Below are 115,343 nucleotides of genomic sequence, written 5' to 3' on the forward strand. Positions count from 1 at the left end.
TCAGATGCAGATACCGAGTTCGATTCACTTGTACTTACTGAGTTAGATTCACTAGCACTTACCGAATTGGATTCAGAGGCGGATACTGAGTTGCTTTCTGATGCACTCACTGAGTTCGATTCAGATGCTGATACTGAATTGCTTTCTGATGCACTCACTGAGTTTGATTCACTAGCACTTACCGAATTCGATTCAGAAGCGCTGACGGAGTTTGATTCATAGGCAGATACCGAATTAGATTCACTAGCACTAACTGAATTGGATTCAGATGCAGATACCGAGTTCGATTCACTTGTACTTACTGAGTTAGATTCACTAGCACTTACCGAATTGGATTCAGAAGCTGATACCGAGTTGGATTCAGATGCACTGACCGAACTAGATTCGGAGGCCGATACTGAGTTGCTTTCTGAAGCACTCACTGAATTTGATTCGCTAGCACTAACTGAGTTCGATTCGGAGGCAGATACTGAATTACTTTCGGAAGCACTTACCGAATTGGATTCACTAGCACTTACAGAATTTGATTCAGATGCTGATACTGAATTGCTTTCAGAGGCACTTACCGAGTTACTTTCGGAAGCACTTACTGAGTTCGATTCACTAGCACTGACCGAATTGCTTTCAGAAGCGGATACCGAGTTTGATTCACTAGCACTGACTGAATTCGATTCAGATGCCGATACCGAATTCGATTCGCTGGCACTTACTGAGTTCGATTCAGAGGTAGATACTGAGTTGCTTTCAGAAGCAGATACCGAGTTAGATTCACTTGTACTTACTGAGTTAGATTCTGATGCGGATACCGAATTTGATTCACTAGCACTGACTGAATTCGATTCAGATGCTGATACTGAATTGCTTTCGGATGCGCTGATTGAGTTAGATTCGGAGGCACTCACTGAATTACTTTCTGATGCGCTGACTGAGTTCGATTCACTAGCACTAACTGAATTACTTTCAGAGGCACTTACCAAGTTTGATTCGAATGCTGATACTGAGTTGGATTCAGAGGTACTTACTGAATTCGATTCGGAAGCTGATACCGAATTGGATTCACTAGCACTAACTGAATTAGATTCGCTGGCACTGACTGAATTCGATTCAGAAGCAGATACCGAGTTCGATTCTGATGCACTTACCGAGTTACTTTCAGATGCGCTGACTGAGTTAGATTCACTAGCGCTTACTGAATTGCTTTCGGATACTGATACCGAATTAGATTCAGAAGCAGATACTGAGTTGCTTTCAGAGGCACTTACTGAATTCGATTCAGAGGCCGATACCGAGTTGCTTTCTGATGCGGATACCGAGTTAGATTCAGAAGCACTTACTGAATTAGATTCGGATGCAGATACAGATTCTGATGCAGAAACTGAGTTACTTTCGGACGCGCTGACCGAGTTCGATTCACTGGCACTGACTGAGTTCGATTCAGAAGCTGATACTGAGTTGCTTTCTGATGCACTTACTGAGTTAGATTCGGAGGCACTGACTGAATTGGATTCAGAAGCGCTTACGGAATTACTTTCAGATGCGGATACCGAGTTTGATTCAGAAGCACTTACGGAGTTCGATTCGGAGGCACTCACTGAGTTAGATTCGGAGACAGATACTGAGTTGCTTTCAGAGGCACTGACAGAATTCGATTCAGATGCGGATACCGAGTTAGATTCGGAAGCTGATACTGAATTGCTTTCGGATACTGATACCGAATTTGATTCAGAGGCTGATACTGAATTACTTTCAGAGGCACTTACGGAATTAGATTCGGATGCGGATACTGAATTGCTTCCTGAAGCACTTACTGAATTTGATTCACTAGCACTTACCGAATTGCTTTCAGAGGCGCTGACTGAGTTCGATTCAGATGCCGATACCGAATTCGATTCACTAGCACTCACTGAATTACTTTCAGAAGCACTTACCGAGTTTGATTCAGATGCGCTTACCGAGTTGGATTCGGAGACACTGACTGAATTGGATTCAGAAGTCGATACGGAATTCGATTCTGATGCTGAAACTGAGTTACTTTCGGACGCGCTGACCGAATTCGATTCTGATGCTGAAACAGAATTGCTTTCGGATGCGCTGACTGAGTTCGATTCCGATGCCGATACTGAATTGCTTTCGGAAGCACTTACTGAGTTAGATTCAGAGGCTGAAACTGAGTTGCTTTCTGATGCTGATACCGAGTTCGATTCGCTGGCACTCACTGAGTTAGATTCAGATGCGGATACCGAGTTACTTTCAGAAGCACTAGCTGAGTTTGATTCAGATGCGGATACCGAGTTAGATTCACTAGCACTGACGGAATTCGATTCACTGGCACTTACTGAATTAGATTCGGATGCGGATACCGAGTTACTTTCAGAGGCACTCACTGAGTTCGATTCGGAAGCACTTACCGAATTGGATTCAGAGGCGGATACCGAATTCGATTCGGAGGCACTTACTGAGTTTGATTCAGATGCAGATACCGAATTAGATTCACTAGCACTAACTGAATTGGATTCACTAGCACTCACTGAATTACTTTCAGACACACTTACCGAGTTGGATTCAGACGCAGATACTGAATTAGATTCAGAAGCACTTACGGAATTGGATTCGGAAGCAGATACTGAGTTAGATTCACTAGCGCTTACGGAATTGGATTCGGAGGCAGATACTGAATTGCTTTCTGAAGCACTCACTGAATTTGATTCAGAGGCGGATACCGAGTTACTTTCAGAGGCACTTACCGAGTTGGATTCGGAGACCGATACTGAGTTGCTTTCTGAAGCACTGACTGAGTTCGATTCAGAGGCCGATAATGAGTTGCTTTCAGAGGCACTTACTGAGTTCGATTCAGAGGCTGATACCGAGTTGCTTTCTGAAGCACTTACTGAGTTAGATTCGGAGGCGGATACCGAGTTTGATTCACTGGCACTGACTGAGTTCGATTCACTAGCACTTACGGAATTTGATTCAGATACGGATACCGAATTAGATTCACTGGCACTTACCGAGTTTGATTCAGATACGGATACTGAATTAGATTCACTGGCACTTACGGAATTGCTTTCGGAAGCAGATACTGAGTTAGATTCAGAAGCACTTACCGAGTTGGATTCGGAGGCAGATACTGAGTTGCTTTCAGAGGCACTTACGGAATTCGATTCGGATGTGCTTACTGAGTTTGATTCAGATGCGGATACCGAGTTCGATTCTGAAGCAGATACTGAGTTCGATTCACTAGCGCTTACAGAATTAGATTCAGATGCACTCACTGAGTTCGATTCTGATGCACTTACGGAATTTGATTCAGATGCAGATACTGAATTGCTTTCAGAGGCACTGACCGAGTTCGACTCAGAAGCACTTACTGAATTACTTTCAGAGGCACTGACCGAGTTCGACTCAGAAGCACTTACTGAATTACTTTCAGATGCGCTGACTGAGTTTGATTCAGATGCGGATACCGAATTGGATTCACTAGCACTGACGGAGTTCGATTCTGATGCACTTACCGAGTTGGATTCAGATGCGGATACTGAATTGCTTTCAGAGGCACTGACCGAGTTCGACTCAGAAGCACTTACTGAATTGGATTCGGATGCTGATACAGAATTCGATTCGCTTGCACTTACCGAATTGCTTTCAGAGACAGATACCGAATTAGATTCAGAGGCGGATACAGATTCTGATGCAGATACTGAATTGCTTTCAGAGGCACTTACCGAGTTGGATTCACTAGCACTCACTGAGTTAGATTCGGAGGCACTAACTGAATTACTTTCAGATGCGCTTACAGAATTAGATTCGGAAGCTGAAACTGAATTGGATTCAGATGCACTTACCGAGTTGGATTCTGAAGCACTCACTGAATTGGATTCGGAGGCAGATACTGAGTTGCTTTCAGATGCACTTACTGAATTAGATTCACTAGCACTCACTGAGTTGCTTTCAGATGCCGATACTGAGTTTGATTCGGATGCCGATACCGAGTTACTTTCAGAGGCACTCACTGAATTGGATTCAGATGCAGAAACGGAATTGCTTTCTGAAGCGCTGACCGAGTTAGATTCAGATGCGGATACCGAGTTCGATTCGCTGGCACTGACTGAGTTGCTTTCAGATGCACTTACGGAATTGCTTTCGGAAGCAGATACTGAGTTCGATTCAGAGGCACTTACCGAGTTTGATTCAGATGCTGATACTGAGTTCGATTCGGATGCGGATACCGAGTTGCTTTCAGAGGCACTCACTGAGTTCGATTCTGATGCAGATACCGAGTTGGATTCTGATGCCGAGACTGAATTACTTTCTGATGCGCTGACAGAATTCGATTCGCTTGCGCTTACCGAGTTTGATTCACTAGCGCTGACGGAATTTGATTCAGAAGCTGATACTGAATTGCTCTCTGAAGCACTGACCGAGTTAGATTCGGATGCACTCACTGAATTACTTTCAGAGGCACTTACCGAATTGGATTCACTGGCACTCACTGAGTTCGATTCACTAGCACTGACTGAATTCGATTCAGATGCGGATACTGAATTGCTTTCAGAGGCGCTGATTGAGTTAGATTCGGAGGCACTGACTGAATTTGATTCAGAAGCTGATACTGAATTGCTCTCTGAAGCACTTACCGAGTTGGATTCACTGGCACTTACTGAGTTGGATTCGGATGCGGATACCGAGTTACTTTCAGATGCACTCACTGAGTTCGATTCAGATGCGGATACTGAATTACTTTCGGATGCACTCACTGAATTTGATTCAGAAGCTGATACCGAGTTGCTTTCAGATGCACTTACCGAGTTAGATTCAGAAGCACTTACCGAATTCGATTCGGATGCACTCACTGAATTAGATTCAGATGCGGATACCGAGTTGGATTCGGAGGCACTCACTGAATTGGATTCTGAAGCACTTACCGAATTCGATTCAGATGCGGATACTGAATTGCTTTCTGATGCACTGACTGAATTCGATTCAGAGGCACTAACTGAATTACTTTCAGAGGCACTTACCGAGTTTGATTCGGAAGCACTGACTGAATTGGATTCAGAGGCGGATACCGAGTTACTTTCAGATGCGCTGACTGAGTTCGATTCGGAAGCACTCACTGAATTACTTTCAGATACGCTAACGGAGTTGGATTCACTTGCACTTACCGAATTGGATTCAGATGCTGATACTGAATTACTTTCAGAGGCACTGACGGAATTCGATTCGGAGGCGGATACTGAATTGCTTTCTGATGCGCTGACAGAATTCGATTCGCTTGCGCTTACCGAGTTGGATTCGGAGACACTGACTGAATTGGATTCAGAAGCCGATACGGAATTCGATTCGGATGCCGAGACTGAATTAGATTCACTAGCACTCACTGAGTTCGATTCTGAAGCTGATACCGAATTGGATTCAGAGGCACTTACCGAATTCGATTCACTAGCACTCACTGAATTACTTTCAGAGGCGCTGACTGAGTTCGATTCAGAGGCACTTACCGAGTTCGATTCGGATGCACTGACTGAATTTGATTCGCTTGCACTTACAGAATTCGATTCAGATGCGGATACCGAGTTAGATTCGGAAGCTGATACTGAGTTCGATTCACTAGCGCTTACTGAATTGCTTTCAGAGGCACTTACCGAATTAGATTCAGAGGCAGATACTGAGTTAGATTCACTGGCACTTACCGAGTTCGATTCAGATGCGGATACCGAGTTGCTTTCTGAAGCACTGACTGAGTTCGATTCAGAGGCACTTACCGAATTGCTTTCGGAAGCAGATACTGAGTTAGATTCACTAGCGCTTACGGAATTGGATTCGGAAGCTGATACTGAATTAGATTCACTAGCACTGACTGAATTACTTTCTGATGCACTTACCGAACTTGATTCAGATGCGGATACTGAATTACTTTCAGATGCACTGACTGAATTGCTCTCTGAAGCACTTACCGAGTTGGATTCGGAGGCAGATACCGAGTTACTTTCAGATGCACTCACTGAATTAGATTCACTAGCACTAACTGAATTGCTTTCAGATGCGGATACCGAGTTACTTTCTGAAGCACTGACCGAGTTAGATTCGGAGGTGCTTACTGAGTTTGATTCAGATGCAGATACAGAGTTCGATTCGCTTGCACTTACCGAATTCGATTCGCTGGCACTCACTGAGTTCGATTCGGAGGCGGATACCGAGTTTGATTCACTGGCACTTACCGAGTTTGATTCAGATGCAGATACTGAATTGCTTTCAGAGGCACTTACTGAATTCGATTCGGAAGCTGATACTGAATTACTTTCAGATGCAGATACTGAGTTAGATTCGGAGGCACTTACCGAGTTGCTTTCGGAAGCACTCACTGAATTGCTTTCGGATGCGGATACCGAGTTACTTTCGGATGCACTCACTGAGTTCGATTCAGATGCGGATACTGAATTACTTTCAGATGCACTGACTGAATTGCTCTCTGAAGCACTTACCGAGTTGGATTCGGAGGCAGATACTGAGTTGCTTTCAGAGGCACTTACTGAATTCGATTCGGAGGCACTGACGGAATTTGATTCAGAGGCGGATACCGAGTTACTTTCAGATGCACTCACTGAATTAGATTCACTAGCACTAACTGAATTGCTTTCAGATGCGGATACCGAGTTACTTTCTGAAGCACTGACTGAGTTAGATTCAGAGGCTGAAACTGAATTGCTTTCTGATGCACTCACTGAATTGGATTCAGAGGCAGAAACTGAGTTGCTTTCGGATACTGATACCGAATTTGATTCACTAGCGCTTACTGAATTGCTTTCTGATGCACTTACCGAGCTAGATTCGGAGGCGGATACCGAATTCGATTCAGAGGCTGATACTGAATTGCTTTCTGAAGCACTCACTGAATTAGATTCACTGGCACTTACTGAGTTTGATTCAGAGGCGGATACCGAGTTGCTTTCAGAAGTACTTACTGAGTTAGACTCGCTAGCACTAATGGAATTAGATCCCGATACCGATACAGAATTTGATTGTGAACCACTAACGGAATTAGATTCAGAGGCAGAAATGGAATTTGATCCACTAACACTAGCTGAATTAGATTGACTAATACTGATAGAACCCGATTGAGCTACCGAAGCTGAATTGCTTTGTGAACCTGAAATTGAGTTAAAGGCCGATGCAGATACAGACTGAGATGCTGACGTGGATTCAGAAACAACTGTTGACCCTTGATAAACTACAGTACTAGTTGAGCCACCATTTTGTTCAGAACGAAGTTGACTATTCAAACTTTCCTGATTATTCATTGATGTAGATTCACTGGAAAGTGTGCTTGCAATTTCACTCAAACTAATACTTTGGCTGATCCATGTAGTGTCATCGGAAGAATCCTTTGCAGCGTTCAGAGAACTCAATAATGTTTGATAATCACTTACAGCCTGGGCAAGCGATGTTGATGCACTAGTTGAGCCTGCCACTTCTGCGGCAGAATTGGAAGTTCCCGTCACCTCTGCAGTGTTACCCTCGAACGTATCATCTGCGTGAGTGAAGACTGAACTGGTCTGTCCATTGTTAACTTGAATATTTGTATTATCTAGACTAACGGTAATTGTAGAATCCGAGCTATTAGTTTGTGGATTATATGCAAATACCAGTCCATTGTCGCTGGTTTGGTGATTTAAAGTTACGATCTTAGGGTCGTTAATTTCAACTACCGTGCCCTGAACGTATGAACGAATGTTAGCAGCACCAGTTGAATTAGCATTCATGGTGACCGTAGCTCCAGGGTCAATGGTTACGGTCGCAGTATCACTTTTCCCGATTGTGTATGATGAATTTTTTTCTTGGTAATAACTACTATCTGCCCGCAAAAGGATGTTAGCATCGCTGGAATATGGGCTACTGCTCTCGATCGTTAAATTAACAACCGCATTTTTACCAATTTCAATGGTATTTAATTGGTTACTTGCAACATTACCTGTCGAACTTTTATCAGTGGAATTCAGAGCAATGTTAAAATGCCCCGCACTCATCGTCACTTGAGCACCTTCACCAATTGAGACAATGTTATCAGGATGATCTCCATCCCCTTGTTCAAGCAACACATTACCAACAGTGGCACCAGTCATCGTTACACTAGAATTATCTTGAACAGTAAAGGTATGCCCAGCAATATAACCGGAGTCACCCTTAGCGACATAGTTATAATGAGCGACCCCCCCACCATCAATGGTAACATTGGAACCAGATAAAATAGTCAAACCATGACTAACATAAAGTTGTATTTTGTTATTACCGTTAACACCGAACCATCCAGTCGTTACTTTACCACCAGTCTGATTGATATATGAGTCAACAGCAATTATGCTTGTGTTTCCACTAAGGGCAACCCGGTTAGTGGTACTATACGCGGTCCCTGTTTGAGAGAAAATTGCTGTTCCAGCATAAATGGTGGTATTATTCAGGACTAAATTATAATCAGGACTCTCTGAAGAACCGGTATTATACAGATTAAATGCACCTGTAGATGAGCTAGCATAAATTGTAAGATCATTTACATTTACCTGACCAGAGCCGGATTCATATACTTGGATCTGAAAGCCATTAAACCAGATAGTATGGCCATTACCATTAATAGTAAGGTTCCGCGTGACTTTAACACTACTGGTCATCGTAAAGTCAGATTCAATTTCAATAGTATCAATGCTAGAATCATTCAGTGCCTTAGTAAATTCAGCGGCCGTACTTACATAAGCAGTGGATGTTGAAGTTGAAGTCGTTGCTAATGTGGTTGACAATAACGCAGTCATCTGACTCGTTGTCAACTCGGTCGAAGTATTAGTAGCTGAATCAACAACACTTAATGAAGCTTGTGCGTTCGTCGAAATCATTGAAGTTCCATCAGTGCTGCTAGTGGTACTACTATCTGTGGATGATGAGTTGGAACCACTCATACTGCCTGAAATAGAACCACTAGTACTCTGTGAATCTGAACCACTGGTACTTTGAGATTGGCTACCGGAAGTTGAAGTCGATGAGGAAGAACTAGTGCTAGTCGAAGAGCTACTCGTGCTTTGACTATCGGAAGCATTGCTATCAGAAGTCGACGTACTAGTAGAAGTCGTGCTAGTACTTACTGAACCCACAGTGGCAGACCCTTGGTTATTTACGATAGTATCAGCTTTAACAACCGTCGATGGAGTCACTCCAGCAGTAAGTCCAACCCCTAGAACTGTCGCCAAGGCGGCCATCCCTTTTAGGTACGCCTCCGATGTTGTTTTCCCTTTATCAGACAATGCATCGGGATCTACAAATTGTTCAGGACGGACCTCTTCTTTACGGGCAAAAGAAAAAATCTTAAAGAAGCGCGTTAAACAGCTAACCCACCCCTGGTGAGTTTTATACATTTTGACTCTGCTTTGATCTTCTTCACGATTGAATTTTCTTCTACCTAGCATAAAATCAGCCTCCAATAATCGATTTAAGCAATCGTTGTTATCGGGATAAATTTTATCTAACGACCGCTTATTTTTCTACCTAGCATCAAATCGTCATCCCACAAGTGACATCAATATATTCAAGAACGTACACTGCTCATCATACATTTAATTAACGTTTTATTTTTTTGCCAGCGATGAGCACTAGCGTTTATAAAATGCTAATTATAGGAATGATGTGCAACGTCTAAATGACGTTGTTTTGTCAAAAAAACATAACTAAACATAACTAAAATCAATGCCGCTTCCATTTAATATTGATACTATGATCAACTATTACCAGGCTAATGTCAACGCTATTTAATAAAAAATATTAGATATAAAAAAAGCAATAGCAGAAAAACTGCTATTGCTCTGATACTTTACTAAAAAATTATATAATCTAAAAATTATATAATTGAGGACAACATGACTAATAAGACGACCAAAAAGATAAAAATCATGAAAATTCGTTGAAAACTAAATGTCTTTGGTTGCTTCACATACGGTTTTCGTTTTTCTTTTTCGACCTTATGAAGCCGGTCTACCGCATGCTGTTCGACCAGTGTTTTTTTATTTGAGTTCATCAGCAATCTCCCCAAATACTTTTTGATAATCTGCTGTCGTGACATCACTCGCTTCTTGCCGTTGCGTATCAACCAATTGCTTCATCAACTTTGGTTGAACCAGGGCACTGAGGATCTTTTGCGCCATTGCCTTGTAGTCGTTGGAATCATAGACGTTCGCCGTTGCCACCAAGTCTGGTTGGTGAATCGTATCCTTAAAGCCCAGAATCAGCATGTTGCGTTCAAAGGCTCCCCGGACAGCGTCAAAGATCTCATTGCCATGATTGATGTCGAGATAAACATCACAATTATCCACCAACTGTTGAGTTTGCTGCTTAGTGACCACTGGATAGAGGTCCACATTCTCATAGTCCTGGAAGGCCATAAGTTTACTCGACATCTCCGTAATAGCCGCAATATTAAAGTGCACATTTGGCAATAATTTAACTAGCTCTTCAAGGTGTTCTACCTGATCACTGTTGGTAAAGGTTAACGCGTTCGGCCGCATCTCGTTGCCCCGTGGGTGTGGATAGATAAAGCCCAAGTATTGGACATCCACATTCCCGGTATCCTCTGGCAAAAATTCACTCCGTCGTTGCCAGTCTAGGTAACGTTCAAACACGATATGCTTAACCCGTGAATCATTCTCCATGACAAACTTCATGTTGCCCGGCAATTCATTCCCCAGCTTTTCATGCCAAAAAATGGTGTCCGTGCCGCTCTTTGGCAACCGTAATGACACCGCAAGGGACCGGTTCAAGGTATTGATAAATAAATGATCAAGTTGGTAGTGTTGATCCTGGAGAAAATAACTCACAAAATCAACGTAACTACCAAAGTGCCGGGACTCATAGCCAGCATGAAGGAAGACATCGTCCGCGATCATATTCCACACAATCACGATCCGTCCCCGGTTGTCAAAAAATTGACGCAAAGCGGCCCGGCCGGATTCATAAATCGTCTTAGCGAACCGTTGCCCATGACGATCGTAGTGATCGACCCAGGCAATTTGACCAGCATCATTGAGCCAGTGAACCTCCTTCACTAACCGCGAATTGTCAGTAGCGCTGTAGACCATCGTTGCCCGGAGTTTATCGATGTCATAAACCTTTCCCTCGTTACCAGTAGATTCAACCCGCCAAAATTTTGGAAATTGGAGTTGGTCGAAGTACATTGGTTTCCGGTTACCACCAAGTTTGCAGTAATACTTAATCGGTGAATCGACTTCGTCAGGCAAATAGCCATCGTCATACATTACGACCGTCGGGATCTTAAACTTGGCAATCATTTCTGAACGCAATAAGTCCAATGATGGTCGATCTAGATTTTCAAATAAATTAAGCATTTGCCAAATCCCCCAATACTTTTTGCCAACGTTTTGCCACATTCTTCGTCAGGTACGGTTCTGCCAACTCGTAAGAGTGCTGACTAAATTGCTCCCAAGCTTGGTCATTTTGGAACAGCTTGATGATTGCTTTACCCAGTGCCTCATACTTCTTTTGATCCGTCCAGTTTTCATCATATGGCAATAAATAACCATTCCGGCCGTCATCAATAAAGGTTTGATTACCATATGGTACATCAAAGCCAATCATTGGCAAACCAGCGCCCACTGCTTCCAGCAGACTCAAGCCAAATCCTTCACTAGTCGACGCCGCAGCATAGGCAGCATACTTTGGATAGATCTCTTTAAGGTCATGCTGCCCTTTTAAATGGATGTAGTCTTCAGCATGGTGCTTTTTAATCAAATCCGCCAGCCGTTTACCTTCTGGACCCTGACCATAAATATCGAGTGAAACGTCGTCGACCTGATCATGGGCGTAAATGACCGCCTTCACCAGCCAGTCAATATGCTTTTCCGGTGCCAACCGTGAGGCCGTAATGATGGAGTGCGGCTGACGTGGCTGGTCAGACTTGGACAATTCCACGAGGCTCCCCACCGGGATGACATCAATCCGTGGGTTGGCGTGCCGATAATGCTTTTGCTGCTCCGCCAACACTTCCTTTTGCTTTTCCGTTGCCACGATAAAGGAAGCAATCTCGTCAGTATGGGTAAACTGGTATTCATAAAAGTTATTCCACAGAATATTTTGCTGGTTAGTAAAGTGACGGTCGTAATGGTCGGCATGGACCACAATCACCAATTTAGCAGGCCGGTGGTATTCAAAGACCAACTGACCGTTATTTAATTGTTTGTCTTCATCCGACCGATCCAGGATCACGACATCGCGCTCATTGAAATTCAACCGTTTCAGCATTTCCTCATACAATTCATTCTTAGAGTAAAAAATTCGTTGATCAGGAAATTCAAACATTTCCTTGCCGTGATCCAAGTATTGGCGGTAAGCGATGCTACCGTCCTCGTTATAAAATTCGCGATAAATCACATGGTTGTTCTTTTCCTCACCAGAGTAAAAGTCACTGGCGTACTTGACGTAAGAATAGAAATCACGCTTGACTAACCGGTTGTTTGACAAGAAAGTGACCTGATCAATCGTTTGCTGATCTTTATCATGAAGCCGTGCCGCAACCAGTAGTTGTTCATCAGGAATGGTGTACTGAATTTCCTTGCCATCACTCAGGACTTGCTCCTTGTGGTCACGGTTAGCCAAATTTAGACCCTTTTTCCATTGTTCCAGTGGGTAGGAGGATGGGGCGATTTTGACATCAGTAAAGAAATTGTAGAGCCAAATAATTTGATCGTCAGTGAAGCCGATATTTTTGGTCAAATCTTCGATATTATTGGCCAAAATCATATCGGAAAAAATAAACTTTGCGGGAATTCCCAATGAGCGTAGTAACTGAGACCGGTAAGCCTGAGCATACTCGACCCCACTGCTGGCCCAACCGATTCCTAGATTGATATTGTAAATCGTGATCAACAACCTCCATTCTAGTTAAAAGAAACAATCAATTGATTCTTATCATTGATCGAAATTGTGCTTAAAAGTAACTTATCGACGGCTTCCATCTTCGCCTTGCGCAGCATTGTTTGGTAAGCGTCAAAGGCCCGGACATTGTAGACATAGCCAGAGTCACGCCCGGCCATCCCCCAAGACCCAACGTAGGATCGCAAGGTCGTGAGAAAGTCGACCTGGTCAGTCCACATTACGTCTAAAGCAGCAAGCAGACTCGTCCGGTAAAATTGGTTCAACTGTTCGCTATTAATGAGCTGTTTAGCCTTTTGCTGCAGGATCTGCTTACTGAACTGTTGGAGATAACGATGGATGGCTTCCTTACCTTGCAGATCAGCAGGAATTTGCTGGACATCATATGAGAAATGATTATTAATTAGCAATTTCAGATCATGCGGTGTCCAGTTCGGCTTTTCGGCTAAGTAGTAGTCAATCCCCTGCATCAACCATTTCCCCACAAATTCCTCTAAGTGGGGTGTCTCGATGATCGAATTACGCATATCATAAAAGGCTTGCCGTTGTAGCCGCAAGGTCACTTCAAACTTATTCGTTTGCGAACGTTGCTGCTCGTCAGCACTCGCCACCCGATTCTTTAACATCCACATGCTGAATTTAATCCGGGGATTATGGATTTGGGTGATGTGGTGGCCACGACGTTTGCGGGCCACCTGGTGCCGATAATAATCACGCAACCGCTTCGTTGCGGACTTTGTCACAAAGTCATCTTCCAAGGAGACGTAAAATTTGCTGGTTCCGGGATCGCCTTGCCGACCAGCCCGGCCGGCTAATTGGAGTTTGACCCGCTCAGGCAGCATTTCGGTACCGATAACCGCCAGGCCGCCCTTTTCGCGCACCTCTTCAGCAATCTTGATGTCGGTTCCCCGACCAGCCATGTTCGTAGCCACCGTGACCGCCCCTTCTTGACCAGCATCCGCGACCATCGCCGCTTCACGACTTTCGTTAAAGGCATTTAAAACGTTGTGGACAATCCCTTGGTTCAGCAACAATTCAGAAATTATTTCTGAATTTTCTACCGAACCAGCAACTAAGAGCACCGGCCGCCCTTCGTTATGAAGGCGGACCGTCTCACCAATGGCGTCCATTAATTTATCCGATGTTGTGAGGTAGAGTTTATCTGGATAATCCTTCCGAATCACCGGCTTGTTGGTCGGAATCTGAATAACCCGCATGTTATAGGTATTGATAAACTCAGTTTCATCCACCTTCGCCGTCCCACTCATACCAGCGATCTTATTAAACATGCCAAACAAACTGGGGAACGTCACCGAGGCCGCCGTCTTCCGGACAAACGTCAGATCGACGTGTTCCTTCTCTTCCGTCGCTTGGTGGATCCCACTGCTGACTTGGACCCCTTTGAGGAGCCGTCCGTTAGTTTCGTCCAGGAGCACGACCTTCCCGTCTTGAACAACGTAATCGTGACCACGTTTCATAAAGTAGTGCGCCTGTAAAGCTAACATCATGTGCCGGTACAGTTCCCGGTATTGCAAATCAAACAGGTTGTCAATTCTGAAATACTTTTGGGTCTTTTGAATTCCGTGGTAGGTTAACCAAACTGCTCGCTCGCGCTGATTGACCCGGTAATCCAATTCTGGCACCAGCTGCATAATAAACTGATCCGTCAGGTGGTACAGGTTGGAACGGACTCGGGGAGCACTGGCCACGACAAATGGTGATTGGGCACTATCTAGCAGGACCGCATCCACTTCATCAATCAAGGCATAGTTAAATGGTCTCAAATATTGATCCTCTTTATTTCCCGCCAAGTTGTTAAACAGGTAGTCAAAGGCCAGACCACTGGAGGTCACGTAGGTGATGTCACATGCGTACCAGCCCCGTTTTTCCTTCGCTGAAACTGGTGTTTTTTGCTTGTCTGTCGACTTGCGAAAGGCAGTGCTGACCGTGAGCCCAAGCCATTCGTAGACTGGAGCTAAGTTGGTTTCATCCCGCTCGGCCAAATAATCGTTTGGGGTCACGAGGAGCGCCCCCTTACCAGAAAGTGCATTTAAGTATAGCGGCATGGTGGCGGTCAGGGTTTTTCCTTCCCCCGTCTTCATTTCCGCAATATTTCCGTCATTTAAGACGATGGCCCCCATGACTTGGACATCATACGGATACAGGCCGAGAATCCGGTAATCGGCCTCCCGGACAGTCGCGTAGGCCTGGGGTAAGATTTTTTCTAAGCTGGCCCCGGCCTTTAGTTGTGCCCGTAATTGTGCTGTTTGACCCTGCAATTCTTCATCACTCATCTTGCGCATCACTGGAGCAAGGCGGTTGACTTGGTGAAGAACGCGACGCAGCCGTTGTTTTTCGATTTGATCTTGAATTAACAAATCATCACTTCCTCCATTCGTGATTGATGGTTTTTCCAATTTGTGACCAATTTGGTGCCATTACATCTGGTGAATACCAGCTTGGCACCTCAAATGGCCAGGCCTCACATCCCTCTACCGGTGCCGCCTGAGCAGAACTGGCAATGAGTCCTTTACTCCCCGGATACTTCTGGAGGAGCGTAATTACTGTCTCATCAAGGCTCGGATCAGAGCTGACCAGGTGGAGTTGATCAGCCCCTTGTTGTTCAGCCAATTCACTCACCAGATCAACCACGTTTTGCCGGTTTTGCCAGCTAATACTGATGACCTGCATGGGCATTTTCGTCAGGTGCTGCACGGCTTCCGGATCATAACGCCGGGATTGTTTACCTTCTTTGACCAAAATGTAGTTACCTTGGGCAGGATAGTCTGCGTTTGCTTGTGGATAGACCACCACATCGTTATTAACATCCTTCGGTAAATTAGCTTCGCAAATGTCGATTCTGTCAAAATGTACGTCTGTAAAGCCTGCATTGATAATCTCAATTGAATATGACGCCGTTCCTGCCGGAAAAACGAAGTCACTGACCGGGGACCGAAAGTCCTTGCGTTTCAGTTCCGTCCCTTGTAAATCACGGAAAATGAGGCGGATTAAATAGGTCTGGTCAGGTACAGAAGTGATGCCCACGACAATCCGGTAATGGTAGTTCACCTTCAATAATGGGAGCTGCGGAACCATCTTTGACCCCTGGTAGTTGTAGACCGAATCCCAGACAATAATTGGTTTTCCGGGGGTCATTAACAAGTTGTGAAAGTCGACACTCTGGTCGCGATGCAACTTCAAGTGAGTCCCATTAGTCAAAATATTATTATCAATCCAGTAAATATGATTAATGGTGGTTGACTTTTTCATTGCTCATTAATACTCCCTTCCAAAATCATGTTGCATCACGTATGCGAGGCAGCCAGCAAACCAGTAGTTAATGCTGGGGTCATCGTTGTGGTGCCCTGGAAAGCCCTTAATGACAAATTCACGGGCCTTGGCAACCGCCGGACTCTTTTGAAAATGACTAATGGCCTGGTTGTCATAATCATCGTCGATCATGTAACCAACAAACAGCCGCGTCTTGGAAAGATCACATTGGTCAAATTCAGCCCAAAAATCTTCATCCAATTTATCCAGGTTTTCATAGTCCAACTGCGGAATAAGCTGGTTATCAACGTCATAAATCGTTTCAAAGCCGTATGGTCGCTCTAACCGGCCCCGCTTAGCAATCAATCCTAGGTTCGTCAGTGGCTTAGCCACCATGATGGCGTAGGCTCCCAACTGGGCACCTAACTTAATTGCTGGATAGGTCCCCATGGAAATCCCATTCATAATTAACTGTGACCGGTCAAAACCGAGTTGATCTAGATAATGGCAAATGGTTTCCTTGATTTTACTTTCAATGTAATCATTGGTATAGAATTGACCAACTTCAAGTCGCATATCAGTCACGAGGATCGCCGGTGATTTCATTCCCCGAAACATCGGGTACGCTTCAAAACCTTCCAGGCTCCGAGCTCCAGAGAAATAGACGTTCAATGGTGGCCGTAAATCACCTGGATTGAAGTAGATGGCGACATCTTCCCGCTTTTCGGGATCCACAATCCGCTGACCACCAGCGAGAAATTCGCCATTCCCCTCACGGCCCCACCGGGAGTGCAGGGTTCCAAGGCGAACCTCACCATGGCCCTTCACTTCTAGACAGACCGAGACGTACCGTGGATAGTCGACAAACTCAATCGGCAGTTGGACCTCATCTAATGAATCCAAATTAATCGTGAATGAATCGTTGGGATCACCATCACCACCAGTTGCTTGGATAAAGAGGCGCAAACGGACTTCAACGCCCTGAGCTTGGTACTCCAGCCAAAAGTTGATAAGCCGGTTCGGGTCCAAATAAATGTTGGACTTGTACGTCCCCACGTTCATCCAGCGGTCAGGAGTATCGATTTGCATATTGATATGACCAGCATCCGTCATTTCATAAGATTGGAGGCGGGACAAGATTGGCCGGAAATTAACCGGCGAAATCCGGAGTCCAGATTGTCCCCAAAAATACCGTCTTGGTAAATTGGCAATAATGGTGGTTGGATCATCCGTAGTGCGGAATGCTGCCTGCATTTCCAGAAAGGCTTCGGCGGCAGCCGTCAATTGATCATCAGTGGTCGTACAAATGACGTTGTAGGGATCAACTAGCCACTGCAGCTTTTGCCAATCCTGGTCACTCATGGAATTTTTGCCCGTCACAATGACTACGTTATAACCATGTTTTTTCTTCGGTGGAAAGGAATTAAATTCCCACTTCATATCCTTTGGCATTTCATATTGTTCAGCCCAATTTTGCGGACCAATTTGTAAAACATTCAAATTTTACACCTCATTTGTCAATATTCTTTCCCATTGTTCACGAATATTGTCTTCAGAATACTGATTCAAGACTTGAACGTTGTAAACGAGTGATTCGTTCCAATGCTTCAAAGTATCTAAGTAATAAGCGATCCCATCCCTAAGTTCATCAAAGTTCTGGCAAATAATTCCGTTTTGATGATCTTGGACTTCTTCACTAGTGAAGTTTTGCAAAATTGGAATCCCGACACTCACTGCGGCAATTGTCGTAAACGGATCTGGTTGGCCCCACATAATTAATAAACGAATTTTATCCAAAAACGTTAATACCTGCATGTTTGAAACTAACCGCGTCTGTTTAATCGTCAGTAACGGCGGAATGTCTGCCTCATCGATTTTGTTTTCTCCCGGGTCGATTTCATTCGGTGAAAGGATAAACTCTCCGTCATGGTCCTTGCGGAACTGTTGAAAGACCTCATTGACCATTCCGGCCTTGTCCGGCGAATATGTAAAGATATACATTCCTTCATCAGTCGGGTGATCTAGCAACCGTGGGTAAATTAATTCCATCGTTTGCCGTAAATCCGCCCGTTCCATGTGCTCTGCAAAAATGGCCACCCGCTGCTCCGAAACCCGTTGGCTGTGGCCCAGCTTAAATTGGGATTGGAAGAGCGGCAAGACTTGAATTCGACAGTCATCTGGAACTTGTTGTTGAACTGTCTGAGCGGTTCGTTTAGTGTCAGTCAAAATAATTCCGGTACGAACCTGTTGAATCGCATTAATGTATGGATGCCAGTTACTAGCGGAGTAAATTGGCTCCTGATCAGTAAAATCCGTTAATGAGTACTTGGCCTCATCATCTAAGGTCACGATCAGACGGTCATCCTGGTGGAGTGTCGTTAGAAAGTGTTGATTAATGACTTCATCAATTAGTGACTGAAGATTGGCGTATTGATTGTGCTGACAAAAATCATTGACCGCCGCGTTAATCGTCACCCTTCCGTCCTGCTTGCTTACTTTAAAGCGCCAGACACCAGCGGAACTAAAGTAGGTCATCTCATCAGGAGATTCTTGACGAGAAATAAAGCCGCGGCTATCAAAGAGCAATTGGGTATTCTGGTCCGGACCCGCCAAATAGTTAATGCTAAGCATTTTTCCTTGAACATCAAAGGTGACCTGCGCGTAAGGTTTGTCATCCACAATTACAAAAATTCTGAAGTTAGTGAAGTCAAAATACGCGTCCTCTGGCCAAGGGAAATCCATGTAATCGACCACCTGGCCGTCTAACCCTTCAATCCCTTGTAAGTAATCAAAAACCGCAAAATAGTCATCCGGCATCAGCGACATTTGACTGAGTTTGGTAGTAATCTGCGGTTGGTAATCCGTAATCAGGACACCCGTCTTTTCACCACCGTCTTGGAGGGTACGGACATGACTAGCCGCATCATCAAACCGTAAGTGTGGTGTACTGTAGGACCAATCAATTTGTAAATCGTGCCATGCTGGTACTAAATAATTCAATTATCTCGCGCCCTTTCCTGATTCATTACTTTCGTGTACTTCCGTGGGAATAGCATCGTAATTAAGCTATCACGAATTCCACCCATAATCATGACGATCATCACGATGTTCATCGGGATCACCGTCAGCATTGCAAATTTACCCAGGAACAAGCTTCCCATCATTCCAAAGACAACCTGCAGCGTGTTTAAAATGGCGCCGGGTAAACATACTAACCACATTATCTTAGTTAGCCAGCGCTGGGTTGGCTTTCCTGGACGAATTCCTGGAATGTAGGTATCACTGTTCCGGAACGCCCGCGCCTGTTGTTTCGGACTGAATTGAACAAATGAGAAGAAATAGAAGAGGGCAAAACAAATCACACCACTCAGGAAAGCATCAAAGCGTGTATTGGCAAAGATTGATTTCGGACCGAAGACTTGCGCCAAAAAGGTCGGCATGACCAATAGTGCCATCCCAACCATGTACATCATCATTGCCCCCATGTTGAGGCCAAGTGGAATGATGACCGGCTTTTCCTTGCTTGATAACCCAACTTGGATCGTTTCAATTGGATAATAAGCCCGACTAAAGGCAATCCAGAAGACCATCAACGCAAACGCCCCGATCAGCAAGAGGGCCAGCCAAAGGTAGACATTGGGTAATTTCATAATTTGCCGGACTGCCCGAGAAATCATCGGCACGGAACCAGCAACGATGTTGTAAAGAATCATCGCGACCGTTCCACCAATACCAAATTTCATATTCATAAAGCCCAGCCAGGTTACAAACATGGCTCCGGCAGTCAAAATAATGATCACGGAAATCATTTGAAAGAGTGTCTTAGTCAGATGCAAACCAAGCGTAAACGTTGTGGCTTGAATCACCGCTAAGACAAGGGTTAAAACTTGCTGCACAATGTTCATTTGTGACATTGAGAGGGCATCAAAACCAAAGAGACCCGTAAGCATTAGTAGCTGCATAAACAGCATCGCAATCATGAGGGGGTTCAAGCCGATCATAAATAGCGATGTATGCTGAAAGTTAGCCCCACTAAAGGCACTCAGTAAAGTAATTGAGCTATTTTGGAGGAGGTGCGCAAAGTGATGCGTAATTTTGGCATATGGTAACGGAACGTTGGAGCCCAGCGTATATACGAAGAGAATTAGCATCGTAAAGCGGGCGCGCTTTAATACATTCTTGAGTTGAGATGTCTTTCTCATGAATTTGAATGCTCCTTCATAATTTTTACCGTAAATTCCGGTTTACTCTATCGAATGATAACATATCTGTGATAATATAAAAACGTGTTATTAATAGTAATTTTTTATCATTTCCTGATTTTTCAATACTATCAGGTTTTTATACTAAATTTAATCACTTAAATTAGACAGTAGTATACTTATGGATAATAATACAGCAATTTATCATAAAGGGGAATTTATAATGTCCGACCAATTCGTTTTTGCACTCTCTGGTGATTATGGTTATATCAACCAAATCGAAACCACCGCTAAATCTATCTTTTACTACCATCACAATGCAAAAATTTACATTATTAATAAAGACATCCCACAAGAGTGGTTTGGTAATATCAATAACCGTATTCGGGCGATTGGGGGGCAATTAGTCAACGTCAAATTAGACGGAAATATGCTAAGTGACGAACATGTTTCCCAACCCCAAATCAATGAAATGTCTTACGGGCGGATCATGATTCCTGATTTGATCCCCGAAGACCGGGTCTTATACCTCGACAGTGACATCGTGGTTGATCATGAGCTTAGTGAATTATTCAACCTGGATCTAGGTGATGCACCGATTGCGGCAGTCCCAGATTTACTGTATGATGGCAATTTCAATTCAGGAGTTCTCCTATTTAACATGCCAAAATTAAAGGAAAATCCCCACATCGTTCAGGAAATGCTTGAAGCTGGGAATAATGACCAACTTGCCGAAGGTGATCAATCCGTTCTGAATGCATTTTTTGACGATACCTATTATCACCTACCGTTAAAGTACAATTACGCCATTGGTTACGATTTCCTCTGTCAATACTACCCGGCCTACGATCACGATTATTTTAAGAAGACTGCTGAAACGGTGGGACAAATTATCCACTTCACTAGTCCAACGAAACCATGGGAACAATTCTCCTTTGGTCGAGACCGTAATAAATGGTGGCAGTACCATGATCTAGAATGGAGTGAAATTTGTGCTTCAGCACCGTTACCAGCCATCTTTGATTACCAAGAAGTTGGTCAACTCCTCATCCACACCAATAGCGAAAACGTGGAAGCAATCGAACAATTAGTGACTGCCCTGCCAAATTGGACCTTTAACGTCGTGGCGTGGACTAATACTGGTGACCACCTCAACCGTTTAATCAAGTACCAAAACTTCCACCTTTACCCATCCGCTGTTCATCCCGTAACGGACAAATTAATTGAGCAGGCAGCCGCCTACCTCGATATTAACTATGGTGCCAAGGACAATGACTTCATTAAAAAGTTCCAGGCCACTGGCAAACCGATCTTGTCCTTTGACGACGTCAATTCGGATGTCAAAGAGGCGATTAACTACCAAAGTTTTCCAAGCAATGATGTCCAAACGATGATTATGACAATCCAGAATTTACGGGAGAACTAATTATGCGTGCATATATTACTAATATCAACGGAATCGGGGGAACTGCCCAGACAGCACAAAACATGATCGCTGATATCGCAGAAAAATATTTTGGCATCCGTCCGATGGGAATTTACCACTACGATTGGCCACAAGAGCCCGCTGAAGTGCGTGATGGTCGGATGGACGGGATCATTGCCCCCTTACAAGCCAATGACCTGGTTATCCTCCAGATGCCAACCTGGCAACCAAACGAATGGACCCAAGCCCTGCTAAATCATATGGCCCTTTATGGGGTACATGTGATCATCTTCATTCACGACATTATGTCCCAAATGGTACCTGAATGGGCCGACCAACTCGCCGGTGAAATTGGGGTCTACAACCGGGCCGAACTCATTATTACCCACTCCCAACAGATGCTGGATTTCTTACATGACCATGGTTTAACAGTTAAAAAGACGGCGATTCTTGGGATTATGGACCACCCAACCAAAATGGACCTAGGCCCACTCCCAACGTATCAGCCAGTGATGACATACGCTGGTCCCAATGACCCAAAGGCAGCGTTCATCCAAGCCTGGGATTCGAATGACGTTAAATTGCGTATTTACGACCAACCTCATGACTGGGGTAAGGACAAAAATATCGACTTTATTGGCTGGCACGAAGACGCCGAACTATTAATTGATTTGCGGCGAAATGCTGGGTTCGGTCTTGTCTGGTCAGACGTCCCGTATTGGAATAACTACATGAAGATGAACAGTTCCTTTAAGCTCAGCACATACTTGGCGGCGGGAATCCCCGTGATTGCTAAACCAACCTTGACCCAGGCCCAAATGATCAAGGATCATCATCTGGGAATCCTAGCCAACGATATGCACGATGCACAGCAACAGGTTCTTGCGATGAGTCCTGAAGAATACCATCAAATGGTTGTGGACATCGATCGATTTGCTACAAACATTCGGGAAGGCAATTACACGAAACGGGCCTTCACTAATGCCTTTTACAAGTTGTTTAACAACTAAGGTGACATAATTATGGAAACTTACATTACAAATTTACACGGTGTCGCAAACGACAACCAAGAAGCACAAAACATCGTTACGAATATCGCTTGTAACGACTTAAATTACCGGGAATTCGGTATTTATCGTTACAACTGGGATGGCGAACCTGACGACATTTTAGATAACCGGATTGATGGGATCATTGCTTCCTTAGCAAAGGATGATACGGTCATCATGCAATTCCCCGCATCTAATAATCAGCGCTGGGACAACCGGTTCATTGACCATCTGAATGCCTATCAAGCCAACATCATCATTTTAATTCAGGACCTTCCTTCACAACGGGGACGGCAAGATAAACAATTATTGCAGGAAGAAATTCAGCTTTTCAACCGTGCTGATGCCGTGATTGCCCCTAGTCAGCAAATGCTGGATTTTCTCATCCAAAATGGCCTGACGATTACCAACACCACCACGTTGGAACTCTTTGACTTTCCAGCCCAAATTAATTCCAACCGGAAACCGGCTTTTCAACAAACCGTGAATTACTGGGGACCTAACCCGCACCAAGATGATTTTCGCAAGTGGTCTTCTCAGGAAGTCAACTTGCAAATTTTTGCCAAGCCATCTGACTGGGGCGCTCACCAAAACGTTACCTTCACCAACCACTTTGTTGGCCAAGAGCTAGCCGACAACTTACATAATGCTGGTGGTTTTGGTCTCCTTTGGGAAACCCATCCTGCTTGGCAACGGGATTACACTTATAATCCCACTTTAGCGTTAAGTGTCTATTTATCAGCAGGGTTACCGGTGATCGTTCCGGCTAATCTCTCATGTGTAGAACTAATCAAGGCCAACCATCTCGGCGTAGTTGTAAATTCGTTCGCTGAAATCCCAAAAATCGTGCAAAAAATGAGTGATGACGACTACACCAGCTTACTCAATGCAGTGGATCAATATGCCGTATTGATTAGAAATGGCTGGTTAACTAAGCGGGCCCTGATTCGAACAGTTTTTAATTTGTTTGCTTAAAGCGAAAGGAATGCGTTATGGCCACAATTTCAGTTATTATTCCAGTCTATAATTGTGCTCCCTACCTTGAACGGTGTTTGGATAGCGTCGTCAATCAGAGTTTTCGGGATTTAGAAATTATCCTGGTGAATGATGGATCGACGGACAATTCTTTAGCAATTTGCCAACAATACCGGGCTCAGGACCAACGAATTAAAGTGATTGCCATAGCGAATCAAGGAGTATCGGCGGCCCGTAATACCGGTGTTAAAATCGCCAGTGCGGAACTGATTACTTTCATTGATTCCGATGACTGGTTTAGCAATTCTAATGCCATTCAAACCCTCTATGACACAATGACACAAACCGGCGCTGAGATTGTGGTTGGTAACTTTGATGAGTTTAATGAAGCTGACAATAGTTACCACCTCTTTACCCATTCGAACCAGGTCCAATGTCTAACACCTCATGAATGGTTTCAAAACGAATATGCGGGACAAAACAACCTCAGCCAGTGTTTTTCAACTCCCTGGGCCAAATTATATCCAAAAAAGGTTCTGACCAAGTGTCCTTACCCTGAAGGCATGGTTGATGAAGATGACTTAACAAATTGGAAATTATATTTACAAGCCAACCAGATCGCCTTTATTGATACTGCAGTCTATGTCTACCGGAATAACCGCAAGAGTAGTATCACCAGTTCGACAAATTGGGCGCGGCTCTTCTCCCTCCCGGCAATGGACCAGCGAATTACAATGGAACAAGCGATCGGCTTCCAAGATATCATCGAACAAAACCGAAACGCGGTCGCCTGGCGGATGGCCATTCACTACAATAACGCCCTCCAAATTGGAGAAACCGCCAATTATAAAAATGCCCGGCTCAAACAACAAATTATCGATAAGTATCACCACTAATTACTAATCCACGGTAAAGATAGGAGGAACCCCCGTGCCAAAAATATCAGTGATTATTCCAATCTATAATTGTCAGGATTTTCTTGATGAATGCCTGAATAGCATCCGTAAACAGGATTACCCTGATTTTGAAGTGATCCTAGTCAACGATGGCTCCACCGACGATTCACTAGATATCTGCCAACGTTTTGCACAAGGTGATGCGCGCTTTAAAATCATTTCCCAAGAAAACCAAGGAACTTCGGCAGCCAAGAATGCTGGCTTGGAGAAAGCAACGGGTGATTATATCACCTTTGTTGATGCCGACGACTGGTTCGCCCGTGACGACACCCTCTCGTTCCTTTACCAACTACTGACCACTAATGATGCTGACGTCGCGGTTGGTAATTTCAATGAATATGAAGCGCGGGAAGGTAAATACCTCATTCATATTTTGTCTGACGACCACCCGGTCATTAATTACACACCCCATGAATGGTTTCAAAATGAATACTCTGACGATGAATACATTAGTCAATGTTTTTCCACCCCGTGGGGGAAACTATTTAAGCGCCAATTGTTTGATCACCTCCGCTTCCCGGTCGGTAAGATTGACGAAGATGACCTGACAATGTGGAAAACGTATTTACGAGCTACCAAAATCAGCTATTGTAACCTGCCAATCTACGTTTATCGAAATAATCGAGCAGGAAGTATCACGGATGTTGCCAACAGTGCCCAACTGTTTTCGTTACCCGCGATTGAGCAACGGATGACGCTAGAAAATCTGATTGCCTTTCATGACATTATCGAACGGGGCAAAAATCCGTACATCTGGCGACTGCAAAAGCATCGTAACGAAGCCCTCAAAGTGGCCGAACGTGCCAACTTCAAAGATGCCCAGCAAAAAATCACGTTAATCAATAAATATAAGCACACATTTTACTAATGGAGGAATAATCCGATGGAAACCATTTCTGTTATCATCCCCTTTTATAATGCAGGGCAATCCCTTGCTAATTGCCTTGACAGCATTACTAATCAGGACTATCCAGATCTCGAAATCATCCTCGTTGATGACGGTTCAACAGATAATTCAGCTGAAATTGTGGAAAACTATCGTCAGAATAATGATAATCTCAAAGTGCTCTATCAAGCTCATGCGGGTGCTGCAGCGGCCTTTAATCTCGGCCTTGCTGCTAGTAATGGTGATGAAATCATGTTTGTCAGCGCCAGTGACTTTTTGGGCGACAAGACTAACCTTTCAGAATTACACAGGCTTTTAGAAACGACTGATGCTGACGTCGCGGTTGCCAATTACTTTGAATTTAATAACGACGACGCAACCACCTTTATTCACACCCTTAAAGACTATCAAAAGACATTCACGCCAGAAGAATGGTTCAAGGTGGAGTACCAACAACGGGATTACCTCAACCAGTGTTTCACAAGTATCTACGGGAAACTCTTTAAAAAGGAGCTCTTGAAGATGGTGGATTTTGACAACGAAGCCAAGAGTATTAGCGATGGCACCACGTGGAAAATCTACTTAATGGCTGACCATATTACCTACGTGAACCGGTCAATGTACGTGGTTCGTCAAAATGATCACTCTGCTACTTATCGTTATGAAACCGAAGATCATCATTCGTTAGCGGCACTGGAAGAACGTACCGCGATTCTGACACTGATCGACTTCAACGTGCAAGAAGAATTAGCCGAATACGTGAACCGTCTGAAGTACCATCGTGACCACGCACTGGATAATGGTGATTACGATGACTACCTAAATGCAGTTTTGAAGTTAGAGATTATCGATCAATATAATTAATTTAAGCCGCAAAAAAGGAGCTGAGAAAAATTTTCTCAGCTCCTTTTGTATTACTAAATTAATCTTGCTTCTTGCGCTTAGTTAAACCAAGCATCCCAATTAATGATGCAAAACCAAGAGCAACCAAGCCAGTATTATCACGGTTCCCAGTTTGTGGCAACTGTGCAGCCTTTGCCTTTTCTTGAACTGGCGTGGCTGTCGTTGGTGTTGCCACAGCGGGTTGGTCAGTGGTTACCGGTTGAGTTGGCACTACCGATTGATCCGGTTCAGTTGGTGTGGCTGGTTGATCAGGAGTCGTTGGTGTTTCCGGTTGCTCTGGGGTTGGCTGTTCCACTTGTCGGTAAGTAACGTGGTAAGTGAAATTCAGTGGTTGGTCAACCGACAATTGACTCGTCTCTACCGCTGGTACTTCAACAACCGCAATGCTTGCTTGATAATTATCAATCGTTGGTGAAGTAACCGCCTTGAAGGCCCCCTCAGCTTGCCATGCACCCCAAGTAGTCTGATTATTAACCAGGTCCTTAATTCCGGTCCGGGTATAAGTAATCGTTTGTTGGTTCGTTGGTGCCGCAGTTTGGCCATCGAGATACTTGTAATCAATCGTCTCAACAGCGCTGGCCTGTTGGCTAACCGTTGTCTTGGCGTGAGTCAAGTGAACCTCAAAGATCTGATCATCATCGGTAAACAGGTCGCCTGCAGTGAAGTTACTACTCTTCAATTGGTAATGCTGATTGAGATAATCCGTAATTTGGTCTGCTGGTGCGGTAGCAAAGCTAATTGCATCACCAACTTTTCCTTGAACGGTTTCGTTCTTCAATACCTCGCCATTATTGTCATCATCAATGTACTTGATCGTGGCGGAACTGGTCTTAACGGGTTCCACAGGTTGTTCATCATGAGCATAATGGACGGTGATTACCAAATCTGCTGAGTTAGCAGTTACCGACTGGGCCTTGACCTGTTGACTAGTTGAATCTAGCACATCAGTCCCATCGGCCAATTTAGCGGAAACAACGTGATAATTTTCTGGTGCAGCAACGTCGACTTCCCCAAATTCAGCGGTCGTTGGTGTCCAGTTACCCCAACTCTTAGTACCATCAGTTAAATCTTCAGTACCGGTACGCGTAAACTTCACTGTTGCTGTATAATCATCCCGCGCTGGAGTACCGTCATCATTGATAAAGTGGACGGCCTCTGTGATCGTCTTTTCATCGTTAACTGGTTGCGTTTGGTGAGTAAAGTAAACTTTGAAGTCGGCTGACGTTGATCCATACTGACCTAACAACGTTGACCAATCTAGATTCTTCAATTGATCACCGCTAAGTGTTCCGTCCGGTGTCGTGACCTTTGCTAGTACGTAATGTTGACTAATATAGTCAGCAATCTGCGTTGCTGGATCGGTAGTGAAGCTGATGGCATCACCAACTTTGCCTTCAGCTTGTTCGTGGGATAATTCCTGCCCATTATTGTCTTCATCGATGTATTCAATCGTAGCGATCTGGGTTTGTTGTTTAGGTTTTGCCATGTAGATAACAAAACTGTTATTCGTCTTGCTTGCGGCGCCAAAAGTGTCACTATCTAACTTCGTCAGGTCAGGATCAGTTAACGATGTCTCAGTGCCATTTTGTACGCTCACGGCTTTAACAAAAGTATATCCCTGGGCAACTAATGCATCATAAGCAGCCTGCAGGCCATCAAAGGTGATGGCGGTACCCGTGCTACCTTGATAAGTAAGGCCGTCCGGTGTTAAAGTCTCCCCGTTATCAGCATCTTTAATTGTGATCGTTGCGGCAACGAGGTCGGACACATTCCCGCCACCAGTCAAGTTACCGCCAGTATATTGAATACTTGCGTACCATGGCGAACCATACGTACCTGATGTGTCAACGACTTTACCATCCTTGATTGCCGTGACGTACGCAGTCATTGGGGTCGTATTCTGCAAAGCCTCCATGAGGGCGGTATTGCCAGTTGCAGCCGACTTTTCAGGAGTCGAACCGTAGTTGCCATTAATGACCTTGTTAGCTGCCGCAAGATCTTCATCATAACTGGTAACGTCACTTGGCAGGGTGAAGTTATTAGCACTAGCTGTCGCAACAATGACCGATCCCGTTAAGCGAATTGGTACTTGACTGTTCGTATCTTTATTCGTCAACTTCACGTGCCAGGTAACATTCTTCGTGTTGGGATCAGTATCACTCGTTTCTTCCGTCTTTGTGACTGTGACATCAACGTCTGGTTTCTCACCCTTGATCTTATCCAACTTAGTATAGATCCCGTCAGCATCCGTTACTTGATCAGACATGTTCTGCTGGTCCGGAGTAGCAATGTGATCGAGAATCTGTTGTTTCATTTCATCCGCGGACAATACTGAGTAATTAATGTGGCCAGTTGGGTCGACGTGATAAGTCAGGTGAAGTTCAAATTCATCTCCATGATCCTGGGTCGAGAAAGCGACACCGTAGTTGTTATGCCAAAGAGTATTAATTTGAACTTGATTATTTTGATCCCAAGTCCGGTTAACTGAATACGATGCCCCCGTTCCAAAATGAACATTCCCGGTTGCGATCGGTTCAGCCGTATAAATGTATTGGCCCTTCACTGTGAGACCACTCTTATAAGATTTACCATTGATGGTAACGTCATTTTGTGGCGTGAAGTCAAAGCTTGTGGTGTCCTTATTGGCATCATCAGTAGCTTGATAGACGTAGACCTTCCCGGCATTAACGGATGCCTGTTGAGTATCGGCACCCCACCTTAATTGCAGTGTCACTTCTACTTGGCCGAATTGGTTAACGTTATCGTTGAAAACCAAACGATAGTAGGTCCCCATGTTGTAAACCGTACCAATCGTCTTGCCTTGGTAAATAATGTCCCCATGATCCTTGACTAACGTATTGTCATACAGTTCTTCGTCCTGATTACCATCAGAGTCAGTGTATGGCAAGCCAAGATGGAAATCAATATAGTCACCATCGTTAACAGTACCAGTAATCTTAATTGTTGGGTCAAGTTCTTCATAGCCCAGATCTGCAGTCGTTGCTCCATCCGTGGCTTTTGCGCTAATGTTAGTTACTTGGAAGTCGCTCGTATCGAGTGCTTGTTTACCTGGGACAACCGTATATGAGATAGTACCGCTTTGCTGACCATTAAAAGCGATGCTAGACGTTACCGTTGTGTACTCTTGACCACCAAAGTTGTAGGTGTAAGTTGAGCCACCATAACCAGGGAAGTCAGGGAGTAAATTCCCGCTCACCCCTAATAATAATTGTTGATTACTCCATTGAGTGTATGTATGAGCACCCGCACCATTGCTGGTGGCAGTGATCTTAGCTTGGATCACCAGTGGCGATGTCCATGAAGGGGTTTGCGCTAAGGTAATTAAGAAGACCCGTTCTTCATCTGGTCCAACGTTTCCTAAGTCCTGAACATCGGAAATCGCAAACTGATAATCGGCGTTATTACCGCTGACAATTGACAAGTCACTCGTCGTGGCATCAAAGCCGGCCGGGATAATCAACAAGTATTGTGAGGAGCGATCATAGGTTACCGTCCGGACAGAATTGGAGCCATTCCCGGATTGAATAACATATTGGATGGTATCCGTATCACCAGCTTGGTAGGTTGATTGCGCCTGCCAGTTAACCGTGCCAGAGAAGACCGGCACAGTAGTATCATACTGGCTTGATTGATCCGCATTTACCTCTGCTTGCGCACTAATCATCGCTGTTTGATCAGTAGTTGCTGCCGTGGTCGTTGCGGTCGTGTCAGTGGCAATCCCAGTTTGGTTGGCTGAATCACTGGTGCTTTGTGTTTGCGAATTTGTTTGTCCATTAGTAAGCGTTACTTGCTGGCCCTGAGTAGCATCTCCTGAATTAGTCGTTGTTACATCAGTGGATTCGGCAACCTCCGAATTTGCATCGGCATGGGCTACTCCTCCCAAAAAGAAAGTGGTCCCCAAAAGAACAGAAGCCACGCCCACAGTTAACTTTCGTAAAGCAAACCGTTGTTTTTGTTGGCTCATCCGTGTTTGTTCTAATTTTTTATTATTAGTTGATAACATGTTTGTTAACCTTCCTTACTCCCTTTATAATCATCTTTTACTATAAATCTAATTATACAAATGTCAATTTGATAATCGTTTGATATGGACAATCTAAAAAGCCTCAATTAACGTGATCTATCAAATCCATTGATCTACCCACGTTTTGTGCTTTAGGTTAAATTCGTTCATGAATCAATTTATATGTGGATTCATGATCAATTGTTCATATATATTAGATGACAATATAAAAACAGTTCTCGCCAAAAGTGAACGAGAACTGTTCAATATTTTATAGAAGTTTAGTGGTGAATGTTTTTGATGGCTGCCACAACACCAGCAACATCATCGTTAGCAAACGTTTGGTAATTTGGCTGATCCTTAAACCGTTCGGTTGCAACCTCTTCAAACGAAATTACTGGAATCCCCTTTTGAACGTATTGTTCAATCATTCCTTCGTCCTTACTACCATAATTGATATCTAAGTAACCATCGGCAGAATTTAACATTTGTTGAGCAGTATAAGCCGTCATCGAAGGGTACAGATGAACATTGGGGTACTCTAAGGCCTTGATTAACTTGGAGCCCATTAACGTGTAGGCGGCCACATTGAATTCGTAATTGGGGAGGGCCTTTGCAAGCTCGTAAAGATCCTTAATATTTTCATCATTGGTGAAGGTAAAGAGCGTGGCCTGCTTATCTGGTACCGCCACACTCGGGAGCGCAGCATGCTGAGCAATTTCGTCATATTCGAGATTGCGATATTCCCACCACTTATCACGCAACCGTAGTGAATTCGTGGTCATCCAAGGCTTACTGTTGGTGGTGTAGTGAATAATGGTGTATGGTTCAGCCTTCTTAAGTTCATCTTCGTAGCGGTCCACGTCATCATGTTGCCAGAATGTCACCAGGTCACCACCAACTTGAACATTGTACGTCCCAGGCAACGTCAAATGGCTGTCTTTGAATTCATCATTCAACAACGTTTGATCGTTATCTGCTGGTGCGTTCTTGCCCCGTTCCAAAAGATCGTGAACAAAGTTGGTCTGCCGTAATTTGGCATTATCCATCAATAGCACGCCGGCATTAAAGAAGTCGCCAAAGTAATCATCAGCAGCCGCAACCGCATTCCCTTGTAAATCCATGTTAAAAAGGTCATCGAGGTTCCGGTCCACAATCACATCCGCATCTAGATACAATACCCGCTCTGCTGGGATTAAATCCGGGATCAAGATCCGGGCATATGTCATTTTGCTGAGGTAGTCAATCGTGACCTGCTCATCATTTAGCAATGCCGGATCAATCTTGGTATCAATCACTTTGACATTGACCGAGATCAACCGTTGATTCATGTTAATGAACCATTCCTGGGGAAGATCCTCATTAATCACATAGATGTTGACATCACGGTTGTTATACGCGATTGATTTGATTAGGGTTTCTACGGGCATCATATAATTTGGGTCGGTTGAAATAGCAATGGCTTTTTCCATAATAATCTCCTCAACTGTTCTTCTGAATGATCGCTGATAATAATTCAGCATTCTTGCTTAAATGAAAATTAGTTGTTTGCATGCTACCTTGTAAGTACGATCGGTAATCCGCAACCAAATCTTCGGGATCAAAACGAATCAATTGGAATAAACTGAACTGTTCCTCAGCAATCCGTTTCTGGTAAGGCGCGGGGTTCTGACTATCAACTGCCGAACCTTGTCGTCGACGGTAGATATAATCAGTTTGATTATTAAACACTAAGCGGCTCGCTTTCAAATACAGTTGCCAAATCATGGCGGCATCTTCCGCCATCGTTAGTTGATCAGCAAAATGAGCATGCTCAAATAACTTGCGCCGAAATAATTTCCCCCACATCACCACCGGGGTAAATACATCAAAGTAATCATGGCAAGCCGCTAACCAGGTTGCAGGATGGTAAATTCCATTCAAGGATTCATCTTCGGGATTAGGAGTTTGATTAACGTAATACTTATCGTTAATCAGCAACAGATAACTAGTCATCGCAATATCAGCGTTACCATCTTCAATTAAAGAAACCAAATGCTCGCAGTAGTTCTCAGACACTTTATCATCCCCGTCCACAAAGCATAGGTATTCACCAGTTGCATGACTAATACCGTTGTTACGGGCCACACTAACCCCTTGATTATCTTGATGGAACACTCGAATGCGTGAATCTTGATGGGCATATTCCACACAGATTTTTAATGAACCATCGGTTGAGCCATCATCAACTAGGATGATTTCTAAATTATGATATGTTTGTTTCAAAATACTGTCTAAGCAATCTTTCAGGTATTTTAAACAGTTATACACCGGGACAATCATTGAAACCTTCGGCGTTTCATCTACCATTTTATAATTCCCACCTATTTTTGATTTAAAAAGTTAACGTAATTCCAATATTCAAAATGGAGACTTCCACGTACGTTATGAGGAATCTTATTCCACCATTCTCCCAAACTACCATTAATATTGCAATCAGGAATCATTACCGAAGACTTGACCTCTGGAACATTGCGCCCTGTCAGCAAGACCTTATGACGATAAGGTAGTTTATCAAACGCTTTAAAATCATCATCACTATATGGCTCTCCGTATGCATCGCCACCGATAACATAGATATTATCATAATTAACTCGTTTGGCCCGTTCTACCCACTTGCGTTTGGCATCATCAAAGTCATGGTAGTGATTAAAATAAATTCGAATCTGACGTTCAGCATTTCCTAAAATTCCTACTGGAAACGGATGATTATCCTTAGTATCTTCAACCATTTCGGATTCAAGATAGAATCTAAGATGTTTTACAAAATCACAAAAATCAGCTGGAAAAAAGAAGAGATTGATTGTTGGTGATAAAAATTTCATGCCCATTTGGTGATAGATATATCCACCAACACAGTTTTGGCAAATAATTGTAAAATCATGATTTTTGAGCTGTTGACGACGAATTACTAATGGTTCGTCAACAAATGGAATTGTCGATTGCAACTTTACTCACTCCATCTATTATTTATTTCATCATATGAAATAGATATTCTAAATCTAATTTTACCATAGTCGGACTATAATTGATGAATCGATTTAATTTGTTAATTATTATCATTAATGATTGCTAAGTGATCACTTAATTTGCCCCAGCACATACTGGTCACAAAAGGTCACGACCCGACTTTGCCAGAACAGGCCAACAACCGTCCCGATATTCACCGCAAAGACCACTTGGTTATGCAAGCCGCACAACACGACGATAATGATTGGCAAAATCATATTGAAGTCCTGCATGAACCGCCCATTGAAATGGTGCTTTAAGGTCACCGACAAATCGTCATGTGGATGGCAAAATTGGCAACTCTGGTAGATCGCTAAACCGACAAAGGCGGTTGTTAACCCTAACAGGTCGAAACCAAGCCGCCACCAGATCATGAGGCGGTCAATGCCAAAGAAGCGCCACCAGCCAGCAAACCACTGCATCAAAATACTGTAAGGCAGCAAAAAGCCAAACTCTTTGAGGATCCCGCGCCAATCCCAACGCCGGGCAATCAGTGCATTCAGTAAAATGACCACCGTGCCTTCGGTAAAGATTGTCTCCGTCATGGTCCAGCCCATGGTATGCATGATATTAACAATTGAGGCCGGCCACGGCATGCTCCCCATGTTGGTCACGATGGTCATTGAATGCCCGATTGAATTTAAAATAATTGCCCCTGCGATTAAAAACCAGCGCCGCATGTTGTCACCTTCTATTAGGTTCATCTTACAACTAAACAGGATGTGATGACGGAAATTTATCATCACACCCTGTTTAGTTTATAAATTATCCAATGCTTGTTTTAATTCTGCAGTCGTATAAATCTTGCCATCTTCGAAGCCATGGAATGGGTGCAGGCTTTCAAGAGCCGCAGCCTGGTAACGTTTGGCCCGTTGCAAAGCATATGCTTCCAATGAACCGTCTTGGACATAGTTCAGCAGTTGCGCACTGGGGGGGCAAAGCGGGATTCAAGACCCGGTCCTCTAATTCATCCAGAATTTCCGTGTATTCTGGGCCGTGAAATTCATAATCGGAGGTCAGGATACCCTCCTTCACCCCTTCTTCAATCCGGTCCATTTCGATCTCGATCCCCATTGTGAAATCAGCCGTTTGGACCACAGCCTCGTTTTGAAAGATTAAGTTTCCGACCTTGCAAAACATGTGATCATCAGCTTTATTAGAGCTTTTCAATTTTTATCATCATACTCTAATTTTAGTGGAAGTCAATATGAAAAAAGCTCACTTTTCATCCTTTGAATCTGAAAGTAAATGAGTATCACGAGCCGCTTCCTCCAGGTTCTTTTCGTTCTGTTGAAGAATCTGCAACCGTTCTTTCAAGGTTTGCTCAGCATAATCGGCCACTAATAGCTCAAACTCGCTGAGGTCACCCGTATCTTGTGCGTGTGACAGCGCTTGCATATATTCACTTCTCGACCGTTGATCTGGTTGAATATTAATGACCGGATATCCAGCTTGGGTGAGCGCAAAATTCATTAACAAGCGCGCTGTTCTCCCATTACCATCAATAAAAGGATGGATAGTCACAAATCGGTAATGCAAATCTGCCGCATACTTAACCGGATGTTCATTCTCAACAGCATGATTGGCCCAATCAACTAACTCTTGCACCTGAAATGGGATTTCCAAAGGTGACGTATAATGCCGATCCTCCCGTCCGTTTGGCCAAACCTCAATTGCCCGGTATGCACCGGCTTCTTCCCGTTGGTCTGTATTTTTTAACATCACCAGCCGATTTAAATCACGAATCATGGTGATAGATAATTTTTGTTTGCGACTGACCAAGTCAAGCATGTAATCATAGGCCTGATTCAAATCTACTGCCGCCATGACGTCTTTTAAGGGAACTTCATGCACTGTCATTCCAGTATCGAGAATCGAAGCCGTTTCATAACGGTTCAGTGTACTACCTTCAATCGCATTTGACGACCAAACATGTTCAATTCTAATATTCTTTTCCAGTTGTTCAGCCTGCGTTTTACTCAATGGACGATACGAGTCCATTTTTGTTTTTAATTCGGATAAGGTTGTTAACTTACGGTTTAATTCACCATTTTTGGTCAACGTACTCATCTCCCATAGTTCTTTTCTTTTATCTTATCATGGTTAATTCTACTTGAAACTGTGTACTACGGACACAAAAAAGCTCACTTAATCCTTTTTAATTGCTCGTAAAAGCCTTCATGTGAACCGGCCAGAATAACAATAATCAGCAAGCTGTCCGCATTAATTTGGTAAGCAACCCGGTATGTCGTTTCCTGGTAATTGAATCCAGCTGTGTAAAATTCTCTCAAATCCCCCTTCTTTTCTCGACCGATGTAAGGATTCGCCGCTAATTCACCATAAATTAAATCAACAAATTTGCGCTTTAATTGCCGGTTTTTGATTTTCTTTAGGTACTTCAGGACCCGCTTAGTCTGTTTAACATCATAAACCAATTTCTTTTTCAAACTCCTCCCTGCTCATCGCGGGTTGGCTCCTTGTTTCTATTTCAGCTTCATCAATTAGTTTGTCCATGGATTGTGACAAATGATGCTTGGCATGTTTATATTGTTCAATCAGCTTCTCGCCTTCATAGCCCTCCCGAACTAAATCAGTCAAAATTTCCTCATCAAAATTAAAAAAGTCATCTTGATTGACGAATTCAAAAAAAATTCCCCGATTCGTCAATTGTGGTTTCAAAGCAGTTCCTGCTGTGACGTTGAATGACTTCGGAATAGTTACCATTACTGCATTCCCTTGCTTACGAGCTTTAACAATATCCATATCGCTATCACCTCATAATCATTTTACATTCAATTTCAGTAATTACAAGTAATTACTGAAATCAAACTAAAAAACGCCCTCCCCAGAGGACGTTGCACTGAACAGCAGCGGTGAAGTAGGATGAGCATTGGACCGCTGTCAATGATGTTTTTACAGGAGTTGAATACCAGCTGTGGCACACTTTTCACGCATGTCGGCTGGCCAAATGCTGGCTTGAACTTCACCAACATGGGCTTTGCCAAGCAACAGCATACATAAGCGGGATTGACCAATCCCACCACCGATCGTGTATGGCAATTTCCCTTCCAACAACATCTTGTGGAATGGCAGGCTTTCACGATCAGCAGCCCCAACTTGTTCTAGCTGGTACTTCATTGATTCAGGACTGACCCGGATACCCATGCTGGAGATTTCCAGTTTCTTTTGTAACGGTTCGTACCAGAAAATGATGTCACCGTTGAGGGCCCAGTCGTCGTAGTCGGGGGCCCGACCATCATGCGGCTTGCCAGAACGCTTCAATTTGTCACCAATCTTCATCACAAAGACACAGCCAAGCTCTTTAGCAATCTTGTCTTCCCGTTCCATCGGGGTCAGATCCGGCCAGCGGTCTTCCAATTCTTGGGTCGTTACGAAATGAATTTCGTCTGGTAAATGATAAACCGCTTGGGGGAACTTGTACCAAACTTCATGTTCCATGTGCTTGATGACTTTGAAAATCTTGCGCACGGTGTCTTTCAAAGTTTCCTCGTTCCGTTCATCCTTGGCGATGATCTTCTCCCAGTCCCATTGGTCGACGTAGATGGAGTGGAAGTTATCCAAATCTTCATCCTTACGAATGGCGTTCATGTTGGTGTACAGACCTTCGTGCATGCCGAAACCGTAACGTTTCAAAGCAAGCCGCTTCCATTTTGCCAATGAGTGAACGACTTCAATGGTTTCACCAGGCAGAGCCTTCATTTCAAAGGACACCGGTATTTCCACCCCGTTCAAGTTATCGTTCAAACCAGTACTCTTTTCAACAAACATTGGGGCTGACATCCGCTGCAAGTTCAGTTCCTTACCAATTTCATCCTGGAAGGTTTCCCGAATGTAGCGAATAGCGGCTTCGGTTTCGCGGATTGATAAACGTGGATCGTAGTCCTTAGGGATAATTAATTCTGTCATAACTATGCACTCCTTAATATTGCTGAATTGGGGCGCAAATAAAAAGCCTTCCGTCCCTGCAATCATGGGACGAAAGGCTTCTTTCCGCGGTGCCACCCAAGTTATCTAGTCGAAGACTAAATCACTCAATAAGAGTACTAACATACTCCGCCAGCGGTAACGTGCTGGAAACGACTAAGCCTACTTTGAAAACCATTTGGGTTAGCAACTTGGAAAGGGTTTTTCAATATCACAGGGTCGGCTAAGTTTCCACTATCCTTAGCTCACTTGACGAATGACAATACCTACTCGTCTTTCTCATCGTTTTTTAATCAATTTGTTAGATATTATAATAAACCTATTTTTCAAAAAGGCAAGGACTTTTTCTAATTTTTTTAGAACACTTTGCCATCGTATGGTTTAAAGATAACATCATGGAAGTCAAAAGTGGCCACTTCACTCATTTTGATGATTTGGGTGTTTCCACAGCCCACCATGAGGTTCAACGGAATGGTGACTTCATCATCCGGCACCACGACAACATTTGGTTTGTGAAGCGCATAAAGCACCCCCTGTTCATACGCCTGACCGACGTCCGGCTTGCTAGGCATGAAGAAACCAATCCCCATGTCATTGCCGTACATGGCATGCATATCCATCTGGTAAGTATTCTGCTGCCAAGTTAAATCATCCATGACCTCGGGATGTTCATTGACGTTGATGTCATGAAATTGGTGGCTGAGGGGGTGGTGACTGTACTTCAAAGAAACGGTCTTATTTTGTCCTAAAGCCGTCAGTCCTTCCTCCATGAACTTAATTTCTTCTGGGCTAAACCAGGAACATTGGATGTAGGCCCGGACTGGGGAAACCCCAGTATTTTCAGTAATGTCAACGTACTCTTTGCCAGCTAGCTTCACGGTTGTTTCCATGATCATTCCTCCAAAAATGTAAATTAGATTTCCATTTTAACACAAAAGGCGCTGACAAAATGGTCAGCGCCCGTTTGATTAATGCCGCATTCCTTCGTAGTTGCGGCTAACGACTGTAATTAAAATAATTGCTAAGACACCAAAAACTGCTCCGATATTGCCGACGTTACTCAATGATGAGAAGCGAACCGTTTCCGCTGCCGCCAGTGACCCCAGCGAAATCCCGATATTCGCAAAAATCGAGTTAAGTGATGAAGCAAGGTCCAGGGATTGTGGGTATTCCTTTTCCGCAATGTCTAAGAACATCAACTGGGTAGAGGCCCCATAACTAGCGAAGGTGATACAGAGAATCGCTACAATCGCAATGGCGAGCCACTTGAAGTGGAAAGCCGGAGCTAGGGCCACCAAGAGAACCGTCATCACCACGTAGACCCCCGGCAAACGATGCACCCCACCGTTGTCAGCAAGGAGGCCCCCAAACTTATTGCCGATGATGAAGAAAAGCCCCATCATAAATAGCAACCAGTTCAACCAGGTGTTATCAAAGCCCATCAAATTAGTAATGATTGGCCGCACGTAGGTATAGAAAGTATAGTCCGCGGCACAAACGGCAATCACAAAGATGGAACCGATCAAGACCCGCTTATCCTTAAACAGGGAGAACTGGTCACCCAAGTGGCCAGCCACTTGCGGCGTGTCGTGAGGAACTAACCACACTAGCAGACCAAAGACCACAATCGTAAGAACTGTGATCATCCAGAAACTGTCGTGCCAGGAAAAATGCTGGCTAATCACGGTTCCTAATGGGACCCCAATGACGGAGGCAATACTAAAACCGGCAAACACCCACGAGACCAGGCTGGCCCGCTTGTCCCGCGGGGCAACGTAGCTAGCTAAAACCAACACAATGGAAATAATGGCCCCGGCTACGGACGCCGTCAACATCCGTGACAACAGCAGCGACGGATAATTAGTGGCCAGTGCCGTCCAGGTATTCCCAACAAAAAAGACCACCATCAGCGTGAGTAAGACGTGGTGCCTCTTCCAGCGGTTGGCCACCGAAGTAATCACTGGCGTAAAAACCGCATAGATTAAAGCAAACATCGTCACGAGGTACCCTAAGGAAGAAAGGGAACTGTGATATTCCTTTGCAATATCGGGTAAGACCCCAACGATCATGTATTCATTACATCCAAGCATAAACGCAACGAACACGAATAAAATAGCTTGTAAACGATATTTCGACATCATTTTGCCCTCGCCTGTCGAAATTAATTCGACCCTGACGTCCTTTCATAAAAAATTCGCACATTCCATTGTACGAAAATTATGGTCGTAAATCTACTCACCATCCCGGAAAAATCAAAAGTGGTAAAATATTGGGCAAGAAGACGAGGAGGGTTGCAAAATGGAAATGACGATTACAGATGCCGCTGGCCAATGGTTGATCCAAGAGCTGCAATTAAAAGCTGGTGACGGTGTGAAATTCTTCGCCGCTTCGGATAAAATTCCGGCCGAGCATGGTCCCAAACAGGGCTATGCGAAGGATAACCACCCCGACCGCCCAATTTATGAAATTGAAAAGGACGGGATTAATTACCACGTCAACTTTGATGATGACTGGTTCTTTTCGAACCTCACCACCACGGTTGACTATAATGACCAGGATGGCCTGACCTTTACCTTTGCTGGTGGTCCCGATACGGTCGCGGGGGCTTCCATTAACTATGAAAAATATCTCATGTAATGCCCCCTTGACTTTCTCATTATCTTTTAATAATATAACGGTAATCTAATAATCTCACTGACGAGATGAGTATTTAAGTCACTGATTGTACAGAGAGCCATGATGATGAGAAACGGTCAATTACCCTTAAAGAAAATGGTCTCATAATTAAGGGTAAGTGGTGAATCATTAGCCACTTACGGGTCCGCCCGTTATCGCGCATGAGTCTCTGCAAGGGTACTCAAGAAGGGACTTGTTGTGAAGCAAGCCTAAAAACGGGTGGTAACACGTTATCAGTTCAACGTCCTGTGAATTGCCAAGGCAATTCGCGGGGCGTTTTTTCATTGAGGAGGAATAATCATGACAGAATCATTGAAAGAATACACATTCCAACACTGGCAAGACTTTAGCGACCTATTACGCTTTAAAACCATCGCGGCGCAAGGCATTGGCATCGAAGCCACCAGTAATTGGCTCGTTGAACAATTTAAACAATTAGGTGCCAACACGGTCGAAAAATGGAACGACCAGGGCGGTAATCCCGTCATTTTCGCCGAATTTTCTGGCAAGGGTGACCAAACCGTCCTGTTCTACAACCACTATGATACCCAACCTGCCGAGCCACTTGACCAATGGGACACGAAGCCGTTCGAACCTACCGTGATTGATGACACCCTCTTTGCTCGCGGAGCCAGTGATGATAAGGGCGAACTCATTTTTCGCCTCACCCTTCTGAAATATTATCAAGAACATGGCGGCCTGCCCGTGAACGTGAAGTTCTACGTTGAAGGAGAAGAAGAAATCGGCAGTAGCCATGTCATCAAATACACCCAGGCCCACGAAGACCAACTTCAGGCTGATGCAGTGGTTTGGGAAGGCGGTGCGAAAAACGCTGAAGGCCAACTCACAATCACCGGTGGTCTCCGCGGCATTTCCTGCCTGGAACTGTCAGTGACGACCGCCAATACCGATCTTCATTCTTCCAAAGCTTCATACGCAGAATCGGCTCCTTGGCGTTTAGCCAAGGCGTTGGCCTCACTACGGGATGACCATTCAAAAAAGATCCTCATTGATGGGATTTACGATGACGTGGATGAATTAACACCCGCCGAACAGGAACTGATCGAACAAATTAATTTCGATCCCGCTAAGGTCGCCGCCGCTGAAGGTCTGACCCAACCACTCCTGACCAAAACACCAAAGCGCGACCTTTCCAATGAACCCACAATTAACATTGAAGGGATTACCGCGGGCTACCAAGAAACAGGCGTCAAAACCGTCCTCCCACGTTTTGCCTCAGCTAAACTGGATTTCCGTTTGGCACCGAATCAAAATCCGACCCGAATTCCAGAATTGGTCCGTCAGCAACTCGCCAAGAATGGATTCGCTGATGTGAAAGTCAAATACTTGGTTGGTCAACCGGGATACCGCAGTGACGTAACCCACCCGTTTGTTAAATTAGTCCACCGCACTGCCCAGACTATCTATGGTCAAGATGGGGTGGAATACATTCCAAACAGTTTTGGGGCCGGACCCGCTTACGCGTTTGGGCGGCTGCTCAAGTTGCCAGTCTTGAGTTTCGGGCTTGGTAATGCTAATTCCCACGTCCACGGGGCCAATGAAAATATCCGCCTGAGTGACGCAGTCCAAACGGTTACGTTACTGGATCAAATTTTGCAATCATTATAAATGAAAACAAGTTCGACACGAATTGGTGTCGAGCTTGTTTTTTAATCAATTCCATTAATGCCGTTTTCATATGTCCAGTCTAACAATGGAATGACATTACCTGAATCGTAATAATCTGAGATTAATTGATTCCAAGTTCCCCACTTTGCCAACGGAACATTAATCAAACCAGCCCCATGATCAATCATGATCTTGTTAGCAACAAGTGTAGCAGTCCGTTTATTGCCGTCCCAGAAAATTTGCTGACGCATATTATGGTACATCAAGCGCATTGCTTTCTCGGTAGTACTTTTATTCGCTACTAATAATGATTGAAGGTAATTAGTTTCATCCTGTTGACTAACTGTCGGTGGTGTAAATTCACCATTTAAAGTATTGACTAACCCATTTCCAGTCCGTAAATGGCCTGGGTCAAGTGAATCGAATTTAGCGACAATTGCATTCACTTTTTCTTCAAATTCGAGTGAAAGCTTTTCATCATCATTAATAATAAATTGCCAACCACGTTTTAATTGGACAATTGTATTGATATCATCAATTGAAACACCATCCACTCCCAATCCATCAATGATCGTTTGGGTTTGTGGCATGGTAGTATTAATACCTTCGAATCGCGAATTAGTAAAAACTAAACGGGTGAGGTTCATTTTTGCTAACCGCCGATTTTGTTCTTGAGTTAATTCATATTTATCATCATACTTCACGGTATTAACGACCTCATCTTTGATTTATTATTCTCAATACACGCCTAAACTAACCTTGGCATAGTCACTCATCCGGTCGCGGGTCCAGCGTGGCGACGTAATAAATTCAACATCCACGTTGTTCACCTCTGACACCCGCAACACCGCATCCTTAACCATTTTGGCTAACACACCGGTGAGTGGGCAACCCAAAATTTCGAGGGTCAATTCAACTAAGCAGATCCCGTCATCATCCAGGTCAATGCTGTAAACAAAGCCCAGGTTTACAATGTCCATCCGCAATTCCGGGTCGATGACGGTGGCGAGTTCTGCAACAATCTCATTTTTTATGGTTTCTGGATCTCTCATGATCATCACCACTACGCATCATGACCAAAGATTTTCGCTTTGATTGCCTGACCAGTTGGGGTGCCGGCTAAACCACCAATTCCGGTTTCCCGCAGCGAAGTTGGCATTTGCTTGCCGACCTTATCCAGGGCCATGATACATTCATCCGCCGGGATTTTGCTGACGCAACCGGCTAACGCCAGGTCCGCCGCGACGAGCGCATTGGCAGTGCCAATCGCGTTCCGTTTGACACACGGAATTTCGACCAACCCGGCGATCGGGTCACACACCAGACCCAGCAGGTTGCTGATGGCAATTGAGAGGGCCTCGGCACTCTGTTGTGGGGTGCCACCCGCGGCTTCAACGGCAGCAGCCGCGCCCATGGCCGAAGCACTCCCCACTTCCGCTTGGCAACCACCAGTGGCCCCCGCAATACCGGCGTGGTTCGCAATGACCAGACCAAAGCCACCAGCGGTAAAAAGGAAACGAATCAGGCCGTCTTCGTCAAGATCCAAGCGTTCTTGGAGGGCCTCAATGACGCCTGGTAAGGTGCCGGCTGATCCCGCCGTCGGGGTCGCACATATCACCCCCAGGGCCGCATTAACTTCACTCGTAGCCATTGCGGCCTGGACAGCGCCCATCATGATGTCACCAGACAATGATTTGTGGTGTTTCCGGTACTCGCGGATTTTCACCGCTTCGCCACCGGTCAGGCCCGTGGGTGAGTGGACGCCTTCACCGGTCTCCCCCTTCGTAACGGCTTGCCGCATGGTATTCAAATTATGCTTCATCTTGTCCCAGATTTCTTCTCTGGGCATACCGGAGCTCTCAACTTCAGCGTTGATGATTAATTCTGATAACGGTTGACCAGTCTCTTCGGCCTTGGCCACCAGTTCTTTAATGCTATCAAACATGATTAACCCTCTACTTTAGGCAGACAATCCCTTTGAACTTTTCTTTGAGTTCCGTAATTTGTTGGGGCTTCAAATATTTAAACATATCAAATTCGTACAACTCGCCATCGTGGACCAGCTTGGTTTGCTGCTTTTTGAGCTTGGCGCTCTTATCCAGCATCTTGGCGAGGACCTTCACTAATGGCTTATTTTTATCATGATCAAGGTACAGCACGATTGGCAACGGACCAGCCGGGTGCAATTCCACCCCTTGGACCCGAATCGAACGGATCTCAATCGCTCCGCCCCCAACTGAGCAACCGCCCACTTGAGTTTGGTGGTGGCCACCGTCAGATAAGTCCAGGATCGCCGTGTTCGGATGGTCAATTGGACTTGGCCCATCCTCTTCGACAAAGCGAATGTCGATTCCCGCCTGCTTAGCTAACTCCGGCGCCATTGGCACCCGGGCATCATCCGGTGGAAAACCCATGATGCCGGCCGCAATTGCAAAATCAGTCCCGTGACCACGGTGCGTTTGGGCAAATGATTCATAATAATGGACCGTCACCTTTTTGGGCACTTCCTGAAAAATTGTCCGTGCCGCCCGGCCGATCTCAACCGCCCCCGCCGTATGCGAACTCGAAGGGCCAACCATGACGGGCCCAATAATATCAAAGACGCTTCGGTAGTTACCACTCATTACCGTACCCTCCCTTTGTGTAATTTGTAACTTAATTATAAAGCGTTTTAACTTGAAAATGGGCTGTGATCATCAAATTTAATGAGATCACAACCCATTTTTTAGTCATTTGTAATTTCGTCTAGAATTCTAAACATTACCTGCCGATTTTCAGCGGGTACTCCATGGCGAAGGATCTCCGCCGGGGTTTGGTGGAGGTCATTGCCGTCCAGGGCGTATTCACCATCATTGACGACCATTTCACGGACATTATCGACCAGCGGTTCAAAGTGGAACTGCAAGCCAACCATGTTATCCAGGATGAACCCCTGATTTTTGACAAGGTCACTGGAGAACAATAATTCGCCGCCGTCCGGAATCGTGAACATCTCCTGGTGCCAGTGCAGGGCCGTTAGTTGCTCCGGAATTCCGGCAATGCGGGTTGACTGCCGATAAACGGGCGCCCAACCAACTTCCTTATGTGGTGACGCCATCACTTGTCCGCCGAAGGTCATTGAGATCTGTTGGGCCCCAAAACAGGCGCCGAAGATCGGCTTGCCTTGCGCGTGGACTGCTCGAATCAACTCCCGTTCTTGGTGGATCCATTCATCGTTATCATGCGGACTCATTGGTCCACCTAAAATGACTAGCAACTCCGTTTCAGCCGCCGTGGGGAGCTTGCCAAACTGCGCTGGGTGGTACACGTACATCTCATGATGGTGGGCATGGGACCATTCTTGTATTGACCCCGGCCCCTCATTTGGCGTGTGCTGTAAGACATTGATCCGCATTTTATCACCCTCCGTTAGTTACTATTGGCAATCCGGGTAAAGTTGCTAGCCACATCGACGTTAGCAGTGGGTTTACAAGTCGGGTCACCATTGTTAGTTTGGTCGACCAGGGCGACCGGTTGACCGTGGTGGAAAGCAAAAAAGTAGGTAATCCGTCCTACTGGCCCTTCGCCAGCCTGATGGTCATAGTTGTAAATGGCGACCACATTATAATCATATGGTCCCTTTCCGGTGGGGGCCCAACCGATGGAGCCACCGTCCGGAGTAACTTCTTTGCTAAGGCCACTTGGGTAGTCCATGCCCACATTGGTATGGAGTTCGCCACTCCCACTATACTTAACATATGACTGGTGCATTGATGGTGCCCACGAATTAATAAATTCCTCTAATTGTCGATCCTTGGAACTGTTCCACAGGGCACTGCTGTGACTCTGACTAGTACTGCTGGTCGTCGAACCATCCTGACTCGTGGTGGCCTGACTGGACGACGTGGCCGAACTGCTTTGCGTTGCCGGATTCCGGTGGTTCGTTGGCGAGCTTTGCCCACAGCCTGCCACCAATAGGACCGAACCAGCAACCATTAAACCTGCGATGATTTTTTTCATTTTCAATTTTCCTCCCGTTTCATAACCATTATCCCCGATTGATGCCTATTTGTCACGGACAAAGGTCAATTCAGTCGGCGTTGATAATTCGGCAACGAAGTGGTAGCCAATGTTAAACTCTTGCACGGTCGCCAACGTGGTGGCCTCCCGACTAGCTAGGTAGCGGACCATATTGCCACGGGCCATCTTGGCCAAGGTCGCCTTTTGCTTGTACTTACCGGCCACCGCTTCTACAAATCGGCAGGTGACAAACCGGCGCTCGTCCGCCACGTAGGGTTGAATCGCCTTACTATACTCCTGCGAAGCTAAATTCAAAACGAGGTCATTCTCCTGATACAGTTGATCCGCAAGGCGCTGGCCCCAAAATTGATAAAGGTTCTTCGTTCCGGCAACCCGGGCACGGTCACCCATCCCCAACCGATATTGCACGATCCCGTCAAAGGGCCGCAGGAGACCGTAAAAGCCAGAGAGAATCCGTAAATGCTCCTTAACATACACCAACTCCTGGTCGGAAAAAACATCTGGTGCCATATACTGGTACTGGAGACCAGTAAAGGCAATCAGGGCTGGCGTCAAATCCCGTTGCAAATCCATCTGGTGGACCCACGCATAATTTGGCCGCGCAATTTTGTCACTGCAGTTCCACCAAAGCTGGTGAATTTCTGGGTAGGTCAACCCCCGCAAATACTGCAAAATTTGCCTGGTTTGGTCCAAAAATTGTGGTAACTGGGTGGTGGGAAACGAATCGGTATCAGTTTGCATCCGCCTGGCTGGTGAAATAATAATTTGCATTTTAACTCCTTTTCCGAACTCTCTAGCAACTATCAGTGATTAATGTTGGCAAATTTGTGATTTTCTTAAAAAGACTATTGCATAATGTTTGGAAGTACGATATATTAACGGGTGTTGGGGTAGGACCTCCTGGGTTACTGTCCACCGGAACGGAATGTGAACGGTGAAAGAAGGCATTGCCGCCTTGGTTGTCCGCATTCACCACTCGACGATCCGTCAATGTGTTCCCTAACAAAATAATTCTTTAGGGAGGTTGATTGACCATGTCAATTCTATCATTTTCCGGTCCCCGGTGGACCACCCGTTACCTGACCCTGGCCGCCATGTTGACGGCCGTCGAAGTTGTCCTCGGAAAAATTTCCGTGGGTGACCCGACCTTACTCAAGGTCAGCCTGAGTTTTATTGCGACCGCATTAGTCGGCTACTTCTTAGGCCCCTGGATGGGTGGGCTGGTGATGATCGTCAACGATCTGATCAGCAACACGATTTTTAACACCGGTGGTGGAATGTTCTTCCCAGGTTACACCTTCTCCGCCTTCATCAGCGGCGTGATTGCTGGTCTCTTCTTATATCAGCAACGGGTCACCTGGCAACGAATCTTTGTTTATGAATTTTTCCAAATCTTGATTTCCAACGTCTTCTTCAATACGTTGTGGATCTACGTGATGAGTTTGAGTAGCCATTCATCGAGTACGACCTTCATGGCCCTCCTCGCCATCCGGTTACCCAAAGAAGTCATTTCCTGGCCAATTGAATCCTTAGTGATTCTGGTCATTCTCAAAGCATTTAGTAAAATTAAATTACCATTACAACAATAAGCAAGAAGCCACGTTGCCGATCAGGCAGCGTGGCTTCTTTTACTTTTTCCAAAGGAAGTTATTGATTAATTTGAAAACTTTTTGATTTTCGTGCAGTTTACTGTGCTGCGCGTTTTTCCCGTGGAGAATGACAAAACGGTAAGATGCCGGCCGGTTGCCTAGCATCGTTTTGACATCTTTGGAGGCCTCATTGGGGATCCGGCCGTCCGAATCGGAGCCATCATCCAGATTCCCCGCAATGTTTAACACCTGGGCGTGCGGATAAACGTTCTTGAGGTTTGTCATGTGACTACCAATTTGCCGAAAGGCCTCGCCCTGGGTTGCGTCGGTCACCCCCGCCCCCGCCAGGACGACCTGCTTTTTCAGGGTTGGCATTCCCTTTTGGGTTCCATAATCATTAATGAAACTAAAGGCATCGGTGTTCCCCATCGAATGGGCAACGAGGTTATAAGATTTGATCCCATCGCGCTTCTGGAGGGTCGTAATCACGTTGCGAATGTAACGGGCGCCAACGGCCATGTTGGTTTGCCGGTTATTCGCCAGGTTGACCTTCACAATCGGGTTACGTTTTCCCTTGATCGTTGGCCCCACAATCGTCACGTGCCCATTAGTGGTGACGTTGGCATTGACCACCGTCTTGGTGATGCCAGCCTTCTCCGCCGCCTTAACCATCGAACTTTCCGCCCGGGAACTACTCCCGTAACCGTGGATAAAAATTGTCGGGGTGGTTGAGTTCACCCACTTGCTACTAGTCGTCCGTTGTTGGCCACAGCCACTTAGGCCAATCACCATCAGGACACTACTCAGCCCCAACCAAAACCATTTTTTCATTATGAACGCCTCTTTTTTAATGTTGAAATTCTTGCCGGTTCGTGTGGAAGAACTGGGCAATCACTAATGCTAAACAGAGAATCGCAAAACAGGTAATGAAGCCGACTTGGATTCCCCGCGCTGAAGTCCCAATGTGATAATGATTATCCGTCAGGTTAACCATTGCGACCACGAAGGCCATCCCAAAGCTGGCCGCAATCTGCCGAGTGGTGTTGAACATCGCTACCCCATCCGGCAACTGTTCGTTCGGCAAAATTCCCAGGGCCTGGGTCTGGAGCGGGATCAGCAGCATCACAATCCCCAATTGCCGGACCCACTGCCAAACTGCCGCAAACACGGCCCCGCTGTGAACCCCAATGAAGGCCTGCATGGCGGTTCCAAACAGGTCGACGATCAGGCCGTAAGTGACCATCCACCGAATTGGGTACCGGTCAAATAATTTTCCACTAATCGGTGACAATAACCCCGTCGAGAGGGCCCCTGGCAAGATTACTAAACCAGAAACGAAGGCGCTTTGGTGCATCACATTTTGGACCAGCAATGGTAACAAAATCGTGTTGCCATACATCGTGGAAATTAACAGGCAGTTGACCATCACCGCGATCGTAAATTGCGTGTGGCGGAAAATTCGCAGGTTCACAAAGGGGTGTTGGCTATGCCATTGGGTACCGACAAAGAGAATTAGGAAGAGGAACCCGAGAAAGAGGGCGCCAGCGACTCCGCAACTGACGAACGGTTCGGTCCCAAAGTTGGAAAAACCGTTTAAAAGGAACCACAGCATTAAGGAACAGGTCACTAACCCCGTCACATTAAATTGCGGATTTTCGGGCGTGCTGAGGTGGGGCATGACGAGCCAAGACAGCACCAGGGTAATTACGATGAACGGTAAGACTAAAATAAACAGGTAGCGCCAGTTAAAGAAATCTAGAATTAGCCCCGCTACCGACGGTCCAATAATGGGTGAAAAATTAAAGGCGAGGCCGACAATTCCCATCACAGAGCCCTGATGGCCATTAGCAGCATATTTCATCGCCATCACGTTGACAAGGGGCATCATAATTCCTGAGCCAACGGCCTGGATCATCCGCCCGGCCACGATAGTCGGAAAGGTTGGCGCACAGGCGCCGAGTAACGTGCCAAGGCCAAAAATGGCCGTGAAAATTAAAAACAGGTTCCGGTAAGAATACTTTTTTATCAAGTAGGCACTGACCGGGATCATGATGGCATTGACCATCATGTAACCGTTGCTAATCCATTGGACCCGTGCCGACGAAAGGCCATAAACCCGCATCAGGGTGGGCAACGCAATGTTCATCATCGTTGAACACATAATCCCGAAGAAGGTCCCCAGAATCATCACACCCAACACGAATTTTTGTTTGCGACTCACTACTTTTCTCCTTTATTGTCAACTGAACAAAACAGTTTTAAGGATACGCGAAATGAGCGCAAAAAACAAACATTTTTATAAAAAAAGTTGCTCCAACATCTCAAAGAATGGGGCAACTTTTATTAACTAGCTAATCACTAACCTTAATGTAAGACTTGATGACTTTTCGATCAGCCATTGCTTGGTAGGCGGCATCAATGTCGTCCAAGCTGAAGGTCTTCGTAAAGACCTTTCCAGGGTTGATCTTGCCATCCAAAACGGCCTTCAACAATTCTTGCTTGTCATAAGTCGTGACGGAAGCGGGACCACCGGCAATGGCGGTGTTCGTGTAGAACGGTGTTGTCATGTCCATCGCTGGCGTATGCGGTAAACCAACCCGACCAACGGTGGCACCCGGACGCGCCACCTTAAGGGCGGTATCCGTTGATTGTTCAGTTCCAACACATTCTAAGACAGCATCCGCACCACTGCCGTTCGTCAAGTCCATAATCGCCTTCACTGCATCGTCACCCCGTTCGGCAACGTTGTCAGTGGCACCGAATTCAACGGCCAATTGGTGACGATCTTCGTGCCGGCTCGTGGAAATGATCCGGCTGGCGCCACGTAGCTTGGCCGCAATAATTGCGGACAGGCCAACGGCCCCGTCACCCATAACCACAACGGTGTCACCGGGCTTGACGTTGGCTACCCGCGCAGCGTGGTAACCAGTGGCCATCACGTCGGCCAGGGTCAGCAGAGACTTCAACATCCCTTCGCTGTAGTCACTTGGCTTGCCGGGCACCTTGACTAATGCCCATTGGCCGTGTTGGAACCGCACGTATTCCGCTTGGGTTCCTTCTGAGAAGTTATCACTGTGGTCTTGACAAACCCCATCGTAGCCGGCTAAGCAGGCCGCACAATGACCACAGCCGTGGGTAAATGGTGCAATGACGAAGTCACCAGGCTTGACGGTGGTAATGTCATCACCGACTTCTTCCACGATCCCTAACGCTTCGTGACCGGAGTTTTCTGAATTAGGTTCGACATTATTAATGCCCCGGTAGTTCCAAAGGTCCGAACCACAAACACAGGCCCGGATTACCTTTAAAATCACGTCATCCGATTTTTGAATCGTTGGCTTTGGTGAATCGACGATCTTCATTTCGCCGGCTTTTGCTAAAATTGCGTTTTTCATCATTCAAAACTTCCTTTCCTTACTCGCCCCACAAGAAGTTAACCAGGAGACGGTCCACCTGCTTATTTTCGTGAAGCTTACTGTGTTGTGCCATTTTGCCGTTAATCTGCTTTTCTTGGTAGGACTTTGCCCGCCCCGCAACGAGGTATTTGTACGCCTTGGCTGCGTTAACCGGGACCTGCCCATCAGAATGGGTGCCGTCTTGCAAGTCACCATAAATATTCAAAACCCGTGCCGTCTGCGGATAGTTATTCCGGAGGCCCAGCAGGCCCTTGTATTCTGGCATCATCTTGCTTGGTTCGCCCGTTTTGGCGTTGACCGTAATTCCCTTCGTTCCGGGTTCAGCGGTTAAACCATTGAAGTGCCCGGCAATGGCAACTTGGTGCTTCAAAGTCGGCATGGCTGGATTATTAGCATTGTTGAGAATATAGTAGGCAATTTGCATGTTACCCATTGAGTGCCCAACCAGGTTCATCGACTTGAAGTGGTACCGCTTTTGCATGGCGTCCACGACATCCTTAACGTAGTCACTACTTTGACTATAGGCCTTAGCAGCATCGCTTTCCCGACCAGTGACGCTCTTGCTATTGAGCAAATTAACTTCAATAATCGGGTTCTTGGCGTCCTTCTTGATGGTGCCGTGCCAGGTCACCTTGCCTGACTTAGCCACATCGGCACGAACCACCGTGCTGGTTATACCTTGGTCCTTGGCATAATTGACCATTTGACGTTCGGCCCGGTAGCTACTCCCCCATCCATGAACAAAGAGGGTGGGCGTCGTCGAGTTAACGTATTTCTTGGCCGCTTGCGCGCGGTGCAACGACCGCCAACCAAAACCGCCCAGGACGAGAACAATGATGACAATCACTGTCCAGAAGAGTCCCCGCTTTCTCATCAATCCTCACTTCCTTAAATTCCCAAGTTTCACCAATATTATAAACACCCAACAATGGAATTTGAAATACTTATCTTTGATCATTTAGCATGCAAAAATCGCATAACAAAAAGGACGTCAACCACGGCCATCGCTGACTGCTGTTGCGCCCCTTCAGGGTTAATTCTTCTGTTGTGCTTGACCGTGGAAATTAATTAACGAAATCACGAACGTCAAAATGGCTAAGGCGAGCCCCATGTAGTAATCCAGCCGACCACCAACGAAGGTCCGCATGGCCATCGACCCGGTCCCGTTGTTTTGGAAAATCGCCATCAACGAAGCCAAAAAAACGACCCCGGTCGCTCCAGCAAATTGTTGGATCACATTGAAAATCGAACTAACGTCGGCCGCGTTTTCCGGTGCCACATTGACCGTGGCGTTGGAAATTGTGTTAGAGAAGGAGAAGTTAAACCCACTCCGCAAGATGACAAAGAAGATTAACATCAACCACGGCGTCAATACCCGTTGGCAAATCACAAAGCCCAGCGTTCCGCAGATCAGCAAAACATTACCGAGCAATACTGGTAAGCGGAACCCGTAGCGGTCCGCTAAATGACCGGCGACCGGGGAAATGATTGCCCCACAAATGGCCCCGGGAAGCAGGACAATTCCGGAAATAAAGGCGGACGCGTGCAATGTATATTGAGCATAAATTGGAATGACTAGTGAAATTCCAATGTTAATGAATTGCAGGTTGAAATAATTCCAACCATCTAAGGCCACGGCTGGATGACGGAAAATCCCCAAGTCAAGGAGTTGGGTTTCCCCACTGACGTTCACCTTGACAAAGCAGGCAAACAGAATCAGTGACAGGATAAACAAGCCCCAGAAACGAATTGAAAAGCCGGTTTTGCCAATAACGGACAATGAGTAGACCCACATGATCATCGCGGCTGCCAACAGTAAGAAACTGACCGTACTGAACGGCTTGGTCTTGGTCAACGGTGAGTTAGTGATCAACCACTGACCCAACAACAAGCTGATCACCGCAACCGGTAGGATAATCCAAAAAATCATCCGCCATGACATGGTCGTTGAGACCAGCCCACCATATGTTGGCCCCAGCGCCGGGGCAAACGAAATGATCATCGCGGCAACTCCAGTCATCGAACCCAGTTTTTCCCGCGGCAACTGCGTAAAAATAATTTGAAACATCATCGGGGTGGCCAAGCCGGTTGCCCCCGCCTGGATAAAACGGCCCAGGAGCAAAATCGGGAAGTTCACCGACGTGGCACAAATGACGTCACCAATAATAAAGGCGGCTACCGCGATCAATTGGAGCTGTTTCAAAGGGACCCGCTTCAATAGGAACGAAGTCGTCCCCATGATGATCGTGACCATTAATAGGTAGCCGGCCGTGATCCACTGGGTCAGGTCTAGTGAGATGTGAAACTGTGCCGACAGCTCTGGGTAGGTCACATTCATCGCCGTCTCGGTCAGAATCCCGATGAAGCTGAGTAAGGCGACGGCAAAAATTGCTCCGTAACTGCGACCACTAACTTTTGGTTGTTCCTGCAAAATGATCCCTCCACAAAATAAAAAGCTACGGCAATTAGCTCTGCCATAGCTTTAAAATTCAATACCATTACTGTACCTTATCTTGGCGCAAAATGTAAAGATCTTTGGTAAAGTTTTTCAACAATCGTTTGACGGCTAACAATTGTTGAAACATAATGATTCTTTGAACTTTAAGGGAAGATCAAGAATGACAAAAGCAACCATCATGGACCTGGGCATGTTAGTCAAGCAAACCGAGATCCGGCTCAGTAAAGAAATGAACCGCTTTGCGAGTCAATATGATTTAACCGGTACCCAAATGTCGATTATCGACTTTTTGGGACGCCACTCTGACCAACAGGTGAGCCAAAAGGCAATTGAGAATGAATTGGGGATCCAACGATCAACCGCTACGATTATCTTGCAACGCATGGAAAAGCGGGCGTTGGTCAAGCGTACTCCAGATCCCCAGGACCGCCGCCACCGGACCGTCAAATTGACGACCACCGCCAAGCAGCTCTTTCCGATCGTCAAGCGACACATCGACCAGTAACAAGCTACTTTACAGGACAAATTCTCTGCAACGGAACTACAAACCACAATTAAAGTTTTACAAGAAATGGGGCGTGCACATGACAAACTCAACTAAAAAAATAATCAGTCAAACCAAAAAAGCTGGTTGCTCATCCGAGCAGCCAGCTTTTTAGTTAATCTTCTTGTTTCGCTTCATCAAGCGACTTCATAATCGAAGGATTCTTGGAATGGCAATCCTTCAACATCTGTAAGTCTTCCGCACTTAATTCCACAACATACTTGCTCATAATGATCCCTCGTTTTCACATGTAATTAACTATTAATATACCACAATTCCTGGTCGGTGACCGGGAGAAAACGGGTTAGATCAGATCATTCTTGGCAGCGACCGCAATGGCTTGCGCCCGGTTGTGAACATTCAGAAGTTGGTAAATCGCGGAGAGGTAATTTTTCACCGTCCGGGATGTAACGTGGAGTTGGTCCGCAATTTCGGCGTTCGTTTGGCCAGCGGCGATCATCCGCAGCAATGACCGCTGTTGATCGGTGAGCTTCACATCGCTCGACGGCCCGGTGCTTTGCATAGCGGTATCCAAGACATCATGACTAATCGCAATGTAGTCCGGATCTTTCAATACCTGTTCGACACTATCCGCAATTTTGAAGGGATCCTCATCCTTTAACAGGTAACCCCGAATTCCCTTTTGAATCACGCTTTTGGCAATTTGGACATCAATTTCTGTCGACAAAATCACGATATTCGTCTTGTCCAGGATTTGGTCAATCAAGGAGCCACCGTCCATCTTTGGCATTAGTAAATCGACAATGACCAGGTCCGGGGCCTTATCCATAGCAGAAATTTGCTCCAAGGCCTCTTCACCATTGGCGGCGACCGCCACGACCTCCAAATCAGCATAGCCGTCCAGCACCGTCTTTAAACCTTCACAAACAATCGGGTGGTCATCAACAATCATAATTGAATATTTCATTAACATTCACCATCCTTATCTACGTTAAATTCTGCAACTACTTGGACACCATCAACTAACGGATGAATTGCTAAGCTGCCCTGGTACTTTTCGGCGCGTTCCCGCATATTTTTAATCCCAAAATGATTTTTCAAAATCGTTTGCGGGTTAAAGCTGCTCCCCTGATTACGAATTTTCAAAGTCAGTCTGTCGTGGTCCCGACTGACGGCGACCCAGGCTTCACGAGTCGCTGCATGCTTGACAATGTTCATAAGGGCCTCGCTCACTACCTGGACGATATCATGCAGTTCTTGTTCTTTGATCAGCATATCATCTGCCAAATCGAGGTGTACCCGAAGACCATAGTTGGTTTCATAATCAGAAATAATTCGGCGGATCCCCTGCTTGAGTGACCGTTGCATGGTTGCCGCACTCGTTTGCCGATACTGGTTAATTAGCTTCCGGGATTCAGTAATGGTTGTTTTGGCCATGTGCTGCGTCTTATCGACAACTTTCAGCATTTCTGGGTACTGCTGGTGGTCAGCAAACCGCTTGATCATCGCTAATTGCATATTGATGCCAACGATATCTTGCACCAGCGTGTCATGAAGATCCCGGGCAATTTCCTGATGAACCTTTTGCGCCGTTAACCGGGCGATTTTACGGTTAGCCCGGCTCAATTTTAAATTCGTCTGCTTTAATTCTTCCGTCTGGCGCAACCGCCGGACAACCCCGAGGTAAGCCGTATAGCTAACGCCCGTCACGATGACGAACAATTCAATAATCAGCCAAAAGCTGTGCCAATGATCCCAGGTAATCAGCAACGGTGGAATTGTACAGAACACTGCCACAAACGGTGGTCGCCGAAGGTTGTTGATGATTACCAACTCTTGAACTAGGATTGCTGGAAACCAGGCAAGCATCAAAAGCAGCTCCCCAGGAATGGTTAGTAAGTGACCCATCCACAAGATGGCCGCGACTTGTATGGCAATTGGCAGCCAGCCCGGCAGCCATTGCAAAAGTACCGGTGTGAGATAAATCAAAGCACAGATCAGCAGAAAGGGGAGTCCCTTACCGTAAAAGTGATCATTGGAGCGCATCAGCGGGCTAAACACGATGGAATTGATCATGACAAACCAGCCAAGACAGATCCAGCGAATTGACCGTAACACCTTAATTTGAAATGGTAACCGCGCCACCCGCTGACTCATTTCACATTCATCCCGCTTCCCAAAATATTATTTAAGATTATTAAACCTACTTTTAAGCAGCTTGTAATTTCGCTTATCGTACAATCACCTTTAATTACGAAAAATGCCTGGGCGTAGCAGGAAGCATTCCACTATTCTCAGGCACTTTTGGGGGCCAGTTTTCAATCGTCATTAATGTTTCAAAATGTCATGCATGTTTTGTTCAGGAACGAAGGAGTTGGTACTCCAGCCACCATCGATGACTAAATCAGATCCCGTCATAAACTTACTTTCGTCAGAAGCCAAGTAGACGAAGGCATAACCAATATCATCAGGTTCACCCGCGTATGGTGGCAGGTTGACCCGACCCTTGTGGAGTTCGCCCATGGCTTCTTGGGAATGAATCCCAGAATCCTCCACCATTCCGGTAAAAATCGGTCCTGGGTTAACGTTGTTAACCCGGATATTGTATTTCGCATACCATTGAGCAGCATGACGGGTCATTGCGTCAACGGCACCTTTCGAAGCGCTGTACGAAACGCTGCCGGCGTCGGAATAACCACCCATCAAAGCGGCAACGGATGAAGTGTTGATGATTGAGCCTTTGCCCTTGCCATCATTGTTCTTCATCATGACCGGGATGACCGTCTTCATGCCTAACCAAACCCCTTTGGCATTAATGTTCATAATGAAGTCCCAGTCTGCTTCCGTCGTTTCTAACAAACTCTTTGTAACGTGACTCCCCGCGTTGTTCACTAGGGCATCAATCGTGCCATACTTAGCTACCGTGTCGTCAACAACCTGTTGCCAATTGGCAGCGTCAGCGACATCAAGCTTGGCCACGGTCACTTCCCCGCCGGCATCGCGGAATGGTTGAACCTCTTTTTCGAGTAATTCAACACGGTGGCCAGTCGTAGCGACCACCTTGGCCCCAGCCTGTGCCATTAGCTTGACTCCCGAGAGACCAATCCCCCGTGAAGCACCCGTAATCAGTACTACTTTACCTGATAACCGTCCCATATGCATTTCCTTTCTATTCATAAGATTCGCTTTTAGTATATCACTTTGTGAAAAAGATAACAATAATGAATTGACAGCCGTTTATCATTAGTTGGAAAACAGGGTTCCATACAAAGTAGCAAATGATAATGTGTTCACATAGTAACGAAATTTGTTTCGTAGTTACCTGGCGTTTCGTAAAATCTCGCGGGTTCCTTCACACATTTTGCACAAATCGATCGCAATTCAATTGCAATTGCCCCGTACAATAATGCCAATCATTTTTTATGGGAGGTGTGTTATGGCAGCAACCAAACGTCAATATCTATACGAAGTCGATTTGATGCGCTGTATTTTCATTTTCGGTGTCCTGGCAAACCACGTCACGTCCACTTTTACCGGGGCGGTTGATCCACACTCGTTTGCTTACCAATTTTTAGTGTCCACCCACTTGATGCTCCACTTCACGCGAATGGGGTTCATGTTTATTACCGGGTTAGTCCTCTTTTTGGGCTATTACCATAAACCCCGCGTTAATTTTGGCACCTTTTGGTACAAACGTTTTAAGGGAGCCGGCATTCCCTACGTCTTTTGGAACGGCTTCTTTATTTTACTGACCCTGATCCTGGTTACCCAGAATTTTTCGTGGAGCGGGTGGCTCAGCGAATGGGGCAGCGCCATCATCCATGGTGACCACTTCTACCTTTACTACATTCTCGTCACCATGCAACTGTACCTGATTTTTCCGCTCCTGCTCTGGCTTTTTAAGGCCACCGAGGATCATCACGGAACCGTGTTGGTGATTAGTGGCATCATCCAGTTTCTCTTCCTCATTTACGTGAAATACGTGTTCCCAAACGTTAGTCACGCGGGCTGGCCATACCTGATGCGGGCTTACGGGATCAATGTGTTGTCCTACCAATTCTATTTCATTGCGGGGGCCTTCGTCTCCATCCACTACCGGGCAACAACGCGGTGGATTCGCCAGCACCGGCGGGCAATCTACCTGAGTACCTTGATCCTTGGCCTCGGAACACTCGGGCTCTACTACTACAACACCCAATTGCTACATTTAGACCGTCACTACGCGAACCTTGTCCACCAGCCGTACATCATGATTTACGCCAGCCTGATGATTTTGTCGATCATCTCCCTGAGCCTGCAGTATGCGGCTAAACGCCATGAACCTCAGTGGCAACCATTTTCCCGTGCTGTTGGGTTGTCCGCCAAACTGTCCTTTGGAGTTTACCTAACCCAAACCGCAGCATTATCATTCCTGGCGGGAATCCTCAGCTTGCTAGCACCATTTGTTGCTAGTTGGGAATTACTTGTTCTCCTCCCCTTCGGCTACCTGTTTGTAATCAGTGGTTCCTGGCTGATCTCATACTTCTGTTACAAAGTTTATCCATTTGGGGTCCTCATCGGTCGTCCACAACCACGGCAGTCAATTCGAAAGAAGGAAATTCATTATGACCAAATTAACGAACGTCTTACAAACACATCTCCAGAAGAATAGTACCCGGCCCTTTGTCCGTGACATTTACCTCAACCAATGGTTTACCGGCCAAGATATCGAAGCCGACATCACCACCCTGCAAGGGTATTTTCAACAAATGGGCCTCGGTAACGGTGACGTCATCTTGATGTCCCTGCGTAATTCCAGTGCCTACCTCCCCATCAACCAAGCAATGTGGCGATGGGGGATTACCGCTCACCCCGTCGCCGCCAATAGTGCGAATAAGGAACTGGCGGCGGACTACCAGGAACACCAATATCCAGCCGTCATTTTAACGGCGGACAAAGTCACCGATTTGCAGAAGTTTCCCGAGCTTTCGTTTGAACTGGTGAAATTACGGACGTTCCCTGAGGGCCTGCTGATCGGTTACCAAACTCACCGCCAGACTAATCCCAACCACCAGCCAACCGAGGATAGCCTGGGTTGGATCCTCAATACTTCTGGAACCACCGGTAAGCCCAAGCAGGTTGGTTTAACCCACCAAATGATGTGGCAAGCGGCGATCTATGATGCAGAAAGCCACCAATTATCGGCACAGGATACCGTTTTAATTGTCATGCCGATGTTTCACATCAATGCCCAGGAATTGATCATCGTGTCCACCCTCTTCAGCGATGGTCGAATCGTAATCGCCCCGAAATTTAGCGCCAGCAGTTACTGGGACTGGATTAGCGACTATGACTGTACCTGGAGTTCCGTGGTCCCAACCATTGTCACCATCCTTTTGAAAAATCAGGAATCCCAAAAGCGGTTTAACCCCCGTCACCACCTCCGCTTTATCCGCTGTGCCTCAGCCATGTTGCCAGTCGAACGGCACCAGGAATTCATTGAACGTTTCCAAGTGCCAATCCTCGAAGGTTATGGGTTAACGGAAGCCTGCAGCCAATGCACTTTGAATCCACTAGACCAGATCCGGGTGGGATCCGTCGGGAAGCCTTACGGAACGCAAGTTCAAATATTTGCTGAAGGTACGTATACCACCACTGCCAACGTCACCGGGGAAATCGTCATCAAGGGGAACCACGTGATTACGGAATACCTAAACGCTGATGCCAAGGCCCAACGCGATTTCCACGATGGTTGGTTCCACACTGGTGACCTGGGCTACTTTGATCACGATGGTTACCTGTGGTTGAACGGCCGGCGAAAGAACATCATTAACCACGGGGGTGAAAAAATTAACCCCACCATGGTCGAAGGGACCTTGGGATCCCTCGACTTCATCAAGGACGTTGCCGTCGTCGGTACCCCTGATCAAATCTATGGGGAAAACGTTGCCGCTGCGATCATCTTGCAAGCGGGCGTTGACGGTTCCGCGGACCTCAAGAATTACATTCTTTCCTATGCCGAGAAAAAACTCGCTAAGTACCGGCGGCCGACCGAAATCTACTTTATCGACCAATTCCCACTAAATCCAACCGGGAAAGTCATTCGGCCCCAACTCGTGAAGCAGCTGACCGACTTAAAAATGGCCGAGTGAGGTGATGCTTAGTGAAAAATAACCATGTCCATCGTAAAATCTTTGTCTGGCTGCTCATTGGCGTGTGGATCATCATCGCCTACTTTGGCTGGCGTCAAGCAACCGGTGCTGGAACCAGTACCAAGACCATTACCATCGGTTACCAAGCTGGTGACGAATTCGACATTTCTAAGACCCGGGGCGCCTTTGCGAAAAAGATGAAGGCCAAGGGCTACACCGTGAAATTTAAAGAATTCCAAAATGGTTCCGCAGAAATGCAGGCCCTCGCCAACGGAAGTATTGATTACGCCCGGATTGGTGACACTCCTGGGATTACCGCTCTTGCTTCCGGGACGAAGCTGACCTACGTTGCTGCCGGGGCAAGCAAGGCTAACGGCTCAGGAATTCTGGTCAAGAAGGGCCAAGGAATCAATAGTATGAGTGACCTCAAAGGCAAGACGATTGCCTATACCAAGGGAACCAGCTCCGAATACATGCTCAGAAAAGCACTCCAGAAAGCCGGGCTTTCCACTAGCGATGTTACCCTGAAAAGTCTGGACCAAAGTGCGGCCGCCGTTGCCTTTGCCAAAGGCAAGGTTGATGCCTGGGCTAACTGGGATCCCGCCACTTCCCAAGCAGAAGTCACCGAAAACGCGAAGTTGCTGGTCAACGGGACTACCTTAGGGGTCAACAACCGGAGCTTTATCGTGGCACCGACGAAATTTGCTAAGCAAAACAAGGCCGTCACCAAGTTAGTGATTAAGTACAGCAACGCCGATATGCAATGGGCCAACAAACACAAGAGCAAGCTCGTGGCAATGATGCAAAAGAAACTCAAGCTGAAGAAGGCTGTCGTCGAAAAGATGGTCAACCGACGGACGTATAAGATGACCAGGATGACCAAGACCGCAGTCAAGGAACTACAGGACATCGCGAACTTGTTCTACCAAAGCAAGATCATTACCAAAAAAGTTCAGGTCAAAGACCACGTCCAGTACCTAAAATAGAGGTGTTAATTATGGATCAAGAAATTAGTCTCAACATCAACCAAGAAACAACCACCACTAACAACGTCACCCACCAGCATTCCAAAAGAAAACTCGACCGCCTGTTGCCGTGGCTAATTCCCGTCAGCCTGGTGATTCTGTGGCAAGTAGCCGTGAGCACCAAGTTGATCGACTCGTCCTTTGTTCCGGCCCCATCCGCAGTGATTGCTCAAGGAGTCAGCCTTTGGCAAAGCGGGGAATTGCAGAAAAACATCTGTATCTCACTGTTTCGGGCATCCGTTGGTTTCGTAATTGGGGGCGGTAGTGGACTGGTCCTTGGGTTAGTGAACGGGCTTTCCAAAACCGCCCGCGCCACCCTCGACAGTACCGTCCAGATGTTGAGAAACATTCCCCACTTAGCCTTGATTCCCGTCATGATCCTGGTGCTCGGGATTGGTGAATCCGCTAAGATCAGTCTGGTCGCCATCGGCTGTCTGTTCCCGATGTACATCAATACCTACCACGGGATTACCTCCGTCGACCACGGCTTGATCGAAATGGGCAAGTCCTACGGGTTAAGCTCTTGGGCCTTACTACGCAAAATCATTTTACCGAGTGCCCTCCCGTCCATTTTGATGGGGGTCCGGTATGCCCTGGGAGTAATGTGGACAACCCTGATCGTGGCCGAAACGGTCTCTGCTGATTCTGGGATCGGCTATATGTCAACCAACGCCCAACAGTTTATGAACATGAAAACCATTTTTCTCTGCATTACCATCTACGCCCTCTTAGGGAAGCTTTCAGATGTCATCGCCAAGACATTTGAACAAATCTACCTCGACTGGCGCAACTAATTGGAGGTCCTCATCATGCTCAAATACTTAACCGTGAACAACGTTTCAAAAGTTTACCAAGCCAAAACTGCCCTGCACGACGCCAACTTGGAAGTCGACCGGGGATCGTTCGTCGCCATCGTCGGCATGAGTGGGAGTGGTAAAACCACCCTCTTGCGAATGATTGCGGGACTCGAACAACCCACCACTGGTGAAATCCGGCAAAACGACCGTCAAGTGACCTCGATCAATCCCCAAGCCCGTTGTATGTTCCAAGATGACCGACTGCTCCCGTGGATGACGGTCAGTGAAAACCTGACCTTTGGGGCTAAGGATAAGGAGCAACGTGCCCGGGCCCAACGACTATTAGAAACCATGGAACTCATGGAATTTAGTAACTACTACCCAACCAAGTTGTCTGGTGGGCAACGCCAACGGGTCGCCTTGGCCCGGGCCCTGATGGATAATCCAGAACTGCTCCTGTTGGACGAACCATTGGGCGCCTTGGACGCCCTGACCCGTCTGCGGATGCAGGACCTGATTTTAAAAATCACCAATGAGCAAAAAATCACGACCATGCTGGTGACCCACGACGTCTCTGAGGCCGTGCGGATGGCCAACCGCATTATCGTTGTCAAAAATTCGCAGATCCTCCGCCAACTCGACAATCCCTACCAAGGGGTGGACAACGAAAATGGCAAGTTACGCCGCCTCGAATTGGTCGATGAGGTGTTGGACATTATTTATCATGGATAAGTTCCTCGTATATAGTACAAAAACTAGTTAAAAGTTCCCCGTATATAGGGAACTTTTAACTGATTTTCTCCCTGTATGGAGGGAACAACAAGCCCCCGCAGCTAGATTTTGTCTAACTGCGGGGGTTCGTTTCATATTTGAGTTATCTATTTAATGATTTGCTTCCGAGATTGGACGTAATTCACTGACATAGCCGTTTACTTCCGACTTCTTACTTGAGTTGTTATAGTAGTCAGTTTTAAGCTGCTTTAAGCTAATGGTCGACGTTTCGTAGTGACCCTCTGCCACCGATTCGCCGGCATCAGACGTCCATTGCTTAATCGTAACATTCGTGCCATCGCTCGTGTAGAAGATGTAGCTTTCAGGATCACCATTGGCCGTGATGTAACTATAACCACCAACATCCTTGTCACTACCCGGTTCTTCGGTTCCGTAATACATTTCGCCGCTACTTAACCATTTCTTCATCCAATCCGGGTCCTTTAGTAAACCGACCATAATCCCAATCGTCTGGTCACTGACCGTCCCACTCTTGGTTGACTTGGTCGAACTCTTGCTTGAAGAACTAGAAGTCGTGCTTGAATCACTGCCATTCGCAATCTTTTCGAAGTTGCTTTCGACATCCGCATTCTGCGTTTGGGTCCAGTTTGGTGTCCCGTTAGTGCTTTGTTCCACTAATGCCACTGGTTGGTTATTATGAAAGGCAAATGCGTAGGTGATGTGCGTAGCCGCATTGCCCGGCCGATCGTAATTATACAAGGCCACGACGTTGTAATCGTAGGAACCTTTCCCGGTTGGCGCCCACCCAATTGAAGAGTTAGAACCATTTACGGTCGTTTGGCTCAAGTCGCTTGGGTACTTCATCCCCGCCTTGGTTGTCAGGTCATTTTTACCATCATACTTCGTGTACGATTGGCCCATCGTCGGTGCCCACTTGTTCATAAAATCAGTTAGTTCCTGATCCTTCGTCGAATTCCATAATTGTGACGATTTTTTATTCGTTGACGTCGCAGACTTTGTGGTACTCTGGCCACTCGTTGCAGAGCTTGATTGTGTACTATGATTCGTCGCGGAACTCTGTCCACAACCGCTTAACAAAATTGCGCCAGCCGCTAGGACTCCCAAGACCGATAATCTATTTAACTTCATCCGTTTATTTGCCTCCCTTTATTAAACAAAGTCGATTATACGACGTAGAATCGCGAACACTAACAAATTTCATTCAACGCAAAAAGAGCATGACTGCCAAAGTTGGCGTCATACTCAATTAACATTTTAAAGCAAGAAATTAGTCTTCCTTCTTGCGCTTCAAGCCAAAGGCCAGCAACCCGGCCATAGAAGCGGCGGCCAAGCCGAGAACTCCAGCTTGGTCATGCGTCTCGTTACCAGTTTGTGGTAATTGCTTAGCAGCGCTCTTCGTGTTGTTAGCGCTAGTTGAGACGTTTTCTTGTGACAATACCGCATCGCTTTCGCCATTTGGTAAAGTCGTGCCGTGGTTACCAGTCGTGGTGGTTTCACCTGACGACAGCTTGGTGTAACTAATTTCGATTGTTGCGTCACTGGTTAATGGATCACCAGCAGGAACTTGATCGCTGGTTACTTGGTAACCAGCAATTTCTGGAACATCCAGCGCCGTCCATTCACTGGAAGCAACTTGCCATGGTCCGTAGGTAACTTCACCAGTGACTTCATCGACAGTGGCCGTCCGGGACAACTTCGCAGTTTGCGTCGTTGTCTTAACAGAACCATCTGGTAATTTAACATTGATCGTCCGGGTGACCGTCTTGTTCAGATCATTTTCACCAACACCACTTGGGTAGTTCTTGTTAGGGTTGTCAGGCAAAATATCGGCCGTAGTCTTTGGATCGGTTGGTTGAACCGTAATGGTGGCGTGTTCAACTTTGACGGTAATTGGATCAATCCCGGCTGAGGTAACCTTGGCACTAGTTGGCAGGTTTTGTCCTGAAACAATCTTCCAACCAGCCGGAACACCACCGTTAATGTACTCAGTTACGTCTACGGTAGTATCCGTATCACCCTGGTAAGTTGAAGTTTTAATTGTATTACCATTTTCATCTTTGTAAGTAATCGTTCCCTTTTGTGGGTTAGCAGCATAATTAATGTAGAAGTTGTAGCTGCCTGGAAGCTGATCAAACTTAACTTCGTTCTTAGCATTAGCGTCATTAGTATTAACCATAAAGTCGTAGGTAAAGGTATGGTTAGTATCATCGTAACTGATGTTAAGCATTGGCCCCTTATTAGCATCTATTTCCTTGGAAACATAAGAATTTGGATCCGCGCTAATTGTGTAACCAGCTGGTTGATCAACTGGTGCACCCGTGATCAATGTCACATCGTCTGGACTATACTTCTTACTCCAAAGGTCCCCACCATCGACATTCTTATCAGTAGTTGTGTTGAAAGTCAGATACTTGGCGTTGTATGATGTACTGTAGGTAATTTCACCAGTAGCCAAGTTCTTCATTGCTGTCTTGTAAGCCGTGACGGTTTGGTTGGCAATAATCTTGTAAACGTAACCTGCATATTTATCAGCATGTGCAGAGTCACCAATTTCAGCAGCATATTCTGCAGCCGTCAGTGTTCCTTCACCCTTGTAAGTGTCAGGGAACTTTTCAACAACTTGGTAAGTTGCGGTTGCAGTTTGTTGATACTTAGGATCCTTAGTAACATCTTGCAGCACATTGATCTTAGCTGGAACGTCAAGGTAGGTACCGTCACTGAAGTTAATCCGTACAGTTCCAGACTTTTCACCAGCGGTTGAGGTGTCTGGTTGTCCATCAGGAGCCCAAGTCATGTAGAAGCTCTTTTGTCCATCAGTAAAGTCACTGGCACTGTTGACGTTGGTACCACCCCAACCATTTTCAAGATCAGTAACGTTGATTAATTGACTGAAGTCACTTTGAGGAAGTTTACTAATATCCTGGTTTTGATCGTACTGCTTAGTTTGACCGGTGGTTGCACCATAGAAGTCAGCAAACATCCAGCCAGCTTTTTCGCCCTTAACATAGACTGCCGGATTATAGCCAAATAACTTAATAATCTGGTCACTCCAGTTATATGCTATATCAAATTTTGGCTCACCATAGCCTTGGTGAACCGTCGAAGCCGTGCCATTAGTAAAGTTGCTTACGTTGGTCTTAATTGGCGTGCCATTCGTCCACGTGCTGGAATCTCCATACCAAGTAAAGCTAAATTCACTAGCTGGGAATGACTCCAGTGGTTTCATTCCACTTGGCATTAACCCACTGTTAGTTGTTGAGTCGATTGGGTCCAACACATAGGTTTTCCCATCAGCAGATAAACGGTAAGTGATCGTAGACGGTGCATAATTGCTGTTACTACTGTATGTTGAATCTGCATGAATAGTTATTGTATTTGGAACTGTCTTAGCTGCCGGATCATCAGGGCTGTCACCACTAGTCTTATGATAAGTACCAGTAATTGAAGAATAACCTACATCACGGTTAGTAGCCAAAGTCCCTTCTGGTGCTAATTTTTGTTCATTCGCAGTATTATCTGCAGTCTTAACCGTATTAGTTTTTTCATCAGTATCTTGGGAGGAATTTGACGGATCACTTACAGCTTGATTAGCAGAGCTGTCCGTACCCCCACCATTTTGATTTTGAGTATTTGTAACGACTGGTGTGTTCGTAGTATCAGTGGTGTCCGCATGAGCAGTCACGCTGTAACCACCAAGGAATGCTAAACCGATCAAAACAGAGGCAACCCCGACTCCGTACTTACGAAGACTAAACCGTTGCCGTTGATCCTTCATCTTCCGTATTATTTCTTGTTGATTGTTTTTACTCACAATTATTCCTCCCAGATTAACTTATAAAGTACTTTGTGAAGATTTTGATGATTTTTTATGATCATTAGCGCAATAAAGAACCCCTTAGTTAGATTTTTAGGTCTAGCGAGGGGAATTTTTAAATTTTACGTTGAGGTGAGTAATTACTCACTATATTTCAAAAAGGAAGTGGTGGCAACGCATTAAGCCTCGACCACCAAATGCCCAATCGCGAATTTTTTTGGGGGGCAGATTGGCTATATGGCGCAATCCGACGCCCTGTATGAGAGCCTCACTGCCGAAGAAAACCCCACCTTCTTCGGCGAGATGAAAGGAATGGCTAAGCAACAATTACAAGCAGAAATTGCGAAAGTGGCCCAGGTCGTTGACCTGACGAATACATTATCTAAACGAGTTGGTGAATATTCTAGAGGAATGAAGCGGCGACTGTCACTGGCGATCGCCCTCTTGAACACCAATCACATATTAAAAATGACGTGTAAAATTGGCTAGCTGAAGAAGGCGACTACTTACTAAGACCCAATATCATGATGATCGTCTTGATTTAATTCACCAACTACTACTTTTTTATAATAACGACAAAGCAACATTAATTGATAAGCTTACTGACACAGTGTTTGCTAGTGATTAAGTGACTGGTAATGGTTCGGGGTCTTATACTTTTCAATGCAGTCGTGGCCGAACAACACCTCGTTGGAAATTTTGATTTACTGCGTGAAGCTTGTGAAAAGCTTGATCCAAATTTTGAACTTTTAAAAGCTGGTGCTGAACATGCTGATGTACTAATTAGATGCTATCTACTACCCGACTCAGTAGAAGAAGTAGTTAATGAAATGTTGAAATAATACTACAGAAACAATAAAACCCGATACAAAAAAATGTACCGGGTTTTGTTTTACGCGCTTAATTAGTTTTTACCAAACCATTGGGACCGTCCGTATAGCCTTCAAAGTTATCATGAGATTTGGGAAGATAATTGGGATCATTTTCTGGCAATTGCGTTCGTTCTTCAAATGACATATTACTACTACTTGAAGAACTGCTTTGGCTACTTTCATTGGTACTTGTTGAATTCGTGGAACTATCGTTATCAGGTTTATCATAACCATTTTCTTGCACTTTTTGTTCCTGTGATTTTTTTGCTTTATTGAACATACTCATAAAATCTTCATAAGTCATATCAATTTTAGTAGAAGTATCGGCAGTCCAGCTATACTTCGCATTTTTTGCTGAAGCAAAAGTTTTGAATTTATTTCCAACTAATTTTCCCTTCAATACAAAGTAATCATTGTCATAGATACTATGCATCTTAATTTGAAAACGATTATTTCCTAAGGACTTCCAAGTGCCTCGCATAGCACCCCCATAATAACCGTTATCATCATTACCTGTTTCAGGAGTGCAGTACATTAGGGTGCCATCTTTCTTAAAGTACCAATAATCTGGTTGTTCGTTTCCGTCATCATCAGTACTAGGTGTACGATATACACCACTAAGAACTTGGTTATGGCTGGTCGATTTTTTACTATGCGTATTGTTTGAACAACCAGCTACTAAAAATACAAAGCCAACTAAACATAAAGACAATATCAATCTGGTTACTTTTTTCATATATAAACTACTCCCAATAATGTTTTTCAATGTTTATTACTTGTAGTACCCCTCAAAGGCAAACACTTCGAGCATTGTTTTATTCAATAGATCAGTTTTCTAGCAAATCCTCTACAATATTCGTTGCATTTTGGTCATGCGTCTTTTGGTCTTCCATTATTTTATTATCTAATTTGTCCTCTGGCTTTTTCGTAAATTGCCCGTTTTTGTACGAATAAATGATTTTTTTATCACCCTGGTAAACATTTACGGTCCAATTTTTCAGATAACTTTTAGATTTATAAACGTTGTAACACATGGGTTCCACACTAGTTTCGGTAATATCCATCATGCCCATTGCACCAGTTTGGTCTTCATCATCCATAGTCAACCAACGGTTAATAGTCGACACATGGTTGTTATAGTATGAATACATATTAGCCTTAATTTGGTCCATTAACTCTTGATGTGGATATAGCTTAATAAGCTTATCTTTGGAATTAACTTTGACTGTGTACTTACTACTTAAATTACGTAAAGCGGCACCGTTATTGGTGTAAATCTTATTCAATTCTGATTTTGCACGCTGATTTTGAATACTTCTATACATGTGCGGAGCTAATAATACCAAAATAATTAGTACTATCACGGTGCCCCATTTATACCGTTTGTCATTCATAAATTTTTCTTTCATTTTTTATTCCCCACTATAAAAGTGGCCAGTTATTGATTGGCCACTTTCAATTTATATCTCAGCATCATTTTTTAGTTATGACGCTTTTTGTTAATACCAACAAATCCAAACATGGCTACAACAGAAGCCATACCTAAGCCAAGTACACTCATAACTTTATTAACGTTATTTCCAGTTTGTGGCAACTTACCGTTATCGAATTGAGTACGACTAGTAATGGCATTACTTTGTGATAATGCCACAGCGTTGGCAGCAACGAACTTCGTGCCGTTGTTTGTGTCGTTTTTAGCAACAACTACGTTACCGTCAGTACCGTTGGTCTTAACAGCATTTTCACCACGGTCTTCGGTTTGGCCGGTGTGACTATCCGTCTTGCTGTTGTCCTTGCCAGGTTCCGTGCCGGTGTGGCCGGTATCGCCACTTGGATCTGGTTGAACTGGCGTCACGGCAGCTAAGACGTTGAAGTGGACCGGCTTGGTGACCGATGAACCGTCAGGGAAGGTTACTAAGACGTCTTCGTCGTAAGCGCCTGGGGTCGTCATGTCGTTCTTAACCGCCTCGGCGTTAGCCCAAGCGACCGTGGTACCAGTTGGTACCGGGTCGAGACTAGAGCTGGCCACTTCTAAGAAGGAAGCCAGTACTAAGGATTGGGTTGGGTCCGCCTTAGTTGGGTTAGCCAAGGTTGGTGTTGGCAAAGCATCACCAACGTGCACATCAGTGATTGGGTTGATGGCAACCGAGTCACCGTAAACCTTGTCGTCAGAGATTAAGTTAGCCTTGGCCTTGTCGAAGGCAGCTTGCGCAGCGTCAGCCTTAGTTTGGGCGTCAGCAAGGGCCTTTTGTGCTTGGTCAGCGGCATCTTGGGCCTTCTTCAAGTCACTCGCCGTGGTGTCCGCCTTGGATTGAGCAGCTTGGAGCGCTTCGTTGGCAGCGTTGGCCTTGTCTTGCGCGTCGGTGAGGGCCTTGTCAGCGTCTGCCTTGGCGTTCTTGATGGCGTCAAGTTCAGCTTGGGCGTCCTTCAAGGTCTTGGCCGTGGCGTCCGCCTTGTCTTGAGCGGTCTTCAAGTTGTCGTTAGCGGTTTGCAGAGCTGCGTCGGCCTTGTCCTTTGCAGTTTGTGCATCGGATAATGCTTGCGTAGCTGAAGCAACCAACTGATCAGCTTGGTCCTTGTTGGCTTGGGCCGTCTTCAAGTTAGCTTGAGCGGTTGCCAGATCCATGGTGTCCTTCTGTAATGAAGCGAGGTTGTCTTGAGCCTTCGTTAAGGTATCAGCGGCCTGACTTTGGGCCGTTTTCGCATCGGCCAGCTTCGTTTGCGCAGTCTGCAAAGCAGTTGATGCGTCATCGGCCTTAGATTGGGCCGTGGCAACGGCTTGCTTGGCCGTGTTGATCTTCGAAACTAAGTCAGAAGAAGATGAGGCCGCGTATACATCGGCAAGCTGGTTACTTGCATCATTAGCAGCCGTCTTGAGGGCTTGAACTTGATCATAAGTATCAATATCTCTTTGATAGGTATCTGCCCAGTCACCGGCCGTCCCATCTGCGATTGCTTGTTTCTCTTTATTGTACATATTTTCATCGATAGCACTCAAACCGTACTTGTGTGTTGCACAATATTCTGTGATATCTTGAATGGCTTTTTGATATGCTGTCTTAGCGCTTTCAACTTCGGTAGTGTCTTGCGAATCAGTTAATCCAAGCGGAGTTTGGTATTGCGGTTGGTTAACCAATGCATCAGCACCAGCACCAGCAATAGTAGTAAGCGGAGCCATGTTAAAGTGGAATCCACCACCATGAAGATTCTTTTGACCATAAAATCCACTAGTTGTATAGTCTGTGGTATCGTAGTCATATTGCACACCAAGTTGGTCAGCTTGCGCGCCTTCTTTTGATAAAGAACCACCATTTAAACCACTACCTAAAATAGATAAAGTGTGTCCATATGCGGAAGCTGAATCTTCAAATAATAAAGCAACAATGGAGTCATAAATACCATGCTGAAGGTCATTACGGGTTAAACCATCAAAGCTAGCTTGCCAAACATCATTAGTCATATCTGGACTTCCTATGAAGGTTTCTTTAGCGAAACTCATGTCACCAGCCCAAGCCTCTGAAAATTGGTCACTTGTACCTAACCATTTTTTACTAACAACATCTAAGGCATTATTATTGTGGCCTTTGTCCCAGTTATTCCACTTATCTTTGTAATCTTCAATTACATTATCCGTTGCCATCTGAACTGCTCCAGTGGTAACAATAGTTTGCGGTGCTCCAACTTGCTTACGAATGTGGTTAATTAGAGCGGCCGCATATTGAGAAGCGTAAGTAGCGTCTTCTACAGATAGGTGTCCATCACTAGTCAAGGTAACAGGGATAGCTTCGGCAGCAGGATCATCTTTATAGGTGTTCAGCTTTTCACTGTTAAATCCTTCTTGCTGGAATCTGTTAAACTCTGTTGAATTGTTATCTTTATTAATTGTAGATCCGTTAATATACTTGGATTGGTCCTTCAACATTGCGGCCGCATCCTTGATCCATTCGTCAGTGGCCGTGATGGTGTTGACGATGGTTTGACCGTTTTGTAATTGGTCGAGGGCGTCTTGAGCACTCTTCAAGCTGTCTTGGGCCGTGGTGTTAGCCGAAGTCTTCGCGTCGACGTCGGATTGGGCGTCACTAACCGTTTGGTCAGCTGCGGACTTGGTCGTGGTGGCATCGTCGACGGCCTTTTGCGCGTCGGACAAGGCTTGTTCGTGGTCTTGAGCATTCTTGACATCACTTTGGGCCGTGTCGAGGCGATCTTGGGCCGTCGATTGGGCCACCTCGGCCTGATCTAAACTGTCTTGGGCGGTCTTGGCCTGCGTATCGGCCTGGTCTGCCTCAGTGGCGGCCTGTGATTGCGCAGCGGAAGCTGACGTGAGGTCGGCTTGGGCACTGTCATTGTTCTTGGTGGCGTCATCGACCGCGGATTGGGCGTTTTGTTCAGCGTTCGGGTCAGCAGCCACTTGGTCAGCGGCCTTTTGTGCCGCATCAAGAGCCGTTTGGGCGTCGCTAGCTTGCTGTGTAGCATCGCTAACGGCTTGTTGAGCATCGGAAGCGGCTTGACTCGCATTGGCTAAATCACCTTGTGCCTGGGTGTTCGCCGCGGTTGCGTCAGCTAAGTTGGATTGAGCGTCCGTGTTGGCCTGCTTAGCGTCCGCATAGTCTTGCCGACTCTGGTCTTGAGCCTGCTTTAAGCTTGATTGCGTTGCGTTAGTTTGTTGCGTGTCCGTTGGGGCCGCGGTGTCAGTTGTGGCGGCATCGACATGAACCGTCGTTGCAGCACCGGCCGCTACCGCTAAGGTAGCCGCAGCAGTTAAGGTAACGTTCTTCTTTAAATTCTTTGATTGCATTGTAATACTCCTTTATAAAAATTAGTGCATTGTAAAATAAATTTGATAACACCAAAACGAAAAGCCGAGCGTGCTCGACTGGTTTAGAAATCAGTTCAAAAGAACTGTACAGGCACGTCTCGGGATCGAACCGATGGAAGTTGACCATTCAGCGACGCGGTTACATTAATCAAGAAATGATCATTCATTAGTTACGCGATTTCTTCTTGTTAACCGCAGTTAAACCAATGGCAGATAACATGCCAGAAACACCGAGCGCAATGGCACCGGTAATGGAGTGATTACCAGTTTGTGGTAATTGACCATTATTTAGTTGCTTGCGACTGGTAATTGGTGCAGTGGTGGTGTTAGCAGTAGTTGATGGCGTGGTGCTGTTGGTTTTAACGATTTGACCATTAATTACGGTATAGCCTGGAACGATTTGGCCTTGTGCATTAACTACTTGCCCTTGCGCGTTGATGTGTAAGCCGTTATTTGAATTGCTAGATTGGTGCAATGCTGGATTAGCTTTAACGTGTAAGGTAATTGTCTTGGTGACCGTTGAGCCGTCAGGGAAGGTAATTAAAACATTTTCTTGGTAATCGCCAGCAGTTTGACTATCATGGTTGACTTGTGCTGGATTGGACCAAGTAATGGTGGTGCCTTCTGGAATCGTGTCACCAGAAATGGCCGCTAGGTTCATGAACATTGCCGTAACTTCATTGTTTTCACGATGAGCCGTCATTGGGTTATCAAGAACTGGTGATGGTACCGCGGTACCGGCCGTCATGGTGAGATCATGAGTCTTAACAACGTCACCGTATTGTTCAGCGTCAGTAATGAGTTCACTAACTGCTTGATCATAAGCGGCCTTAGCTTTGTTATAGTTAGTTTGGGCAGTTGCTAGGTTATCATTAGCTGTTTTTGCATCATTCTTAGCCTGTTCAAGTGATGGCGTGTCAGCATCTAATTTGTTTTGTGCGGTTTGAACTAATTCTTGAGCAGTTTTAAGTTGATCTTGAGCGGCGGTTAAGTTATCTTGTGCCTTCTTTAACAATTCCTGCGCGTTTTCCAAGTTGTTAAGTTTTTCAGCCGCATCACTAGCAGCTTGCTTGGCTGATGTTAAGTCATCGTTAGCGCTCTTTAAAGCGGTTTGTGCTTGATCAAGCGCGGTTTGTTTAGTAGTAACATCAGCTTGGGCTGCTTCAAGAGCTTGTTGGTCTTTGGCTAATTGATTTTTGGCGTCTTGAAGCTTTTGTTGCTTAGTTGCAACATCTTGTTGAGCGTCAAGGTAAGCTTGGTGAGCTTGATCATAAGCGTTTTGTGCTTCAGTAACCGCGGTGTTAGCTTGGGTTTGCGATGATTTAGCATTTGCTAACGCGTTTTGTGCATCCGTTAATGATTGTTTAGCATTAGCTAATTTTTGATTAGCTGTAGCTAGTATTTCGTTAGCCGCGTCAGCTACGTTCTTAGCTGAATTGTAATTGCTTTGTGCAGTAGTTTGGGCGGTTTGAGCTGTTTCTAAGGCTGACTTAGCATTGGTTAATGCTTGTTGCAACGCAGTCGTGTCAGTTGATTGATTCGATAAACCGTAAGAAGTTGAGTTGTTAATGGTAGCGTCGTTAGTGTTATTGTTAGTTAACAAATAGAAACGACCACCTTGTTCGCCATTGGAATTAGCAAAGGCAAAACCAAAGTAGGTCTTAGCAGCGGTAGTTGTGCCAAGAATAAAATCAGAATCAGTCAATAAGTCGATGTTTTGACTGTTCCAAGTTGTAGCAGTGCTGGTTCCACTAGCGTGTTCGAGAAGAATGTTAGCAAAGAGCGTCTTGAAATTACCAAGGTTAAGTTTGTGACCAGCGGTACCGCTGAAGCTAAAGCCATTGGTGCTAAAGTAATCACCGTTTTCATTACCATAGCCAAACGTGACGGTAGTTTCAGCTGTAGTTGGGGTGGTCTTTTCTGATAAATCACTAATGTCTGGAATGGTACCGCCCCAGCTAGTTGTCTTAGTCTTAGGGTTTTGAGCGTAAGTGTAAGCATCGTTCATCACCGCTTGATTTGGAATGACTTCATTGGTCATGCCAAGCGCTTGATGAATTCCATTCACTAAGGCTGCCACGAATTCATGAACTTCGATATTTAGTTGTGAATTGGTATGTAATGAGTCGAGGACATTATGAATTGCGTACATTACATCGGAGGTCGTTAACGTCGTTGAGTTATCAGAACCGGTTGGTGTGTACGTAATGGTTAAGCCTTTTTCCATTGTTGATTTTAAGCTAGCACTGTGATCACCATTACGCCATTGAGCAGCAGCGTTCTTAGCGGCATCCGTTGCCGTAATCGTTAAACCCCAACTAGCCGGATCAGTAATACTGCCTTTAGTTGGTTGGCTAGCTTGATTTAATGCTGCTTGAGCGTTGTTAACGGCAGTTTGTTTAGCTGTAACGTCTGTATTGGCGTTATCAAGTGCAGTTTTAGCTTGATTCAAAGCGGCTTGTTTAGCGTCAGCATCGGCTTGTGCTTGTTGTTGAGAAGCAGAGGCTTGGTCAACAGCAGCTTGAGCGTCAGCTACAGCTTGCGTTTCCTTAGTAACGTTATCATTAGCATTACTTTGATTAGTTTTAGCTTGGTCTAAGGCCGTTTGGCTTGATCTTGAGCTTGCTTAGCACTAGTAGTGTCCATGGCTTGGGATGCGTTATTGACTGTAGCTGTGTCAGTATCGACCTGCGATTGGGCCGTGGCTGCGGTTTGTTTAGCGGTATCTAGGGCCGATTGAGCATTAGTAACTGCTTGTGATTTAGCATTAACATTGTTTTGTGCAGTTGTAACTTGTTGATCAGCCTTGGTCTTATCATTTTGAGCCGTAGTAATGGCATCGGGGGTTGCCGCATTGGCATTTGACTGAGCAGTTGTAACAGCCTTTTGGGCGTCATTAACAGCAGTTTGTGCCGTTTGGGCCTGTTGACTGACTTGGTCTAAGGTAGTTTGATCTTGATCAACCGTTGCTTGAGCCTGACTTTGGGCGGTATTGGCACGGTCTGCTGCAGATTGGGCGGTATCAAGGTTAGTTTTTGCATCGGATAATTGTTGTCCGGCTTTGATGACTGCGTCTTGGGCCTTTTCTTGGGCAGTTTCCGTGTTAGTTTGTACCGTTTGGCTGTTAGTATTTGACGGGGTTTGGTCAGTGGTTGTGTCGGCATGGACCGTAGTGGCAGCACCGGCGGCAACAGCCAAGGTAGCCGCAGCAGTTAAAGTAACGTTCTTCTTGAAATTCTTTGATTGCATGATTATGTTATTAATCCTCCCAGTAAGTAAAATTCGCATCTGATATGCACCCCGTATTTTAAACGAATTTCGGCAAAGCGCTTATTTTTTCAACAAAATGCAATTTAATTCAGCGAATGTTCTAATTGGATTAGTATATTTTTATGTCTATTGGAACTTAAAACGATAGACCATGAAAATTACGATTGATTTAAAAAGGATTAATCGTAAAAATGACAGATGTTACTAACATTGGGGAGACTATTGCAAAAGTGCGGCGCAAAAGGAAAATGACGCAAGAGCAACTAGCTGAACAAAGTGAAATCACCGTAAATTATCTATCTAAAATTGAACGTGGTGCTGCTCAAAATTTTAGTGCAATCAACCTTATAAACATTGCTCAAGCTCTACAAATCAGTATTGACCAGTTAGTCAGCGGATCTATTGAGAGGATTGATTCAAATCAGGAACCCACACCCAATATTACTGAGTTAAACTTCCTATTATCTAAGTTTGACAACCATCATCGTGAAGCTATCGCTGGATCAATAGTTAAAGCCATCAAATAACTACAAAATAAAAACGGTAAGTAATCGTCATTTAGACAACTACTTACCGTTAATTTATATATGCTATAATGTTTCAGCAGGCAAGTTTTAAGGACGGTGGCTGTCATTCTCTACGGAGGTGGTTCACATGAACTTTACTCTCACGAAAGGATTCACAGCCCGTGAGCGACTACCAAGTCCTCATGCTAATGTTGGCGTTCGGTACTTTCGTACTGGCATTGCTAACTTTTGTTTTCAGCTTTTGCTAAAACTAATAAAAGCCGTCCTCGTTAACTTTGGCAGGTTTACGGACGACTTTCATTAGTCTCTAGTAACAAGGCCACCGTCTTTTTAACGGGCCTGTTTTTTGTATACATAAATTATACCATAAGGTTTCATATAAAAAAAGAGCGCCTATTAAGCGCCCCAACCGGTTCGACTCAAATAATCAACTGAAGTCATTTTGCACACCGGCATAATTCTATTAATAGTTAAAATTATAATACAAAACGTCTAATTAAGCGGTTGTATAAATAGCACCATCAAATAAGTGCCTTTCTTCAACGATAAGTGGCATTAATATCGATGTAAAAAAGATGGCTAGACTAAAAATGTAAACATTACATTTAAGATCCAATCATCATTTCTACAGGAATGTTTTTATTTACAAAGAGCTTTCTCACGCTTTTCTCGAGCTTTTTATTTGATATCTGGTATTAACAGACTTTCCATCCTGAATAATGCTTCCCTGATCCACTAAAAATTGCTGTAGATTGCTGTAGATTTTCTACAGCTTTTTATATTTAGTATTAACAGAGCTGCCAATTTTAGTAAGTTTACCTTCATCTGAAAGTTCTTTAAGATACTTTTTAATGTAGTACATCGATAAATCCAGTTCATTTTGCAGCTTCTGTCTCGATTGAGGTCCTTCCTGATCCAAAATTAGTAATAATTGTGCCTTCGTTGAAAGGTCTTTATTAGTATGTTGTGTAGCTGAGGATTCGATATGTCCAGCATAATTAACATTAGGCAACGTCACCTTAAAGGAATTTGGCCGAACCTCAAACTGTGGTTCTTGATCCGATTCCTGGTATGCATCAACCATCCGGCGAATCCCCGTCCCGTAATTTTCAATATATTTTAATTTATCCAAAATATGCACTAATTGTGGATTACGAACTGCCGTCATACCATCTTTAATTTCATCTAATGTTAACCCATCTGGAATTCCTCCAGGAGAAAGAATTTCCATTCGATCATCAAAGATTTCAACTTTAATTGTTGAATGTAATAAGTAGTCTCGATGGGCAAACGCATTTACCACAACAGCCTCTCGAATCGCTGCATCGGGATAATCCTTCACTTCGTGCCTTTGCGGATTACCATCAATTTTTATATTGGTATGGTTATTTAGACCAATATAGTAAAGCAGTTCATCAATTTGACCCGTTAAGCCTCCCGTAATTTCACGTTTATCTTTAAATTCCATTACATTAGTGCCTTGATAAATCGCTACTTTGGTAACGGTAGTATTCTGGTCACTAACTAAAAGTGCTGCATTATTGTAAATATCAGAAGACTTCAGCATGTGAAGAGCCTTAGCACTAAAGTCGAGATTCTTTGTTACGGCACGCTTTTTTAACGTATCAAATGTTAAATTTTGTTCTGCCGACATTTCAGCATCAAATTCATTACTTTCACTATTTTGCTGTAGCATTCGCTTAATCTGTTCATTAGTTGCCCGTACTGCTGAACTACCATACCGAATATAAACCCCTTTGGGCGAGAAGCCTTCACTTTCTATTGCATAGGGCTTATGTCGACCGGGTTTAACTTTAATCGTAAATACTTCATCATTAGGTCTAATGTCAATTAAACTAAAAGGGGTCGGATAAAAGGCATCGGTATACCAACGATTTAACTTCTCTTCCCAAATGTGACGTTTATTTTCCATCTCGTTTTTGGGTAGAAAATAATTAAAGGGACTAGCCTCATAAAACAGCTAATCCCTTTATTACTACTTGATCTCATCGTCACATTTCGGTAGAAAAACGGTAGACAACTTGTCTCAAACCCGCTTTTTCTAAGAATTCACCCTTACTACAAATGCCGTCAAATTAGGTTTCCCTCTTCAAGTTATAGTTAAAAATTATTCGTACTCAATCGTCGAAGGCGGCTTACTCGTGACATCGTAAAGGATCCGGTTAACGTGATCGACTTCGTTAACGATCCGGACCGAGATCTTTTGCAGGACGTCCCACGGAATCTTCGCAAAGTCGGCCGTCATTCCGTCAATGGACGTAACGGCACGAATAGCAACAGCGTAGTCGTAGGTCCGGCCATCTCCCATGACCCCGACGGAACGAATTCCTGGCAAGACGGTAAAGTATTGCCAAATCTTTTCGTCCAAGCCAGCTTTGGCGATTTCTTCCCGGAGGATTGCATCACTTTCCCGGACAATTTCGAGCTTTTCTGGAGTAATTTCACCAATCACCCGGATCCCCAAACCAGGGCCAGGGAATGGTTGGCGCCAAACTAACTCGTGTGGGATCCCCAGTTTTTCACCAAGTTCACGGGTTTCATCCTTAAAGAGGCTACGGAGTGGTTCGATTAACTTGAACCCAAGCTTCTTCGGTAAGCCCCCAACGTTGTGGTGGGACTTGATCGTTTGGGCAGTATCCGTCCCAGATTCAATCACGTCGGTGTAGAGAGTCCCCTGAGCAAGGAATTCGGCATCGTCCATCTTCTTGGCTTCTTCGTTAAAGACTTCCACGAATTCCTTCCCGATGATCTTCCGCTTCTTTTCAGGATCAGTGACGCCCTTGAGCTTTCCTAAGAATCGGTCACTAGCGTCGACCTTGATGATGTTGACCCCGAGGTCACGGTTCAAAGCATTCATGACTTGGTCCGCTTCGTTCTTCCGTAACAGACCGTGGTCGACAAAAATACAAGTCAGCTGGTCACCAATGGCCTTGTGGATCAGCACGGCAGTGACGCTAGAGTCGACCCCACCGGATAAACCGAGAATGACTTTCTTGTCACCAACTTCTTCGCGGATCTTGTCCACTTGCATGTCGATAAAATCATCCATCGACCAGTTGGCCTTCGCACCACATACCCCAAAGGCAAAGTTCTTTAAGATATCGAGTCCGTATTCGGTATTCCGGACTTCCGTGTGGAACTGTAAACCATACAGTTGCCGTTCATCATCCGCCATGGCCGCAATCGGGCAATTCTTACTGGTGGCAGTCACGGTAAAGCCATCTGGCACCTTGGTGACCCGGTCACCGTGGCTCATCCACACGTACTGCTTCTTTGGTAAATCAGCAAAGAGCTTGGCATTGTCGTCCGTGACTTCAATGTCGGCACGGCCGTATTCGGAATCATCAGCTGATTCGACCTTACCACCCAAGTCATAGGCCATCAGTTGCATCCCGTAACAGATTCCTAAAATTGGGATCCCCAACTTGTAAATCTCCGGGTCAACTGAAAAGGCATCCTTGGCGTAGACAGAATTTGGCCCACCAGAGAAGATAATCCCCTTGGGGTGTAATTTTTTGATTTCTTCAGCGCTGACCTTGTGTGACATTAACTCAGAGTAAATGCCAAAGTCCCGGATCCGCCGGGTAATCAATTGATTGTATTGACTACCAAAATCCAGTACCAAGATCTTATCAAACGCATCTAAATCGACGTTCGCCACTATTCCCACTCCTTTATAATGAATTCAAAACTTAGGACCATTGTACGGTGTTTACCAAACGAGGTCAATACAGCAAGGACGAACGGTTGTGCATTTGCGAATTTTTTCTAAAATCCCGCCACGCGCCCACCTCAAAACGCGATCCCTGCTATAATAATGCCAAACCAAAAAGGAATGATCATATGAATATTTATGGTGATTACGAAAATTCATTACACCGGGTCATGGATGACCTGCTCCAAAAAATTCAGAATTTAAACCAAGATGAAGTCACTCACCATCATCCCAAGCTTTACGAACACCTCATCAGCCGGGTCAAGGATCCGGACAGTATGGTGGAAAAATGCCAGCGTAAGGGTTACCCCGTCACTACTCAGGCCGCCCTTCGCCAATGCAAAGACGCGATTGGTTTGCGAATCGTCTGCAATTTCATTGATGACATTGACCGCTGCCTGACCCTGCTCCGCCACGTTGACTGGTGCACAATTGTCAAAGAAAAAGACTACATTACCAACGCCAAGCCCAATGGCTACCGGAGTTACCACCTCATTTTAGATGTGACGACCCCCTACCAAGACGTCGACGGGGCCGTCCCCGGTCATTACTACGCCGAAATCCAGCTCCGGACGATCGCGATGGATTCCTGGGCTAGCTTGGAACACGAAATGAAGTACAAGCACCACATTAATAATCCAGAACGGATCGGGAAAGAATTAAAACGCTGTGCCGATCAGTTGGCCTCGTGTGATGTCCAAATGCAAACCATCCGCCAGCTGATCAACGGCGACTAAGGAGATTACTATGCACATCTTATTAGCAGAAGATGAAGCCCAATTATCACGGGTACTGAAATTAGCAATGGAGAAGAGCGGCTACACCGTTGATGCCGCGGCTGACGGTCAACAAGCAGTCGACCTCGCGAAGAAAAACGCCTATGATGTGATGATTTTTGACATCATGATGCCGAAAAAGACGGGGCTGGAAGCCCTTCGCGAAATCCGAGCGACCGGTGACCGCACCTACGTGATGATGCTCACGGCGATGACCGAAGTTGACGACAAGGTCACGGGCCTGGACGCCGGGGCCGACGATTACATGACCAAACCCTTCTCACTCAAGGAACTCCTGGCCCGGCTCCGGTCGCTGGAGCGGCGAAACGAGGAACTCGACGACGATGTTCTGTCATTTGGTGACCTCACCGTTGATACCAACGAACAAACCCTGGAAAGTAACAATTCCATTAGTCTGACGAGTAAGGAATCGCGGCTTCTCCAATACTTGATTTTAAATGCCAATAAACAGCTTTCTAGTGACGACTTGTTGAACCACACCTGGGACGATGACGACGAATCGGCCGACGCTGAAGACGTCTGGTTCACCATCTCTTACCTGCGGCGCAAATTATCGTCCGTTGGTTCGACAGTCACGATTTCTGGAGAAAAGGACGGCCCATTTACCATTACTGCATAATTCAAGGAGGGATTACCAATGATTCGCCATTTTCAAAAACGATTTATTTTAGTGTCCACCCTCGCCCTGATTGTGGTGTTAGTGACCATCATTGGTAGCATTTCAGCCATTGCTTACTGGCGGTCCAGCAACGAAGTCAACTCTGTCTTAAGTTACCTGGTCCAAAATGACGGCCAAATGCAAGGACGACCACCACAGCGGCAGCAACCAATTCTCGCTTCCCACTTTTCTAAGGAAGGGATGTTTCAATACCGGTACTTTAGCGCCAAAATCAACCAACAAACCAAAAGTACCCAAATTGATGACCAGCACATTTTGAGCGTCAGCCCGGCCGCTATTCAGCGACTTGCTAAACGGGTCATTAAAAGCGGCACTTCCAGTGGGGCAATTACTTATCATGGCACCCGCTACGCCTACCGGGTGAAAAAATCCGGTCAGACCCAGCTGGTGGTCTTTCTGGACGAGTCACTCCTGATGAATGAAACTAGCGAAATTTTGCGTTTTAGTATCCTCCTCGGGATCGTCTCCTGTATTCTCTACACCACCCTCCTGGTTCTCTTTTCCAAGCGCGCGATTCGGCCGATCATCGAAAATGAACGCCGGCAACGGGAATTCATCACCAACGCCGGTCACGAATTGAAAACTCCGTTGACCGTCATCGCCGCAAATACGGAAATGCAGGAGCTAACCGATGGTGAATCTGAGTGGACCAAGAGCAATAAGGCCCAGGTGGAACGCTTGACCCTGCTGATTAATAACTTAATTGCCCTCGCCCGGTCGAGCGAGCGCCGCTCTGACGAAGCAGTGATCGACGTCGACGCCAGTGGCATTGCCAAAAGGGTTGCTGAGAGTTTCAAAGGAGTCGCCATGCATGACCATAAAAAAATGCTGGTCAATATCCAAAAGGGCCTCAAGTTCCGGGGCATCGAATCCCGCTATACTGAGTTACTCAACATTCTTTTGGATAATGCCACCAAATACTGTGACCCTGATGGGACAATTATTTTTACCCTGCAAAAGAACCGCCGGTCACGGAACCTCAACCTGACGGTCGCCAACTCCTATGCGGCCGGGAAGGATATCGATTATACCAAATTCTTTGACCGCTTCTACCGTGGCGATACCGCCCACAAGATCAAAAAACAAAGCGGCTTTGGGATTGGCCTATCGATGGCCCAACAAATTGTGGAACAGTCCCACGGCAAGATTAAGGCCGAATATAAAAATGGGATGATCGGCTTTCACATTACCCTTCGTTAATCTAAAACGGCATGGACGAAAAGCGTCCATGCCGTTTTTGGTCAATCTGCGCGCAGGTAAATGCGGTCAATTTTATGGTGAGCCGTCTTGTGGAGAATCACGTCCGCCCGGTTGCGGGTCGGCAGGATATAGTCACGGAGGTTGGGCAGGTCGACCGTGTCCCAGACCTCGCGGGCTTTGTCAAAGGCCACCTCCCGGGGGCCCTTGGTATAAGGGTAGTAATAATTGGCTGGATCTTTAAACGAGGTGTCTAGCAACATTCCAAACCGCTCCAGGTACCACTGTTTGACGAGGTCGGCCGCAGCGTCGACGTAAATCGACCAGTCAAAGAAGTCACTCACGTAGATTGGCTGGGCCGTGGGTAATTGCAAGACGTTAATCCCTTCCACAATTAAAATGTCAGGCTCGCGAATAATTTGTGGCTGGTCCGGCATAATGTCATAAGTGTTATGGGAATACGTTGGGGCGCTTACCTCATCTACCCCGGCCTTCACATCACTTAAAAAGGTGATGAGCCGTTCCATATCGTACGATTCTGGAAACCCCTTGCGGTCCATAATTCCTCGTTCGATCAACTCAGCGTTGGAATAAAGAAATCCGTCGGTGGTGATCAACTCTACCTTTTGGTCCGGCATTAACCGGTTTAACAGAATTTGCAGCAAGCGGGCAGTCGTACTCTTGCCGACCGCCACGGATCCCGCAATCCCGATAATGTAGGGAATCCGTCGTGACGACTTCTTCAAAAACGTCAGGCGCTGCAACTGCATTTGAATATAATTTTGGTACTGCAATTGAATCAGCTTAATGAGCGGTAAATATACCTCTTGCACATCTTGTAAGGAAATCTGGTCGTTCAGTGACTTAATCGCGTCCAGGTTTTCTTGCGTCAGCATGACACGCTCGCTTGGAAAAAAGCTGTGCCACATTTCGCGGTCAAACTGGTCATAATTTAACCATTCATCCATCATTATTCTTCCTCGGATCATTATTAATATTTCTATTTTACCATCGTTTACACCCGGAAACGACTCTGCTACACTGAAAATAATACTAAGGAGGGATACCGTGAAATTAGACGCCCGAACGGTTAGCACACACCTAACCGATTACGATCAAATTAAGCAACTGTACCATACAGCCTTCCCAGCCGAAGAACAAGTCAGTTGGTCCTCACTCATGCATAAGTCGCACTCGAAGCATGTCGAATTTTTGGCTTACTACGTTGACAGTGAATTCGTCGGGATGACCTACGTGATCCGGCACAGCAATACCAACCTCTTATTTTACTTTGCAATTGCTGACGGAGCCCGCGATCATGGTTACGGTGGTCAAATTATCGACTGGCTCCAGGAGAAATACCCGAATGAACCACTGGTGATTGAGGTGGAACCAGACGACCCCCAAGCTCCCAACCTGGAACAACGGCAACGCCGGTTTAAGTTTTACCACCGGCATGGGTTCCACGAAATCGGCCACCAGGTGGTCGAAGAAGGCGTGCCTTACGAGATCCTTTCAACCGACCCGACTTTCGATGTGCAACTGATGAAACCAATTTACCGCTGGTTCAGTTTTCCATTCATCAACCGGTCAAAATTAGAAATCAAATAACAAGAAAGCTCCCTGATGTCACATGACATCAGGGAGCTTTCTTTAATCTAATTGATTACTTCGTCGGGAACTTCTGACTAGAACTATTCTTGAGCTCTGGTGCATCCGTAGAGTAATCATTCATCGTGGTCTTATTACCATTCTTGGTCTTGACCGAAGTCTTCTTTTTCTTCTGTGCTTGCTTCAGCTTCTTCAAGGCCTTTTGAAGATTGTAAGTGTAACTCTTCTTGTTGACCTTCTTAAAGCCAGACAGCTTGTAGAACCGTAAGAGGTCACCATTCATGACCTTATCGGAAAGCCCCAGGTCGGTTGTCACCCACTTTTGGATCTTCGCGATCTGCTTCTTTTGCGTGGCGGTCATGGATTTAATCTGCTTACCGCTCTTGGTGTAGTAGTAATCACCATTGTACTTCGTGTACTTCGGAGTGACCCAATCACCATTTCTAAATGGGACAATTTGTTTGTTTTGCTTTGACAATAAGTCTTGACCAAATTGAATGTACTTGTTGGAACTAATCCCGAGCAAGTCTTCCAGCGTTGGTAGGACGTCAATTTCACCACCATAAGTGTGGTTAATTCCACCCTTGAGGCCTTGCATGTTAATCATGAATGGCACCTTTTGGAACATTGCCAGGTCATAATTATTGACGGACTTCTTACCAAGGATCTTGGCAATCGCGGCCTTGTGGTTATCAGAAATTCCGTAGTGGTCCCCATACAGAATCAGCACACTATTCTTCCGCAGGCCGGACTTGTCCAGGTAGTTAAGCAATTCACCAACGGATTGATCAAGGTAGTGGGCCGTTTGGACGTACGGGTCAACCGTATCGTCACCGGTCTTCAATGCAGAAATCGTCTTGTTCTTCTTATCCAGCAAGTATGGATAGTGGTTAGTAACCGTGATTAACTTCGCGTAGAACGGTTGTGGCAGTTGTTCGAGGTAATGGACGGAATCCTTCAGGAAGATCTTATCCTTCATCCCGTAACCAACTTCGCCGTCCTTGGTTGTTGGATAGTATTCCTTACTAAAGAAATAGTCGTACCCAAAGGACTTGTAAGCATTATCCCGGTTCCAGAAACTTGGGACGTCTCCGTGGAAGGAAGCCGTAGTGTAACCAAGTTTTTGGTGTAGCAAGGCCGGTGCCGATTGGAAGGTGTTGGTCGTCCCGTTGGTAACCATGGCCGAACCTTCTGCCAACCCAAAGAGGGAGTTTTCCAGCATCATTTCCGCGTCGGCCGTCTTTCCTTGACCAACTTGATGGAAGAAGTTGTCGAAGGACAAGGTGTTGGAGGAATGGTACAGTTTATTCAGGTTTGGCGTGACTTCCTGCCCATTGACCTTGTAGTCAATCAGGAATTGTTGGAAACTTTCCAAGTGGATAATAATGATGTTCTTACCCTTGGCCTTGCCATAGTACTGAATATTTGGTGACGCGTAATTCTTTTTAATCCAACGTTGGACCGGTGAGAGGTCCTTGGCACTCGCTTGGGACTTTACGACACTGTTGTGGGTAGTTTTGACCCCATCATAAATCGTATAGGCTTCAAGCCCCAGGTATTTAACGAGGTAGTTGTTGTCAAACGTCCGGGTCAGCAATTGACTCCGGTTAGTTTCTGCCATCCCCAGGTTGACCCCAAAAAGGGCAAATCCAATCACCGTAATCGTCGCGGCATAGCGGACCTTGAAATACCGCATATCTACCCGAATCACGTGGAACAGCAGAATCAAAATTACCAGAATGGCATCCAAGTAGACCAAAAAGTCGGTCGGTTGGATGATCCCGAGGAAGCTTTTGCCCAGGTTATTGGACGTCGCCCCACTCCCCTTGATCACGTTAAAGGTGATAAAGTCGGAGAATTCACGGTAATAGAGGATGTTAGCAAACAACCAGGTCGACAGCAAAATATTGATGATACTCATCAACCAATAGGACAATCGTCCCCGGAAATAAAGGGCAATCCCTAAAAAGACAATTGTCGCTGGTAAGGTGTTGAAAGCCAACAGGAACTCTTGGACGCCACCCTTGACCCCAAGGTTGAACTTGGTTTTATAGGCCCAGTAACTTTTGATCGCAAATAATACTACTGAAAAAATGAAGAAGCCTAATTTGGTATTTAGGCCGCGTCTTACTTTTTGCAACGCTGCATTCATTAAAATTTTTCCTCCGTCATCTTTTTCAACATTTACCATCATACCCTAATCCACTAATTTCGGCAGGTTAATTTAGGGTCCTTGGCAAAAGTTTAAGAATTATCTTCGATAGTGTAGCGGTCTGGATTGACCTTATCAAGTAGGTGGGTCAACTGGCCGACTGCCGTAATAGTCAACGCGTGCATGGCCCGTGAGGCAATCGTGTAGAGAAGCTGGCGTTCGTCATCACCATGGTACTTTTGAGCATTGGCATCCCAAACGACAACAGCATCAAACTCTAACCCCTTCGCCAGGTAGGACGGCACGACAATAATCCCGTCCACAAGCCGTTGGTTTTCCGTCCGGATCAAGGTGTTGTCAATGCCGTGTGCCTTGAGTTGGTGAGCAATCTCTTCACTATCGGTAAGGGTCTTGCCAATCACCGCGATTTTATCATGGTCAGTTTGGTACTTTTGCAGGGCCTTGATGACATCTTGGACCGCGCTAGCCTCGTCTGGATCAATGATAATTTCCGGCAATTCACCAGGCCGGTCAAAGGCTTCAATTGCTTCACCATCCAGTAATATTTCCCGGGTAAAGTCAGTAATCGGCTTCGTTGAGCGGTAAGACTTCGTTAATTGGACCACCTTGGTCTTTTCGGGGTCAAACATCGTACCCAATTCCTTGAGCAGGGTTTTACTGTTTTCGTGGGTAAAAATCGCCTGGTTGAGGTCCCCTAAGAGGGTAAACTTCGCCCGTGGGAAGCAGAATTTTAGGTAGGCGAGCTGAAAGGCATCGTAGTCTTGGACTTCGTCGACAAAGACGTAGCGAATCTCCCGTTCGCCACGTTTGCCCGTTAGAAGGTCATACAAGTACAGGTAGACGGAAATGCCATTCGCACTGATCTGCCGTTGCTTGAGTTGGGCTACTTGGGTATCAACGTAGTGTCGCCATTCGTCATCACTAATCCCAAAATCCGCCAGCGAAATAATCTTCGGCGTAACCCGGAGTAAGTGGACGTATTGGGCATTGATATTCAACCACCGGTTATGGTCAATGGCCCGCTTAATCGGCTTAAAGGCGTCAATCACGATCATCCGAGCCAAAAATTTGTACTCTTCCTGGTCGTTGGCGAATTCTTTGGGGTGGTTAGCATAGAGCGAATTTAATTCTTCCTTGCTCAGGCTTTGGATCCGTTCTTCCACCCATTTAGCGCGCATTTCAGAACTAATTCGCCGGTTCAGGTACTTCGTTAATTCTTCCTTCGTCCCGTCCAGCCGGTTACCCAAATTGTAGGTCCGGTTAAACGAGTAATAAATTTCCTTAATCCGATCCTTAGACACGAAGACCTGGTCACCAAACATTAAGTTCCGGAACCGCAAGTGACCATCAGTCCCCAGGCGCTTTGCATAGCGAGTCACCGCATTAAAGTATTCCAGGCTGCTTAACAGCCGACTGGCCTTATCATTGACATCGTGGTCACTTTGTTCAAAGCGTTGCTTCAGCGTTGCGACCTTGAGGCGTGGCACCCGGCGGTTAACGTACTGGAAGTAGGTCAGTTGGACCATGTTTTGTTCACCCAGTTCCGGTAGCACTTGGTCAATATAGTCGTTAAAGAGCTGGTTGGGACTGAACAAGACGACTTGCGACGCCGTCAGGTTGCCCCGGTATCGGTACAGTAACCACGCCACCCGTTGAAGGACCGCCGCCGTCTTTCCAGAGCCCGCCGCTCCCTGAACGAAGAGCAGTTCATCCTTGGTGTTCCGGATAATCTCATTTTGGGATTTTTGAATGGTCGAAACGATGCTCTTCATCTTGGTACTGGAGTGATTACTCAGGGCCGAGAGAAGCATTTGATCCGTCACCGTTTCGTCCGTATCGTAGAGGGTAACGATCACGCCATCTTCAATTTGAAACTGGCGTTTGAGCTTCACATTCACCGTTTCTTCGCCATCTGGCGTTTGGTAGGACACATCACCTAATTCACCATCGTAATAAATGGAAGAAATTGGGGCCCGCCAGTCATACACCAGAAAATGGTCGGGTTGGTCCGAAAATGAGGCCAGGCCAATGTAAATAGTTTCTGGTTGACTGCCGTCACGTTCCTGAAAATCGATCCGCGCAAAGTACGGTTTGGCTTCCAAGCGTTGGAGGGTCGAGAGGCGGTCAGCAGCATGCTGCCAACTATTCTCCCGTTCGTCCAACAGCTGTTGTTGGGTCCGCACCGACATCGCCGTATCCATCATGCCTGAATAGGTCGTGGTGTTCATATGGATCGTATCAAAATCCTTGCTCAAGGCATTGATATCTTTTTTGGCGGTGGAGATGTTTTGGTTGGCCTTTTTTTCCGCCTTTTTAATTTCCTCAACCACGTGGTCAAGGTGAGCTTGTTCTTTTTTTAAAACTGATTCAGTCATCGATTGAAAGCTCCTTACCGATTTTTTTGATTGATCTATTATAGCATTTTTCGCCCACGCACTTAAAAAGTCATAAAAAAGTTATAAAGCTGTCATTTCTTTGACTTTTCCTGACGAAAGCAGGATAAAATAAGGGTAGTATTATCGCAAAAAAGGAGGGCTTGGGATGGACCAAATTATCTATGGATTAACCCATATTCCAGAAGTGATTATCCCGCTTTTTAACGAGACTGGAGCATGGGGTTACCTCGTGCTTTTTACCATCACCTTTATGGAAACCGGTCTGGTTGTGTTTCCCTGGCTCCCCGGTGAGTCACTCATTTTTGTGGCCTCTTCACTGGCGGCCCTCAACACCAATTCCATTAAACTGAGTGTCCTCATTAGCGGCTTCTTTGTGGCCGCCTTTCTGGGTGACATCGTCAACTACACGATTGGCACCAGGCTGATTAAGTGGCCATGGCTCCGTAAGCGGGTGATGGGCCCCAATTGGCAAATGGCGCACGACTTCTTTGAACGCCACGGGATTAAGGCCGTTATTTTTGGCCGGTTTGTGCCCCTCATTCGGACCTTCGTCCCCCTGATCTCAGGCTCGGCAGGCTTTAAGTTTGGCCGGTTCGTTGTCGGCAACCTCCTGGGAACCCTGCTCTGGGTTCTGATTGCCGCATTGGTGGGTTACTACTTCGGCACCATTCCGTTTGTCAAAGCCCACTTTTCACTCCTCCTCTTACTTTTGATCTGCATTCTCATGTTGCCCGCGATCTTTTTAGCCATCAACCGGTTAATGAAACGCCGACTACTGAAAAAACGTCGCATGCTTAAATAAGGCCCCCGTTTGCCCCGCGATAAATATGGTAAAATATTACTAATATCTCACGGCAGAAATGAGGAGGTTTTTTTATGGCAACTACCGTCTATTTTGTCCGCCACGGTCAGACATTTTTTAACCTATATAATCGAATGCAGGGCTGGTCGGATACGCCCTTGACTGACCAAGGCCATCAGGATGCTGCCCGGGCTGGGCAGGCCCTCGCCAAGCTCGACTTTGACTACTTATTTAGCAGTGACTTCAAGCGGGCCGTCGATACCGCAAACATTATCCTCGAACACCACCCCACCAATAAAATTACCGCACCAATCCAGGATCCCGCCTTCCGCGAAGAATTTTTTGGCTATTTTGAAGGGGCTGATGATGCCCAAAGTGCGATCATGGTTGGTGCTCCCGAAAAATTCCTCAATTTCCACGAAATTCTCACGAAGTACGGTTTGCCCAAAATGCAAGACATGATCGCCGCCAGTGATCCCTTTCAAAACGCAGAAAACCACGAACGGTTCTGGCAACGGGTTGATAAAGGATTTGATCGTCTGCGTTCCCTCCCTGAAGGTAGCGTGAGCGTCGTGGTTTCCCACGGGATGACGATTTCAGCGATCGTTGACCGTTACGGTGACGGTGACTATCGCCAGGGACCGTTGAATGGTTCCATTACGAAATTGACACTTGATCAAAATTCCACTACAGTTGATTTTTATAACCAACTTCAATTACCTGATTAGTAAGGGGGAATATACACATCAATGGATACCACCATACAATCGAATGAAAAAGTAATTGTGACCGGGCTTGATTCCGGTCAACCCGATTATGACTATTCCATGATCGAATTAAAAGAACTCGCCCAAGCCAACCAAATGGACGTCGTCGACCGCATTGACCAGTCATTAGACCGGCCCAATGCCGCGACCTACTTTGGAAAGGGCAAAATCGAAGAAATTAAAAACATCACCGCGGCGGAAGAAGCCACGACGGTGATTACCAATGATGAATTATCACCCAGCCAGTTGAGCAACCTGAATGACGAAATCGGCGTTCGGGTCATCGACCGGACCGCCCTGATTCTGGAAATCTTTGCCAAACGGGCCCAAACCAAGGAAGCCAAGATCCAAGTTCAAATTGCCCAACTGGAATACCAACTGCCCCGTTTGCACACGGCCGCGAACCAACGACTCGACCAACAAACTGGTGGTGGTGCTGGTTTTGCCAACCGTGGTGCCGGTGAAACCCAAATCGAAATGGACCGGCGGGTAATTCAAAAGCACATTAGTCACCTTCGTCACGAACTGAAGGAAATTAACAAGTCTGAAGCCACCAAGCGGGCCCTGCGGGATAAGAGTACAATTCCAACAGCGGCACTGGTTGGTTATACCAACGCTGGCAAGTCAACGCTGATGAACAAAATGATTGACCGTTATGGGATCTCACAAGACAAAGAAGTCTTTGAAAAAGACATGCTCTTTGCGACGCTTGATACCAGTGTCCGGCAATTAACCTTACCGGATCAAAAACGCTTCATTTTGAGTGACACGGTCGGCTTTGTTTCCAAATTACCGACCCACTTGATCGAAGCCTTCAAATCAACCTTGACCGAAGCAGCGAAGGCGGACCTGTTGATCCAGGTCATTGATTATTCTGACCCCCACCGGGACGAAATGATCAAAACGACTGAACGGACACTTCAGCAAATTGGCATTGAAAACATCCCGATGGTTTACGTCTTTAACAAGGCCGATAAGACCGCCGCGGAGTTTCCAACCATGGAGGGCGATGACCACCTCGTCATCTCCGCCAAGGACGAAAAATCGCTGGACCTTTTCACCAAAGTCATTAAGGACCACCTCTTTGATGATTACGTGGAAGCCCAACTATTGATTCCATTCACTGATGGCCACGTCGTTTCATACCTGAACGAACACGCCAATATCCAACATACCGATTATCAAAATGACGGGACCTTATTGAAGGTTGAGTTAAGTCCCAGCGACTTACAAAGGTTTGAAAAATACACCGTCTAACGTAAAAGAGACAGCCACCGGCTGTCTCTTTTTTAGTTTACTGTCAAGTTAACGTACTGCGTTGCGGGTCTTGCCGCCATTCACGATCGTCACCGTATCGTTAAGGGCAATTTCGACCATGTTCCGAACGGAAGTCTTAGTAAAGAAGGCCACATGAGGTGTAACCACGACGTTCGGCATTGCTGCCAAGGTCTTGAAGTCTTCTGGCACATCATCTGCAGCGACTTTCTTACCAAAGTAAGTCGTTTCATCCGCCAGCGTATCTAGCCCCGCCCCGGCAATTTCGCCATCTTGCAGGGCCTTGATTAAGGCTTGGGTATCCACGAGGCCACCACGAGCCATGTTAATCAGGTAGGCGGTCTTCTTCATCTTCTTCAATGCATCGGCATTGATGATGTTCTTCGTGTTTGGGAAGAGTGGCGTGTGCAGACTAACAATGTCTGATTCTTTAAGAACCGTCTCTAAATCGGTGTAATCAACAAAAGCTTCTTGTTCTGGATCGTAGTATGGATCATAAGCAATCACTTTGGCCCCCAGAGCCTTGTAAATTTGGGCGGTGGCACCACCAATGTGGCCTAACCCAATGATCCCAACGGTTAGATTATAGATTTCGTTAGAAACGAGGGCATCCGCCCACCGGAAATCATTGTCTTCTTTCATCCGTTGGTTGAATAACCCAATTTTGCTGTTTAAGTACATGGCCTGGGTCACACCCATTTCCGCAATCGCCCGTGGTGAGTAAATGGCGACCCGGGTAATTGTGATGCCATTCGCGTTGGCTGCGTCAAGGTCGACCATGTCATAACCAGCCGTCCGTAAACCAATCTGCTTAATACCGTAACTAGCTAATTTTTGATAAACATCACCGCTGCCAAGGGAAGCGGTTTGTTGGGTGACAACCCCATCAAACCCCTTCGCCATTTCAACAGTATCATCGTTTAATGGATCAGGAACCATTTTAACTTCGTTACCAGTTTTCTGGGCCCAAGCTTCCGTATATGATTTTTCGATCGGCTTGGTGCCAAACATAATGATTTTCATATCTGTTCCCCTTTCAGAAAATAATGGTCTCCGCTGTCTAGTATACACGTTTTTTCAGTCAAAAAAGCGGACCATTTCTTGAGAAATGGTCCGCTATCATGATCCTTAATTAAAGAAGGCGTGGGCAAATTTTTGATAAAACCGAATGGCGTTGTAGTAGGCTGGCAGGTCCACGTATTCATTTGGCATGTGGGATTCATCGCTCCCCGGTCCAATGATGATACTGGTAAAGTCCTTTTTGGACTGGGTAAATTCTTGCCCATCGTTGGCACCAGTACTGGTCACTGGTTGCGGGGTAAAGCCGAGTTCTTCTTTCGCAACCTGTTGGGCCAATTTAATCAACGGTGCAGCGGGATCACCGCCCATTGGTTCTTCGGGGAAGGTGTACTTAATTGAGAGATCAAATCCCGGTTGTTGGTTTAGTTGGTCAATGATCCCTTCTAAAGTGTCATAAACGACTTGGTTCGGGTATTCAGGGATCGTCCGGATATTCCCACCAAGCGTAGCTTCGGATGGTACACTGTTGATTTGTTCACCACCCTGGATCAGGGAGATCACGTGGGTGAGTTTCCCCAGGACTGGATCTTTATGGTCAAAGGAAGCCAGTTTGGCCTTGGCCTGTTGAGCAAATTCAAAGAGATTGTCAATCGCATTGATTCCCTTCTGCGGACGTGAACTATGCGCCGCTTTCCCAACTGAGGTGACATGGTAGTCGATGACCCCTTTGCAAGCGTAATTGATGGAGTGCAGATCATCACACGGTTCCGCAATTACCAAGCCGTCGAGGTCGTCTGCGTAGCCCTGCTTGGTCAGTTCCGCTGCTCCATAATTACCGGTTTCTTCGCCCACAGTAGCCAGCAACTTAATCGTTCCTGGTAATTGGTCACCCTTTTCGAGCATTTCCAGAAGAGCCACTACAACCGCTGCGAGGCCGCTCTTCATATCACAGGCACCACGCCCGTATAGTTTGTCATCTTTGACCACCGGATCGAACGGGTCGGTATCCCAGGCGTCTAAATCGCCCGGATCCACCACGTCCATGTGCCCGGAATAACCAAGCACTTTGCCACCATTACCAATGGTGACGACGAGGTTATCACGACCTGGAGCATAATTAACCTTTTCGATGTTCACGTTCTTGCCCACGTACGGTGCAAATAAGCTCGCGATGTAGTCCGCCAATTCAGCTTCATTTTGGTTGACCGTTTGAATGCTAATAATCTTTTTTAAAACGTTTAATTGCTCTTCTTTTGTCATGATTGATTCCCCTCTACTTGTTGTTGGCAACTTGGATATCTTGGGCCTTCTTGTATAGCTTGTTCAACGTACCATTCTTTTGGTCCTTAGTAATAACTTGGTTAATCTTCTTCATCAAGGCCTTGTCTTGCTTCCGGGCCACAATTCTCGTTCCGGCAGCCTTGGCATCGTACTTGAACTTGATGTTGCTTGCGACCGCGTACTTGTCTGGGTGTTCCTTCGCGTAAGCTTCGGCGGTATCATCACCAGTAATGACCCCATCCAGGGTGCCGTTCGATAATTCTTGGAACAGCGTGTTGTTAGAACTTTCCGTGACCAGCTTAACACCCTTCAGTTTCTTACCAATCGTTTCTTGTTCTGAAGATTGTTGAGCCCCCAGCGTGGTTCCCTTCAAGGCCGCAATATTTGCATACTTATCCTTGTTCTTGGCGGCAACCAGCAGCACCTGACCACCGGTGTGGTATACCTTGGAGAAGGCGACTACCTTGGCCCGTTGCTTCGTGTAGGCCATCCCAGCCATGACGATATCGACCTTCTTGTTTTGCAGTTCGCTAATTAAAGAAGAGAAGGACGTGTTAACGATCTTAACCTTTTTAACACCCAAGCTCTTGGCAATTTCATGAGCTAACAAGATGTCATAACCCACGATCTTTTGCTTACCATTTTTGACGATTGGAAATTCGTATGGAGCAAAGTCAGCGGACGTCCCCACAACCAATTCACCCTTTTTCTTAATTGATTGAACACTGTTATCCTGCTTGGCTCCACAGCCGGCGAGCACCGTGCTCAAAGCAATCATGATCGTCAAAGCTGCTAAAATCGTTTTCTTTAAATGTTTAAATTGCATCTTTCTCTTCCTCCACAAATTTTCTTTACATTTTTATCAACCCAAATTTCATATTTATACGTCGTCGCACGATGATATCCCCCGTTTTCGTATTTCTATGCAAATTATGTGTATATAATATCCCCAGCCGTGAATAAATGCAAGCTTTTTTCAAAAAATATTCAAATTAATTTAAAATCATGGATAAAAATAAGGATCCGGTGAATATCACCGGATCCTGATGAATGTGATTAAACTGTTTGATCACGGTCTTGCAAGTGCATACCGTCATCATCTTTTTCCTCACCAAGCAATTCTTGGTTATGATCTAGTTCTGATTTACCTGCGAAGTGGTGGTGTTGCAACCAGTACATTGCTCCTAGCAACAAGAGGTAGAAGACAATGGTCAGGCAACCCAACACGCTGTTACAGAAGGCCACGTAATGAGTACCAAGCCCACCACTAATGCCATCACGCAAACCAAGAATTGAGTACGTCATTGGCAATGCGTAGTGGATGACGTTGTAGAACTTCATGGTTACTTCCATTGGGAAGGTCCCACCGGAGCCACCAAGTTGCAGCATCAGCAGAACCATGGCTACGAACCGTCCAGGGTTGTCGAAGGTCATGGATAGGAACATGACGATCGCCATCGACGCGAGGCCAAAGAGGACTAGCGTACCGAAGAAGGATGGGACATGAATGACGTGGAGACCCAGCGCCATCATAATTCCACCTTCGGCTAGTGCCATCAAGGTAATGATGAGGCTGCCGAGAACAACTTTACTTGCCCACCATGCTAATGGGGAACGACCTTGAATGGCCACCCGCCGAATTGGGTAAACAAAGTTGAAGACCAAGGCCCCAACATACAAAGCAACAGACAGAACGTAAGGAGCCAGGGCATGACCATAGTTTGGTACATAACTGTAGCTCTTGTGCTTGACGCGGGTTGGTTCAGCAATCATCTTCGCCGTCTTCTTCGTTGGCTTAATGCCGTTGACCGTCTTCGCACCTTTGCCGAGAGCAGAAGCTAATTGACCAGCACCGGTGTTCAACTTCACAATCCCCTGAACGAGGGCTGGTGAGTTGTCAACTAATTGTTGCGTCCCGGCGGCTAATTGATTAACCCCCGCAACTAAGGTTGGCACTTGTTGGTTCAATTGACCCAGTGCACTGGCTAACTGACCAGCGCCGGAATTCAAGGCAGCGGAGTTGGCTGTTAATTGACCAGCGCCAGCGCTAGCTTGGGCCACTCCCGCGGTGTACTGATTGATTCCGCTCGTCAAAGTGTTGGAACCTGCCGCAGCAGTATCAACACCATTCGTGTATTGGGAAACACCGGTGCTCAAGTTGCTTGCGCCCGCCGCAATTTGGCTAGTAGCACTTTGCAAGGCATTCATTTTTTTAGGCATGTCAGACAGTTGGCCCTTGTAGCTATTCAATTCATTTAACAAAGTATTGGCTTGGTTGATCGTCGTGTCAGCGTTATTCAATAACGTGCTCATCGACGATAACTGACCCAGCTGACTTTGCATGTCACTCAATGAAGAACCAAGACTTGATAATTGGCTCAACGTTCCTGACATGCCCTGAACTGTTTGGGCGTTTGCCTGAGCCTTGCCTGCTAATGTTGCTAGTTGGCCCTTAATATTATTGTCAGTAGTCGACCCAGCTAATTTACTTAATTCACTAGCAATTTCGGCATCATTAGTAGCCACACCAGTCAATTTACCAAGTTGCGTCGAAGCGCCAGATAAAGCACTAGAAGCTTGTTGGAGTTTTCCAGCACTCGTCTGGACACCTGCCAAGGCAGCCTTCGCTTGGTTCAATCCAGTTTGTAATTGTGTCATACTTTGTTGCAAGGCTGCCGCCTGGTCCATCGCCGACATAATGTTATTAATCGGCAAGCTGCCTAACGCAGAATTAACAGTTGTATTCAACTGATTCGTTCCACTTGCTAACTGGCTAGAACCGGAACGGAGTGCTGAGGAATTACCGCTCAAGGTATTCAAACCAGTGCTTAGCTGACCGGCCCCAGAGCTCAAGGCCCCGGAGTTGGCTTCCAGGGTATTCAACCCAGCAGCAAGTTGGCCAACACCCCCAGTATATTGAGCAATGCCGTTTGCCAAAGTAGCACTACCGCTGGCCAGTTGTTGGGCACCGGCAGCAAGTGGGGCAACCCCAACCTTCAAGGTTTGCACCCCGTTGTTGACTTGGGAAACCCCCGCAACGTACTCGTTGACCCCACTTTGCAGGGTTACTAGTCCGTTATCTAATTGGGTTGCGCCATCCGCAGCTTGGTCCATCCCCTTACCAAGGGTTTTCAGCATTTTGAACATGGTCATGGCGTACGCATTCGTCACGTTGGCCCGAATCTTTTCATTCAACCTGGTCATGGCGACTTGACTCATGACGTAACCAATATAGTTCAGCGAGTCGTTAGTCGTGTACTTCAAGTTCATTGGCTTTGGATTTTTATCCAACACCGTCGTTGCATTCTTGGAGAAGTTCTCCGGAATGGTGATCACCGTGTAATATTTCCGGTGTGACATTCCGTACTTCGCCTTTTTCGCTGAAACAAATTGCCAGTCAAGCTGGTGATTATGCTTCAACTCCTTGACCATTTGGTCACCGACGGCCATCTCTTTCCCCTGATAATCGACGGGTACGTCCTTGTTGACCACGGCAACAGGCAGGTCTTGCGTGCTCCCGTAAGGATCCCATACAGACTTCAGGAAGAAGATACTATATAGAAATGGAATAAAACAAATAACAATTGATGATAATAAGAGCAAATGATTTCGTCGGATATGACGGAATTCTGCCTTAATCATTTCCCACATTTTTCTCCCTCCAAAAATTAGTTAGCTGAATTCGTCGAGAAAGGTAATACCGACTGTCTTACAAATTCCACCGCTTCTTCGACAGGGACATCATAATTCTTCGATTGCCACCAATACAAGCAACCCATGATCGCCCCCGCAAATGCGTAAGATTGTAAATCAGGATCCTCTGAATTACTAATGACTTTCAGAATTTCACCATGCCGTTGATCATCCTCACTTTGCTTCAGCAACACCTCACTGGTAATGCGAATCATTTCCGTGTAGAGCGTACTATTAGCATTGTCCGCAGATAGGTGACGGAAAATATCCTTATTATCATTCAGATAGTTAGCCGCAATTTCGATAAAGTCATTTTCCGTTGGCGCTGAGGCAATCAACTGGCTCAAACGATTATTAATCAGCTGTTCGAGCAGGTCGTACTTATCATGGAAATACCGATAAAAACTACTCCGGTGAAGCAGAGCTTCGTTACAAATTTGATCAACCGTGATTTTTTCAAATGGTTTCTTCCGTAGCAGAGTTTCCAAGGCATTTTGGAAATCCCGTACAGTCCGGTTCATTTTCAACCCAATTCCCCTCCTTATTCAGTTTTCAAAAAGATATTATAATTCGTTCCTGTTTGCGACTACATGGTCATATTAACACATGTATTTTTAAATAAGACAAATACAATCATTTGTTTCAACAAGGATTTAACAATTATTTCTCCCGAAACTATGTTATAATCGAAATGCAAACGCTTGCATAAGGAGGACTTAAACAATGCAACTATCACAAGAAGATTTTGGTCAAGCAAACAACCATCCCGTGACCCGCTACACAGTAGCCAACGACCACGGTGTTCGACTGAGCGTTCTGAATTTTGGTGGAATCTGGCAAGAATATTCGGTTCCCACTGATAATGGTCAGCTCAACCTCTTACTGTCCGCCAACTCAATGGAGGATTACCTCGCTGCTGGATACAGTATTGGTCAACTGATCGGTCCCGTTGCCAACCGGATTGACAAGGCCGAATTCCAAATTGATGGTGAACAATACCACCTCCAAGCAAATGAAGGCAACAACTCCATTCATAGTGGTGATCAAGGATGGCAAAATCACTTCTGGCACGTCACCACTGGAATGACTGACGACGCTGGCAAGATCATCCTCAGCAACCATTATTCACCAGATGATGACGGAATGCCTGCCGATACTGATGTCCACGTTGTTTATTCCCTGCACAGCGACGACAGCGTCACAATCGACCTCTACGGTGAAAGTGATGCCCCAACACTGTTCAACCCTACCAACCACACCTACTGGAACCTCGGCGACAGCGATGTTGATACCATTGAAGGTCAAGAATTAACCATTAATTCTGATTACCATTTGGCAGTCAATGCTGAAAAAATCCCTACTGGCGCGCTAGTCGAAAACTTAGGGTCGGCCTATGACTTTAAAGATGGTCAAGTCCTGGGTCACGCCCTCAATGAAATGCTGAAGACCCCTGAAAAGGGCTTTGATGATTTCTTTGCGGTCCAACCCAGTTCCACCTTTGCTGGTCAGCCGATTGCAGCCTTGAAGGATCCTAAGTCTGGTCGTGAAATGAAAATGTACTCAGACCGGAATGCTTTAATCATCTTCTCTGCTAACGGGCTCCCAGCTTCCGTTAAATTAAACCGTCCTGGTAAATCATGGGCCGCAATGGCGCTAGAAGCTCAAGCACTCCCTGATGCACCACACCATCCAGAGTTTGGTGATATCACGCTCCGGCCATTGGCCCCAGTTCACCACCAAATTCGTTACGAAATTAAATATTAATACTATTCAAAACTCAAAAGCGGTAAGGATTTTTATCCTTACCGCTTTTTTAAACCGTTGTGCCAATTATTTCCTGGGCAATAATATCTAATGAATCTCATTCAAACTGGAGTAGTACAACTCCGGACCCAGTATAAATAAATCATCACACTCATTTGCTGATCAACAAGTATGAATCAGCCTCCCACCTATAATTATACTCATAGGATAACTTCTTGCAACTAAAGAGTTTCAGTCTACAAATGTAATTATATTTCTAGGGAATTGATTAGATCATTAATGAGCTAAGTCTCTGATCAAACGGCCAACATTTTCTGCCGTTTCCGCAATATCATGTGGGCCATCTGCAATCGCCTTTGCTAATGGTTTGGCGCCTTCTGGAGTGGCAAAGATCGCGTCCATCGCATCGCGACCATATAATTCATCGATCCCTTGACCAACATTTCCTGCCAACACAATCACTGGTGCTTGGGGAGCTACGGCTTTCGTAGCCAAAGCCACTCCATACGGGGTTTTCCCAAATTTAGTTTGGAAATCAATCCCGCCTTCACCAGTAAAGACAAAGCTGGCTTGTTGAGCCCGGTCCTTCAAGTGCGTAAATTCAACCACCAGGTCAATACCCCGGGCCATTTCTGAGTTCGTAAAGGCCATCAGTCCGGTTCCCAGACCACCAGCGGCGCCAGCGCCTGGTTGCATTTCTAAATCCTTATGCAAATCCCGCTTAATCACTTCTGCATAGTGGTGTAAGTTTTGGTCGAGGGTTTGTACCATTTCAGGAGTGGCACCCTTTTGGGGACCGAAGACTGCGGAAGCCCCGTCCTTACCCGTCAACGGGTTGGTAACATCCGAGGCGATTAACACCTGTGTCGTTTTGATCCGTGGATCAATGTCACTCACATCAATGTGGTCTAAGTGGTCCAAAGCACCGCCACCAAAGGAAACTTCCTGGTCGCTAGCATCCAATAGCTTAGCCCCCAGTGCCTGGGCCATCCCGGCACCACCATCGTTGGTGGCCGACCCACCAATACCGAGGATGATTTTTTCTACGTGGTGGTCCAATGCATCCAGCATTAATTCACCAGTTCCATAAGTGGTAGTGATCAATGGATTGTGCGTCTGTTCATTAACGTATTGAATGCCACTCGCCTGGGCCATTTCAATCACGGCCGTTTTCCCATCACCAAGAATTCCATAGTAAGCCTCACAGAGCTGATTGAGTGGGTTATGGACTTGTTTTTTGACCAAATGACCGTCCGTAGCATCGACTAGTGATTGGACGGTGCCTTCACCACCATCGGCCATTGGTACCATTTCATAATCGGCTTCAGGAAAAACCCGTTGCAAACCGGTTCGAATCGCTTCCGCAACTTCTTTGGCAGTCAATGAGCCCTTAAAAGAATCTGGAGCAATCACAAATTTCATGAGTCAAACCTCCTAAATCAAGTGTAAGAAACCGTACAAGATCGTTGCGGTCAAACAAGCTGAGCCACCACAGATTGCTTCATACAAAATCCCTTGGGACCGTTGCTTGATATCCATATTCATGGCGTTGGCCGTGACGTGGAAGTAGTTTCCTTGAGGAAGCTGGTCGATCACAATCGCACCAGTATGAACCATTGCGGCGGCGGCTAATGGTTGGACCCCAAAGCCGAGAATGGCCTTGGAGAATGAACCAGTGGCCAAAATAACCCCGGTTGAAGTCGAAGCCGCAGCACCAGCCATTAAAATCCCGGAAAGTGGTGCGAGGAAGACTCCCGAAATGTGGCTAACCTTAATTGCTGAAATCAGCAGTTGGGGCAAGCTCGACTCGGTAATGGTGGCCCCAATGGCCCCAGCACCAATCAAAATCATGACAACTGGTGTCATCTTCGTCATCCCAGTTTGAGCGTACGCCCGCAAATGCTTCCCCTTGTGCATTGCAAGCGCACCGACAATCGCCGCAAATGGGAGAACATAGGTCGCATCCAGGTCAATCGTACTCATCCAGTGCACATGTAAAATTTGACCAAGCGGGTTAATTAAGAGCAGGATTACAGCAATCACTGGAGTTACTAAGGATGAGCCCAATGATGGCAAATCCTTTTGTTCAATCTGCGGATTGTCGGCCAAGTCTGCTTTGACCACTGCGTCCCCCTTATGCTTAATTAACGAAGCAACGATGACGGTCACGATCAAGGCCACCACGGCAGGAATAAAGTCCGCAATCATTACTTGACTCAGGTTCAAGCCGAAACCCTTAGCTGCCGCAATCGTGTTCGCGTTTGGTGAAATGATATTCCCTGCTTTACCACCACCAGAGAGGGCAACCAACAAGGCTAATTTTGAAATGTGACTCCGTTCACCAACTTCAAGGGCGATCGGTGCCACGATTAACACTGCCACTGGAATAAAGACGCCGACCGCGGTAATTACCATCGTGGCCAGTGCCAAGGCTAAAATTGCCATCCGATCACCCATTTTATTAACGATCGTCCGGGCAATGGTGTTGGCCGCCCCAGAGTCCATCATGACCCCAGCTAAGACACCCGCAGCCAGGACCCGGACAACGGTCCCCATCACGCTTTGAGAACCCTTCACCAGGATATTGACCGTTTGCAATAAGCTGGCGCCACCAATTAAGGAACCAATAATAGCCCCAATGAATAATGAATAAACTGCGTCAACTTTACGCAGAATTAAAACAATTGCAATTGCTAACCCAATTAGGGCGCCCCACCAAGTTACAACCACTTTTACATCTCCTTTGAATAATATCCAAGGAATAGTATAAGCGGCCAAGTTTGTGAACGCAACAACATTAAATGAGGTGAAACGATTTAATAATGTTAATTTTGTGAATTGGTATATAGCTCATAACATCATATTTGATAATTAATCCGGCTGATTATAATCAAATTGATCCAACTTAGTGTAAGCGCTATACTGTGTGCAACAGTTTTCACAAACTTTTTTATTGGCTCATCACCCGGTGCTGCCGGCGCAAATTGAATGAATAGACCACGTTGATTATCCCAAGGATCACAATTGCCAGCCAGATTGTTCTGATCCCCATAATCTGCTGGAGTAATGCTGAAACAATGGCTCCAACCGCAAAGGCAATCACCAATAACATATAATTTACCGCGGCATTATATTGGTCCTTATCCTCACCAAAGAAGTAGGCACTCCAGGCAACGACTGATTTCTTCAAATTACCGGTCGTAAAGGCGTTGTTATAACCCATCCCCTGAATCTTACTAAATGACGCATTCTGCATTGCAAGACCGAACGCCAAGGCCGGTACGATGTAGTAATTAGGCACCGATTTCGGCAAAAAACCAATCACACCGCAAATGATCAAAATTGGAAACAAACAGACCACTCGCCAATAATGGGTCTTCATGTGTACGTGAAGGTAGCCCACCACACTCAAGCCGATGATAAAGGCAATAAAGGTGCTGAGCCGGTTGAGCATTCCCATCACGTTGTGATTTGCTAATGATGAGGCAAAGAAAATAATGTTCCCAGTTTGTCCCGCTGAAAGAGTGTGTCCCCGTTGGATATAGGTGTAGGCATCCACAAAGCCACCACTAAAGGTCAAGGCAATCGCGAGGCTCCGGGCTTCCGATGGTTTCCAATTCATAAATTCTCCTTCATAGTAAAATCCCTGCCTTCGTGACAGGGATTCAGCTTACTTATTTACATTGTCCTGATAATTGACCATCTTCAAAAAGTTGTCGACATCTAGGCTGGCCCGTCCAATCAGAACCCCATCAATATCTGGCTTTGCCATGATTTCATTGATGTTCTTGGGGTTTACACTGCCACCATACAGGATCCGAATTTTATCAGCAATTTCATACGTGTACGTGTCAGCAATCATCCGCCGAATCTGCCGGCAACCTTCTTCGGCCAACGAGGTGTTGGCATGTTGGCCAACCCCGACAGCCCAGCTCGGTTCATAGGAAATAATCACGTCACGAATTTGGTCCAGGGAAACCCCATGGAGGACGCTTTGGAGTTGTTTCAACACGTATAGCACTTCCCCGTTCATTTCCCGTTGGACCATCGTCTCGTCCGTACAAATAATCGGTGTCAGTTTGGTCATGATGGCAGTTTCTACCTTTTGGTGCACCGCTTCATTCGTTTCGTTAAAGAGCCGTCGCCGTTCGATATGTCCCAACATCACGTGGCTCACTCCGGCCTGGCTGAGGCCACGCATACTGATTTCACCAGTAAATGGTCCAGAAAGTTGTGGTGCAGCGTTTTGGGCAACGATTCGTAAGCCGGAATCACCGGCTGCCTGTTTCATACTATATAGGGCAAAGGCTTGGCCGGCGATCCCCACCTCAACCTTGTCAGGATCAGGCAAATGATCCTTAATCGCGTTGACAAAATCGACCGACTCTTGAACCGTTTTGTGCATTTTCCAATTTGCAACAATAAAAGGCTTGCGCATTGTGGCACCTCCGTTTAGTTTACTAATAAGTAAATTTTACACTCAATCGGCAAATTCTCAAACTGATTTCACCAAGAAACTTGTTTGGGTGCTGGCTACGGAGGGTTAGGTCGGTCCATTGACAGCATGCCAAAAACTCATTATGATAATCGAAAATTAATTCGAGGTTTAAAAATGACAATAAGAATTGTAACTGACTCTGCAGCAAACTCGTTTGAAAAAATTATTGGTGGTGTCGAGCACGTCAACGTTCCGTTGACCATCACCGTCAATGGACAATCCTGGTCCGATGATGAAAATTTGGATATGGATAACTTCCTACTGGCACTGAAAAACACTAAAACGAATACTTCATCGGCCTGTCCCAGCATGGGTAGTTGGCTCACCGCGTTCGAAGGTGCCGATGAGATCTTTGTGTTAACCATCACCAGTGCCCTATCCGGCAGCTATAATTCTGCCGTCCAGGCCGCCGAAATGTACCTGACTGAGCATCCCAAAGCCCGGATCCATGTCTTTGATACTAAATCGGCCGGGCCACAAATCCGACTGCTCGCCTCGCAGCTGGCCGTCTTGATCAATCATGGCTACGACTTTGACGAGATCATTGAAATGGTCGATGAACAGATCAAACATACTGGCCTACTGTTCGTTCTCGAAGAATTGGATAACCTGGCCAATAATGGACGGGTCAGTCCCACCATTGCCAAATTAACCGGTCTGCTTAAGCTGGATATTTATGGTACCGCGAGCCCCGCCGGAGAATTAGAGATGTTGGGAAAGCTCCGTGGCGGTAAGCATATGTACAAAAAACTGGTCAAGGCCTTGGAAAAGCAGGGATATGCTGGCGGCCGGATCTTTATTGATCACGTCAACAGTCGGGACAGTGCTGAACAGATGGCTCAGGCCATTTCAGAAGCGTTCCCGAGCTCAATCATTACCATTTCTACCTGTGGTGCCCTCTGTGCCTACTATGCAGAAAATGGTGGTTTAATGATCGGGTTTGAAAAATAATCCGACACTTGATTAGAGAAAAATTAGAAATTTTAAAATTTTACTTGTCTTCTCTAATTTTTGATGATATATTAACGTCAATCAAAAATTACAAGTAATCAAATCAGTAGATTACAGTCCTCAATGTTCAGAAAACTGGTGGTTGATGCAAACCAGGCAGGGGCTGTCGTCGAATTACCGCTTGTACGGATCCATTGGTACCGTTAGCAACCAATACGAGGTGGAAGGTCGCTGTGACTTTCTAGCTAGGTGGTACCGCGGTAATACGTCCTGGTTGAGCTTTGCGCTCAATCAGGACTTTTTTTATTTGGAGGAATAATCATGGAAAACAAACGATATTATTGCCACGTAACTTTGTTCAATCTGCAATCAAATCATCAACAATTTACGAGGTGGCAATCATGAAAAAAATCAGTTTTAACGAATCAATTACAATCTTAGTCATTATGTTAGTAATCCTCGGGGGTGGGGTCATCGGCTTTGGTCTCTCCCCACAGGTCCCAGTTTTGACCGTCATCGGCTTACTAATGGCCTGGCTGGCGTTTCGCAAAGTCTCCTGGAAGGACATCACCGATGGGATTACCGAAGGAATTTCCACAGCAATCGTGCCAATTTTTATCTTCCTGTTAATTGGGAGTCTGATTGCGGTCTGGATTAAGGCCGGGATCATTCCATCGTTGATGGTGTTGGGCTTCCACTTAATCAGTGCTAAATTCTTCGTACCATCGGTCTTCATCGTGTGTTCACTCGTTGGTTTAGCCATCGGGAGTGGCTTTACCACCGTGTCGACAGTTGGTCTCGCCCTCTTCGGAATGGGCGCCACGTTAGGGGTTAATCCCGCCCTCACTGCCGGGGCGATTATTTCCGGGGCGGTCTTTGGTGATAAAATGTCACCACTTTCCGATTCCACTAACTTGGCTTCCGCTGTCGCTGGATCCGACCTCTTTGCCCACATTAAAAATATGATGTGGACCACAATCCCAGCATTTATTGTTTCCCTAATCGTTTTTGCTATCTTGGGCTTTACCAATCAAGGAACTTCCATGGCAAGCATTGCCAAAACTTCTGCCGTCCTGACTAGCCACTTCAACGTTTCGTGGTGGGCCGCCTTGCCAATCATCCTCATGTTTGTCTGTGCCTGGCGGAAGGTTCCCGCAATTCCAACCCTGTTTCTCAACATTTTCGTTTCCATTGTGATGATCTTTGTCGAAACGCCACGTTTTGCCGTCAGCAAACTTGCAACATTAATCGAATCTGGCTTTGTTGCCCACACTGGTAATAAAGCCGTGGACGCCCTCCTCAGTCGGGGCGGAATCTCCAGCATGATGGGGACTGTTTCGTTAATCGTGATGACCCTGGCGCTTGGGGGAATTCTCATGCACCAAGGAATCATCGAAAGTGCCATGAAGCCGCTAATTGACCGGCTCCAAAAACCAGGACGTCTCGTCACCGCCACTATCCTGGCCGGTATTGGTGTCAACCTCTTCGTTGGTGAACAATACCTCTCAGTCATCCTGCCCGGGAATGCTTTCCGTCCAGCATTCAAGCGGATTGGTCTTTCCCCACTCGCCCTTAGTCGGGTTCTGGAAGACGGCGGCAGTGTAATCAACTACCTGATTCCATGGGGTGTTGCGGGTTCGTTCGTTGCTTCGACGTTGGGTGTGCCTGTCCTCCACTTTCTCCCGTTCACCCTCTTTAGCCTGCTTTCCCCAATCTTCTCGATTCTGAGCGGCTTCACTGGTGTTGGCTTAAAGTGGGCTGACGGCCGCCAACATGGTCGGACCGTTAAGGATTCTACAGAAAAAGCCGTCTTAGACTAGCCTTAAAAACTAAACTCGCCCTTACTGGAACATCAGTAAGGGCGAATTTTTAATTACAATTATCTCACAGCCTTTAACATCATCATTCTAATAATTTAAACGTATTGATGACGTTCGGACAACACACCAAAGATGGTGAAAAGGATTGCGACGACAATCAATACCACAATACTTGCGGTCCACTGATGGGTTTGCGTATTGAGGTTTCCCGTAATGATCGGGCCAGTTGCCGCAATTAAATAACCCACTGATTGTACCATTCCCGAAAGTTTTCGGGTAGCAGTTGGCGTTGTAGTTTTCAGACTAAACAGGGTCATGACCAACACAAAAGCCCCGGTAGAACCCGCTCCAGACAAGAAGGCAATGATCGTAAAGTAACCAAACGACTTTACCGGGAATAGCATCATTATTGCCCCGATCAAAGAAGCAATCCCCGTCCCCAGCACCAGGGGTTGGCGATTCGTCAGCTTAGTGGCGAGGACCGGAACCAGGAAGGCAAATGGAATGGCAAACAGCTGGAACAAACCTGCTACGAGACTCGCTTGGTCACCACTCAAGCCGGCATCCATGGCGATTGTTGGCAACCAGGCCACCACGCTATAGAAAACAAAGCATTGGAAAGCAAAGAATAAAAGTAGCAACCAAGCATTTTTGTTCGTCCACATATTAACGTTATCATTTGAAGCCTCTGGAGTACCTTGTCCTTGGTCCCGTTGATTGTATTTAAGATTGGGCAACCAACAAACTATGGTTACCAAGGCAACTAAACTAATGATAATGACTGCCGTTTGCCAGCTGCTCAGATGGGAAATTGGTGTGATCGCATATGCACCAATTGCAGAAAAGGCCGCCATCGATGTGTTGTAAACCCCCGTCATTGACCCCACCTTGTCGGGGTACTTATCAGAAATAATTGCTGGTAACAAGACGTTGATGCAGGTAATGGCCACACCGACTAGAACGGTCCCCACCATTAACATACTAAAATCAATGATTCGTAAGTAGGAACCAACGACCATGATAACTAGCGCGATCGTAATCGTGATTTCATTACCAATCCGTTGGGCAGTATTAGAAACTACTGAAGAAAGTAAGCCAAAACAGATTAAAGGAATCGTGGTGAGAATTCCCAGACTAGTTGGGGCAACATGAAAAGTGGCCGCAATTTCGTTAATGACCGATGGGATGGAAGTAATTGGCATCCGCATGCACGCACCCAATAAAATTAGCCCCACAATGAGGAAGGGACTATGTTGTTTGATTTTATTCATTTCAATAACGCGATCCTTTCATTAAATATTGCGTCATTCCATTATATCATATTAGTTAATTTATATCCCGCCACTCATTTGGGAAGCTAGGTATTAAAAAAGTCCCGGCCCAACGGGACCAGAACCTTTCATGAATTATTAATCTGCTAATTTACCAACCACCGGAAGGCCACTCAAGACTTTATCACCGTGTGGAGACTTGTTGAGTAAGACCTCGGTGAGGTCTTGACCGGCAACGTTGCCGTGGTGCTTGCCACCTTGCCAAGCTGCCTTTCCGGTGACGTCATAAACCGTACCAGAAACCGCAACGTAAGCTGGTTGACCATTTTCACCATTAAATTTGGCGAGTTCCGCATGAGTAAAGATTTTTTCAGTCATCATGAAACCTCCTTAATTTTGAATGGGTCATCATTATAAATGGACTTCCCCACTTTTTCAAATTTCTAGCTTGACATCTCAAATTGAGCATTATATTATAATGACAATTAAATTAGAAAACACTTAGAAAAAGATGAGTAGCGTTTCAACGTTTTTACAGAGAACCTGGTTGCTGAGAACAGGAACTACGAAGATTCGCGAAGATGGTCTTGGAGTAAGACAAGGTGTGAGCTAGCTTTAGTAAGCACTGCGCGGTTGACACTCGATACTGTGTCTAAGTTTACCAATTGGTGAACTTATCGAGGGTATGGCCGTGAGGCGGTACCAAATTAGGGTGGTAACACGTTAGCAAACGTCCCTAGAAACGGTAGTAATACTGTTTCTAGGGACGTTTTTTATTTGCCCCACCCCATCACTCATCGCTTTATGAAGGGAAGGATCGTTTTATGCCAGAAGTCAAACCTTATCGTTACGATATTGTAGGAAGTTTTCTCCGTCCACAAAAGCTCAAAGAAGCCCGGCAACAATTTGCGAATGGCGAAATTGACCCAGCTGCACTGACCGAAGTTGAAGATCAGTGTATTACGGAATTGATTAACCACGAAAAGGAGATTGGTTTGCAGGCCGTCACCGATGGCGAATTCCGACGCAGCTGGTGGCACTTAGACTTTCTGTGGGGCCTCAAAGGCGTGGCCAAATATGATTACCGGCAAAGCTACAAATTTCACGGTGCGAAAACCCGGACCGACAATGCAGAATTAGCTGGCAAGGTAGCCTATAATCCTGACCACCCATTCTTTAAAGCCTTTAAATTTACAAAGCAAGTTGCCGGTGACGATGCAGCCGCTAAGCAAACCATCCCATCACCCACGATGCTCTTCCGCGATAACCGTTCTGATAATTGGCCCGAATTTTACGACCAACGCGCTGACTACCTGAACGATTTAGCGAAGGCTTATCACCAAACCATTCAACACTTTTATGATTTAGGTTGTCGCTACTTACAAATTGACGACACCACCTGGGCCTTTTTGATTAGTAAATTAAACGAAACTAAGGACCAACCTGAGGAACATCAAAAATACGTTCAACTTGCTGAAGATGCAGTGCAAGTAATTAACGGTGCCCTGGAAGGCCTGCCAGATGATTTGACGGTCACGACCCACATCTGTCGGGGGAACTTTAAGTCAACTTTCCTCTTCTCCGGTGGTTACGAACCCGTTGCTAAATACTTAGCACAATTAAATTACGATGGTTTCTTCCTCGAATATGATAGCGAACGCGCTGGTGACTTTTCACCACTCGCCACGATCTGGAACAAGCGGTCCAATGTTCGCATTGTCCTCGGGTTGATCACCTCCAAGAATGGTGACCTGGAAGACAAGCAACAAATTATCGACCGCATTCATGAAGCTGCTGAACACGTTCCATTGGAAAATCTTTGTTTGAGCCCCCAATGTGGTTTTGCCTCAACCGAAGAAGGAAACGTGCTCACCGAAGACCAAGAATGGGCCAAGCTCAAGTTGGTCGAAGACATTGCTAAAGAAGTTTGGGATTAATTAATTAGGAATATTAAAAAAGGAGATTTTAATTATGGCTAAAGTTGAAAGTTTTACGTTAGATCACACCAAAGTAAAGGCACCTTACGTTCGTTTAATTACTGTGGAAGAAGGACAAAAGGGCGACAAGATTAGTAACTACGATTTACGGTTAGTCCAACCAAACGAAAATGCGATCCCTACCGCTGGCTTACACACCATTGAACACTTGTTGGCGGGTCTCCTTCGTGACCGTTTAGATGGGGTCATTGATTGTTCCCCATTTGGTTGTCGAACTGGTTTCCACTTAATTACGTGGGGTGAACATTCCACTACCGAAGTGGCCAAAGCACTGAAGTCTTCATTAGAAGAAATTGCGTACAAGACAAAGTGGGAAGATGTCCAAGGGACCACCATTGAATCATGTGGTAATTACCGTGATCACTCCCTGTTCTCCGCCAAGGAATGGTCAAAGAAGATTTTGGACGAAGGGATTTCTGACCAACCATTTGAACGCCACGTAATTTAAATAGTCACACTATTTGAGCATATTGGAGAGAGGGTAATGAGATGCGACAGAAACACAAAAAGCGAATTTTATGGTGGATCATTGGGATCATCATTGTGGTGGTGATCGGTGGCGGACTGAGTTTCGCCGCCAATGGTGGTCAAATTGGTAAAAAAGAAATTACGGTGGGAACCATTGGCCCCGATGTTCAGGTCTGGCAACACATTGCCAAGAGTAAGCAGGCGAAAAAAGCCGGGTTAAAGATCCGCGTGAAGAGTTTTACCGACCCGGTTTCCTTAAACAAGGCGACCGCCAGTGGTGAAATTGATGTCAACGCCTTCCAATCCTGGTCCTACCTGCAAACCTATAATAAGGAAAACAAGACGGCCCAATTAGCCGCTCTCGGAACAACCTACCTGGAACCGATGGGAATCTACTCCGACCGTTACCATAAATTAAGTGAGATTCCGGACGGTGCCACTGTCGCCATCGCTAATAACCCTGCCAATACTGCCCGTGGCTTATTGCTCTTGCAAAGTGCCGGCTTGATTAAATTAAAGTCCGGTTTTACGTCAACGAGCGGGACGAACATGATTGCCTCCAATCCCCATCATTTAAAGTTCAAAGAAATTGATGATACCACCGGACCCCGGGTTTTGAAATCAACGGACCTCGTCCTGATTGGAAATACCATTGCCTTGACCGGTCATTTAAACGTGCTCAAGGATTCGATCTATCACGAAAAGGTCAACCAAACGACGAAGAACAACATTAACGTGCTGGCCACGGCCAAGAAGAATCGCAACAACAAGACCTACAAGAAATTAGTGACCCTCTACCACAACAAGCAAATTCAGGCCTGGATCACTAAGAAGTATCAAGGAACGAAAGTGGAAGTTAATAAACCACTCAGTTACCTGCAAAAATAATGAAAACGGGAGCGTGACAGAAGTCGTTTACGACTTCGTAGTCACGCCCCCGCAAGCAACAATAGGGCTCCAGCATCCGGTAAAACCGAATGCTGGAGCCCATTGTTGTACTGCGCTGTTCGTATTAAAGCAATCTTTCAGGGATTATGTCACAGCCCCGTTTGTCTTTTGATCATAATTATTCATGTTGGCCACGTAAAATGTTCAGTCCGGCAATTAGCATAACAATTGCCAAACCAACCATCCACATTTGTGCCCGATCAATCATCGTCACTGCTGAGGACGCATTGGCAACCGACGCAGAAACAATTGACAAACCAACGGCCCCACCAATTTGGTGAACGGTATTCACCACCCCAGAAGCCGCACCGGCGATATCATCACTGGTATTAGCCACCCCAGCAACGGTCAAAGGACTCATAATCAGGCCCTGACCAATGCCAATAAAGACCATTGGTAAGGCTACCCCGAGCCAGTAGCCATGTTGAATGCCAATCACTGCGCCGAGGATTAAGCCAAAGGTATCAATTAAGGCCCCACCGATCAGGACGGTCGTGTTAGAGAACCTGAAAGTTAACCGCGCAACCAATAATGAAATTCCAAACTGAACTACCGTCAATGGCAGGAAAGCAATCGCAGCCATCAGTGGGGTAATCCCAAAGACCCGTTGCAGTGCCTGTGGCATAAGGAAGAAGTAAGACATGCTCACTCCCAGCATGAAGAACCGGGAAACTAAGGCGCTAGACCGTTGATTATCCTTGAAAATTTCCAGCGGCATTAATGGGTGCTTCGTTTTGGATTCAATGATTACAAAGCTAATTAAGGCGACGATTGTCACAATGATTGCGGCGCCACGATAGCTTGTCGCATCAATGCTGTAGACCAGTGCACTGAAACCAATAATTGAAGTAATCGTCCCCCACCAATCAATGCTCGTTTTCACCGCTTGCCCATTAACTGGCTTCACATGCCGGTATGACAACACTAATAGGATGATCCCCATTCCCATATCAAGATAAAAGCCATTCCGCCAACTCGAGTAACTGGCAATAATGCCACCAACGATCAAGCCTAGACTGGTCCCAATTCCGGCCGTCGCACCGTAGTAGGCAATCGCCCGCGTCAACGTTGGTCCAGAATAGTAATCCATTAACAGGGCCAAGGTGGCCGGTGCTAACAATGCGCCCCCAACACCTTGCAAAGCCCGCATGGCGATGAGCATGCCTTGATTTGTCGACAGACCAACTAAGAGCGACGCAATGGTGAAAATCCAAAGGCCGGCTAATAAAACAACCCGCCGGTTTAAAATATCCCCAAGCCGGGCCCCAAATGATAGAAAGCCACCAAAAGTGAGGGCATAGGCATTGCTTACCCACGCAATCATGAGGCTGTTCATATGCATATCACGACTAATTTGCACCGTACTCGTAAACACGAGTGAATTATTCAATAAAATCAAGAAGTATGAAATCAGCACAATTGGTAAGATGATCCCAAATTTGCCTTGATTTTCGATTGTGACGTTTCCCGTTTGCTTTTGCAATGTTCATTCCTCCCTTGAATGATTTAATGATTGCTTTTAATTGTAGGGAGAAACTGTCACCTTGAAAATTACTAGTTAACTATGGTAGATTACGTGTGACGTAAGCTAGGGGGGTGCATCATGATCGACAATTATTTATTAGAATACCTCGTTGCCTTTGCACAAACTGGCACCATCGCTGGTGTCGCAGAACAATTAAGCGTCACCCAACCAACCGTTAGTCGTGGTCTCAAGAAACTGGAAGCACTCCTCGGGGTAACGCTCTTTGACCGCCAGCCACAAAAAATCACCTTGAACGCGACCGGGCAATTTGCTGCGCAGCGGGCTGCTGAAATCTTAGCTAGTCAGCAGGAATTCCAACAGGCCATCCAGCATTTTGCTAAGCAAAACCAGTTGCTACGCGTGGCGGCCACGTTTCCTGGGCCACTGCTCTTGTTAAAGCAGTTGTCTGGACAACTGAACCGGCAATTATCAATCAACACCACACCACTCACTGTTGATGAATGGCCACCATTATTACTGAACCACCATTATGGCTTGATCTTCAGCAGTCAGGAAATACAGACGGACGCAATCGAATCGCGTTATCTCGGCAATGAACGACTAATGATCAAGATTACTAAATACAACCGCTTGTTTGAGCGGTCAACCGTCAATTTTAACGATTTAAACGGTCATGAATTCATCGTCGCGGGCCAAACCGGGGAATGGCAGACGATTATCGAACGGGAGATTCCGCACGCCCAGTTTCTGTACCAAAGTCAATCCGAAGCAATGCAAGAATTGATCCAACATTCTAACTTTCCCATTTTTAAAACTAACATTACGCATTACTTAGAACAACAGGATGGTCGGCACGATCGCAAAAGAAAAATCATCCCCATCCAAGATTCCAAGGCGATCCTACCGATTTACGGTAGTTATTTAAAAACGACCCGGGCAACTGTTAAACCGGTTCTTGACCAACTCGCGGCTGATTTGGCACAAATTGATTCGGCAAAATAATAGTTAATAAATCGGCTCCTTTTTGTTGACAGGCAACATAAAACGTAGTATTCTCCATTTATGTTGATAAGCAACAATATTAAAAGGAGAAATACTTATGACCAAATTATTAGTAATTCAAGCGCACCCGCATACCGAAAATAGCCTTTCATTAACCGTTGGTAAGACCTTCATCGATACTTATCGTCAGGCCCACCCAGACGATGAAATTATTATCCGCGACCTTTACACACAAAGCGTGCCGCCACTTAATGATGTGACCATCAACGCTTGGAAAAAGGAAAAGTACGGGTTACCAATGAACGCCGAGGAGCAACAGCTACTCGCTGAACATATGAAGTGGTTGAACGAATTTATCGAAGCAGACAAGTACGTGTTCATTAACCCAATGTACAACGGTTTTTTACCTGCCGAAATGAAACAATACATCGACCTAACGGTAGTGCCACGAAAGACATTCCGCTACACATCGAATGGCCCTGTCGGTTTACTGACTGGTAAAAAGGCTCTTCACATTCAGGCAGCCGGAAGTGTTTATCACCATGGGGATGCCAAATTAGCAGCCAACGACCTAGGTGATCTCTACCTCACAAGTGTGTTAAAATCATTTGGTGTAACAGATGTTCAACAAATCTTTATTGAAGGAGCCGACGCCCACCGTGACCAACGTCAAAACATCTTAGAGGCAGCCATTGAGAAAGCTCGTCAGGTGGCGCAAACCTTCTAATATTAATAGTGAGGCAACCAACATGGGTATTCATCCGCAAGACGATCTTTTTACATTACTCCGCCAAGTTCGAACTAACCAAAGCGATACTGGCTCTCAGGAACAAAAATGGATCATTAACCACCTTAGCGATCCAAAATTGCGGGCCATGGTCCCTCACCTCTCAATCATCGCCCTCCATATTCTTTCCGCACTGCAAACACAAAATGTGCAAACGGGAATCGCCCTCGCTGAATCATTGGGGGTAACCCGCGGTGGAATAACCCGGGCAGCTAAAAAGTTATTGCAGTACGGTTTAGTTACCACAGAAAAGCTTCCTAATAATCAAAAAAATATTTACTACCAACTCTCCCCTCAAGGACGGACGATTGCCCAAGTACACGATCAAATGCATCAAACGTTGGAACAGCGTTTTGCAGACAAAATCAATGCGAAGTATTCGGCCGCTGAGCTCAAAATCGTTACTAGTTTTTTAAACGACGTTATTAAAATTGAAAGCAATATTCTAAATTAAGAGGGGTTACGATGGCAGCAAAACTTAGTAAATTTAATGGCATCTTCAGCATTATCATTAACGTAGTGCCATTTCTGATCTTCCCAATTTTAATCACCCAACACGGTGACGTCTTCACCAATATCATACCGTACGCGATCTATTACGCTTTTCGTCGTTCGGCCTTAATTCTCTTTCGGGACTGGGAGCATCAGGCTGATCAGCTCGGTTGGCTTGGGCTGATCGCCGGGGTAGTTGGCTACGGTTTGGGGGTGTTTGGCCAGTTAACCCCCTTATTCTGGGATCTAGCTGGTGCGGGCGCCGGGATTGCATCGGTTCTATATTCAAAAGCACTTAGTCAAGCCAAACGCTTGTCCAACCGACAACCTCGTCAGCCGGTTCAATCAAAAACGGGGCATGGTACCCAACTCATTTCTCTGTTGGGAGTCATGATCTTGCTTGGCATCATTGCCATCCTAAAGATCCCCACAGTTAACTTTGCTCTGATGTTAATTATTTCCGTGCTGGCCCTGATTGGGTATTCGACACGGCCATTTCAAATCACCCGACCATCCCACCTCCACTGGG

General features: G+C 45.8%; 93 protein-coding genes, 4 pseudogenes, 1 riboswitch and 1 other annotated feature (1 of these 99 running past the window's edge). Of the genes and pseudogenes, 37 read left to right on the forward strand and 60 right to left on the reverse strand.

What is annotated here, in order from left to right:
• Both NFR43_RS06405 and NFR43_RS06410 read left to right on the forward strand, forming a co-directional pair.
• Positions 1 to 222 (forward strand): annotated as a pseudogene (locus NFR43_RS06405) (MSCRAMM family adhesin SdrC); the annotation flags it as partial.
• A gap of 36 nt (positions 223 to 258) precedes the next feature.
• Entirely contained in the window at positions 259 to 7,095 is a 6,837-nt protein-coding gene (locus tag NFR43_RS06410; RefSeq protein ID WP_251547613.1) for a hypothetical protein, read from the forward strand.
• Positions 7,096 to 9,218: 2,123 nt separating this feature from the next.
• On the opposite strand, the pseudogene NFR43_RS08580 reads toward NFR43_RS06410, so the two are convergent.
• From NFR43_RS08580 to secY2, 9 genes and pseudogenes are all read right to left on the reverse strand, one after another.
• Positions 9,219 to 9,449, reverse strand: a pseudogene (locus NFR43_RS08580) (serine-rich glycoprotein adhesin); the annotation flags it as partial.
• A gap of 428 nt (positions 9,450 to 9,877) precedes the next feature.
• The gene (locus NFR43_RS06415) at positions 9,878 to 10,054 is read right to left on the reverse strand and encodes a hypothetical protein (RefSeq protein ID WP_251547615.1); all 177 of its coding nucleotides are present in this window, start codon (positions 10,052 to 10,054) and stop codon (positions 9,878 to 9,880) included.
• A complete protein-coding gene (gene gtfB / locus NFR43_RS06420) occupies positions 10,041 to 11,378 on the reverse strand; it encodes an accessory Sec system glycosylation chaperone GtfB (RefSeq protein WP_251547617.1) in 1,338 nt (445 codons plus the stop codon). Before gtfB ends, NFR43_RS06415 begins: the two co-directional genes overlap by 14 nt.
• Positions 11,371 to 12,912, reverse strand: coding sequence for an accessory Sec system glycosyltransferase GtfA (gtfA, locus tag NFR43_RS06425; RefSeq protein WP_251547827.1), 1,542 nt, complete (start codon positions 12,910 to 12,912; stop codon positions 11,371 to 11,373). The genes gtfB and gtfA overlap by 8 nt, the downstream gene beginning before the upstream one ends.
• 14 nt (positions 12,913 to 12,926) lie before the next feature.
• Positions 12,927 to 15,299 (reverse strand): accessory Sec system translocase SecA2, encoded by a 2,373-nt coding sequence (gene secA2 / locus NFR43_RS06430; protein WP_251547619.1) that lies wholly within the window; start codon positions 15,297 to 15,299, stop codon positions 12,927 to 12,929.
• A 4-nt stretch (positions 15,300 to 15,303) separates the two neighbouring features.
• Entirely contained in the window at positions 15,304 to 16,191 is an 888-nt protein-coding gene (gene asp3, locus NFR43_RS06435) for an accessory Sec system protein Asp3 (RefSeq protein ID WP_251547621.1), read from the reverse strand.
• 6 nt (positions 16,192 to 16,197) lie between these two features.
• Entirely contained in the window at positions 16,198 to 17,691 is a 1,494-nt protein-coding gene (asp2, locus tag NFR43_RS06440) for an accessory Sec system protein Asp2 (RefSeq protein WP_251547623.1), read from the reverse strand.
• 3 nt (positions 17,692 to 17,694) lie between these two features.
• A complete protein-coding gene (gene asp1, locus NFR43_RS06445; RefSeq protein ID WP_251547625.1) occupies positions 17,695 to 19,191 on the reverse strand; it encodes an accessory Sec system protein Asp1 in 1,497 nt (498 codons plus the stop codon).
• A complete protein-coding gene (gene secY2 / locus NFR43_RS06450; RefSeq protein ID WP_251547627.1) occupies positions 19,188 to 20,393 on the reverse strand; it encodes an accessory Sec system protein translocase subunit SecY2 in 1,206 nt (401 codons plus the stop codon). The genes asp1 and secY2 overlap by 4 nt, the downstream gene beginning before the upstream one ends.
• 223 nt (positions 20,394 to 20,616) lie before the next feature.
• On the opposite strand from secY2, the gene NFR43_RS06455 reads away from it, so the two are divergent.
• The 6 genes from NFR43_RS06455 to NFR43_RS06480 are packed head-to-tail and all read left to right on the forward strand — an operon-like array spanning position 20,617 to position 26,549.
• A complete protein-coding gene (locus NFR43_RS06455) occupies positions 20,617 to 21,819 on the forward strand; it encodes a glycosyltransferase family 8 protein (RefSeq protein ID WP_251547628.1) in 1,203 nt (400 codons plus the stop codon).
• Positions 21,820 to 21,821: 2 nt separating this feature from the next.
• Positions 21,822 to 22,829 (forward strand): beta-1,6-galactofuranosyltransferase, encoded by a 1,008-nt coding sequence (locus NFR43_RS06460; RefSeq protein ID WP_251547629.1) that lies wholly within the window; start codon positions 21,822 to 21,824, stop codon positions 22,827 to 22,829.
• A 12-nt stretch (positions 22,830 to 22,841) separates the two neighbouring features.
• Positions 22,842 to 23,843 (forward strand): hypothetical protein, encoded by a 1,002-nt coding sequence (locus NFR43_RS06465; RefSeq protein WP_251547630.1) that lies wholly within the window; start codon positions 22,842 to 22,844, stop codon positions 23,841 to 23,843.
• A 17-nt stretch (positions 23,844 to 23,860) separates the two neighbouring features.
• The gene (locus tag NFR43_RS06470) at positions 23,861 to 24,739 is read left to right on the forward strand and encodes a glycosyltransferase family 2 protein (protein WP_251547631.1); all 879 of its coding nucleotides are present in this window, start codon (positions 23,861 to 23,863) and stop codon (positions 24,737 to 24,739) included.
• 34 nt (positions 24,740 to 24,773) lie between these two features.
• Entirely contained in the window at positions 24,774 to 25,667 is an 894-nt protein-coding gene (locus tag NFR43_RS06475) for a glycosyltransferase family 2 protein (RefSeq protein ID WP_251547632.1), read from the forward strand.
• A gap of 15 nt (positions 25,668 to 25,682) precedes the next feature.
• Positions 25,683 to 26,549, forward strand: coding sequence for a glycosyltransferase family 2 protein (locus NFR43_RS06480; protein ID WP_251547633.1), 867 nt, complete (start codon positions 25,683 to 25,685; stop codon positions 26,547 to 26,549).
• 58 nt (positions 26,550 to 26,607) lie between these two features.
• Here the strand turns inward: NFR43_RS06480 and NFR43_RS06485 are convergent, their stop codons facing one another.
• From NFR43_RS06485 to NFR43_RS06540, 12 genes and pseudogenes are all read right to left on the reverse strand, one after another.
• Positions 26,608 to 30,612: a mucin-binding protein gene (locus NFR43_RS06485; protein WP_251547634.1), complete on the reverse strand. Its 4,005-nt coding sequence runs from the start codon at positions 30,610 to 30,612 to the stop codon at positions 26,608 to 26,610.
• Positions 30,613 to 30,893: 281 nt separating this feature from the next.
• Positions 30,894 to 32,084 carry a glycosyltransferase family 8 protein gene (locus NFR43_RS06490; protein ID WP_251547636.1) on the reverse strand — a complete coding sequence of 397 codons (1,191 nt, stop codon included), beginning with the start codon at positions 32,082 to 32,084 and terminating at the stop codon, positions 30,894 to 30,896.
• Between the two features lie 10 nt (positions 32,085 to 32,094).
• Positions 32,095 to 32,961, reverse strand: coding sequence for a glycosyltransferase family 2 protein (locus NFR43_RS06495; RefSeq protein WP_251547638.1), 867 nt, complete (start codon positions 32,959 to 32,961; stop codon positions 32,095 to 32,097).
• 14 nt (positions 32,962 to 32,975) lie between these two features.
• Complete coding sequence (locus NFR43_RS06500) at positions 32,976 to 33,599, reverse strand: DUF1919 domain-containing protein (protein ID WP_251547640.1); 624 nt, start codon at positions 33,597 to 33,599, stop codon at positions 32,976 to 32,978.
• 132 nt (positions 33,600 to 33,731) lie between these two features.
• Positions 33,732 to 34,340 (reverse strand): sugar permease, encoded by a 609-nt coding sequence (locus NFR43_RS06505; RefSeq protein WP_251547642.1) that lies wholly within the window; start codon positions 34,338 to 34,340, stop codon positions 33,732 to 33,734.
• Positions 34,341 to 34,418: 78 nt separating this feature from the next.
• Positions 34,419 to 34,656 (reverse strand): annotated as a pseudogene (locus NFR43_RS06510) (glutamate--cysteine ligase); the annotation flags it as partial.
• A gap of 222 nt (positions 34,657 to 34,878) precedes the next feature.
• Positions 34,879 to 35,661 carry a Fic family protein gene (locus tag NFR43_RS06515; RefSeq protein WP_251547828.1) on the reverse strand — a complete coding sequence of 261 codons (783 nt, stop codon included), beginning with the start codon at positions 35,659 to 35,661 and terminating at the stop codon, positions 34,879 to 34,881.
• A 143-nt stretch (positions 35,662 to 35,804) separates the two neighbouring features.
• Entirely contained in the window at positions 35,805 to 36,095 is a 291-nt protein-coding gene (locus tag NFR43_RS06520; protein WP_309295936.1) for a type II toxin-antitoxin system RelE/ParE family toxin, read from the reverse strand.
• Positions 36,085 to 36,423 carry a toxin-antitoxin system gene (locus NFR43_RS06525; protein WP_251547645.1) on the reverse strand — a complete coding sequence of 113 codons (339 nt, stop codon included), beginning with the start codon at positions 36,421 to 36,423 and terminating at the stop codon, positions 36,085 to 36,087. Before NFR43_RS06525 ends, NFR43_RS06520 begins: the two co-directional genes overlap by 11 nt.
• A gap of 150 nt (positions 36,424 to 36,573) precedes the next feature.
• Positions 36,574 to 37,587 (reverse strand): aspartate--ammonia ligase, encoded by a 1,014-nt coding sequence (gene asnA, locus NFR43_RS06530; RefSeq protein ID WP_251547647.1) that lies wholly within the window; start codon positions 37,585 to 37,587, stop codon positions 36,574 to 36,576.
• A 62-nt stretch (positions 37,588 to 37,649) separates the two neighbouring features.
• Positions 37,650 to 37,897 (reverse strand) — a binding site (T-box leader).
• Between the two features lie 64 nt (positions 37,898 to 37,961).
• Positions 37,962 to 38,495, reverse strand: a complete 534-nt coding sequence (locus NFR43_RS06535) for a nucleoside 2-deoxyribosyltransferase (RefSeq protein WP_251547648.1) — start codon at positions 38,493 to 38,495, stop codon at positions 37,962 to 37,964.
• A 78-nt stretch (positions 38,496 to 38,573) separates the two neighbouring features.
• Positions 38,574 to 39,743: an MFS transporter gene (locus NFR43_RS06540; protein ID WP_251547831.1), complete on the reverse strand. Its 1,170-nt coding sequence runs from the start codon at positions 39,741 to 39,743 to the stop codon at positions 38,574 to 38,576.
• 160 nt (positions 39,744 to 39,903) lie between these two features.
• Between NFR43_RS06540 and NFR43_RS06545 the strand changes: the two genes are divergently transcribed.
• Positions 39,904 to 40,242, forward strand: a complete 339-nt coding sequence (locus NFR43_RS06545; RefSeq protein WP_251547649.1) for a HesB/YadR/YfhF family protein — start codon at positions 39,904 to 39,906, stop codon at positions 40,240 to 40,242.
• A gap of 339 nt (positions 40,243 to 40,581) precedes the next feature.
• Positions 40,582 to 41,910, forward strand: a complete 1,329-nt coding sequence (locus NFR43_RS06550) for a M20/M25/M40 family metallo-hydrolase (RefSeq protein WP_251547650.1) — start codon at positions 40,582 to 40,584, stop codon at positions 41,908 to 41,910.
• Positions 41,911 to 41,951: 41 nt separating this feature from the next.
• Here the strand turns inward: NFR43_RS06550 and NFR43_RS06555 are convergent, their stop codons facing one another.
• From NFR43_RS06555 to yaaA, 7 genes are all read right to left on the reverse strand, one after another.
• On the reverse strand, positions 41,952 to 42,557 hold the full coding sequence (locus NFR43_RS06555) for a Fic family protein (RefSeq protein ID WP_251547833.1): 606 nt from the start codon (positions 42,555 to 42,557) through the stop codon (positions 41,952 to 41,954).
• 90 nt (positions 42,558 to 42,647) lie between these two features.
• Positions 42,648 to 42,962, reverse strand: coding sequence for a metal-sulfur cluster assembly factor (locus tag NFR43_RS06560; RefSeq protein ID WP_251547651.1), 315 nt, complete (start codon positions 42,960 to 42,962; stop codon positions 42,648 to 42,650).
• An 11-nt stretch (positions 42,963 to 42,973) separates the two neighbouring features.
• Positions 42,974 to 43,855, reverse strand: coding sequence for an L-serine ammonia-lyase, iron-sulfur-dependent, subunit alpha (gene sdaAA / locus NFR43_RS06565; protein WP_251547652.1), 882 nt, complete (start codon positions 43,853 to 43,855; stop codon positions 42,974 to 42,976).
• A gap of 10 nt (positions 43,856 to 43,865) precedes the next feature.
• Positions 43,866 to 44,534, reverse strand: coding sequence for an L-serine ammonia-lyase, iron-sulfur-dependent subunit beta (sdaAB, locus tag NFR43_RS06570; protein ID WP_251547653.1), 669 nt, complete (start codon positions 44,532 to 44,534; stop codon positions 43,866 to 43,868).
• 101 nt (positions 44,535 to 44,635) lie between these two features.
• Positions 44,636 to 45,304, reverse strand: a complete 669-nt coding sequence (locus NFR43_RS06575; protein ID WP_251547654.1) for a type 1 glutamine amidotransferase — start codon at positions 45,302 to 45,304, stop codon at positions 44,636 to 44,638.
• A 14-nt stretch (positions 45,305 to 45,318) separates the two neighbouring features.
• Entirely contained in the window at positions 45,319 to 45,909 is a 591-nt protein-coding gene (locus tag NFR43_RS06580) for a DUF4767 domain-containing protein (RefSeq protein ID WP_251547655.1), read from the reverse strand.
• Between the two features lie 45 nt (positions 45,910 to 45,954).
• Positions 45,955 to 46,701, reverse strand: coding sequence for a peroxide stress protein YaaA (yaaA, locus tag NFR43_RS06585; protein ID WP_251547656.1), 747 nt, complete (start codon positions 46,699 to 46,701; stop codon positions 45,955 to 45,957).
• A gap of 113 nt (positions 46,702 to 46,814) precedes the next feature.
• Positions 46,815 to 46,907: riboswitch (THF riboswitch) on the forward strand.
• Between the two features lie 57 nt (positions 46,908 to 46,964).
• On the opposite strand from yaaA, the gene NFR43_RS06590 reads away from it, so the two are divergent.
• A complete protein-coding gene (locus tag NFR43_RS06590) occupies positions 46,965 to 47,519 on the forward strand; it encodes a folate family ECF transporter S component (RefSeq protein ID WP_251547657.1) in 555 nt (184 codons plus the stop codon).
• 39 nt (positions 47,520 to 47,558) lie between these two features.
• Here the strand turns inward: NFR43_RS06590 and NFR43_RS06595 are convergent, their stop codons facing one another.
• The 5 genes from NFR43_RS06595 to NFR43_RS06615 all read right to left on the reverse strand — a co-directional run bounded on the left by NFR43_RS06595 (position 47,559) and on the right by NFR43_RS06615 (position 53,369).
• Positions 47,559 to 48,350 carry an alpha/beta hydrolase gene (locus tag NFR43_RS06595; RefSeq protein ID WP_251547658.1) on the reverse strand — a complete coding sequence of 264 codons (792 nt, stop codon included), beginning with the start codon at positions 48,348 to 48,350 and terminating at the stop codon, positions 47,559 to 47,561.
• Between the two features lie 16 nt (positions 48,351 to 48,366).
• The gene (locus NFR43_RS06600) at positions 48,367 to 49,740 is read right to left on the reverse strand and encodes a DHA2 family efflux MFS transporter permease subunit (protein WP_251547659.1); all 1,374 of its coding nucleotides are present in this window, start codon (positions 49,738 to 49,740) and stop codon (positions 48,367 to 48,369) included.
• A gap of 130 nt (positions 49,741 to 49,870) precedes the next feature.
• Complete coding sequence (locus NFR43_RS06605; RefSeq protein ID WP_251547660.1) at positions 49,871 to 50,914, reverse strand: zinc-binding dehydrogenase; 1,044 nt, start codon at positions 50,912 to 50,914, stop codon at positions 49,871 to 49,873.
• A 19-nt stretch (positions 50,915 to 50,933) separates the two neighbouring features.
• Complete coding sequence (locus NFR43_RS06610; RefSeq protein ID WP_251547661.1) at positions 50,934 to 51,809, reverse strand: alpha/beta hydrolase; 876 nt, start codon at positions 51,807 to 51,809, stop codon at positions 50,934 to 50,936.
• A gap of 159 nt (positions 51,810 to 51,968) precedes the next feature.
• Positions 51,969 to 53,369, reverse strand: a complete 1,401-nt coding sequence (locus NFR43_RS06615; protein ID WP_407658145.1) for an MFS transporter — start codon at positions 53,367 to 53,369, stop codon at positions 51,969 to 51,971.
• A 184-nt stretch (positions 53,370 to 53,553) separates the two neighbouring features.
• On the opposite strand from NFR43_RS06615, the gene NFR43_RS06620 reads away from it, so the two are divergent.
• Positions 53,554 to 53,898 (forward strand): MarR family winged helix-turn-helix transcriptional regulator, encoded by a 345-nt coding sequence (locus NFR43_RS06620; RefSeq protein WP_251547663.1) that lies wholly within the window; start codon positions 53,554 to 53,556, stop codon positions 53,896 to 53,898.
• Positions 53,899 to 54,241: 343 nt separating this feature from the next.
• Here NFR43_RS06620 and NFR43_RS06625 read toward each other — a convergent pair whose 3' ends face one another.
• The 3 genes from NFR43_RS06625 to NFR43_RS06635 all read right to left on the reverse strand — a co-directional run bounded on the left by NFR43_RS06625 (position 54,242) and on the right by NFR43_RS06635 (position 57,054).
• Complete coding sequence (locus NFR43_RS06625; protein ID WP_251547664.1) at positions 54,242 to 54,865, reverse strand: response regulator transcription factor; 624 nt, start codon at positions 54,863 to 54,865, stop codon at positions 54,242 to 54,244.
• Positions 54,865 to 56,055: a sensor histidine kinase gene (locus tag NFR43_RS06630; RefSeq protein WP_251547665.1), complete on the reverse strand. Its 1,191-nt coding sequence runs from the start codon at positions 56,053 to 56,055 to the stop codon at positions 54,865 to 54,867. Before NFR43_RS06630 ends, NFR43_RS06625 begins: the two co-directional genes overlap by 1 nt.
• Before the next feature lie 171 nt (positions 56,056 to 56,226).
• The gene (locus NFR43_RS06635; RefSeq protein ID WP_251547667.1) at positions 56,227 to 57,054 is read right to left on the reverse strand and encodes an SDR family NAD(P)-dependent oxidoreductase; all 828 of its coding nucleotides are present in this window, start codon (positions 57,052 to 57,054) and stop codon (positions 56,227 to 56,229) included.
• A 280-nt stretch (positions 57,055 to 57,334) separates the two neighbouring features.
• Between NFR43_RS06635 and NFR43_RS06640 the strand changes: the two genes are divergently transcribed.
• The 5 genes from NFR43_RS06640 to NFR43_RS06660 are packed head-to-tail and all read left to right on the forward strand — an operon-like array spanning position 57,335 to position 62,583.
• Positions 57,335 to 58,549, forward strand: coding sequence for an acyltransferase (locus NFR43_RS06640; protein ID WP_251547669.1), 1,215 nt, complete (start codon positions 57,335 to 57,337; stop codon positions 58,547 to 58,549).
• On the forward strand, positions 58,503 to 60,029 hold the full coding sequence (locus tag NFR43_RS06645) for an AMP-binding protein (protein ID WP_251547671.1): 1,527 nt from the start codon (positions 58,503 to 58,505) through the stop codon (positions 60,027 to 60,029). Before NFR43_RS06640 ends, NFR43_RS06645 begins: the two co-directional genes overlap by 47 nt.
• Before the next feature lie 11 nt (positions 60,030 to 60,040).
• Positions 60,041 to 61,015 carry an aliphatic sulfonate ABC transporter substrate-binding protein gene (locus NFR43_RS06650; RefSeq protein ID WP_251547673.1) on the forward strand — a complete coding sequence of 325 codons (975 nt, stop codon included), beginning with the start codon at positions 60,041 to 60,043 and terminating at the stop codon, positions 61,013 to 61,015.
• 11 nt (positions 61,016 to 61,026) lie between these two features.
• Entirely contained in the window at positions 61,027 to 61,848 is an 822-nt protein-coding gene (locus NFR43_RS06655; RefSeq protein WP_251547674.1) for an ABC transporter permease subunit, read from the forward strand.
• 15 nt (positions 61,849 to 61,863) lie between these two features.
• Complete coding sequence (locus NFR43_RS06660) at positions 61,864 to 62,583, forward strand: ABC transporter ATP-binding protein (protein WP_251547676.1); 720 nt, start codon at positions 61,864 to 61,866, stop codon at positions 62,581 to 62,583.
• A 150-nt stretch (positions 62,584 to 62,733) separates the two neighbouring features.
• Here NFR43_RS06660 and NFR43_RS06665 read toward each other — a convergent pair whose 3' ends face one another.
• Positions 62,734 to 63,732, reverse strand: a complete 999-nt coding sequence (locus tag NFR43_RS06665) for an Lreu_0056 family protein (RefSeq protein ID WP_251547678.1) — start codon at positions 63,730 to 63,732, stop codon at positions 62,734 to 62,736.
• A gap of 139 nt (positions 63,733 to 63,871) precedes the next feature.
• Positions 63,872 to 66,415 carry a mucin-binding protein gene (locus NFR43_RS06670; RefSeq protein WP_251547679.1) on the reverse strand — a complete coding sequence of 848 codons (2,544 nt, stop codon included), beginning with the start codon at positions 66,413 to 66,415 and terminating at the stop codon, positions 63,872 to 63,874.
• 158 nt (positions 66,416 to 66,573) lie between these two features.
• On the opposite strand from NFR43_RS06670, the pseudogene NFR43_RS06675 reads away from it, so the two are divergent.
• Positions 66,574 to 66,883: pseudogene (locus NFR43_RS06675) on the forward strand (ATP-binding cassette domain-containing protein); the annotation flags it as partial.
• A gap of 435 nt (positions 66,884 to 67,318) precedes the next feature.
• Here the strand turns inward: NFR43_RS06675 and NFR43_RS06680 are convergent.
• The 5 genes from NFR43_RS06680 to NFR43_RS06700 form a co-directional block, all read right to left on the reverse strand.
• Positions 67,319 to 68,026 carry a hypothetical protein gene (locus NFR43_RS06680; protein ID WP_251547681.1) on the reverse strand — a complete coding sequence of 236 codons (708 nt, stop codon included), beginning with the start codon at positions 68,024 to 68,026 and terminating at the stop codon, positions 67,319 to 67,321.
• Between the two features lie 91 nt (positions 68,027 to 68,117).
• A complete protein-coding gene (locus NFR43_RS06685) occupies positions 68,118 to 68,699 on the reverse strand; it encodes a hypothetical protein (RefSeq protein WP_251547683.1) in 582 nt (193 codons plus the stop codon).
• Between the two features lie 71 nt (positions 68,700 to 68,770).
• Positions 68,771 to 72,085, reverse strand: coding sequence for an SEC10/PgrA surface exclusion domain-containing protein (locus NFR43_RS06690; RefSeq protein WP_251547685.1), 3,315 nt, complete (start codon positions 72,083 to 72,085; stop codon positions 68,771 to 68,773).
• A gap of 187 nt (positions 72,086 to 72,272) precedes the next feature.
• On the reverse strand, positions 72,273 to 74,558 hold the full coding sequence (locus tag NFR43_RS06695; protein WP_251547687.1) for a Rib/alpha-like domain-containing protein: 2,286 nt from the start codon (positions 74,556 to 74,558) through the stop codon (positions 72,273 to 72,275).
• 143 nt (positions 74,559 to 74,701) lie between these two features.
• Entirely contained in the window at positions 74,702 to 75,355 is a 654-nt protein-coding gene (locus tag NFR43_RS06700; protein ID WP_251547689.1) for a hypothetical protein, read from the reverse strand.
• A 212-nt stretch (positions 75,356 to 75,567) separates the two neighbouring features.
• Between NFR43_RS06700 and NFR43_RS06705 the strand changes: the two genes are divergently transcribed.
• Positions 75,568 to 75,903, forward strand: coding sequence for a helix-turn-helix domain-containing protein (locus NFR43_RS06705; protein ID WP_251547692.1), 336 nt, complete (start codon positions 75,568 to 75,570; stop codon positions 75,901 to 75,903).
• Positions 75,904 to 76,064: 161 nt separating this feature from the next.
• Positions 76,065 to 76,151, forward strand: coding sequence for a putative holin-like toxin (locus NFR43_RS08585; RefSeq protein ID WP_407658146.1), 87 nt, complete (start codon positions 76,065 to 76,067; stop codon positions 76,149 to 76,151).
• A 518-nt stretch (positions 76,152 to 76,669) separates the two neighbouring features.
• Here NFR43_RS08585 and NFR43_RS06710 read toward each other — a convergent pair.
• Positions 76,670 to 77,836: an ATP-binding protein gene (locus NFR43_RS06710; RefSeq protein WP_251547693.1), complete on the reverse strand. Its 1,167-nt coding sequence runs from the start codon at positions 77,834 to 77,836 to the stop codon at positions 76,670 to 76,672.
• Between the two features lie 195 nt (positions 77,837 to 78,031).
• A complete protein-coding gene (guaA, locus tag NFR43_RS06715; RefSeq protein WP_251547695.1) occupies positions 78,032 to 79,585 on the reverse strand; it encodes a glutamine-hydrolyzing GMP synthase in 1,554 nt (517 codons plus the stop codon).
• A 224-nt stretch (positions 79,586 to 79,809) separates the two neighbouring features.
• Here guaA and NFR43_RS06720 point away from each other — a divergent pair, with 224 nt between their 5' ends.
• From NFR43_RS06720 to NFR43_RS06730, 3 genes are read left to right on the forward strand one after another with little or no spacing between them, the layout of a single operon-like run.
• Positions 79,810 to 80,376 carry a GTP pyrophosphokinase gene (locus tag NFR43_RS06720; protein WP_407658147.1) on the forward strand — a complete coding sequence of 189 codons (567 nt, stop codon included), beginning with the start codon at positions 79,810 to 79,812 and terminating at the stop codon, positions 80,374 to 80,376.
• A 10-nt stretch (positions 80,377 to 80,386) separates the two neighbouring features.
• The gene (locus NFR43_RS06725; protein ID WP_251547699.1) at positions 80,387 to 81,055 is read left to right on the forward strand and encodes a response regulator transcription factor; all 669 of its coding nucleotides are present in this window, start codon (positions 80,387 to 80,389) and stop codon (positions 81,053 to 81,055) included.
• An 18-nt stretch (positions 81,056 to 81,073) separates the two neighbouring features.
• Entirely contained in the window at positions 81,074 to 82,315 is a 1,242-nt protein-coding gene (locus tag NFR43_RS06730) for a sensor histidine kinase (protein ID WP_251547701.1), read from the forward strand.
• 41 nt (positions 82,316 to 82,356) lie between these two features.
• Here the strand turns inward: NFR43_RS06730 and coaA are convergent, their stop codons facing one another.
• Positions 82,357 to 83,280 (reverse strand): type I pantothenate kinase, encoded by a 924-nt coding sequence (gene coaA / locus NFR43_RS06735; RefSeq protein ID WP_251547703.1) that lies wholly within the window; start codon positions 83,278 to 83,280, stop codon positions 82,357 to 82,359.
• Positions 83,281 to 83,380: 100 nt separating this feature from the next.
• Here coaA and NFR43_RS06740 point away from each other — a divergent pair, with 100 nt between their 5' ends.
• Positions 83,381 to 83,923, forward strand: coding sequence for a GNAT family N-acetyltransferase (locus NFR43_RS06740; RefSeq protein ID WP_251547704.1), 543 nt, complete (start codon positions 83,381 to 83,383; stop codon positions 83,921 to 83,923).
• A gap of 55 nt (positions 83,924 to 83,978) precedes the next feature.
• On the opposite strand, the gene NFR43_RS06745 is transcribed toward NFR43_RS06740, so the two are convergent.
• Together NFR43_RS06745 and helD are read right to left on the reverse strand one after the other, a co-directional pair.
• Complete coding sequence (locus tag NFR43_RS06745; RefSeq protein WP_251547706.1) at positions 83,979 to 86,075, reverse strand: LTA synthase family protein; 2,097 nt, start codon at positions 86,073 to 86,075, stop codon at positions 83,979 to 83,981.
• Positions 86,076 to 86,167: 92 nt separating this feature from the next.
• Positions 86,168 to 88,471 carry an RNA polymerase recycling motor HelD gene (helD, locus tag NFR43_RS06750; protein ID WP_251547708.1) on the reverse strand — a complete coding sequence of 768 codons (2,304 nt, stop codon included), beginning with the start codon at positions 88,469 to 88,471 and terminating at the stop codon, positions 86,168 to 86,170.
• A gap of 166 nt (positions 88,472 to 88,637) precedes the next feature.
• Here helD and NFR43_RS06755 point away from each other — a divergent pair, with 166 nt between their 5' ends.
• From NFR43_RS06755 to hflX, 3 genes are all read left to right on the forward strand, one after another.
• The gene (locus NFR43_RS06755) at positions 88,638 to 89,294 is read left to right on the forward strand and encodes a VTT domain-containing protein (RefSeq protein WP_251547710.1); all 657 of its coding nucleotides are present in this window, start codon (positions 88,638 to 88,640) and stop codon (positions 89,292 to 89,294) included.
• 74 nt (positions 89,295 to 89,368) lie between these two features.
• Positions 89,369 to 90,022 (forward strand): histidine phosphatase family protein, encoded by a 654-nt coding sequence (locus NFR43_RS06760; protein WP_251547712.1) that lies wholly within the window; start codon positions 89,369 to 89,371, stop codon positions 90,020 to 90,022.
• Between the two features lie 21 nt (positions 90,023 to 90,043).
• Complete coding sequence (gene hflX / locus NFR43_RS06765) at positions 90,044 to 91,318, forward strand: GTPase HflX (protein WP_251547714.1); 1,275 nt, start codon at positions 90,044 to 90,046, stop codon at positions 91,316 to 91,318.
• 48 nt (positions 91,319 to 91,366) lie between these two features.
• Here hflX and NFR43_RS06770 read toward each other — a convergent pair whose 3' ends face one another.
• The 5 genes from NFR43_RS06770 to NFR43_RS06790 all read right to left on the reverse strand — a co-directional run bounded on the left by NFR43_RS06770 (position 91,367) and on the right by NFR43_RS06790 (position 97,851).
• Positions 91,367 to 92,359, reverse strand: a complete 993-nt coding sequence (locus NFR43_RS06770; RefSeq protein ID WP_251547716.1) for a D-2-hydroxyacid dehydrogenase — start codon at positions 92,357 to 92,359, stop codon at positions 91,367 to 91,369.
• A 105-nt stretch (positions 92,360 to 92,464) separates the two neighbouring features.
• The gene (locus NFR43_RS06775) at positions 92,465 to 93,616 is read right to left on the reverse strand and encodes an ArgE/DapE family deacylase (RefSeq protein ID WP_251547718.1); all 1,152 of its coding nucleotides are present in this window, start codon (positions 93,614 to 93,616) and stop codon (positions 92,465 to 92,467) included.
• 13 nt (positions 93,617 to 93,629) lie between these two features.
• Positions 93,630 to 94,463, reverse strand: coding sequence for a transporter substrate-binding domain-containing protein (locus NFR43_RS06780; RefSeq protein WP_251547721.1), 834 nt, complete (start codon positions 94,461 to 94,463; stop codon positions 93,630 to 93,632).
• Between the two features lie 230 nt (positions 94,464 to 94,693).
• Positions 94,694 to 97,288, reverse strand: coding sequence for a YhgE/Pip domain-containing protein (locus NFR43_RS06785; RefSeq protein WP_251547723.1), 2,595 nt, complete (start codon positions 97,286 to 97,288; stop codon positions 94,694 to 94,696).
• Positions 97,289 to 97,305: 17 nt separating this feature from the next.
• Positions 97,306 to 97,851: a TetR/AcrR family transcriptional regulator gene (locus NFR43_RS06790; protein WP_251547835.1), complete on the reverse strand. Its 546-nt coding sequence runs from the start codon at positions 97,849 to 97,851 to the stop codon at positions 97,306 to 97,308.
• 202 nt (positions 97,852 to 98,053) lie between these two features.
• Here NFR43_RS06790 and NFR43_RS06795 point away from each other — a divergent pair, with 202 nt between their 5' ends.
• Complete coding sequence (locus NFR43_RS06795; RefSeq protein WP_251547725.1) at positions 98,054 to 99,094, forward strand: aldose epimerase family protein; 1,041 nt, start codon at positions 98,054 to 98,056, stop codon at positions 99,092 to 99,094.
• A gap of 276 nt (positions 99,095 to 99,370) precedes the next feature.
• Here the strand turns inward: NFR43_RS06795 and NFR43_RS06800 are convergent, their stop codons facing one another.
• The 4 genes from NFR43_RS06800 to tpiA form a co-directional block, all read right to left on the reverse strand.
• Complete coding sequence (locus tag NFR43_RS06800; RefSeq protein ID WP_251547727.1) at positions 99,371 to 100,516, reverse strand: glycerate kinase family protein; 1,146 nt, start codon at positions 100,514 to 100,516, stop codon at positions 99,371 to 99,373.
• 12 nt (positions 100,517 to 100,528) lie between these two features.
• Entirely contained in the window at positions 100,529 to 101,824 is a 1,296-nt protein-coding gene (locus NFR43_RS06805; protein WP_251547729.1) for a GntP family permease, read from the reverse strand.
• A gap of 220 nt (positions 101,825 to 102,044) precedes the next feature.
• Entirely contained in the window at positions 102,045 to 102,716 is a 672-nt protein-coding gene (locus NFR43_RS06810; protein WP_251547731.1) for a YoaK family protein, read from the reverse strand.
• Between the two features lie 48 nt (positions 102,717 to 102,764).
• Positions 102,765 to 103,532 (reverse strand): triose-phosphate isomerase, encoded by a 768-nt coding sequence (gene tpiA / locus NFR43_RS06815; RefSeq protein ID WP_251547733.1) that lies wholly within the window; start codon positions 103,530 to 103,532, stop codon positions 102,765 to 102,767.
• Between the two features lie 174 nt (positions 103,533 to 103,706).
• Here tpiA and NFR43_RS06820 point away from each other — a divergent pair, with 174 nt between their 5' ends.
• Together NFR43_RS06820 and nhaC are read left to right on the forward strand one after the other, a co-directional pair.
• Positions 103,707 to 104,543: a DegV family protein gene (locus NFR43_RS06820; protein WP_251547735.1), complete on the forward strand. Its 837-nt coding sequence runs from the start codon at positions 103,707 to 103,709 to the stop codon at positions 104,541 to 104,543.
• Positions 104,544 to 104,941: 398 nt separating this feature from the next.
• A complete protein-coding gene (gene nhaC, locus NFR43_RS06825; protein ID WP_407658148.1) occupies positions 104,942 to 106,363 on the forward strand; it encodes a Na+/H+ antiporter NhaC in 1,422 nt (473 codons plus the stop codon).
• A 95-nt stretch (positions 106,364 to 106,458) separates the two neighbouring features.
• Here the strand turns inward: nhaC and NFR43_RS06830 are convergent, their stop codons facing one another.
• Positions 106,459 to 107,634: a CynX/NimT family MFS transporter gene (locus NFR43_RS06830; RefSeq protein WP_251547739.1), complete on the reverse strand. Its 1,176-nt coding sequence runs from the start codon at positions 107,632 to 107,634 to the stop codon at positions 106,459 to 106,461.
• 138 nt (positions 107,635 to 107,772) lie between these two features.
• Entirely contained in the window at positions 107,773 to 108,015 is a 243-nt protein-coding gene (locus tag NFR43_RS06835; protein ID WP_407658144.1) for a cytochrome b5 domain-containing protein, read from the reverse strand.
• 443 nt (positions 108,016 to 108,458) lie between these two features.
• Between NFR43_RS06835 and NFR43_RS06840 the strand changes: the two genes are divergently transcribed.
• Genes NFR43_RS06840 through NFR43_RS06850 form a run of 3 tightly spaced genes read left to right on the forward strand, consistent with a single transcriptional unit; the run spans position 108,459 to position 110,987 of the window.
• Positions 108,459 to 109,571: a vitamin B12 independent methionine synthase gene (locus NFR43_RS06840; RefSeq protein ID WP_251547744.1), complete on the forward strand. Its 1,113-nt coding sequence runs from the start codon at positions 108,459 to 108,461 to the stop codon at positions 109,569 to 109,571.
• Positions 109,572 to 109,605: 34 nt separating this feature from the next.
• A complete protein-coding gene (locus tag NFR43_RS06845) occupies positions 109,606 to 110,079 on the forward strand; it encodes an S-ribosylhomocysteine lyase (protein WP_251547746.1) in 474 nt (157 codons plus the stop codon).
• A 41-nt stretch (positions 110,080 to 110,120) separates the two neighbouring features.
• The gene (locus NFR43_RS06850; protein ID WP_251547747.1) at positions 110,121 to 110,987 is read left to right on the forward strand and encodes a MetQ/NlpA family ABC transporter substrate-binding protein; all 867 of its coding nucleotides are present in this window, start codon (positions 110,121 to 110,123) and stop codon (positions 110,985 to 110,987) included.
• Between the two features lie 178 nt (positions 110,988 to 111,165).
• On the opposite strand, the gene NFR43_RS06855 is transcribed toward NFR43_RS06850, so the two are convergent.
• The gene (locus tag NFR43_RS06855; protein ID WP_251547749.1) at positions 111,166 to 112,530 is read right to left on the reverse strand and encodes an MFS transporter; all 1,365 of its coding nucleotides are present in this window, start codon (positions 112,528 to 112,530) and stop codon (positions 111,166 to 111,168) included.
• Between the two features lie 120 nt (positions 112,531 to 112,650).
• Here NFR43_RS06855 and NFR43_RS06860 point away from each other — a divergent pair, with 120 nt between their 5' ends.
• From NFR43_RS06860 to NFR43_RS06875, 4 genes are all read left to right on the forward strand, one after another.
• Positions 112,651 to 113,535 carry a LysR family transcriptional regulator gene (locus tag NFR43_RS06860; protein WP_251547752.1) on the forward strand — a complete coding sequence of 295 codons (885 nt, stop codon included), beginning with the start codon at positions 112,651 to 112,653 and terminating at the stop codon, positions 113,533 to 113,535.
• Positions 113,536 to 113,632: 97 nt separating this feature from the next.
• The gene (locus NFR43_RS06865; protein ID WP_251547754.1) at positions 113,633 to 114,262 is read left to right on the forward strand and encodes an FMN-dependent NADH-azoreductase; all 630 of its coding nucleotides are present in this window, start codon (positions 113,633 to 113,635) and stop codon (positions 114,260 to 114,262) included.
• A 22-nt stretch (positions 114,263 to 114,284) separates the two neighbouring features.
• Positions 114,285 to 114,776: a MarR family transcriptional regulator gene (locus NFR43_RS06870; protein WP_251547756.1), complete on the forward strand. Its 492-nt coding sequence runs from the start codon at positions 114,285 to 114,287 to the stop codon at positions 114,774 to 114,776.
• Between the two features lie 11 nt (positions 114,777 to 114,787).
• Positions 114,788 to 115,343 carry the beginning of a hypothetical protein gene (locus NFR43_RS06875; protein ID WP_251547758.1) on the forward strand. It continues 761 nt past the right edge of the window, so only the first 556 of its 1,317 coding nucleotides appear in the window; its start codon is at positions 114,788 to 114,790; its stop codon lies beyond the right edge, outside the window.

It is taken from the genome of Limosilactobacillus caecicola, assembly GCF_943192935.1.
Classification (GTDB): domain Bacteria; phylum Bacillota; class Bacilli; order Lactobacillales; family Lactobacillaceae; genus Limosilactobacillus; species Limosilactobacillus caecicola.

What these genes read in the sequence shown, in the direction of transcription:
- NFR43_RS06560 (WP_251547651.1), bottom strand. Translation starts at nt 42,962, where the DNA reads ATGAGAGATCCAGAAACCATAAAAAATGAGATTGTTGCAGAACTCGCC.
- NFR43_RS06415 (WP_251547615.1), bottom strand. Translation starts at nt 10,054, where the DNA reads ATGAACTCAAATAAAAAAACACTGGTCGAACAGCATGCGGTAGACCGG.
- NFR43_RS06480 (WP_251547633.1), top strand. Translation starts at nt 25,683, where the DNA reads ATGGAAACCATTTCTGTTATCATCCCCTTTTATAATGCAGGGCAATCC.
- NFR43_RS06725 (WP_251547699.1), top strand. Translation starts at nt 80,387, where the DNA reads ATGCACATCTTATTAGCAGAAGATGAAGCCCAATTATCACGGGTACTG.
- NFR43_RS06665 (WP_251547678.1), bottom strand. Translation starts at nt 63,732, where the DNA reads ATGAAGTTAAATAGATTATCGGTCTTGGGAGTCCTAGCGGCTGGCGCA.
- NFR43_RS06470 (WP_251547631.1), top strand. Translation starts at nt 23,861, where the DNA reads ATGGCCACAATTTCAGTTATTATTCCAGTCTATAATTGTGCTCCCTAC.
- NFR43_RS06770 (WP_251547716.1), bottom strand. Translation starts at nt 92,359, where the DNA reads ATGAAAATCATTATGTTTGGCACCAAGCCGATCGAAAAATCATATACG.
- NFR43_RS06485 (WP_251547634.1), bottom strand. Translation starts at nt 30,612, where the DNA reads ATGTTATCAACTAATAATAAAAAATTAGAACAAACACGGATGAGCCAA.
- NFR43_RS06540 (WP_251547831.1), bottom strand. Translation starts at nt 39,743, where the DNA reads ATGTCGAAATATCGTTTACAAGCTATTTTATTCGTGTTCGTTGCGTTT.
- NFR43_RS06515 (WP_251547828.1), bottom strand. Translation starts at nt 35,661, where the DNA reads ATGGACTCGTATCGTCCATTGAGTAAAACGCAGGCTGAACAACTGGAA.
- NFR43_RS06785 (WP_251547723.1), bottom strand. Translation starts at nt 97,288, where the DNA reads ATGTGGGAAATGATTAAGGCAGAATTCCGTCATATCCGACGAAATCAT.
- NFR43_RS06580 (WP_251547655.1), bottom strand. Translation starts at nt 45,909, where the DNA reads ATGAAAAAAATCATCGCAGGTTTAATGGTTGCTGGTTCGGTCCTATTG.
- helD (WP_251547708.1), bottom strand. Translation starts at nt 88,471, where the DNA reads ATGACTGAATCAGTTTTAAAAAAAGAACAAGCTCACCTTGACCACGTG.
- sdaAB (WP_251547653.1), bottom strand. Translation starts at nt 44,534, where the DNA reads ATGAGTGGTAACTACCGAAGCGTCTTTGATATTATTGGGCCCGTCATG.
- NFR43_RS06705 (WP_251547692.1), top strand. Translation starts at nt 75,568, where the DNA reads ATGACAGATGTTACTAACATTGGGGAGACTATTGCAAAAGTGCGGCGC.
- NFR43_RS06545 (WP_251547649.1), top strand. Translation starts at nt 39,904, where the DNA reads ATGGAAATGACGATTACAGATGCCGCTGGCCAATGGTTGATCCAAGAG.
- NFR43_RS06490 (WP_251547636.1), bottom strand. Translation starts at nt 32,084, where the DNA reads ATGGAAAAAGCCATTGCTATTTCAACCGACCCAAATTATATGATGCCC.
- NFR43_RS06800 (WP_251547727.1), bottom strand. Translation starts at nt 100,516, where the DNA reads ATGAAATTTGTGATTGCTCCAGATTCTTTTAAGGGCTCATTGACTGCC.
- NFR43_RS06625 (WP_251547664.1), bottom strand. Translation starts at nt 54,865, where the DNA reads ATGAAATATTCAATTATGATTGTTGATGACCACCCGATTGTTTGTGAA.
- hflX (WP_251547714.1), top strand. Translation starts at nt 90,044, where the DNA reads ATGGATACCACCATACAATCGAATGAAAAAGTAATTGTGACCGGGCTT.
- NFR43_RS06525 (WP_251547645.1), bottom strand. Translation starts at nt 36,423, where the DNA reads ATGGATATTGTTAAAGCTCGTAAGCAAGGGAATGCAGTAATGGTAACT.
- NFR43_RS06505 (WP_251547642.1), bottom strand. Translation starts at nt 34,340, where the DNA reads ATGCGGCGCTGGTTTTTAATCGCAGGGGCAATTATTTTAAATTCAATC.
- NFR43_RS06840 (WP_251547744.1), top strand. Translation starts at nt 108,459, where the DNA reads ATGCCAGAAGTCAAACCTTATCGTTACGATATTGTAGGAAGTTTTCTC.
- NFR43_RS06865 (WP_251547754.1), top strand. Translation starts at nt 113,633, where the DNA reads ATGACCAAATTATTAGTAATTCAAGCGCACCCGCATACCGAAAATAGC.
- NFR43_RS06620 (WP_251547663.1), top strand. Translation starts at nt 53,554, where the DNA reads ATGACAAAAGCAACCATCATGGACCTGGGCATGTTAGTCAAGCAAACC.
- NFR43_RS06845 (WP_251547746.1), top strand. Translation starts at nt 109,606, where the DNA reads ATGGCTAAAGTTGAAAGTTTTACGTTAGATCACACCAAAGTAAAGGCA.
- NFR43_RS06810 (WP_251547731.1), bottom strand. Translation starts at nt 102,716, where the DNA reads ATGAATTGGAAACCATCGGAAGCCCGGAGCCTCGCGATTGCCTTGACC.
- NFR43_RS06720 (WP_407658147.1), top strand. Translation starts at nt 79,810, where the DNA reads ATGGATGACCTGCTCCAAAAAATTCAGAATTTAAACCAAGATGAAGTC.
- tpiA (WP_251547733.1), bottom strand. Translation starts at nt 103,532, where the DNA reads ATGCGCAAGCCTTTTATTGTTGCAAATTGGAAAATGCACAAAACGGTT.
- NFR43_RS06610 (WP_251547661.1), bottom strand. Translation starts at nt 51,809, where the DNA reads ATGAGAAAGCGGGGACTCTTCTGGACAGTGATTGTCATCATTGTTCTC.
- NFR43_RS06495 (WP_251547638.1), bottom strand. Translation starts at nt 32,961, where the DNA reads ATGGTAGATGAAACGCCGAAGGTTTCAATGATTGTCCCGGTGTATAAC.
- NFR43_RS06795 (WP_251547725.1), top strand. Translation starts at nt 98,054, where the DNA reads ATGCAACTATCACAAGAAGATTTTGGTCAAGCAAACAACCATCCCGTG.
- NFR43_RS06455 (WP_251547628.1), top strand. Translation starts at nt 20,617, where the DNA reads ATGTCCGACCAATTCGTTTTTGCACTCTCTGGTGATTATGGTTATATC.
- coaA (WP_251547703.1), bottom strand. Translation starts at nt 83,280, where the DNA reads ATGGATGAATGGTTAAATTATGACCAGTTTGACCGCGAAATGTGGCAC.
- NFR43_RS06830 (WP_251547739.1), bottom strand. Translation starts at nt 107,634, where the DNA reads ATGAATAAAATCAAACAACATAGTCCCTTCCTCATTGTGGGGCTAATT.
- NFR43_RS06595 (WP_251547658.1), bottom strand. Translation starts at nt 48,350, where the DNA reads ATGAAAAAATGGTTTTGGTTGGGGCTGAGTAGTGTCCTGATGGTGATT.
- yaaA (WP_251547656.1), bottom strand. Translation starts at nt 46,701, where the DNA reads ATGCAAATTATTATTTCACCAGCCAGGCGGATGCAAACTGATACCGAT.
- NFR43_RS06700 (WP_251547689.1), bottom strand. Translation starts at nt 75,355, where the DNA reads ATGCAATCAAAGAATTTCAAGAAGAACGTTACTTTAACTGCTGCGGCT.
- NFR43_RS06850 (WP_251547747.1), top strand. Translation starts at nt 110,121, where the DNA reads ATGCGACAGAAACACAAAAAGCGAATTTTATGGTGGATCATTGGGATC.
- asp3 (WP_251547621.1), bottom strand. Translation starts at nt 16,191, where the DNA reads ATGAAAAAGTCAACCACCATTAATCATATTTACTGGATTGATAATAAT.
- NFR43_RS06655 (WP_251547674.1), top strand. Translation starts at nt 61,027, where the DNA reads ATGGATCAAGAAATTAGTCTCAACATCAACCAAGAAACAACCACCACT.
- NFR43_RS06860 (WP_251547752.1), top strand. Translation starts at nt 112,651, where the DNA reads ATGATCGACAATTATTTATTAGAATACCTCGTTGCCTTTGCACAAACT.
- NFR43_RS06835 (WP_407658144.1), bottom strand. Translation starts at nt 108,015, where the DNA reads ATGATGACTGAAAAAATCTTTACTCATGCGGAACTCGCCAAATTTAAT.
- NFR43_RS06635 (WP_251547667.1), bottom strand. Translation starts at nt 57,054, where the DNA reads ATGGGACGGTTATCAGGTAAAGTAGTACTGATTACGGGTGCTTCACGG.
- NFR43_RS06575 (WP_251547654.1), bottom strand. Translation starts at nt 45,304, where the DNA reads ATGCGGATCAATGTCTTACAGCACACGCCAAATGAGGGGCCGGGGTCA.
- NFR43_RS06535 (WP_251547648.1), bottom strand. Translation starts at nt 38,495, where the DNA reads ATGGAAACAACCGTGAAGCTAGCTGGCAAAGAGTACGTTGACATTACT.
- NFR43_RS06680 (WP_251547681.1), bottom strand. Translation starts at nt 68,026, where the DNA reads ATGAAAAAAGTAACCAGATTGATATTGTCTTTATGTTTAGTTGGCTTT.
- NFR43_RS06820 (WP_251547735.1), top strand. Translation starts at nt 103,707, where the DNA reads ATGACAATAAGAATTGTAACTGACTCTGCAGCAAACTCGTTTGAAAAA.
- NFR43_RS06775 (WP_251547718.1), bottom strand. Translation starts at nt 93,616, where the DNA reads ATGACAAAAGAAGAGCAATTAAACGTTTTAAAAAAGATTATTAGCATT.
- NFR43_RS06790 (WP_251547835.1), bottom strand. Translation starts at nt 97,851, where the DNA reads ATGAACCGGACTGTACGGGATTTCCAAAATGCCTTGGAAACTCTGCTA.
- NFR43_RS06605 (WP_251547660.1), bottom strand. Translation starts at nt 50,914, where the DNA reads ATGAAAAACGCAATTTTAGCAAAAGCCGGCGAAATGAAGATCGTCGAT.
- NFR43_RS06465 (WP_251547630.1), top strand. Translation starts at nt 22,842, where the DNA reads ATGGAAACTTACATTACAAATTTACACGGTGTCGCAAACGACAACCAA.
- NFR43_RS06660 (WP_251547676.1), top strand. Translation starts at nt 61,864, where the DNA reads ATGCTCAAATACTTAACCGTGAACAACGTTTCAAAAGTTTACCAAGCC.
- NFR43_RS06745 (WP_251547706.1), bottom strand. Translation starts at nt 86,075, where the DNA reads ATGAATGCAGCGTTGCAAAAAGTAAGACGCGGCCTAAATACCAAATTA.
- NFR43_RS06760 (WP_251547712.1), top strand. Translation starts at nt 89,369, where the DNA reads ATGGCAACTACCGTCTATTTTGTCCGCCACGGTCAGACATTTTTTAAC.
- NFR43_RS06640 (WP_251547669.1), top strand. Translation starts at nt 57,335, where the DNA reads ATGGCAGCAACCAAACGTCAATATCTATACGAAGTCGATTTGATGCGC.
- asnA (WP_251547647.1), bottom strand. Translation starts at nt 37,587, where the DNA reads ATGACAGAATTAATTATCCCTAAGGACTACGATCCACGTTTATCAATC.
- NFR43_RS06710 (WP_251547693.1), bottom strand. Translation starts at nt 77,836, where the DNA reads ATGGAAAATAAACGTCACATTTGGGAAGAGAAGTTAAATCGTTGGTAT.
- NFR43_RS06730 (WP_251547701.1), top strand. Translation starts at nt 81,074, where the DNA reads ATGATTCGCCATTTTCAAAAACGATTTATTTTAGTGTCCACCCTCGCC.
- NFR43_RS06780 (WP_251547721.1), bottom strand. Translation starts at nt 94,463, where the DNA reads ATGCAATTTAAACATTTAAAGAAAACGATTTTAGCAGCTTTGACGATC.
- NFR43_RS06645 (WP_251547671.1), top strand. Translation starts at nt 58,503, where the DNA reads ATGACCAAATTAACGAACGTCTTACAAACACATCTCCAGAAGAATAGT.
- sdaAA (WP_251547652.1), bottom strand. Translation starts at nt 43,855, where the DNA reads ATGTTTGATAGCATTAAAGAACTGGTGGCCAAGGCCGAAGAGACTGGT.
- NFR43_RS06870 (WP_251547756.1), top strand. Translation starts at nt 114,285, where the DNA reads ATGGGTATTCATCCGCAAGACGATCTTTTTACATTACTCCGCCAAGTT.
- NFR43_RS06460 (WP_251547629.1), top strand. Translation starts at nt 21,822, where the DNA reads ATGCGTGCATATATTACTAATATCAACGGAATCGGGGGAACTGCCCAG.
- NFR43_RS06555 (WP_251547833.1), bottom strand. Translation starts at nt 42,557, where the DNA reads ATGAACCTCACCCGTTTAGTTTTTACTAATTCGCGATTCGAAGGTATT.
- NFR43_RS06590 (WP_251547657.1), top strand. Translation starts at nt 46,965, where the DNA reads ATGTCAATTCTATCATTTTCCGGTCCCCGGTGGACCACCCGTTACCTG.
- secY2 (WP_251547627.1), bottom strand. Translation starts at nt 20,393, where the DNA reads ATGAGAAAGACATCTCAACTCAAGAATGTATTAAAGCGCGCCCGCTTT.
- NFR43_RS06550 (WP_251547650.1), top strand. Translation starts at nt 40,582, where the DNA reads ATGACAGAATCATTGAAAGAATACACATTCCAACACTGGCAAGACTTT.
- NFR43_RS06685 (WP_251547683.1), bottom strand. Translation starts at nt 68,699, where the DNA reads ATGAAAGAAAAATTTATGAATGACAAACGGTATAAATGGGGCACCGTG.
- NFR43_RS06690 (WP_251547685.1), bottom strand. Translation starts at nt 72,085, where the DNA reads ATGCAATCAAAGAATTTAAAGAAGAACGTTACCTTAACTGCTGCGGCT.
- NFR43_RS06755 (WP_251547710.1), top strand. Translation starts at nt 88,638, where the DNA reads ATGGACCAAATTATCTATGGATTAACCCATATTCCAGAAGTGATTATC.
- NFR43_RS06630 (WP_251547665.1), bottom strand. Translation starts at nt 56,055, where the DNA reads ATGAGTCAGCGGGTGGCGCGGTTACCATTTCAAATTAAGGTGTTACGG.
- gtfB (WP_251547617.1), bottom strand. Translation starts at nt 11,378, where the DNA reads ATGCTTAATTTATTTGAAAATCTAGATCGACCATCATTGGACTTATTG.